Annotated in this window: 95 protein-coding genes and 1 tRNA gene (1 of these 96 only partly in view); 35 read left to right on the top strand and 61 right to left on the bottom strand. The window is 66.2% G+C overall.

Features of this window, described 5'->3' with window-relative positions:
• The 3 genes from prfB to U0042_RS26170 all read left to right on the top strand — a co-directional run.
• Positions 1-329 (top strand): peptide chain release factor 2 gene (gene prfB / locus U0042_RS26180; protein WP_114811469.1) (it extends 776 nt beyond the left edge of the window). Within the gene, positions 1-329 belong to an annotated coding region that runs on past the window's edge; the region does not span the whole gene.
• A gap of 34 nt (positions 330-363) precedes the next feature.
• Positions 364-1,890 (top strand): lysine--tRNA ligase, encoded by a 1,527-nt coding sequence (gene lysS, locus U0042_RS26175; protein WP_114811468.1) that lies wholly within the window; start codon positions 364-366, stop codon positions 1,888-1,890.
• 361 nt (positions 1,891-2,251) lie between these two features.
• Complete coding sequence (locus tag U0042_RS26170) at positions 2,252-2,986, top strand: glycine zipper 2TM domain-containing protein (RefSeq protein ID WP_114811467.1); 735 nt, start codon at positions 2,252-2,254, stop codon at positions 2,984-2,986.
• A gap of 136 nt (positions 2,987-3,122) precedes the next feature.
• On the opposite strand, the gene iscX is transcribed toward U0042_RS26170, so the two are convergent.
• The 12 genes from iscX to U0042_RS26110 form a co-directional block, all read right to left on the bottom strand.
• Positions 3,123-3,320 (bottom strand): Fe-S cluster assembly protein IscX, encoded by a 198-nt coding sequence (gene iscX / locus U0042_RS26165; protein ID WP_114811466.1) that lies wholly within the window; start codon positions 3,318-3,320, stop codon positions 3,123-3,125.
• A gap of 15 nt (positions 3,321-3,335) precedes the next feature.
• Complete coding sequence (gene fdx / locus U0042_RS26160) at positions 3,336-3,677, bottom strand: ISC system 2Fe-2S type ferredoxin (RefSeq protein ID WP_017777996.1); 342 nt, start codon at positions 3,675-3,677, stop codon at positions 3,336-3,338.
• 271 nt (positions 3,678-3,948) lie between these two features.
• Complete coding sequence (hscA, locus tag U0042_RS26155; RefSeq protein WP_114811465.1) at positions 3,949-5,817, bottom strand: Fe-S protein assembly chaperone HscA; 1,869 nt, start codon at positions 5,815-5,817, stop codon at positions 3,949-3,951.
• A gap of 74 nt (positions 5,818-5,891) precedes the next feature.
• Complete coding sequence (hscB, locus tag U0042_RS26150) at positions 5,892-6,419, bottom strand: Fe-S protein assembly co-chaperone HscB (protein WP_114811464.1); 528 nt, start codon at positions 6,417-6,419, stop codon at positions 5,892-5,894.
• A gap of 117 nt (positions 6,420-6,536) precedes the next feature.
• Positions 6,537-6,860 (bottom strand): iron-sulfur cluster assembly protein IscA, encoded by a 324-nt coding sequence (gene iscA, locus U0042_RS26145; RefSeq protein WP_114811463.1) that lies wholly within the window; start codon positions 6,858-6,860, stop codon positions 6,537-6,539.
• Positions 6,861-7,070: 210 nt separating this feature from the next.
• Positions 7,071-7,508, bottom strand: a complete 438-nt coding sequence (gene iscU, locus U0042_RS26140) for a Fe-S cluster assembly scaffold IscU (protein ID WP_017777992.1) — start codon at positions 7,506-7,508, stop codon at positions 7,071-7,073.
• 57 nt (positions 7,509-7,565) lie between these two features.
• Positions 7,566-8,789 carry an IscS subfamily cysteine desulfurase gene (locus U0042_RS26135; protein WP_114811462.1) on the bottom strand — a complete coding sequence of 408 codons (1,224 nt, stop codon included), beginning with the start codon at positions 8,787-8,789 and terminating at the stop codon, positions 7,566-7,568.
• 121 nt (positions 8,790-8,910) lie between these two features.
• Complete coding sequence (gene iscR / locus U0042_RS26130; protein ID WP_114811461.1) at positions 8,911-9,444, bottom strand: Fe-S cluster assembly transcriptional regulator IscR; 534 nt, start codon at positions 9,442-9,444, stop codon at positions 8,911-8,913.
• A 146-nt stretch (positions 9,445-9,590) separates the two neighbouring features.
• Positions 9,591-10,073 carry a low molecular weight protein-tyrosine-phosphatase gene (locus U0042_RS26125; RefSeq protein ID WP_114811460.1) on the bottom strand — a complete coding sequence of 161 codons (483 nt, stop codon included), beginning with the start codon at positions 10,071-10,073 and terminating at the stop codon, positions 9,591-9,593.
• Positions 10,074-10,220: 147 nt separating this feature from the next.
• Positions 10,221-10,481, bottom strand: a complete 261-nt coding sequence (locus U0042_RS26120) for a hypothetical protein (RefSeq protein ID WP_114811459.1) — start codon at positions 10,479-10,481, stop codon at positions 10,221-10,223.
• A gap of 215 nt (positions 10,482-10,696) precedes the next feature.
• Positions 10,697-12,109, bottom strand: coding sequence for a lactate utilization protein B (locus U0042_RS26115; RefSeq protein ID WP_114811458.1), 1,413 nt, complete (start codon positions 12,107-12,109; stop codon positions 10,697-10,699).
• A gap of 9 nt (positions 12,110-12,118) precedes the next feature.
• Positions 12,119-12,850 (bottom strand): (Fe-S)-binding protein, encoded by a 732-nt coding sequence (locus U0042_RS26110; protein ID WP_114811457.1) that lies wholly within the window; start codon positions 12,848-12,850, stop codon positions 12,119-12,121.
• Between the two features lie 201 nt (positions 12,851-13,051).
• Between U0042_RS26110 and U0042_RS26105 the strand changes: the two genes are divergently transcribed.
• Positions 13,052-13,864 (top strand): IclR family transcriptional regulator, encoded by an 813-nt coding sequence (locus U0042_RS26105; protein WP_114811456.1) that lies wholly within the window; start codon positions 13,052-13,054, stop codon positions 13,862-13,864.
• Between the two features lie 133 nt (positions 13,865-13,997).
• On the opposite strand, the gene pbpG is transcribed toward U0042_RS26105, so the two are convergent.
• Positions 13,998-15,164, bottom strand: coding sequence for a D-alanyl-D-alanine endopeptidase (gene pbpG / locus U0042_RS26100; protein WP_114811455.1), 1,167 nt, complete (start codon positions 15,162-15,164; stop codon positions 13,998-14,000).
• Between the two features lie 797 nt (positions 15,165-15,961).
• Here pbpG and U0042_RS26095 point away from each other — a divergent pair.
• A complete protein-coding gene (locus U0042_RS26095) occupies positions 15,962-16,528 on the top strand; it encodes a phasin family protein (RefSeq protein WP_114811454.1) in 567 nt (188 codons plus the stop codon).
• A 239-nt stretch (positions 16,529-16,767) separates the two neighbouring features.
• On the opposite strand, the gene lpdA is transcribed toward U0042_RS26095, so the two are convergent.
• The 3 genes from lpdA to aceE form a co-directional block, all read right to left on the bottom strand.
• Positions 16,768-18,546, bottom strand: coding sequence for a dihydrolipoyl dehydrogenase (gene lpdA / locus U0042_RS26090; RefSeq protein ID WP_114811453.1), 1,779 nt, complete (start codon positions 18,544-18,546; stop codon positions 16,768-16,770).
• 248 nt (positions 18,547-18,794) lie between these two features.
• Positions 18,795-20,468: a dihydrolipoyllysine-residue acetyltransferase gene (gene aceF, locus U0042_RS26085; RefSeq protein ID WP_114811452.1), complete on the bottom strand. Its 1,674-nt coding sequence runs from the start codon at positions 20,466-20,468 to the stop codon at positions 18,795-18,797.
• A 90-nt stretch (positions 20,469-20,558) separates the two neighbouring features.
• Positions 20,559-23,264 carry a pyruvate dehydrogenase (acetyl-transferring), homodimeric type gene (aceE, locus tag U0042_RS26080; RefSeq protein ID WP_114811451.1) on the bottom strand — a complete coding sequence of 902 codons (2,706 nt, stop codon included), beginning with the start codon at positions 23,262-23,264 and terminating at the stop codon, positions 20,559-20,561.
• Between the two features lie 272 nt (positions 23,265-23,536).
• On the opposite strand from aceE, the gene fixL reads away from it, so the two are divergent.
• The 3 genes from fixL (at position 23,537) to folD (ending at position 27,918) form a co-directional block, all read left to right on the top strand.
• A complete protein-coding gene (fixL, locus tag U0042_RS26075; protein WP_114811450.1) occupies positions 23,537-26,050 on the top strand; it encodes an oxygen sensor histidine kinase FixL in 2,514 nt (837 codons plus the stop codon).
• The gene (fixJ, locus tag U0042_RS26070) at positions 26,047-26,691 is read left to right on the top strand and encodes an oxygen response regulator transcription factor FixJ (RefSeq protein WP_017777977.1); all 645 of its coding nucleotides are present in this window, start codon (positions 26,047-26,049) and stop codon (positions 26,689-26,691) included. The genes fixL and fixJ overlap by 4 nt, the downstream gene beginning before the upstream one ends.
• 372 nt (positions 26,692-27,063) lie before the next feature.
• Positions 27,064-27,918 carry a bifunctional methylenetetrahydrofolate dehydrogenase/methenyltetrahydrofolate cyclohydrolase FolD gene (gene folD / locus U0042_RS26065; protein ID WP_114811449.1) on the top strand — a complete coding sequence of 285 codons (855 nt, stop codon included), beginning with the start codon at positions 27,064-27,066 and terminating at the stop codon, positions 27,916-27,918.
• A 2-nt stretch (positions 27,919-27,920) separates the two neighbouring features.
• Here the strand turns inward: folD and U0042_RS26060 are convergent, their stop codons facing one another.
• The gene (locus U0042_RS26060; RefSeq protein ID WP_114811448.1) at positions 27,921-29,138 is read right to left on the bottom strand and encodes an acyltransferase family protein; all 1,218 of its coding nucleotides are present in this window, start codon (positions 29,136-29,138) and stop codon (positions 27,921-27,923) included.
• A gap of 453 nt (positions 29,139-29,591) precedes the next feature.
• Between U0042_RS26060 and U0042_RS26055 the strand changes: the two genes are divergently transcribed.
• Positions 29,592-31,694: a M3 family metallopeptidase gene (locus U0042_RS26055; protein ID WP_114811447.1), complete on the top strand. Its 2,103-nt coding sequence runs from the start codon at positions 29,592-29,594 to the stop codon at positions 31,692-31,694.
• A gap of 151 nt (positions 31,695-31,845) precedes the next feature.
• Here the strand turns inward: U0042_RS26055 and U0042_RS26050 are convergent, their stop codons facing one another.
• Positions 31,846-33,144, bottom strand: a complete 1,299-nt coding sequence (locus tag U0042_RS26050; protein WP_114811446.1) for an amidohydrolase family protein — start codon at positions 33,142-33,144, stop codon at positions 31,846-31,848.
• A gap of 140 nt (positions 33,145-33,284) precedes the next feature.
• Between U0042_RS26050 and U0042_RS26045 the strand changes: the two genes are divergently transcribed.
• Positions 33,285-34,226 (top strand): ATP adenylyltransferase family protein, encoded by a 942-nt coding sequence (locus tag U0042_RS26045; RefSeq protein ID WP_114811445.1) that lies wholly within the window; start codon positions 33,285-33,287, stop codon positions 34,224-34,226.
• 253 nt (positions 34,227-34,479) lie between these two features.
• Here the strand turns inward: U0042_RS26045 and dinB are convergent, their stop codons facing one another.
• The 3 genes from dinB to U0042_RS26030 form a co-directional block, all read right to left on the bottom strand.
• Positions 34,480-35,649, bottom strand: a complete 1,170-nt coding sequence (gene dinB, locus U0042_RS26040; protein WP_114811444.1) for a DNA polymerase IV — start codon at positions 35,647-35,649, stop codon at positions 34,480-34,482.
• Between the two features lie 127 nt (positions 35,650-35,776).
• Positions 35,777-37,132, bottom strand: coding sequence for a C4-dicarboxylate transporter DctA (dctA, locus tag U0042_RS26035; protein ID WP_114811443.1), 1,356 nt, complete (start codon positions 37,130-37,132; stop codon positions 35,777-35,779).
• Positions 37,133-37,293: 161 nt separating this feature from the next.
• Positions 37,294-38,460 carry a mandelate racemase/muconate lactonizing enzyme family protein gene (locus U0042_RS26030; protein ID WP_114811442.1) on the bottom strand — a complete coding sequence of 389 codons (1,167 nt, stop codon included), beginning with the start codon at positions 38,458-38,460 and terminating at the stop codon, positions 37,294-37,296.
• 108 nt (positions 38,461-38,568) lie between these two features.
• Between U0042_RS26030 and U0042_RS26025 the strand changes: the two genes are divergently transcribed.
• The gene (locus U0042_RS26025) at positions 38,569-39,591 is read left to right on the top strand and encodes a LysR family transcriptional regulator (RefSeq protein ID WP_114811441.1); all 1,023 of its coding nucleotides are present in this window, start codon (positions 38,569-38,571) and stop codon (positions 39,589-39,591) included.
• A 52-nt stretch (positions 39,592-39,643) separates the two neighbouring features.
• On the opposite strand, the gene U0042_RS26020 is transcribed toward U0042_RS26025, so the two are convergent.
• A tRNA-Met gene (locus tag U0042_RS26020) sits at positions 39,644-39,720 on the bottom strand.
• Between the two features lie 163 nt (positions 39,721-39,883).
• Between U0042_RS26020 and xth the strand changes: the two genes are divergently transcribed.
• The gene (gene xth / locus U0042_RS26015) at positions 39,884-40,660 is read left to right on the top strand and encodes an exodeoxyribonuclease III (RefSeq protein WP_114811615.1); all 777 of its coding nucleotides are present in this window, start codon (positions 39,884-39,886) and stop codon (positions 40,658-40,660) included.
• 75 nt (positions 40,661-40,735) lie between these two features.
• Here xth and U0042_RS26010 read toward each other — a convergent pair whose 3' ends face one another.
• The 4 genes from U0042_RS26010 to glnA form a co-directional block, all read right to left on the bottom strand.
• Positions 40,736-42,913, bottom strand: a complete 2,178-nt coding sequence (locus U0042_RS26010) for a prolyl oligopeptidase family serine peptidase (protein ID WP_114811440.1) — start codon at positions 42,911-42,913, stop codon at positions 40,736-40,738.
• A gap of 47 nt (positions 42,914-42,960) precedes the next feature.
• On the bottom strand, positions 42,961-44,475 hold the full coding sequence (gene ntrC / locus U0042_RS26005; protein WP_114811439.1) for a nitrogen regulation protein NR(I): 1,515 nt from the start codon (positions 44,473-44,475) through the stop codon (positions 42,961-42,963).
• A 33-nt stretch (positions 44,476-44,508) separates the two neighbouring features.
• A complete protein-coding gene (gene glnL, locus U0042_RS26000) occupies positions 44,509-45,651 on the bottom strand; it encodes a nitrogen regulation protein NR(II) (RefSeq protein ID WP_114811438.1) in 1,143 nt (380 codons plus the stop codon).
• A gap of 196 nt (positions 45,652-45,847) precedes the next feature.
• Entirely contained in the window at positions 45,848-47,263 is a 1,416-nt protein-coding gene (gene glnA, locus U0042_RS25995) for a type I glutamate--ammonia ligase (RefSeq protein WP_114811437.1), read from the bottom strand.
• Between the two features lie 517 nt (positions 47,264-47,780).
• On the opposite strand from glnA, the gene U0042_RS25990 reads away from it, so the two are divergent.
• Positions 47,781-48,245: a rhodanese-like domain-containing protein gene (locus U0042_RS25990; RefSeq protein ID WP_114811436.1), complete on the top strand. Its 465-nt coding sequence runs from the start codon at positions 47,781-47,783 to the stop codon at positions 48,243-48,245.
• 242 nt (positions 48,246-48,487) lie between these two features.
• Here U0042_RS25990 and U0042_RS25985 read toward each other — a convergent pair whose 3' ends face one another.
• From U0042_RS25985 to hrpA, 5 genes are all read right to left on the bottom strand, one after another.
• Positions 48,488-49,312, bottom strand: a complete 825-nt coding sequence (locus U0042_RS25985; RefSeq protein WP_114811435.1) for a competence/damage-inducible protein A — start codon at positions 49,310-49,312, stop codon at positions 48,488-48,490.
• Between the two features lie 34 nt (positions 49,313-49,346).
• Positions 49,347-50,177, bottom strand: a complete 831-nt coding sequence (locus tag U0042_RS25980) for an EI24 domain-containing protein (protein ID WP_114811434.1) — start codon at positions 50,175-50,177, stop codon at positions 49,347-49,349.
• 153 nt (positions 50,178-50,330) lie between these two features.
• Positions 50,331-51,326 (bottom strand): sterol desaturase family protein, encoded by a 996-nt coding sequence (locus U0042_RS25975; protein WP_114811433.1) that lies wholly within the window; start codon positions 51,324-51,326, stop codon positions 50,331-50,333.
• A 158-nt stretch (positions 51,327-51,484) separates the two neighbouring features.
• Positions 51,485-52,501, bottom strand: a complete 1,017-nt coding sequence (locus tag U0042_RS25970) for a beta-propeller fold lactonase family protein (RefSeq protein WP_114811432.1) — start codon at positions 52,499-52,501, stop codon at positions 51,485-51,487.
• A gap of 212 nt (positions 52,502-52,713) precedes the next feature.
• Positions 52,714-56,892 (bottom strand): ATP-dependent RNA helicase HrpA, encoded by a 4,179-nt coding sequence (hrpA, locus tag U0042_RS25965; RefSeq protein ID WP_327205007.1) that lies wholly within the window; start codon positions 56,890-56,892, stop codon positions 52,714-52,716.
• 22 nt (positions 56,893-56,914) lie between these two features.
• On the opposite strand from hrpA, the gene argA reads away from it, so the two are divergent.
• The 3 genes from argA to proP all read left to right on the top strand — a co-directional run bounded on the left by argA (position 56,915) and on the right by proP (position 60,909).
• On the top strand, positions 56,915-58,294 hold the full coding sequence (gene argA, locus U0042_RS25960) for an amino-acid N-acetyltransferase (RefSeq protein WP_114814311.1): 1,380 nt from the start codon (positions 56,915-56,917) through the stop codon (positions 58,292-58,294).
• A gap of 181 nt (positions 58,295-58,475) precedes the next feature.
• The gene (locus U0042_RS25955; RefSeq protein ID WP_114814225.1) at positions 58,476-58,751 is read left to right on the top strand and encodes an oxidative damage protection protein; all 276 of its coding nucleotides are present in this window, start codon (positions 58,476-58,478) and stop codon (positions 58,749-58,751) included.
• A 673-nt stretch (positions 58,752-59,424) separates the two neighbouring features.
• Entirely contained in the window at positions 59,425-60,909 is a 1,485-nt protein-coding gene (gene proP, locus U0042_RS25950) for a glycine betaine/L-proline transporter ProP (RefSeq protein ID WP_114814226.1), read from the top strand.
• Positions 60,910-61,177: 268 nt separating this feature from the next.
• Here proP and U0042_RS25945 read toward each other — a convergent pair whose 3' ends face one another.
• The 8 genes from U0042_RS25945 to U0042_RS25910 all read right to left on the bottom strand — a co-directional run bounded on the left by U0042_RS25945 (position 61,178) and on the right by U0042_RS25910 (position 69,035).
• Positions 61,178-61,672: a metallophosphoesterase family protein gene (locus U0042_RS25945; protein WP_114814227.1), complete on the bottom strand. Its 495-nt coding sequence runs from the start codon at positions 61,670-61,672 to the stop codon at positions 61,178-61,180.
• 4 nt (positions 61,673-61,676) lie between these two features.
• Positions 61,677-62,492: a hypothetical protein gene (locus U0042_RS25940; protein ID WP_114814228.1), complete on the bottom strand. Its 816-nt coding sequence runs from the start codon at positions 62,490-62,492 to the stop codon at positions 61,677-61,679.
• An 83-nt stretch (positions 62,493-62,575) separates the two neighbouring features.
• The gene (locus U0042_RS25935) at positions 62,576-62,980 is read right to left on the bottom strand and encodes a cupin (RefSeq protein WP_419150542.1); all 405 of its coding nucleotides are present in this window, start codon (positions 62,978-62,980) and stop codon (positions 62,576-62,578) included.
• 67 nt (positions 62,981-63,047) lie between these two features.
• Positions 63,048-64,463: an FAD-containing oxidoreductase gene (locus U0042_RS25930; RefSeq protein ID WP_114814229.1), complete on the bottom strand. Its 1,416-nt coding sequence runs from the start codon at positions 64,461-64,463 to the stop codon at positions 63,048-63,050.
• A 282-nt stretch (positions 64,464-64,745) separates the two neighbouring features.
• Entirely contained in the window at positions 64,746-64,934 is a 189-nt protein-coding gene (locus tag U0042_RS25925) for a hypothetical protein (RefSeq protein WP_114814314.1), read from the bottom strand.
• A 176-nt stretch (positions 64,935-65,110) separates the two neighbouring features.
• Complete coding sequence (locus tag U0042_RS25920; protein WP_114814231.1) at positions 65,111-65,731, bottom strand: glutathione S-transferase family protein; 621 nt, start codon at positions 65,729-65,731, stop codon at positions 65,111-65,113.
• Positions 65,732-65,869: 138 nt separating this feature from the next.
• Entirely contained in the window at positions 65,870-67,726 is a 1,857-nt protein-coding gene (locus U0042_RS25915) for an ABC transporter ATP-binding protein (RefSeq protein ID WP_114814232.1), read from the bottom strand.
• A gap of 511 nt (positions 67,727-68,237) precedes the next feature.
• Positions 68,238-69,035 (bottom strand): SDR family oxidoreductase, encoded by a 798-nt coding sequence (locus U0042_RS25910; RefSeq protein WP_114814233.1) that lies wholly within the window; start codon positions 69,033-69,035, stop codon positions 68,238-68,240.
• Positions 69,036-69,291: 256 nt separating this feature from the next.
• On the opposite strand from U0042_RS25910, the gene U0042_RS25905 reads away from it, so the two are divergent.
• Positions 69,292-71,082 (top strand): tetratricopeptide repeat protein, encoded by a 1,791-nt coding sequence (locus tag U0042_RS25905; RefSeq protein ID WP_114814234.1) that lies wholly within the window; start codon positions 69,292-69,294, stop codon positions 71,080-71,082.
• A 235-nt stretch (positions 71,083-71,317) separates the two neighbouring features.
• Here the strand turns inward: U0042_RS25905 and U0042_RS25900 are convergent, their stop codons facing one another.
• Positions 71,318-71,716, bottom strand: coding sequence for a hypothetical protein (locus tag U0042_RS25900; RefSeq protein ID WP_157977889.1), 399 nt, complete (start codon positions 71,714-71,716; stop codon positions 71,318-71,320).
• Between the two features lie 46 nt (positions 71,717-71,762).
• Between U0042_RS25900 and U0042_RS25895 the strand changes: the two genes are divergently transcribed.
• Positions 71,763-72,062: a hypothetical protein gene (locus tag U0042_RS25895; RefSeq protein WP_157977890.1), complete on the top strand. Its 300-nt coding sequence runs from the start codon at positions 71,763-71,765 to the stop codon at positions 72,060-72,062.
• Positions 72,063-72,171: 109 nt separating this feature from the next.
• On the opposite strand, the gene U0042_RS25890 is transcribed toward U0042_RS25895, so the two are convergent.
• Entirely contained in the window at positions 72,172-73,257 is a 1,086-nt protein-coding gene (locus tag U0042_RS25890) for a GAF domain-containing protein (RefSeq protein ID WP_198665392.1), read from the bottom strand.
• 363 nt (positions 73,258-73,620) lie between these two features.
• Here U0042_RS25890 and U0042_RS25885 point away from each other — a divergent pair, with 363 nt between their 5' ends.
• The 3 genes from U0042_RS25885 (at position 73,621) to U0042_RS25875 (ending at position 78,643) form a co-directional block, all read left to right on the top strand.
• Positions 73,621-74,769, top strand: a complete 1,149-nt coding sequence (locus tag U0042_RS25885; RefSeq protein ID WP_157977891.1) for an EAL and HDOD domain-containing protein — start codon at positions 73,621-73,623, stop codon at positions 74,767-74,769.
• A gap of 127 nt (positions 74,770-74,896) precedes the next feature.
• Positions 74,897-76,657 (top strand): methyl-accepting chemotaxis protein, encoded by a 1,761-nt coding sequence (locus U0042_RS25880; RefSeq protein WP_114814315.1) that lies wholly within the window; start codon positions 74,897-74,899, stop codon positions 76,655-76,657.
• A 420-nt stretch (positions 76,658-77,077) separates the two neighbouring features.
• On the top strand, positions 77,078-78,643 hold the full coding sequence (locus tag U0042_RS25875) for a methyl-accepting chemotaxis protein (RefSeq protein ID WP_114814238.1): 1,566 nt from the start codon (positions 77,078-77,080) through the stop codon (positions 78,641-78,643).
• 24 nt (positions 78,644-78,667) lie between these two features.
• Here the strand turns inward: U0042_RS25875 and U0042_RS25870 are convergent, their stop codons facing one another.
• From U0042_RS25870 to U0042_RS25840, 7 genes are all read right to left on the bottom strand, one after another.
• Positions 78,668-79,876 (bottom strand): nickel/cobalt transporter, encoded by a 1,209-nt coding sequence (locus tag U0042_RS25870; RefSeq protein WP_157977892.1) that lies wholly within the window; start codon positions 79,874-79,876, stop codon positions 78,668-78,670.
• Between the two features lie 95 nt (positions 79,877-79,971).
• Positions 79,972-80,577 carry a DUF1007 family protein gene (locus U0042_RS25865; protein ID WP_114814240.1) on the bottom strand — a complete coding sequence of 202 codons (606 nt, stop codon included), beginning with the start codon at positions 80,575-80,577 and terminating at the stop codon, positions 79,972-79,974.
• A 170-nt stretch (positions 80,578-80,747) separates the two neighbouring features.
• A complete protein-coding gene (locus tag U0042_RS25860) occupies positions 80,748-82,328 on the bottom strand; it encodes a methyl-accepting chemotaxis protein (RefSeq protein ID WP_114814241.1) in 1,581 nt (526 codons plus the stop codon).
• A gap of 213 nt (positions 82,329-82,541) precedes the next feature.
• Complete coding sequence (locus U0042_RS25855; RefSeq protein WP_114814242.1) at positions 82,542-83,429, bottom strand: response regulator; 888 nt, start codon at positions 83,427-83,429, stop codon at positions 82,542-82,544.
• Positions 83,430-83,455: 26 nt separating this feature from the next.
• Entirely contained in the window at positions 83,456-84,685 is a 1,230-nt protein-coding gene (locus tag U0042_RS25850; protein ID WP_198665393.1) for an EAL domain-containing protein, read from the bottom strand.
• A complete protein-coding gene (locus U0042_RS25845) occupies positions 84,678-88,256 on the bottom strand; it encodes an ATP-binding protein (RefSeq protein WP_114814244.1) in 3,579 nt (1,192 codons plus the stop codon). The genes U0042_RS25850 and U0042_RS25845 overlap by 8 nt, the downstream gene beginning before the upstream one ends.
• Positions 88,253-90,010, bottom strand: coding sequence for an ATP-binding protein (locus U0042_RS25840; RefSeq protein ID WP_114814245.1), 1,758 nt, complete (start codon positions 90,008-90,010; stop codon positions 88,253-88,255). Before U0042_RS25840 ends, U0042_RS25845 begins: the two co-directional genes overlap by 4 nt.
• Before the next feature lie 453 nt (positions 90,011-90,463).
• Between U0042_RS25840 and U0042_RS25835 the strand changes: the two genes are divergently transcribed.
• From U0042_RS25835 to U0042_RS25820, 4 genes are all read left to right on the top strand, one after another.
• Positions 90,464-92,227, top strand: a complete 1,764-nt coding sequence (locus tag U0042_RS25835; RefSeq protein ID WP_327205006.1) for a methyl-accepting chemotaxis protein — start codon at positions 90,464-90,466, stop codon at positions 92,225-92,227.
• A gap of 34 nt (positions 92,228-92,261) precedes the next feature.
• Complete coding sequence (locus U0042_RS25830) at positions 92,262-92,780, top strand: chemotaxis protein CheW (RefSeq protein WP_114814247.1); 519 nt, start codon at positions 92,262-92,264, stop codon at positions 92,778-92,780.
• Between the two features lie 213 nt (positions 92,781-92,993).
• Positions 92,994-93,632, top strand: a complete 639-nt coding sequence (locus U0042_RS25825) for an FMN-binding negative transcriptional regulator (protein WP_114814248.1) — start codon at positions 92,994-92,996, stop codon at positions 93,630-93,632.
• A 69-nt stretch (positions 93,633-93,701) separates the two neighbouring features.
• Positions 93,702-94,343, top strand: a complete 642-nt coding sequence (locus U0042_RS25820; RefSeq protein WP_114814249.1) for a LysE family translocator — start codon at positions 93,702-93,704, stop codon at positions 94,341-94,343.
• 78 nt (positions 94,344-94,421) lie between these two features.
• Here the strand turns inward: U0042_RS25820 and U0042_RS25815 are convergent, their stop codons facing one another.
• Both U0042_RS25815 and U0042_RS25810 read right to left on the bottom strand, forming a co-directional pair.
• Positions 94,422-94,544 (bottom strand): four-helix bundle copper-binding protein, encoded by a 123-nt coding sequence (locus U0042_RS25815; RefSeq protein ID WP_419150467.1) that lies wholly within the window; start codon positions 94,542-94,544, stop codon positions 94,422-94,424.
• 24 nt (positions 94,545-94,568) lie between these two features.
• On the bottom strand, positions 94,569-95,498 hold the full coding sequence (locus U0042_RS25810; protein ID WP_114814251.1) for an AraC family transcriptional regulator: 930 nt from the start codon (positions 95,496-95,498) through the stop codon (positions 94,569-94,571).
• A 107-nt stretch (positions 95,499-95,605) separates the two neighbouring features.
• Between U0042_RS25810 and U0042_RS25805 the strand changes: the two genes are divergently transcribed.
• Positions 95,606-96,364 (top strand): SDR family oxidoreductase, encoded by a 759-nt coding sequence (locus U0042_RS25805; RefSeq protein WP_114814316.1) that lies wholly within the window; start codon positions 95,606-95,608, stop codon positions 96,362-96,364.
• 41 nt (positions 96,365-96,405) lie between these two features.
• On the opposite strand, the gene U0042_RS25800 is transcribed toward U0042_RS25805, so the two are convergent.
• The gene (locus U0042_RS25800) at positions 96,406-96,864 is read right to left on the bottom strand and encodes a MarR family winged helix-turn-helix transcriptional regulator (RefSeq protein WP_114814252.1); all 459 of its coding nucleotides are present in this window, start codon (positions 96,862-96,864) and stop codon (positions 96,406-96,408) included.
• A gap of 139 nt (positions 96,865-97,003) precedes the next feature.
• Between U0042_RS25800 and U0042_RS25795 the strand changes: the two genes are divergently transcribed.
• From U0042_RS25795 to U0042_RS25785, 3 genes are all read left to right on the top strand, one after another.
• Positions 97,004-97,312 (top strand): hypothetical protein, encoded by a 309-nt coding sequence (locus tag U0042_RS25795; RefSeq protein ID WP_114814317.1) that lies wholly within the window; start codon positions 97,004-97,006, stop codon positions 97,310-97,312.
• A gap of 100 nt (positions 97,313-97,412) precedes the next feature.
• Positions 97,413-98,030 carry a glutathione S-transferase family protein gene (locus U0042_RS25790; RefSeq protein WP_114814253.1) on the top strand — a complete coding sequence of 206 codons (618 nt, stop codon included), beginning with the start codon at positions 97,413-97,415 and terminating at the stop codon, positions 98,028-98,030.
• Between the two features lie 334 nt (positions 98,031-98,364).
• Positions 98,365-99,240, top strand: a complete 876-nt coding sequence (locus U0042_RS25785) for a LysR family transcriptional regulator (protein ID WP_114814254.1) — start codon at positions 98,365-98,367, stop codon at positions 99,238-99,240.
• A gap of 39 nt (positions 99,241-99,279) precedes the next feature.
• On the opposite strand, the gene U0042_RS25780 is transcribed toward U0042_RS25785, so the two are convergent.
• The 10 genes from U0042_RS25780 to U0042_RS25735 all read right to left on the bottom strand — a co-directional run bounded on the left by U0042_RS25780 (position 99,280) and on the right by U0042_RS25735 (position 108,123).
• Complete coding sequence (locus U0042_RS25780) at positions 99,280-100,059, bottom strand: alpha/beta fold hydrolase (RefSeq protein ID WP_114814255.1); 780 nt, start codon at positions 100,057-100,059, stop codon at positions 99,280-99,282.
• A 45-nt stretch (positions 100,060-100,104) separates the two neighbouring features.
• The gene (locus U0042_RS25775; RefSeq protein ID WP_114814256.1) at positions 100,105-100,893 is read right to left on the bottom strand and encodes an enoyl-CoA hydratase/isomerase family protein; all 789 of its coding nucleotides are present in this window, start codon (positions 100,891-100,893) and stop codon (positions 100,105-100,107) included.
• Positions 100,894-100,895: 2 nt separating this feature from the next.
• Entirely contained in the window at positions 100,896-101,804 is a 909-nt protein-coding gene (locus U0042_RS25770; protein ID WP_114814318.1) for an alpha/beta hydrolase, read from the bottom strand.
• A 142-nt stretch (positions 101,805-101,946) separates the two neighbouring features.
• Positions 101,947-102,378 (bottom strand): nuclear transport factor 2 family protein, encoded by a 432-nt coding sequence (locus U0042_RS25765; RefSeq protein ID WP_114814257.1) that lies wholly within the window; start codon positions 102,376-102,378, stop codon positions 101,947-101,949.
• A gap of 200 nt (positions 102,379-102,578) precedes the next feature.
• Entirely contained in the window at positions 102,579-103,172 is a 594-nt protein-coding gene (locus tag U0042_RS25760) for a helix-turn-helix domain-containing protein (RefSeq protein ID WP_114814258.1), read from the bottom strand.
• The gene (locus U0042_RS25755; protein WP_114814259.1) at positions 103,169-103,855 is read right to left on the bottom strand and encodes a DsbA family oxidoreductase; all 687 of its coding nucleotides are present in this window, start codon (positions 103,853-103,855) and stop codon (positions 103,169-103,171) included. Before U0042_RS25755 ends, U0042_RS25760 begins: the two co-directional genes overlap by 4 nt.
• Positions 103,856-104,114: 259 nt before the next feature.
• Positions 104,115-104,585 (bottom strand): VOC family protein, encoded by a 471-nt coding sequence (locus U0042_RS25750; protein ID WP_114814260.1) that lies wholly within the window; start codon positions 104,583-104,585, stop codon positions 104,115-104,117.
• A 70-nt stretch (positions 104,586-104,655) separates the two neighbouring features.
• The gene (locus U0042_RS25745; protein ID WP_114814261.1) at positions 104,656-105,963 is read right to left on the bottom strand and encodes a sensor domain-containing diguanylate cyclase; all 1,308 of its coding nucleotides are present in this window, start codon (positions 105,961-105,963) and stop codon (positions 104,656-104,658) included.
• Between the two features lie 102 nt (positions 105,964-106,065).
• A complete protein-coding gene (locus tag U0042_RS25740) occupies positions 106,066-106,452 on the bottom strand; it encodes an ester cyclase (protein ID WP_114814262.1) in 387 nt (128 codons plus the stop codon).
• Positions 106,453-106,569: 117 nt separating this feature from the next.
• Positions 106,570-108,123, bottom strand: coding sequence for a methyl-accepting chemotaxis protein (locus tag U0042_RS25735; RefSeq protein ID WP_114814263.1), 1,554 nt, complete (start codon positions 108,121-108,123; stop codon positions 106,570-106,572).
• An 839-nt stretch (positions 108,124-108,962) separates the two neighbouring features.
• On the opposite strand from U0042_RS25735, the gene U0042_RS25730 reads away from it, so the two are divergent.
• From U0042_RS25730 to U0042_RS25705, 6 genes are all read left to right on the top strand, one after another.
• Positions 108,963-110,021, top strand: coding sequence for a LacI family DNA-binding transcriptional regulator (locus U0042_RS25730; RefSeq protein WP_114814265.1), 1,059 nt, complete (start codon positions 108,963-108,965; stop codon positions 110,019-110,021).
• 267 nt (positions 110,022-110,288) lie between these two features.
• The gene (locus U0042_RS25725) at positions 110,289-111,293 is read left to right on the top strand and encodes an ABC transporter substrate-binding protein (protein ID WP_232833541.1); all 1,005 of its coding nucleotides are present in this window, start codon (positions 110,289-110,291) and stop codon (positions 111,291-111,293) included.
• Between the two features lie 150 nt (positions 111,294-111,443).
• Positions 111,444-112,268 (top strand): ABC transporter permease, encoded by an 825-nt coding sequence (locus U0042_RS25720; RefSeq protein ID WP_114814267.1) that lies wholly within the window; start codon positions 111,444-111,446, stop codon positions 112,266-112,268.
• Positions 112,265-113,317, top strand: a complete 1,053-nt coding sequence (locus U0042_RS25715; protein ID WP_419150466.1) for an ABC transporter permease — start codon at positions 112,265-112,267, stop codon at positions 113,315-113,317. The genes U0042_RS25720 and U0042_RS25715 overlap by 4 nt, the downstream gene beginning before the upstream one ends.
• Complete coding sequence (locus tag U0042_RS25710) at positions 113,314-114,375, top strand: ABC transporter ATP-binding protein (RefSeq protein WP_114814268.1); 1,062 nt, start codon at positions 113,314-113,316, stop codon at positions 114,373-114,375. Before U0042_RS25715 ends, U0042_RS25710 begins: the two co-directional genes overlap by 4 nt.
• An 80-nt stretch (positions 114,376-114,455) precedes the next feature.
• The gene (locus tag U0042_RS25705) at positions 114,456-115,283 is read left to right on the top strand and encodes a phosphodiesterase (protein WP_114814269.1); all 828 of its coding nucleotides are present in this window, start codon (positions 114,456-114,458) and stop codon (positions 115,281-115,283) included.
• Positions 115,284-115,343: the final 60 nt, after the last annotated feature.

The following is a 115,343-nucleotide window of genomic DNA, read 5'->3' as shown; positions in this document are numbered from 1 at the left end:
CCGATTCGGCCGTGCGGATCACGCACATTCCGACGGGCATCGTCGTGCAGTGCCAGAACGACCGCTCGCAGCACCGCAACCGCGCCGAGGCGATGGCCATGCTGAAGTCGCGCCTCTACGAAGCCGAGCTGCGCAAGCGCCAGGCCGAGCAGGACAAGCTCGAATCGAGCAAGTCGGACGTGGGCTGGGGCCATCAGATCCGCTCCTACGTGCTCGACCAGAGCCGCGTGAAGGATCTGCGCACCAACGTCGAAATGAGCAACACGAAAGCGGTGCTCGACGGCGACCTCGACGACTTCATCAGCGCGAGCCTCAAGCAGGGCGTGTAAGCCGCGCCGTCCCGCTACCGAACATCAACCGATCATGACCGAACCCACCCAGCCGAACGCCGCCCAGGAACTGGACGACAACCAGATCATGGCCGAGCGCCGCGAAAAGCTGCGCGCGCTGCGCGAGCAAGGCGTCGCGTACCCCAACGACTTCCGTCCCACTCACCAGGCCGCGGCACTGCAGTCGGCCTATGCCGAGGCCACGAAGGAAACGCTCGAAGCCGAAGCGCTCGACGTGGCCGTGGCCGGCCGCATGATGCTCAAGCGCGTGATGGGCAAGGCGAGCTTCGCGACGGTGCAGGACGGCTCGGGCCAGATCCAGTTCTTCATCACGCCCGCCGACGTGGGCGAAGCCACCTACGACGCGTTCAAGAAGTGGGACCTGGGCGACATCGTCGCGGCGCGCGGCGTGCTGTTTCGCACCAACAAGGGCGAGCTTTCCGTGCGCTGCACGGAATTGCGCCTGCTCTCGAAAGCGCTGCGTCCGCTGCCGGACAAGTTCCACGGTCTCGCGGACCAGGAAATGCGCTACCGCCAGCGCTACGTCGACCTGATCGTGACGCCCGAGGCGCGCAAGACTTTCGTCGCGCGCACGAAGGCGATCTCGTCGATTCGCCGCTTCATGTCGGAGGCCGAATTCATGGAAGTGGAAACGCCGATGCTGCACCCCATTCCGGGCGGCGCGGCGGCCAAGCCTTTCATCACGCACCACAACGCGCTGGACATGGAAATGTTCATGCGCATCGCGCCGGAGCTGTATCTGAAGCGGCTGATCGTGGGCGGCTTCGAGCGCGTGTTCGAGATCAACCGGAATTTCCGCAACGAGGGCGTCTCGCCGCGCCACAACCCGGAATTCACGATGATGGAGTTCTACGCCGCGTACACGGACTACACGTGGCTCATGGACTTCGTCGAGCGGCTCATCCGCCAGGCCGCCGTCGATTCGCTCGGCACGGCCACCCTCACCTACCAGGGCCGCGAGCTGGACCTCGGCAAGCCGTTCCATCGCCTCACGATTACGCAGGCCATCCAGAAGTACGCGCCGGATTACACGCCGGCCCAACTGGGCGACGAAGCGTTCGTGCGTACCGAGCTGAAGAAGTTCGGCGTGGACACCACCGAGCCGAAATTCCTGAATTCGGGCCTCGGCGCGCTGCAACTCGCACTCTTCGAGGAAACCGCGGAATCGCAGCTGTGGGAGCCCACCTACATCATCGACTACCCGGTGGAAGTCTCGCCGCTCGCGCGCGCGTCGGACACGGTGCCCGGCATCACGGAGCGTTTCGAGCTGTTCATCACTGGCCGCGAAATCGCGAACGGCTTCTCGGAGCTCAACGATCCGGAAGACCAGGCTGCACGGTTCAAGAAGCAGGTCGAGCAAAAGGACGCCGGCGACGAGGAAGCGATGTACTACGACGCCGACTACATCCGCGCGCTGGAATACGGCATGCCGCCCACCGGCGGCTGCGGCATCGGCATCGACCGGCTGGTCATGCTGCTCACGGACAGCCCCAGCATCCGCGACGTCATCCTGTTCCCGCATCTGCGCCGCGAGGAGTGATCGCGCGGAGCAGTGGCGCCGCCGTATTGCGGTGGGTCGCTGCTTGTTCGATCTGGAAAGCGCCGGGCGATGATGCCCGGCGCTTTTTTTGTGCCCGGCTTTGAAGGGGCTCCTTCGTCATCCGGCCCTTCCCGCCGATGGTTTGTAACTACCGGTAAATGGATTCGATCCCGTTTTGCCCTCGCACCCAGGCGCGTCGGCAAAAGCGGCAGCGACGCGGTTTCCCACGACCGTGCCCAAGCTTCCCCTCTTTTCCTCTGCTTCCCCGCCGGATTTCGTTACAAAGTGAAAAGGTCCGACGGATCGAACTGGGCGACACTCGGTCTGATAAAGACCGACTCTGTCACGACGGAGGCCATCAATGAATAACCCGACCAACGTTCAACCCACACAGCCGCGCCGCCTTCATCCGCTCATCGCGGTCGCGGCAGGCGCCGTCATCGTGGCGAGCCTCGCCGCCACGGCGGCCATCACGGGCCTCTTTCCGAAGGCCACGAGCGGCAGCGCGGAGAACAATCAGGTTCAGTCCGCGGCCATCGCGTCGCAGCCGGTGGTGGATGCCTCGCAGCCGGCGAATCCGGCCACGTACGCTCAATCGCAACAGCCCACGCAGGCACAGCAACAGCCGGCGCCGGTTCAGCGCGCCCCGGCCCAGCCGGTACCCAGCCAGGAAGCGCAATACGCACAGCAAGCCGCGCCGCAACCGCAGACGTATGCCCAGCAACAGCCGTACGCGCAGCGCGAACCGGCGCAGCCCGCGTATTGCCAGAGTTGCGGCACGGTAGAAGCGATCTCCGCGGTACGCACGGAAGGCCACGGCACCGGCATCGGCGCGGTAGGCGGTGCCGTTGCGGGCGGCGTGGTCGGCAACCAGTTCGGCTCGGGCAACGGGCGTACCGCCATGACGCTGCTCGGCGCGTTGGGCGGCGGCCTCGCCGGCAACTCGGTGGAGAAACGTCTGCGCAGCAGCACCAGCTACTCGGTGCGCGTGCACATGGAGAACGGCAAGACGCGCTATTTCACGTATCACCAGGCGCCGCCGTTCCAGCAAGGCCAACGCGTACGCGTCGAGAACGGCACGCTGGTGGCTTACTGAGCGGCGGCTGTGCGGGGCGCCCGTCCGACGGCCCCCGACGCACCGCGGCACCTCGATACAAAAAAGGCGATTCGCACAATGTGCGAATCGCCTTTTTCAATTCCGCTGCGTTCAGGTGAACCGGTTCGGGTTCGAGTCAGTAGTCAGCATCCTCGATCCACGCCGCCTGGATCGCCTCCAGAATCTTCTCGTTCGACCGTTCCGGGTCGTCGTCGAAGCCCTCCAGTTCGGTCACCCAGCGGTGCAAATCCGTAAAGCGCACGTACTGCGGGTCGACCTCCGGATGGGTGTCCGTCAGGGCCATCGCAATGTCCTGCGTGTCGGTCCATTTCATGGCGGCTCGCTCCTGTCAGTGGTTCTCTTTCGCGTGGTTGATCGAATAGCGCGGGATCTCGATGACGAGGTCCTCGCTCTGCGGCACGATCGCCTGGCACGACAGACGCGAGGTGGGCTCGAGGCCCCATGCCTTGTCGAGCAGGTCGTCTTCGTCTTCCTCCGACGGCGTGAGCGCTTCGAAGCCTTCGCGCACGACGACATGGCAGGTCGTGCAGGCGCACGACTTCTCGCATGCATGCTCGATCTCGATGCCGGCGTCGAGCAGCGTATCGCAGATGCTCTTGCCGGGCGTGGCTTCGATAACGGCGCCATCCGGGCACAGTTCGACGTGGGGCAGCACAACGATTTGAGGCATGACCAATTCCGTTTGATTAGCGGTTCGGGTGCGGCCACCGGTCGTCGATGATCGGGTGCCGCATCATTTTAGCTGGGGCGCGCGCGTTGCAGCATCGGGAAATCGCGGACGGCGCGGGCGTTGTCGGAGGGCGCGGCCACCGCGCATGGCAGGCGCATTCGAGGCGGTCTTTCGCGCATGGCGCGTCGTCTGCATGGCCTGCGTTCGGGGCGCGGCAGAGGCGACGCCGCGAGCAAAGCGACCCGCGAACGATACGACGAAAGCGCCTCGCTCACCCGATCTCGTCGAGCCTGCGCCCGGCGAGCGCGCGCTTGATGCCCTTGTCCATACGGCGCGCGGCGAATTCGTCGGTGCCTTCGGAGAGCGCTTTGGTCGCGGCCTCGATGGCATCGGCGTCATCGCTCGCGGCGACCTCGCGCAGCGCGGCCACGAGGCGATCCAGTTCCGCGCGCTCGGCGGCATCGAGCAGTTCGCCGTCGGCCGCGAGCGCCGCGCCGGTCGCTTCGATCAGGCGCTGCGCCTCGACCTGCGCCTCGCGCAGCGCGCGTGCCCGCATGTCGGTTTCGGCGGACGTGTAACTGTCTTCGAGCATCTTCGCGATGTCGTCGTCCGCGAGGCCGTACGAGGGCTTCACCACCACCGACGCCTCCACGCCCGACAGCTGCTCGCGCGCGAACACCGACAGCAGGCCGTCCGCGTCCACCTGGAACGTCACGCGGATGCGCGCCGCGCCCGCGGCCATCGGCGGAATGCCGCGCAGTTCGAAACGCGCGAGCGACCGGCAGTCGGACACGAGTTCGCGCTCGCCCTGCACCACGTGGATCGCCATGGCGGTCTGGCCGTCCTTGAAGGTCGTGAAGTCCTGCGCGCGCGCCACCGGAATGGTGGAGTTGCGCGGGATAATCTTCTCGGCGAGCCCGCCCATGGTCTCGATGCCGAGCGACAGCGGAATCACGTCGAGCAGCAACCAGTCGTCTTCGCCGCGGTTGCCCGCGAGCAGGTCCGCCTGGATGGCCGCGCCGAGCGCGACGACCTGGTCCGGGTCGAGATTCGTGAGCGGCGGCTGACCGAAAAAGGCCTCCACGGCGCGGCGGATCACCGGCATGCGCGTCGCGCCGCCCACCAGCACCACGCCCTTGATGTCGGCGGGCGTCACCTTCGCATCGCGCAGCGCTTTTCGCGTGGGACCGAGCGTTCGCTGCACGAGGTCGCGCGTGAGCGTTTCGAAGGTCGCTTCGTCCACGGTGAGGTCGAGCTTCGCACCGCTGGCGAGCGTCGCCTCGATCGTCGCCGTGGGTGCCGACGAGAGCGCTTCCTTCGCCACGCGCACGTGGTCGAGCAGCATGCGCACGTCTTCGGGCTTCAGCGTCTTCGCGTCGAGCCCGGCTTCGCCCAGCACGTAGCGGAACAATGCGTGATCGAAGTCGTCGCCACCGAGCGCGGAGTCGCCGCCGGCCGCCAGCACTTCGAACACGCCCTTCGTGAGTTTCAGGATCGAGAGGTCGAACGTGCCGCCGCCCAGGTCGTACACGGCGTAGAGACCTTCGGCACCGTTGTCGAGGCCATAGGCAATCGCCGCCGCGGTCGGCTCGTTGAGCAGGCGCAGCACGTTGAGGCCGGCGAGGCGCGCGGCGTCCTTGGTGGCCTGGCGCTGGGCGTCGTCGAAATACGCGGGGACCGTGATCACCGCGCCGACCAGTTCGTCGCCCAGCGTGTCTTCGGCGCGTTGCCGCAGCGTCGCAAGAATTTCCGCCGACACTTCGACCGGGCTCTTCACGCCGTCCACGGTGCGGATCTGCACCATGCCGGGCGCGTCCACGAAATCGTAGGGCGCGTTTTCGGCGCCCTCCACTTCTTCTTTGCCGCGCCCCATGAAGCGCTTCACGGACACGATCGTATTGCGCGGATCGAGCACCGCTTCCGCTTTCGCCGCGCGGCCGATGCGGCGTCCGCCCTTTTCCAGGTAACGCACGACGGACGGCAGCAGCACGTAGCCCTCTTCGTCGGGCAGCACGTCGGGCACGCCGTTGCGCACGGCGGCGACGAGCGAATTCGTGGTGCCGAGGTCGATGCCGACGGCGAGCCGCCGCTGGTGCGGCGCGGGCGCCATGCCGGGTTCGGAGATTTGCAGTAGGGCCATCTGTGATGTGTGTCTCTGATCTCTCGCGGGCCGCGTGGCCCGTCAATGTAGGTGTGTCGCGGCAAGCGCGGCGCCTAGCCTTCGAGCCGCTCGATCTGCGTGTCGATGTCCGCGGCCACGCGCTCGATGAACATGAGCTGGCGCACCGCTTCGCTCGCCGCCTGGTTCGCGCCGCTGTCGAGCAGCACCGCGAGCTTGCCGAGGCGGGCGCGCTCTTCGTCGCGCAGCTCGGCCAGCAGCGCGTCGAGTGCGTCGACGTTTTTCGCCGCGGCGGCGTCTTCGATGTTCTCGCGCCATTCCATCTGCTGCATCAGGAAGGCCGGCTCCATCGCGGTGTTGTTCTCCGCGCCGACGTCGATACCGCGCAGATGCAGCAGGTAAGTGGCACGGCGCAGCGGATTGCGCAGCGTCTGATAGGCCTCGTTCGCGCGCGTCGCCCATTGCATGGCGATGCGCTTCTGCGCGTCGCCGGCGGCCGCGAAGCGGTCCGGATGCACCTGCGACTGCACGGTGCGATAGGCCTCGTCGAGTGCGTTCGTCTCGATGGCGAATTGCTCGGGCAGGCCGAACAGAGTGAAGTGGCTATCGGTCAGCGAGGCCATGCTTAAAGGGAACGGGTGGGTGGAAACAACGTCATGAAGGGAGCGGCCATCCCGCGGCGTGCCGGGCGCGAATCAAAAAAAGGCGGCCCGTGCCGCCTTTCTTGTGCGTACGCCCGCTTATACGCGGAACGACTCGCCGCAGCCGCACTCGTCCTTCACGTTCGGGTTGTTGAACCTGAAGCCTTCGTTCAGGCCCTCGCGGGCGAAGTCGAGCTCGGTGCCGTCGATATAGGCAAGGCTTTTCGGGTCCACCACGACCTTCACGCCGTTGCTCTCGAACACCTGATCTTCCGCCGAGAGCTCGTCGACATACTCGAGCTTGTACGCAAGACCCGAACAGCCCGTCGTACGCACGCCGAGCCGCAGCCCGATGCCCTTGCCGCGCCGGGACAGATACTTCTGCACGTGTTGTGCCGCCTTTTCCGTCAACGTAATAGCCATAGCGTCTTCGTCGCGCGAAACGCCGCCTTGCTGTGCCCCGGAGTACTCCGGAACGTTTCCAGCACGGGCGCCGCCGCGCAACCCTGCCTGCATCCGTTCGTTAAACCACTTGCCACTGGCCCTGCCCGTCAGCCGGACAGGCTGTTTTGCTGCTCAGTTGCCGCCTGGTTACCGCTCTTGCTGGCCGCTTCGCAGCGGCTCGCTTGCCACTCAAGCCGCTGCGTGCTTCGCTTCGGCATCCGCGGCTTCGGCCGTGGCGGGCGTCTGCGCGCCATGACGCTGACGATAGTCCGCCACCGCGGCCTTGATCGCGTCTTCCGCGAGAATCGAGCAGTGGATCTTCACCGGCGGCAGCGCGAGTTCTTCGGCGATGTGCGTGTTCTTGATGGAGAGCGCCTCGTCGAGCGTCTTGCCCTTCACCCACTCGGTCACGAGCGAGCTCGACGCGATGGCCGAACCGCAGCCGTACGTCTTGAACTTCGCGTCTTCGATCACGCCGTCCGCGCCCACGCGAATCTGCAGCTTCATCACGTCGCCGCACGCCGGAGCGCCCACCATGCCGGTACCCACCGCGTCGTCGTCCTTCGCGAACGAACCCACGTTGCGCGGGTTTTCGTAATGATCCAGAACCTTGTCGCTATATGCCATGATTCACTCCTTGATTCGTTTCGAGTCTCTCGCCTGCCGCTGCCGATATCGGCGCGCTCAGTGAGCGGCCCACTGGATGGTGGACAGGTCGATGCCGTCCTGGTGCATTTCCCAAAGCGGCGACAGTTCGCGCAGCTTGGCGATCTTGTTCTTCAGCAGGTTGATCACGTAGTCCACTTCCTGCTCCGTCGTGAACCGGCCCACGGTGAAGCGAATGGAGCTGTGCGCCAGTTCGTCGTTGCGGCCGAGCGCGCGCAGCACGTACGACGGTTCGAGCGACGCCGACGTGCACGCCGAACCCGACGACACCGCCACGTCCTTCACCGCCATGATCAGCGACTCGCCTTCGACGAAGTTGAAGCTGATGTTCAGGTTGTGCGGGACACGCCGTTCCATGTCGCCGTTGACATAGACTTCGTCCATCTGCGAAAGGCCGGCGAACAGGCGATCGCGCAGCATGCGGATGCGCTCGTTTTCGGTTGCCATTTCTTCGCGCGCAATGCGGAAGGCCTCGCCTATGCCGACGATCTGGTGCGTGGCCAGCGTGCCCGAGCGCATGCCGCGCTCGTGGCCGCCGCCGTGCATCTGCGCTTCGATGCGCACGCGCGGCTTGCGGCGCACGTACAGCGCGCCGATGCCCTTCGGACCATAGGTCTTGTGCGCCGAGAACGACATCAGGTCGACCTTCAGCTTCTGCAGGTCGATCTGGACCTTACCCGTGGCCTGGGCGGCGTCCACGTGGAAAACGATGCCCTTCTCGCGACAGATCTCGCCGATCGTCTCGATGTCCTGAATCACGCCGATCTCGTTGTTCACGTGCATGACGGAAACGAGGATCGTGTCGGGACGCAGCGCGGCCTTGAACACGTCGAGGTCGATCAGGCCGTCGTCCTTCACGTCCAGATACGTGACTTCGAAACCTTCGCGCTCGAGTTCACGGCAGGTATCCAGCACGGCCTTGTGCTCGGTCTTCACCGTGACGACGTGCTTGCCCTTGCTCTTGTAGAAATGCGCCGCGCCCTTGATGGCGAGGTTGTCCGACTCCGTCGCGCCCGAGGTCCAGATGATTTCACGCGGATCGGCATTGACGAGCGCCGCGACGTTCTCGCGCGCTTCCTCGACGGCCCGCTCGGCCTCCCAGCCGTACGCGTGACTGCGCGATGCCGGGTTGCCGAAGTGCTCGCGCAGGTAGGGAATCATCTTGTCCACCACGCGTGGGTCGACCGGCGTCGTCGCGCTGTAGTCCATGTAGATGGGCAGGTGGGGAATATCGTTATTCATCTATCGCTCCGGGAAATCGGTGTGTTGCTTGCATGCTCCGGCCCGCGGCGCCTCTTGGCCAGACCGGCCAAACCGACGAAGCGGACGCGCTCGCCGCTTCGCACGAGGCGCGCGGCAAGGCTCAGGAACTCGCCATGTTGAAGATGGAGTTCGGTCCCTTCGGCGTGGCCCGCACGGGCTCGACCGGCTTGGCCTCGGTACGGCGATCGCGCAGCACCGAGGCGGCAGCGCCTTCGCGCGTCCGCTGCTGGTCGACGAGATCCTTGAGCGACACCGAGTCCAGGTACTCGACCATTTTCTGGTTCAGCGTGGACCACAGCTCGTGGGTCATGCAGTGGCCGTCGAGCTGCTTCGTGCCGTCGCACGTGCCCTTGCCGCCGCACTGGGTGGCGTCGAGCGGCTCGTCGACTGCGATGATGATGTCGGCCACGGTCACGTCCTCGGCACGGCGGGCAAGATTGTAGCCGCCGCCCGGTCCGCGCACGGACTCGACGATTTCATGACGGCGCAACTTGCCGAACAGCTGTTCGAGGTAGGACGGCGAGATGTGCTGGCGCTGGCTGATACCGGCCAGCGTCACCGGGCCCTGCTCCTGGCGCAACGCCAGGTCGATCATCGCCGTGACGGCGAAACGGCCTTTCGTGGTGAGTCTCATGATGTATGGGGAACCGCAATTCTCGACAATTTTCGTCAAGTATAAATACATGACTCTTTTAGTCAAGTATCCATGACATGATTCGGGTTATCGGAACGCCCCGAAAGGGGCAAAAAGGAAGCAAAACTGCAACTGCCCGTTTTGCATCACGCCGCCAGACGCTTGCGCAGCACCGCCAACAGGCCGGCACAGGCAGCTTCGCACTGATCCAGAACCGCTTCGAAACCTTCCGCCCCACCAAAATACGGGTCGGATACCTCGAGTGACGCAGCCGGCGACGCAAACCCCATCAGCAGCCGGATCTTGTCGCGCAAAGCCGGCGGACACACGCTGCGCAGTGCCGCCACGTTCGCCTCGTCCATGGCGAGCACCAAGTCGAACCGCTCGAAATCCGCCTGGGCGATCTGGCGGCCGCGCAGCGCCGACAGGTCGTAACCGCGTGCGCCAGCGGCACGCTGCGCCCGCGGGTCCGGCGCTTCGCCGATGTGCCAGTCGCCCGTGCCGGCCGAGTCGATATGGATCCGCTCGTGGAGTCCCGCCTCGTTCACCAGATGCCGCATCACGCCCTCGGCGGTAGGGGAACGGCAGATGTTCCCCAGGCAGACGAAACAGATCGAGACCGTGTTCATCGGAAAAAGCGGCGCGCGCGAGCGGCGAAGGAAAGCTGACCGGCGATTATACAAAGGCCCGCCCGATCGCGCCCGCAGCCCGACGCACGGGCCGCAGCGGCCGCGCGCGAGGACAGCGACGCAACACAAGACGAGCTTGCCACGCGTTCAGAGTGCCTGCGACGAACCGAGCGCGGCGCCCGCCCGCTCGCTCGTCTTCGCGGCAACAGGCGCTTCGCTGTCCACCAGACCGTACGACACTGTACGCGCGAGTTCCGCGGCGAACTGATCGTTGCCCGGCTGCAGTTGCGAAGCGCGCGACACCGAATCACGCGGCCCATACAGGCTCGCCAGACTGGCGGCACCGACGGCTATGAGCAGCGGCGTAACGATGGCCAGTGGCCAGTAAAGCGATATTTTCTTTCTCATGATGCGCTCTCTCGACAGGTGGCCCGCGGGGCGCACGGGCGGCAGTCGAAATGATACGAGCGTGGGCAATCGGGAAAAACCCGGCCGAAATGAACACTCTGTTGTCTCGGGATAAACAGTGCTCGCGAAGCGGCGGAACTCTTCGGCTGAACGCACCAACGGTCATCGCGTTCAGCCACGGCGGTCGCGGGTTCACCCCAGACGCGGTTTCGCCCCTATCCGAGGTGGCTGCGCTGCGCCGCGTAAAGCTCGCGGAAGGTGCGGCCTACGGGCGCCGGCATGTCGCGCGTGTCGGTCCATCCGCCTGCGAACGGCAGTCGCGCAATTGCCCGGTTTTTGCCGCCCAGTTTTTCCAGTACGCGAACGGCGAGCCGCGTGAACAGCGAATACGCCTCGGGATGCAGCGCGAGCCAGCCCCAGACGGCCAGCCCCGCCCGCTCACGCCACGGACGCAGATGCCGCTCCACCTGCTTCTCCCGCAGCTTGCGGAGCAGGTCCGAGAGCGGAATACCCACGGGACACACGCTGTTGCACTCGCCGCAGAGCGTCGCAGCCTGCGGCAGGTCGAGCGCCTTGTCGAGGCCCACGTAGCTCGGCGTGAGCACGGACCCCATCGGCCCCGGGTAGACCCAGCCGTAGGTGTGCCCGCCCACCTTCTGGTACACCGGGCAATGGTTCATGCAGGCGCCGCAGCGAATGCAGCGCAGCATCTCCTGGAAGTCGCCGCCGATGAGCCCCGTGCGACCGCCGTCCACGAGCACGACGTACATGTGCTCGGGGCCGTCCTGGTCGTTTGCGCCGCGCGGACCGGTCAGCACGGAAAAGTAGTTCGAGATGGCCTGTCCTGTCGCCGAGCGCGGCAACAGCCGCATCGCAGTAGCCAAGTCTTCGAGCGTCGGCAGGATTTTTTCGATGCCGGTCACCGCCACGTGCACGCGCGGCATGACGGTGCACATGCCTTCGTTGCCCTCGTTGGTCACGAGCGCGACCGATCCCGTCTCCGCGATCAGGAAATTGCCGCCCGTCACGCCCATGTCGGCAGACAGGAAGTGCGGACGCAACACCTCGCGGGCCTCGCGCGTCATCTGCGGGATCTCGGTCAGGCGCGGCCGCGCGTGCGTCTTCGCGAAGAGGTCGGCGATCTCTTCCTTGTCCTTGTGCACGACGGGCGCAATGATGTGGCTGGGCGGCTCGTTGTGATTGATCTGAAGGATGTACTCGCCAAGGTCGGTCTCGATGGACTGCACGCCCATCTGGCCCAGCACCTCGTTCAGGCGCATTTCCTCCGACACCATCGACTTCGTCTTGATCACCTTCTTCACGTCGTGGCGGCGCGCGATGTCGGCGACGAGCTGCGCCGCGTCCCGTGTCGTCTCGGCATAGAGCACGGTCACGCCGCGGCGCGTGGCCTCGCGCTCGAAGGTCTCGATCCAGACGTCAAGATTCTCGAGCGCGCGGTTGCGGCGCTCCTTGAGCGCGGCGCGCGTGGCCGGGAAGTCGATATCGGTCATCGCCACAGCGCGTGCCGACACGAACTTGGTCGACAGCTTCGTGAGGTTCTGCTGGAGGCGAACGTCCGCGAGCTTCTGCCCCGCACGCGCCTTGAATTGCATCGACTGGACTTGCATGCCTGCCCCTTAGTCGTTGCCGGCGTCGCCCGCCAGCACTTGCGCAATATGGAGCACGCGCGTCGAGGTGTCACCCGTGCGGCGCAGCCGGCCTTCGATGTTCAGCATGCAACCGAGGTCGCCCAGCACCACGGTGCCCGCGCCGCTCGCATGCACGTTGGCGCACTTCTCGTCGACGATGGCGGTCGAGATATCACCGTACTTCACGGCAAACGTGCCGCCAAAACCGCAGCAGTGCTCGCAGTCCTTCATCTCGACCACATCGACGCCCCGCTGCGCAAGCAGCGCGCGCGGCTGCGCCTTGACGCCGAGCTCGCGCAACCCCGAACAGGAATCGTGGTACGTGACAGGTCCCTTGAACGCGCCCGGCTGCAACTCGACCTTCGCGACGTTGACGAGAAAGTCCGTGAGCTCGAATACGCGGCCGCGCAGCCGCCCGTAGCGGCTCATGAGTTCGGGGTCGTCGCGCAGCAGATCGCCGTAATGCACGCGGATCATGCCGCCGCACGAGCCCGACGGCACCACGACGTAATCGAACTGCTCGAACTCGCGCAGCATCTTCTCCGCCAGGTCGCGCGCCACGCCGCGCTCGCCCGAGTTGTACGCAGGCTGGCCGCAGCACGTCTGGGCCGGCGGGACGACCACTTCGTAGCCCGCCTGCTCGAGCAGCTTGATGACCGAAAAACCGATCTCGGGTCGCATCAGGTCGATCAGGCAGGTGGCGAACAATCCGACTCGCATGAGCGCTCCTCAGAAAAAACGTCCTCGATTATGCGGCTTTTGGCGCCGCCGACCAACGTTCGCGCGCATCCCGGCAAGCCGCGGGCACATGCGGCGCCGCAGCGGGAATGTGCGCCGAGCGCCTCGGACGCGCCCATTTTTTCACCATACGAGATACAATCGTGACTTCGTTGTTTGACGCGTCAACCGCCCCTGGTTCAAATGAGCGACACCAATCCGGATCCCAAGACTTCGATCCAGGTGATCGAACGCATGATGCGCCTGCTCGATGCACTGGCCGCGCATAGCGACCCTGTGAGCCTGAAAGAGCTCGCGCAGCGCACCGAGCTTCACCCCTCCACCGCCCACCGCATTCTCAACGACATGGTGACGTGCCGGCTCGTCGACCGGTCCGACCCGGGCACGTATCGGCTCGGCATGCGGCTGCTCGAACTCGGCAATCTCGTGAAGGCGCGCCTCTCGGTCCGCGATGCTGCGCTGCAACCCATGCGCGAGTTGCACCGGCTCACGGGGCAAACGGTGAACCTGTCGGTTCGTCAGGGCGACGAGATCGTCTATATCGAGCGTGCGTATTCGGAGCGCTCGGGCATGCAGGTGGTGCGTGCCATCGGCGGTCGTGCGCCGCTGCACCTCACGTCGGTCGGCAAGCTGTTTCTCGCCGCCGACGAAGCCAACCGCGTGCGCGCCTATGCCACACGCACGGGACTCTCGGGCCACACGCAGAACAGCATCACGGACCTCGCGCGACTGGAACGCGAACTCATGCACGTGCGCCAGCAGGCCTGCGCGCGCGATAACGAAGAACTGGAACTCGGCGTGCGCTGCATTGCCGCCGGCATCTACGACGATACGGGCAAGCTGGTGGCCGGCCTGTCGCTCTCGGCGCCGGCCGACCGGCTGCAGGACTCGTGGCTCGCGCATCTGAGCCGTACGGCGCTGAGCATCTCGGAAGCGCTTGGCTACCATCCCGAAGCGGCCGAGGCGAGTACGCACGGCAGTTCGCAAGCCGCGTAAGCAGGCGGCTGGCGGAACGTAGAGAGGGCGACATATAGCGCGCCGGCCATGAAAAAAGCCCGCTTCATGTGAAGCGGGCTTTTTCGTTGTAGCGTCCGGTTCGACTCAACGAACCGGCAGCCGGATACGCCGATCAGGTTCCTGCGCCGCCTGCGTCCGCGCTCGTGATGTGCGGCTGATCGCCGCCATTGTCGAGCCACGTGCGCAGACGCGTGGCGTCGGCGAAGCGCGAGTACTTGCCCGAGGAATCGAGCAGCACCATGATCATCGGGCGGCCATGGATAGTCGCCTGCATCACGAGGCACTCGCCTGCTTCGTTGATGAAGCCGGTCTTCTGCAGGCCGATGTCCCACGTCGAATTCGCACCGCGCACCAGCGCGTTCGTGCTGTTGTACGCCAGCGAGCGGCGGCCCGTGTACACCTCATAGCTGCGATCGGTGGAGAACCTGCGGATCAGCGGGTACTGGTACGCCGCATTCACCATCTTCACGAGATCGCGCGCGCTCGACACGTTGAGGCTTGTGAGACCCGTCGAATTCTCGAAGTGCGTATCGGTCATGCCGAGTTGCTTCGCCTTCGCGTTCATTGCGGCGATAAAGGCGGGACGGCCGCCCGGGTAGTAACGCGACAGCGCGGCCGCCGCGCGGTTCTCGGAGGCCATCAGCGCGATGTGCAGCATGTCTTCGCGCGAGAGCACCGAGCCTACGGCCAGACGCGAGCCCGTGTTCTTCTCGTAGTCGCGGTCTTCGTCGGTAACTTCGATCTGCTCGGTGAGCGGCGCTTTCGAATCGAGCACGACCATGGCCGTCATCAGCTTCGTGATGGAAGCGATGGGCACGACGGCGGTCGAGTTCTTGTCGAAGAGCGGCTCCATCGTGTTCTGGTCGACCACGTACGCGACACTCGAACGCAGCATTAGCGCGTCGGGCGTTTCGTGCAGGCCGAAGGCCTGTCCGACAGTCGGCGTACGCGGTTCGAAGGCGACGCGGCGCACGGCGTGATGGCGGCCCATCGTATAGGTGACGCGCCGTTTCTTCGCCACCGGGCGGGCGGCGTCTTCGGTCGCCGCGGCCGACTTGGCCACGGCCTTCGAAGAGCCGGCCACCGCCTTATGGCTTACGCCCGGCTTTTTCGCCGATTTGGCCTTGTGAGAGGGGGAAATGGCGGCGCTCGACGCCGCAAAGGCGTCAGCGGGCACGGCGAAAGCCGCACCAATGACCACGGAAGCAGCAACCGACAGGGCGGTGCTGAGTGCCGCGCCGTGGATCACTTTGAGCGACGAAAACAAGTCGGTTTTCATTGGTGTTCTGGAAGGAGCGGCAGGATTTTTCCGCAAGTGTAGTAAAACCATGAAAAATTAGCAATATTAAGCACTTATCGGTGCACCTTAAACCGAATCGTAAGGTTCGATTGACCGGCACAATAAGTACCACGCGCTCGATTCAGAAAAACAATCGACCGCGCAATGTTCCCCGGCGCGTCAGGTGTTGCCCCCACCTCTCGATGAGAGACTTTCCCGGTTTAACGGCAGACTCGAGGATGTTCTTGATCAGGGGAAATACGATCGCTCTGGCGAGCGCCGCCTCGTGGCGCGTCGCCTGGCCGCTCAGACGAGCGTGTCGAAAATGCGGGCAAGCCTCGCGGCATGGGCCTTTCGACTGTCGCAGCCGCACCGCGCAGAACGCGCGTTCGACCGTGATTTAACTTTAACGTTCCGCGGCCGGTTCGGTTTACCTGATGCGCTCCGGATATATCCCAGGGATGCGATGCCGAAGTTCGGAATGCCGGTTGCTACGCGCGTTCCGCCGTGTCAGACGACGGTCTGCCACGGGTCGCCGGCGCGCACCCGGACGGTGCACGGCCCGTGCCGCACGAGGCACTCCGGCCGGCATGCGCCGGGCATAACCGACTGTTTTATCGAGAATTTATTGAGGTTGTGCGCCGCACAAAAAGAGCTTGACTTTTGGTGCACGTATCCTAAAATCACGATCAATGTTGCGACGCACAAATGAAACTGCGCGACGCAGCGGAGTCCCCAACGTCTTGCCACTTATCAACACGGTCTGCACGAGACAGGCCGTTCTCAGGAGCGAAAACATGAGTCTGCTGACCCCCGAGCAAATCGTCGCTGCGCAGAAGGCCAACCTCGAAACCCTGTTCGGCCTGACCGGCAAGGCGTTCGAGGGCGTGGAGAAGCTCGTCGAGCTGAACCTGCAGGTCGTGAAGTCGACCATCGCGGAAAGCCAGGAAAACGCCCAGCGCGCGCTGTCGGCGAAAGACGCGCAAGAGCTGCTCGCGCTGCAAGCCAGCCTCACGCAGCCGGTGGCCGAAAAGGTGCTGTCGTACGGCCGTCATCTGTATGAAATCGCTTCGGCTACGCAAGCCGAATTCGCGCGCGTCGCGGAAGCCCAGTACGAAGAGCAGAACCGCAAGGTGCAGTCGCTCGTCGACAACGTCGCCAAGAACGCCCCGGCCGGTTCGGAAACCGCCGTCGCCGTGATCAAGTCGGCCATCACCGCCGCGAACACGACGTACGAAACCGTCCACAAGGCTACCAAGCAAGCCGTTGAGATCGCTGAAAGCAACTTCAACGCCGCTACGGCTGCTGCATCGAAGGCCGCCGCGCAAGCTTCGCGTTCGGCATCGGCGAAGAAGGCTGTTTAAGGAACACGCGGAAACAGGCGTGAACGTGCGAGAGCACGGCCACGCCTGAGTCGCACGGGCAACGCGGTACGCGTCGTTGCCGACAGAAAGCCTGCTGAAACAGAAACGGCGCACCCTTTGCAGGGTGCGCCGTTTTCATTTGCCCGCGCTATTTGCATGGCAAGCCGCGCTCGCATCCGGCACAGCATGCCGAAAAACCGCGGGCTCGCCATACATTCGCGAGCCCGCGCGTGCGCCGCTTACTTCTTTTTCTGCGGCGGCAGATCCGTACAGACGCCCTCGTACAGCTCCGCGGCCATGCCGATCGACTCACCGAGCGTCGGGTGCGGATGAATCGTTCGACCGATATCGGTCGCGTCCGCGCCCATCTCGATCGCGAGGCAAACTTCGCTGATGAGGTCGCCGGCATTCAGCCCGACAATGCCGCCGCCGATCACGCGATGCGTCTCTTCGTCGAAGATCAGCTTCGTAAAGCCCTCGTCGCGACCGTTGGCGATCGCGCGGCCCGACGCCGCCCACGGGAACACGGCCTTGCCATACTTGATGCCTTCGGCCTTGCACTGGTCTTCGGTCTTGCCCGCCCACGCCACTTCCGGGTCCGTGTAAGCGACCGACGGAATCTGCAGCGCGTCGAAGTACGCCTTCTCGCCGTGCGCCGCTTCCGCCGCGACGTGACCTTCGTGCACGGCCTTGTGCGCGAGCATCGGCTGGCCGACGATGTCGCCGATCGCGAAGATGTGCGGCACGTTGGTACGCATCTGCTTGTCGACGTCGATGAAGCCGCGCTCGGTCACCGCGACGCCGGCCTTTTCCGCGCCGATCTTCTTGCCGTTCGGGCTGCGTCCCACCGCCACCAGGACGAGGTCGTAACGCTGCGGGCCGTCCGGCGCCGCCTCGCCCTCGAACGACACGTAGATGCCGTCGGGCTTCGCCTCGGCCTTCGTGGTCTTCGTTTTGAGCATGAGCTTCGCGAAGCGCTTGCCGCTGTACTTCTCCCACACGCGCACGAGGTCGCGGTCCGCGCCCATCATCAGACCGTCGAGCATTTCGACCACGTCGATCTGCGCGCCGAGCGTCGAATAGACCGTCGCCATTTCCAGACCGATGATGCCGCCGCCGATCACCAGCATGCGCTGCGGAATCTGCGGCAGTTCCAGCGCGCCCGTGGAGTCGACGATACGCGGATCGTCGGGCAGGAACGGCAGCTTCACGGCCTGCGAGCCCGCCGCGATGATCGCCTGCTTGAAGCGGACCACTTTCTTGCCGGCTTCGCCCTGCACTTCCATATGGTTCGGATCGACGAACGTACCGACGCCCGTCACCACTTCGACCTTGCGCGCCTTCGCCATGCCGGCCAGACCGCCCGTGAGCTTCTTCACGACGCCGGCCTTGAACGCACGCAACTTGTCGAGGTCGATCTGCGGCTTGCCGAACGTGATGCCGTGGTCCGCCAGTGCCTCGGCTTCGTCCATCACGAGCGCCGTGTGCAGCAGCGCCTTCGACGGAATGCAGCCGACGTTCAGACACACGCCGCCAAGCGTGGAATAGCGCTCTACCAGCACAGTCTTCATGCCGAGGTCCGCCGAGCGGAACGCGGCCGAATAGCCGCCGGGACCCGCGCCCAGCACGAGCATGTCGCATTCGATATCGGCGCTGCCGCTGTAGCTGCCCGCCTGCGGAGCGGCAGCGGCGGCCTTCGGCGCGGATGCGGGCGCTGCTGCCTCGGCCGGCACGGAAGCAGCCGCCGGCGCGGGCTTCGCGGGTGCGGCAGCCGCTGCATCGCCCGCTTCCACGAGCGCGACTACGGTCCCCTCGGAGACCTTGTCACCCGGCTTGATGCGCACTTCCTTGACCGTGCCCGCGACGTCGCTGGGCACCTCCATGGACGCCTTGTCCGACTCGAGCGTGAGCAGCGACTGCTCTTTTTCGATGACGTCACCCGGCTTGATGTTGACCTCGATGACGTCGACATCCTTGAAATCGCCGATATCCGGCACTTTCACTTCGACGAGACTCATTCACGTCCCCTTCTTTTTTGCAGATCGTGGCGGCGGCGCGCCGCGCGAAATCGCTGTGCGAAACCGCCGTGTGATACATAAGGCACGAGGCCTGAAGCGACGGCCGCCATGTCGCTGAACCGCTGGCAATGCGCCCGCGGCACGACGACAGGCGCAGCAGCAAGCCGGACAACTTCAGGTGAGACGAGCGGGTCGCTCGACACGACCCGCACGCCCCGGTCCGGCCCGGACGGCGCCCCGCCGGACGATCAGAGAATCACACGCCGGAAATCGGCCAGGATGGATGCCAGATACGCGTTGAAGCGCGCCGCCTCGGCGCCGTCGATCACGCGATGGTCGTACGACAGCGACAGCGGCAGCGTGAGGCGCGGCACGAACTGCTTGCCGTCCCACACCGGCTTCATCGCGCTACGCGAGAGTCCCAGGATGGCGACTTCGGGCGCATTGATGATCGGCGTGAAGTTCGTGCCGCCGATGCCGCCCAGCGACGAGATCGAGAAGCAGCCGCCCTGCATCTGATCAGGCTTGAGCTTGCCTTCGCGCGCCAGCTTCGAAAGCTCGCTCATTTCCTTCGCGATGTCGACGAGGCCCTTCTTGTCCGCGTCGCGGATCACGGGCACGACGAGACCGTTCGGCGTGTCGGCAGCAAAACCGATGTGGTAGTACTGCTTGAAGACGAGGTTGTCGCCGTCGAGGCTCGCATTGAAGGTCGGGAACTTCTTGAGTGCCGCGACGCAGGCCTTGATCACGAACGCGAGCATGGTGAACTTCACGCCCGCCTTCTCGTTTTCCTTGTTCAGCTGGACGCGCAGCGCTTCCAGTTCGGTGATGTCGGCCTCGTCATTGTTCGTGACGTGCGGAATCATCACCCAGTTGCGGTGCAGGTTCGCGCCGGAAATCTTCTTGATGCGCGAGAGCGGCTTCGGATCGACGGGGCCGAACTTCGTGAAGTCGATCTTCGGCCACGGCAGCAGATTCAGCTCGCCGCCACCTGCCGCTGCCGGCGCACCGGCTGCGGCCGGCGCGCGCTGGCCGGTCATCACGCCCTTCACGAACGCCGTGATGTCTTCCTGCGTGATGCGTCCCTTCGGACCCGTGCCGCGCACCTGCGAGACGTCGACGCCCAGTTCGCGCGCAAACTTGCGCACGGACGGCGACGCATGGCTGGCGTGTCGCGCGCCGCCTTCGCCGGCCGGAATCAGCGGAGCCTGCGCAAGCGCCGACGGTTGCGCGACCGGCGCGCGTTGCGGCACTTGCGGCGCGTCCGAGGGCGCCTCGAGCGGAGCCTTCGCGGCAGCCGGCGCGGCTTGCGGAGCCGCTGCCGCGCCTTCGGCTTCGAGCAGCACGATCAGCGTGCCTTCCGACACCGCGTCGCCCACCTTGACCTTGACTTCCTTGACGACGCCGGCCGCGGGGCTCGGCACGTCCATGGTGGCCTTGTCCGATTCCAGCGTGACGAGCGACTGCTCCTTCTCCACGCGGTCGCCCACCTTCACGGCCACTTCGATGACCGGCACGTCCTTGTAGTCGCCGATATCGGGCACCTTCACTTCCTGCACGCCGCCCGTTGCCGCTGCGGCAGCAGGTGCGGAGGCTGGCGCTTGAGCGGGAGCCGCTTGAGGCGCCGCGGCAGGCGCCGGTGCCGCGGCACCGTTCGCCTTCGGCGCGGCGGCCGCGCTGTCGCCGCCCTCCAGCACGATGATGAGCGAGCCTTCGGACACGGCATCGCCCACCTTCACCCGCACGTCCTTGACGGTGCCGGCGGCCGGGCTCGGCACGTCCATAGTCGCCTTGTCCGACTCGAGCGTCACGAGCGACTGTTCCTTCTCGACGGTATCGCCCGCCTTCACCAGAATCTCGATTACAGGCACGTCCTTGTAATCGCCGATATCCGGCACCTTTACTTCAATCGATTGACTCATTGTTGGTGTCTCCTGGGCCGCGCGCGCCGCCGGGCCGCGAACCGGTCGCGGGGAAGCGGCGCGCGTCGTGGCACGCGGGGGGTGATGGCTTTAGACGGTCATCGGGTTGGGTTTGGCGGGATCGAGCGCGTACTTCGCGATGGCCTCGGCCACCCGCTTTCGATCGATCGTGCCTTCGTCGGCCAGCGCGTTGAGCGCGGCGACCGTGACCCAGTAGCGGTCCACCTCGAAGAAGTGGCGCAGCTTCTCGCGGGTGTCCGAACGGCCGAAGCCGTCGGTGCCGAGCACCACGTAGCGGCGCGGCACGAGCCCGCGAATCTGGTCGGCGAGTGCGCGCACGTAGTCGGTGGAAGCGATCACCGGACCTTGCGTGTCCTTGAGCAGCTTCTCGACGTGCGAGACGCGGCGCGGCTCGGTGGGATGCAGCAGGTTCCAGCGCTCGATGTCGTGACCTTCGCGCGCGAGTTCGGTGAAGCTGGGCACGCTCCAGAGGTCGGCGGCGACGCCCCAGTCGTTCTTGAGCAGGTCGGCCGCGGCGATCACTTCATTGAAGATCGTGCCTGCGCCCATCAGCTGCACGCGCGGCGCCTTGGCGTCGGCTTCGGCCTTGCGGAACGCGTACATGCCCTTGACGATGTCCGCCGCCACGTCCTGCAGGCTCGCGCCCTGCGGAATCGCCGGGTGCTCGTAGTTCTCGTTCATCACCGTGATGTAGTAGTACACGTCCTGCTGCTCCTGCACCATGCGGCGCAGGCCATCCTGGATGATGACGGCGAGTTCGTAACCGAAAGTCGGGTCGTAGCTCACGCAGTTCGGCACCGATGCCGCCCACAGCAGCGAGTGGCCGTCTTCGTGCTGCAGGCCTTCGCCGTTGAGCGTCGTGCGGCCTGCGGTGCCGCCCAGCAGGAAGCCGCGCGAGCGCATGTCGCCCGCAGCCCAGGCGAGGTCGCCGATACGCTGGAAGCCGAACATCGAATAGAAGATGTAGAACGGCACCATGATCTCGCCGTGCGTCGAGTACGACGTGGCGGCGGCAATCCAGTCGGCCATGCCGCCGGCTTCGTTGATGCCTTCCTGCAGGATCTGCCCGGTTTCCGATTCCTTGTAGAACATCAGCTGGTCGGAATCTTCCGGCACGTACTTCTGGCCGTCCTGGTTCCAGATACCGATCTGGCGGAAGAGGCCTTCCATGCCGAAGGTGCGCGACTCGTCGGGCACGATGGGCACCACGCGCTTGCCGAGTGCCTTGTCCTTCAGGAGGATGTTGAGAATCCGCACGAAAGCCATCGTCGTGGAGATTTCGCGGCCCTCGCCCGTGCCCTTCAGCAGCGGCTCGAACGCTTCGAGCGCCGGCACCGGCAGCGATTCGGCCTTCTCGCGGCGCGCCGGCAAATAACCGCCCAGCGCCTGACGGTGCGAACGCATGTACTCGAGTTCTTTCGAACCTTCCTCGAACTTGAGGTACGGCACGTCGACGATCTGTTCGTCGCTGATCGGCAGGCGGAACTGGTCGCGGAACTTCTTGAGCTGGTCCACCTGCATCTTCTTCTGCTGGTGGGTGATGTTCATGGCCTGGCCGGCCTCGCCCATGCCGTAGCCCTTGATGGTCTTGGCAAGGATCACGGTGGGCTGGCCCTTCGTCTGGCTCGCCTCGTGGAACGCCGCGTAGATCTTGTGCGGGTCGTGGCCGCCGCGGTTCAGGTTCCAGATGTCGTCGTCGGACCAGTCGGCAACCAGCGCCTTCAGCTCCGGCGTGTTGAAGAAGTGCTCGCGCACGTAGGCGCCCGACTCCGACTTGTAGGTCTGGTATTCGCCGTCCACGACTTCCATCATGCGGCGCATCAGCGCACCGCTCTTGTCGCGCGCGAAGAGCGCGTCCCAGCGGCTGCCCCAGATCACCTTGATCACGTTCCAGCCCGCGCCGCGGAACTCGCTTTCAAGTTCCTGGATGATCTTGCCGTTACCGCGCACCGGGCCGTCGAGGCGCTGCAGGTTGCAGTTGATCACGAACACGAGGTTGTCGAGGCGTTCGCGGCCGGCCATGCCGATCGCGCCGAGCGATTCGGGCTCGTCCGTCTCGCCGTCGCCGAGGAACGCCCACACCTTGCGACCTTCGGTCTTCGCAATGCCGCGCGCCTGCAGGTACTTCATGAAGCGCGCCTGGTAGATCGCCATGATCGGGCCCAGGCCCATCGACACGGTCGGGAACTGCCAGAAGTCCGGCATCAGCCAGGGGTGCGGGTAGGACGAGATGCCTTCGCCGCCCACTTCCTGACGGAAGTTGTCGAGCTGCTTTTCGGTGAGACGGCCGAGCAGGAACGCGCGCGAGTAGACGCCCGGCGACGAGTGGCCCTGCACGAACACGAGGTCGCCGCCATGCTCGGCGGAGGGCGCGTGCCAGAAATGGTTGAAGCCGACGTCATACAGCGTGGCCGCCGACGCGAACGATGCGATGTGGCCGCCCACGTTGGTGTGCTTGCCCGCGCGCAACACCATGGCGATGGCGTTCCAGCGGGTGTACGAGCGGATGCGGTGTTCGATGTCCTGGTCGCCGGGGTTCTTCGCCTGGCGCGCGACGGGAATCGTGTTGATGTACGGGGTGTTGGCCGAGAACGGCAGGTGTTCGCCGTGCACGCGCGCGAATTCGATCTGCTTCTCGATCAAATAGTGGGCGCGGTCGGGACCGACCGCGGAGATCACGCCATCGAGCGCGTCGAGCCACTCTGCGGTTTCCTGGGGATCGTCGTCCTTGTCGGCGGCAACATATTTGAGGACTTCGTCGGGTACAGCGGACATGCTCGTCTCCTGAATGTAACGGACGCTATGAGTGGACGACGCGGACGTAAGCCCCGCCGCGCAGCTTCGGGCGATTGTAATGACTGCGTTCGGGCCCGCGCAACAAAAATTTTGGATAGCGAGATCGTTTCTCACAATGCGGAAAATTGCTGCAGCGCACGCCAGATTTGCTGGTCCGACGCCGTTACGTCGGCCAGTCTGCGCCGAATTGCCCTTGATTTGCTGCTTTTTTCACGTCATTTAGGTGACATACGCTGAGCTACAATCCTGCCATGTTGACCGATCGGCTTTTCGCACGCTCGGCGCGGCCGCCCGGCAACCGGAGCGAGCCGTCGCCGACCCGCTGGCACCACGGACCGTGGTGGTCCAATTCCTATCTGCTCACGCCGCTCCTGTCGATCCTCGTGTTTCTGATCGTCATGAGCCTCATTCTGTGGAGTCTGAACCGCCGCGAGCAGCAGCAGCAGGAAGACACGCTGTACCGCAACGTGGCCTGGGCGCAGCAGCAGATCCGTCTTTCGATGACGGGCGCTCAGGAGCAGCTCCAGGCGCTCGCCCGCGACCTCGCTGCGGGCCATGCCGATCCGCATTCGTTCCAGGTGTCGACCACGGACATCATGCAGGGGCATCCCGAGATCCTCTACATGAACTGGTACACGAGCGCGCAGACGCCGCGCTGGCCGGATACGGCGCTGCCCGTGCTCGGCCAGCGACTCGCCCGCCCCAACGACAACCAGATGGACGAGGCCGTGAAGGCCGCCTTCGGCGAAGCGCGCAGCACGCGCCGCCAGGTGTACTCGCCGCTCATCTACGACGACCTCGGCAACGGCTACATCACGCTGCAGACGCCGGTGTACCGCGACCGCGAGTTCCTCGGCTCGATTGCCGCGGTGTTCTCGATCGAAGGCATCCTGAAGCACGACATTCCGCCCGAGCTGTCGGCGAAGTACAAGATCTCGATCATCGACGTCAACAACCGCGAGCTTTCCACCACCTCGACGCGCCCGCGGCTGCCGCGCGACCAGTTCTACGACCTGCCGCTCGACCCGCCGGGCCAGGGCGTTTCCGTGCGGGTGTACTCGTACCCGCAGATGACCAACTTCACCAACAACACGCTGGTGTGGCTGGTGGCGGGTCTGTCGTGCTTCGTGCTGTGGAGCCTCTGGAGTCTCTGGAAGCACACGCGCCAGCGTTTCGAGGCGCAGCAGGCGCTCTACGCCGAAGCGTTCTTCCGGCGTGCAATGGAAAACTCGGTGCTGATCGGCATGCGCGTGCTCGACATGCACGGCCGCATCACCCACGTGAACCCGGCGTTCTGCCGCATGACGGGCTGGGACGAAAGCGACCTCGTCGGCAAGACGGCGCCGTTTCCGTACTGGCCGCGCGACGCGTATCCCGAAATGCAGCGCCAGCTCGACATGACACTGCGCGGCAAGGCACCGAGCTCGGGCTTCGAGCTACGCGTGCGCCGCAAGGACGGCTCGCTTTTTCACGCGCGGCTCTACGTGTCGCCGCTCATCGATAGTTCAGGCCGGCAGACCGGCTGGATGTCGTCGATGACGGACATCACCGAACCCAAGCGCGCCCGCGAAGAACTGGCCGCCGCGCACGAGCGTTTCACCACGGTGCTGGAAAGCCTCGACGCCGCCGTTTCGGTGCTGGCGGCCGACGAAGCCGAACTGCTGTTCGCCAACCGCTACTACCGGCACCTGTTCGGCATCCGCCCGGACGGACATCTGGAACTCGCGGGCGGCGGCTTCGACAGCGCGCAGGCGTCGTCCGACTCCATCGACATGGTGGACACCTACGCGGGCCTGCCCGCTGCCGCACTGACCGAAAGCACGGCCGACGCGCAGGAAGTCTACGTGCAGAGCATCCAGAAGTGGTTCGAGGTACGGCGCCAGTACATCCAGTGGGTGGACGGCCATCTCGCACAGATGCAGATCGCTACCGACATCACCACGCGCAAGCAGGCCCAGGAGCTCGCGCGCCAGCAGGACGAAAAACTCCAGTTCACGAGCCGCCTGATGACGATGGGCGAAATGGCGTCGTCGCTCGCGCACGAACTCAACCAGCCGCTCGCCGCCATCAACAACTATTGCTCGGGAACCGTCGCGCTGGTTAAATCTGGGCGCACTACCCCCGACAATCTGTTGCCCGTGCTCGAAAAGACCGCCCAGCAGGCCGTGCGCGCCGGCATGATCATCAAGCGCATCCGCGAGTTCGTGAAGCGCAGCGAGCCGAAGCGCCAGGCCACGCGCGTCGCGGACATCGTCGCCGACGCCGTGGGCCTTGCCGAAATCGAAGCGCGCAAGCGGCGCATCCGCATCGTCACGGACATCCGCTCGCGCATGCCGGTCATCTACGTCGACCCGGTGCTGATCGAACAGGTGCTCGTCAATCTGCTCAAGAACGCCGCAGAAGCCATGGCCGACGCGCGCCCGAACGCCGTGGACCCGGTGATCCGCGTGGTCGTGAGGCTCGACGGCGGCTTTGTCTGCATCAGCGTGGTGGACCAGGGCCCGGGCGTGGACGAAGCCACGGCCGAGCGCCTCTTCGAGCCCTTCTACAGCACGAAGTCGGACGGCATGGGCATGGGCCTCAATATCTGCCGCTCGATCATCGAATCCCATCGCGGACGCCTCTGGGTCGTGAACAACGTCGAAGCCGACGGTCACGTCACAGGCGCCACATTCCACTGCAGTCTGCCTATAGGCGAACCTGACGGCCCGAGTCACGGCGGGTCCGAAGTGCCGACACCCCAAACCGTTACGGGAGAGCTATGAACAGCCCAGTCACCACCCAGGAAACCGTGTTTGTCGTCGACGACGACGAGGCCGTACGAGACTCGCTGCGCTGGCTCCTGGAAGCGAACGGATACCGCGTGCAGTGCTTCGTCTCGGCAGAACAGTTTCTGGAGGCTTACCAGCCGGCCCATCAGGCCGGGCAGATCGCGTGCCTGATTCTCGACGTGCGGATGTCGGGCATGAGCGGGCTCGAACTCCAGGAACGCCTGATCGCCGAAAACGCCTCGCTGCCCATCATCTTCGTGACGGGCCACGGCGACGTGCCGATGGCCGTGTCCACCATGAAGAAGGGCGCGATGGACTTCATCGAGAAGCCGTTCGACGAAGCCGAACTGCGCAAGCTCGTGGAGCGCATGCTGGAAAAGGCGCGCAGCGAAAGCTCGAGCGTGCAGCAGCAGCGCGCGGCCGCCGAGCGGCTCGGCAAGCTGACGGCGCGCGAGCATCAGGTGCTCGAGCGCATCATCGCAGGCCGGCTCAACAAGCAAATCGCCGACGATCTGGGCATCAGCATCAAGACGGTGGAAGCGCACCGCGCCAACATCATGGAAAAGCTCAACGTGAACACGGTGGCCGACCTGCTGCGGCTCGCGTTGTCGAACAAGCCGCAGCAAGCCCAGTAAGCACGAACGCGGCCGACGCAATCCGGCAAGCCGGCCGACCGGGCGTCGCGCCGGCCGGCATGCCGGGTTGCCGTCCCCGGCGCCGGCGCCGATGCGGGCGTTCCCGCTCCGTTCGTTTCGCCCCCCGCTTTCCTCCCGCCCGGCCTGCGCAGTTCGCCAGGCCGCGCGCCCTTCCTTCGGCAGGATTTGCCGGACGGCAAAGGTATAATCCCGGACTTCACAGCGGCACGCCGCGCAGCAGCACAAAAAGGCGCGTGCTGTCCGTGAACCGACAGGTTCATGGCCATTCGCGCCAAAGGTGTCTCGCCCGCCGCGCCGCGAGGTAGCGCTCCCACGCACCGCCCGCATTCCGAACTGCCCTCTCGACCGACCATGACAGCCACCCTGATCGACGGACTCGCCCTTTCCAAGACCCTGCGCGCCGACGTAGCCACGCGCGCCGCCGCGCTCACCGCCCGCGGCCATCAGCCGGGCCTCGCGGTCGTCCTCGTGGGCGACAATCCGGCGAGCGAAGTCTATGTGCGCAACAAGGTGAAGGCCTGCGAAGACAACGGCCTTTTCTCGTCCTACGACCGCTACCCCGCCACGTTCACCGAGGCGGAGCTGCTCGCACGCATCAACGAACTCAATCGCGACCCGAAGATCCACGGCATTCTCGTGCAGCTGCCGCTGCCCGCGCACATCGACAGTCACAAGGTGATCGAGGCGATCGCGCCCGAGAAGGACGTGGACGGCTTTCACGTCGCGAACGCCGGTGCGCTGATGACGGGCAAGCCGCTCTTTCGTCCGTGCACGCCGTATGGCGTGATGAAGATGTTCGAGGCTTACGGCATTGCGCTTGCGGGCGCGAACGCGGTGGTGATCGGCCGCTCGAACATCGTCGGCAAGCCGATGGCGCTGCTGCTGCTCGAAGCCGGCGCCACGGTCACGATCTGCCACAGCAAGACCCGCGACCTGGCTGCGCATACGCGCGAGGCGGACGTAGTGGTCGCCGCGGTCGGCAAGCGCAACATTCTCACTGCCGACATGGTGAAGCCCGGCGCTGCAGTGATCGACGTGGGCATGAATCGCGACGACGCCGGCAAGCTGTGCGGCGACGTCGATTTCGCAGGCGTGAAGGAAGTGGCGGGCCACATCACGCCGGTGCCGGGCGGCGTGGGCCCCATGACGATCACGATGCTGCTCGTCAATACGATCGAAGCCGCCGAGCGCGCTGCGGCACGCTGACCCTACCGCGCCGCGGCGTCCCTCACCATCCCACCGGCGGCATCGCCGAACTCTGCCGCCTCGTCCAGCGCTGCGACCTCCCCGGCCTCGCCTTCGCCGGTCATCGCTTCCAGCACGGCACGGCGTCGCACGGCGCGCTCCGTGCGCGCCCGCATCCACTTGAGCGCCGGCCGCTCCACACCGTGCCAGGAAAGCGCCGCGCACGCCAGAATGAACGGCGCGGCGATCAGCACCGCTGTCAGATGGTCCAGATGCGGCGCGAGGTTGGCCACGCACTGCTGCACCACGAACCCGTAGAGATAGATGCCATACGAGTAGTCGTTGCGGGGCACGAGGCGGCGCAACATGGGCGTGGTCGCCATCCACAGCACGCCGTAGATGAAGGCGAGATAGAACAGCGGCTGCGCAACCTCCGAGCGATGCAGCGCCAGATAGAGCGCGACGAGCGCCAGCGCGATCCGTCCATCGAGCCGCACCGCCGCACGCCACGCGTAGAGCAGCATGCCGAACATGAAGAACAGCTCGGGCCAGAACGAGTAGCCGCCGGCCTTCACCGAAAAATCGCGCATGCCGATGTGAAACGGATGAACGTGGATGCGCAGAACGAACCCGAGCAGTCCGATCGCCACCGCCACCAGCATGCCGCGCCGCGACGTAAGCAACCCGAGCGTGCCGGTCACCAGAACGATCAGATAACAGCGCACCTCGATGGGCAACGTCCAGAGCGGCGCGCAGATGTCGTGCGCGAAGCGGTTGTGTTCGAACACGCCCGGCAGCACCCAGCCCTCCTTCATCACGATGGTCCGGAAGTTGTCGAGATTGATCCACGTGGCGCGCAGGCTGAAGTACGTGGACAACGGCAGCGTCGTGAAGAGCGGGCCGAGCACCAGCACGACCACGAGCGACCCCACGGCCACCGCGGGCCAGATTCGCGCCACGCGAAGCGCCGTGAAGCGGATCGCCGAGCGTTGCCGCACGAAGCTCGCCGTCACGAGCATGCCGCTCATGAGGAAGAACGCATACACGCCGAGCGCGCCGAACGAATCGAAGCCCAGAGCCGCAGTGGCCGGGTCGCTTGCGCCGTCGCCTGTCTGCATCAGAAACGAATGGCAGTAGACCACCGCCACGGCGGCGACAAGGCGCACGAGATCGAAATTGTTGCCGCGGCGCAGTGCGCCGGGCGGGGTCCCGCGTGCAAGGGCGTGCGAAAGCAAGGTCATGGCGGCGGCATCCGTAGGCAAGCGGGCGTCGGCAAACAGGTGCGGCGCAAGCGTCGATCTTCCGGCGTACCCTTCTGGCCCGACACATCAAAAGCGCAGCAACTTCGCGGCCGACACCGCGGCGAGCCTGCATGATGGGCCGCGCCCCGGCGGAAAACTGTTCGCTCACCCACGATCCGATACCCATTGCCGCACGACGGGCCAGACGCGCTTGCAGGCCAGTGCCGCTGCCTCACGCGGACCGGGCGCTCCGCCCGAGCATGGCGGGACAACTTCTGCTACCGTGCACAGAGCCTCGGCGTCCGGGTTGGAAAGCGCCCGCCGTGCCCCAATAATGTCGATATCCGGATGCGCATGGCGGGCCCCGACACGCCGCCGCGGCTTCGGGCGAGCCGCACGCCAGCCTGCACCCGTGATCCTTTTGCCCAGACACCGCGACAGACAGGAAGCACCATGTCCACTACCTCATCGACACACAACAATCCGCTTCTCGACTTCTCCGATCTGCCGCGCTTCGGCGACATCCGCCCCGAGCACGTCACGCCCGCGCTCGACGTGCTGCTCGCCAACGCGAACGCCGCCGTGGAACGCGCGAGCCTGCCGGCCACGCCGGCGTCGTGGACCGACGTCGTGGAGCCGGTGGAGCGCGCCACCGAACCGCTCTCGCGTGCGTGGGGCGTGATCGGCCACCTCAATGCCGTGGCCGATACGCCCGAGCTGCGCGCCGTGTACGGCGAGAACCTGCCGCGCGTGACCGAATTCTGGTCGAGCGTCGGCCAGAACCTCGCGCTCTACGAGAAGTACAAGGCCATCGCGGCGAGCGGCGATTTCGCGCTGCTCTCGGGCGAGCGCCGCAAGATTCTGGACAACGCGCTACGCGACTTCCGCCTGTCGGGCGCCGAGCTGCCCGAAGACCAGAAGCCGCGCTTCGCCGAATTGCAGGAACGCCAGGCTGCGCTCTCAAAGGCCTTCTCGGACCACGTGCTCGATTCCACCAACGCTTACGCCTACATCGCGACCGAGGAGTCGCAGCTTGCCGGCCTGCCCGAAGACGCAATTGCGGCGGCCCGCGAAGCCGCCGAAAAGGACGGCAAGAGCGGCTGGAAATTCACGCTGCACTTTCCGTCCTACTTCCCGGTCATGCAATACGCCGAGAACCGCGCGATGCGCGAGACGATGTATCGCGCCTACGTGACGCGCGCCTCGGAACTGGGGCCCGTGTACGGCGGCGGCAAGCCCGAGTGGGACAACACGGAGAACATCGCCGAACAACTGGCCTTGCGCGCGGAAGAAGCGAAGATGCTCGGCTACCGCAACTTCGCCGAGGTGTCGCTCGCGCCGAAGATGGCCGACTCGCCCGAACAGGTCATGAGCTTCCTCGAAGACCTCGCAAAGCGCGCGCGCCCGCACGCGGAACGCGACTGGAAGGAACTGCGCGAGTTCGCGGCCAACGAGCTGGGCCTCGCCGCGCTCGAACCCTGGGACATCGCGTTCGCCGGCGAACGTCTGCGCCAGAAGCGCTATTCGTTTTCGGAAAACGAGGTCAAGCAGTACTTTCCGGAAGACGTCGTGCTCAAAGGCCTCTTCAAGGTCACGGAAACGCTCTTCGGCGTGAAGATTCGCCGCGACGAAGCCGCCGTCTGGCATCCGGACGTGCGCTTTTTCCGCGTCGAAAACCCGGACGGCACGCTCGTCGCGCAGTTCTATCTCGACCTCTACGCGCGCGAAGGCAAACGCGGTGGCGCGTGGATGGACGACGCACGCACGCGCCGTCGCCGTGGCCACAACGACGTGCAGACACCGGTGGCCTACCTCACCTGCAACTTCTCGGCGCCGGTGGGCGGCAAGCCCGCGTGCTTCACGCACGACGAAGTCATCACGCTCTTCCACGAATTCGGTCACGGGCTGCATCACATGCTCACGCGCGTGGACGAACTGGGCGTGTCGGGCATCAACGGCGTGGAGTGGGATGCGGTCGAACTGCCGTCGCAATTCATGGAGAACTTCTGCTGGGAGTGGGACGTGCTCTCGGACATGACGCAGCACGTCGATACCGCCGCGCCGCTGCCGCGCGACCTGTTCGACAAGATGCTCGCCGCGAAGAACTTCCAGAGCGGGCTCGGCACGTTGCGGCAGATCGTGTTCTCGATGTTCGACATGGCGCTGCACGTCGACTTCGACGCGGCCGGCACGAAGAGCGCGAACGACCTCGCGCGCGAGATCAACGAGCGCTTCCACGTCATCGCGCAGGCGCCGTTCTCGCGCTGGCCCAACACGTTCAGCCACATCTTCGCGGGCGGCTATGCGGCGGGCTACTACAGCTACAAATGGGCCGAAGTGCTGTCGGCCGATGCATATGCCGCGTTCGAGGAAGCCGCGCAGAACGCGAGCGGCAGCGTGCTCGACGCGGCCACGGGCACGCGCTATCGCCGCGAGATTCTGGAGGTGGGCGGAAGCCGCCCCGCCATGGAATCGTTCAAGGCGTTCCGCGGCCGCGAGCCGAGCATCGACGCGCTGCTGCGCCACAACGGCATGACGGAGACGACGGCGCACTGATACGTCCTCGGGCCGTGACCGCGGCGCTTTATGGCCGCGGCAGATGAGCAAACAAATAAGCACGCAAAAGAGCGCGCGGCGGGCACCTCCCGCCGCGCGCTCTTTTGTGGGCGTCTTGCCGCGACCCGAGTGCGCCGTTTGAAAGCAGGCATCACCGATGCAGCCGGAAATCGGTCTCGTGCGGCCGTCCTTCAAGAGCAAGCGTTGCGCGCGCAGCGGGCATGCGGCTCACCACCTTGCCGCGCCTCACCACCGCGAGCCGCGTCGCACGCAGGCGGATCGCTTCGACAGGATCGCGCGCGTCGAGCACCACGCAGTTCGCCTCGCAGCCCGGCGCGATGCCATACCCTTCGAGACCCAGGATGCGCGCCGGATTCACCGTGACCATGTCGAACGCGGCGCGCATGGCGTCCTGGCCCGTCATCTGCGCGACGTGCAGGCCCATGTGCGCCACTTCCAGCATGTCGCCGGAGCCGAGGCTGTACCACGGGTCCATCACGCAGTCGTGCCCGAACGCCACGTCGATGCCGGCTGCCGCGAGTTCCGGCACGCGCGTCATGCCGCGCCGCTTCGGGTAGGTGTCGGAGCGACCCTGCAGCGTGATGTTGATGAGCGGATTCGCGATGGCCGCCACGCCCGCCTCGCGCATGAGCGGCAGCAGCTTGCTCACGTAGTAGTTGTCCATGGAATGCATCGACGTGAGGTGCGATCCGGCCACGCGTCCATGCAGACCCAGGCGGTGCGTCTGCGCCGCGAGCGTTTCGATGTGGCGCGAGAGCGGATCGTCGGACTCGTCGCAGTGCATGTCCACGCGCAGCCCCTGCTGCGCCGCGAACTCGCACAGCAGCCGCACGGATTCCGCGCCGTCGGCCATCGTGCGCTCGAAATGCGGGATACCGCCCACCACGTCCACGCCCATCGCGATGGCGCGCTTGAGGTTGTCGAACGCGCCGGGGCTGCGCAGCAGGCCGTCCTGCGGAAAGGCCACGAGCTGCAGGTCCAGATACGGCGCCACGCGCCGCTTCACTTCGAGCAGCGCCTCGACCGCAAGCAGCCGGCTGTCGCAGACGTCCACGTGGCTGCGGATGGCGAGCAGCCCGCGCGCCACGGCCCAGTCGCAATATTCAAGCGCGCGTTCGACGAGCGCTTCCTGCGTCAGCTGAGGCTTGAGTTCGCCCCACAGCGCGATGCCCTCCAGCAGCGTGCCGGATGCGTTCACGCGCGGCAAACCGTAGGAGAGCGTGGCGTCCATGTGGAAATGCGCGTCCACGAACGGCGGGCTCACGAGCGAGCCTGCCGCATCAATCTCCTCGCGCGCCGTGGCCGCAAGCCGCGGCTCCACGGCGGCAATGCGGTTGCCTTCGATACCGATGTCGACGGTTTCGCCTTGGGCGTCGTTGCGCGACGCGAACATGCCGGGCAACACGGCGCGGCGGATGATGAGGTCCATGAGCGGCTCCTGAGTGTCCGTCGATTCTATCGGTGACAGAAAGCGCGTGGGAGGTGCCGCGCGTCGCTGCGAAGCCTCCGCTGCGCCGGCACGTTCGCGCGTTCCGAGCGACCGTCGACGTTGTACTAACATGCATCGCCATGGACACGCTCGAACTGCAACCCGGCACGCTCTGGCCCGCCCTGCTGAGGCAAACGGAGCACGCGCTGCGATGCCAGGCGCTGCGCCCGATCCAGACCACCGAGACTTCGATCGAGGACCACGGCGTGCGTTTCGTCGTGCGGCAGGTATCGAGCCTCGCGCTCAAGGCGCGCGCTCGCGAGGCGCAATCCGCAGCCCACACGGCAACGGGCGCGGCCTTCAACCCTTTCCTGCCCTACGACGCCGATCTGTTCGTCGCGAGCATCTCACCCACGCACGTAGCGCTGCTCAACAAGTTCAACGTCATCGACCACCATCTGCTGATCGTCACGCGCGCCTTCGAGCGCCAGGAAGCGTTGCTCGATCGCGCCGACTTCACGGCGCTCGCGGCCTGCATGGCGGAGTTCGACGGCCTCGCCTTCTACAACGGCGGCGCCGAAGCGGGCGCGAGCCAGCCGCACAAGCATCTGCAGATGGTGCCGCTCGCGCCTCACGGCAGCACAGGCGGCAGCGTGCCGATGGAAGCCGTGTGGCGCGACGTGCCGCCGACCTGCGGCATACCGCAGACGGTTCCGGCGCTGCCGTTTCGCCATGCGTTCTGCCGGCTCGACGTGCCTGTCGACGCCGCCGACGGCACCGAGCCCGCCGCGCGCAGGCACGAAGCCGCACAGACGCTCGAAAGCGCCTATCGGGCGCTGCTGCAAGCGGCAGGACGAGGCGCCATCGAAGCGCACGAAGACGGGTTGCAACGGGCGCCGTACAACCTGCTCGTTACGCGCCGCTGGATGCTGCTCGTGCCACGCGCCGCCGAGTGCGTGGAGGGCGTGTCGGTCAACGCGCTGGGCTTCGCCGGATCGCTGTTCGTGCGCGACGCAGCACAAATGAACGTGGTGAAAAGCCTGGGGCCGATGAAGGTGCTGGAGCGGGTGACGCTGCAATGAGCGCCCGTACTGCGTCGAGTACTGCATGCGGCGTCTCGCGAATAACCGAAAGCAGGCACGGGTAACGGCCTGACGGTGCCCGCGCGGATGCCGCGAGGACGCCGACAGAACGCCGCCCAATGCGCCGAGGCCGCGAGGTTGCCAGGTATGCGGCAAAGCGTTGCGTGGCACGACGCAACAGGCGCTCTGCCCGCCTGCGCGAGTGGAGGCATCACGACACCAGTGACTTCGCCACGGCATCAGCCGGTTCAAGTCACATGCCCCGATCAGGCTCGTGCCCTTGCCCCTCTTCGTCGTCATCCGCTTCGTCGGCGTGGGCCAGCGGAACGTCTTCGCCATCTTCGTCGAACAACGTGAACTGCCCGCGCAGCGTCGCATCGTCCTCTTCCAGCCGTACGCCCACGCCCAGCAACCGCACTGGCTGATTACGTCGCGCAAAGCCCTTTTCGAGCAGCGCGAGCAGCGTCGGCAGATGGGTCGCTTCACCCACGCACTCCACCGTCGTGCGCTGGAAATCGGCAAAGCGGATCTTCACGAACAGCTTGCGCACCGCCGCGGCGGCTCCGGCACGTTCGATGCGGGCGTCCAGCTGCTCCGTGAGGCGCCGCAGTTCGGCTGCGCACTCGTCCAGGGTTTGGAGATCGATCACGTAAGTCGTCTCTACACTCACGGACTTGCGCTCGCGGTCCGCGCGCACCGGCCGCTCGTCGATGCCGCGCGCGAGTTCGTAGAGCCGCTGGCCGAACACGCCGAAGTGGCGGTGCAGATCGACGAGCGGCCACTCGCGCAGTTGCGCGCAGGTGGCGAGGCCGAGCTTTTCGAGCTTCGCCGCCGTCACCTTGCCCACGCCATGAATCTTGCGCACCGGCAATGCAGCCACGAAGGCGTCCACCTCGTGCGGACGCACTACGAAAAGCCCGTCCGGCTTGTTCCAGTCCGAGGCGATTTTCGCGATGAACTTGCTGGGCGCCACGCCGGCCGACACCGTCACGCCCACCGTCTCGCGCACGCGCTCGCGAATCTCCTTTGCGATGAGCGTGGCGCTGCCCTTGCAGCGGTCGGAATGGGTGACGTCGAGGTAGGCCTCGTCGAGCGAAAGCGGTTCGACGTCGGCCGTGTAGTCGTGGTAGATGGCCATGATCTGGCGCGACGCGATGCGGTACTTCTCCATGGCCGAGGGCAGGATCAACAGGTCCGGGCACTTGCGCATGGCGAGCGCGGACGACATGGCCGAATGCACGCCGAAGCGCCGCGCCTCGTAGTTGCAGGTGGCAATCACGCCGCGCTGGTCGGGCCGCCCGCCCACGGCGAGCGGACGCCCGCGCAGCGAGGGGTCGTCGCGCATTTCAACCGACGCGTAAAAGCAGTCGCAGTCGCAGTGAATGATCTTGCGGGCTGAAAAGTCAGCCGACGCGGACGGCATGGGTCGGGCGGCATCTGTCACGTTGGAGGTGACCGTACTGTACAAAAACACAGTATGGTTTTCAAGCGTGCAGTGCCGCAGCCGTTTCGCGCGCCGACGGCGCGCTCGCCGCCGGTGCGCCATCGCCTCAGAGCGAGTGGCCGACGCTCGCGCCCCTGGCGCCTCGGCTTCCGGCTTCCGCTTCCACGAGCGAGGGCTCCGGCTCACCGGCCTCCAACGCGCCGCGATCGAGCACGGCGCGGGCGCGGTCCATGTCGATCGCCTTCTCCCAGCGCGCCACGACCACCGTGGCCACGCCGTTGCCGATCAGGTTCGTGACGGCGCGCGCCTCGTTGAGGAAGCGGTCCACGCCCAGCAGCAGCACGAGGCCGGAAACAGGAATGCTGCGCATCGAGGCCAGCGTCGCCGCGAGCGCGACGAACCCCGCGCCCGCCACGCCCGCCGATCCCTTCGACGTGAGCAGCAGCACCGCGAGCACGAGCAGCTGGTCCCCAAGGCTCAGGTGAATGTTCATGGCCTGCGCGACGAAGATGGCCGCCATCGTGAGGTAGATCGCGGTGCCGTCGGCATTGAAGGTGTAGCCCGTGGGCAGCACCATGCCCACCACGGGGCGCGCGCAGCCGAGCTTCTCCAGCTTGATGAGCATCTGGGGCAACACCGCCTCCGTGGAGGCGGTGCCGAAGGTCACGAATATTTCGTCCTTGATGTAGCGAAGAAACTTCCATAACGACAGCCCGCACAGCCGCATGGCGATACCCAGCACGATCACGACGAACGCAATCGAGGTGACGTAGAGGCACAGCATCAGTTCGCCGAACGAGGCCAGCGTGCCGATGCCGTACTTCCCCACCGTGAACGCCATGCCGCCGAACGCGCCGATGGGCGCCACCCACATGACGATGCGCACCACGCCGAACATCGCCTGCAGGAACATATCGAGCATGTCGACGAAAGGCGCGGCGCGCGGACCCAGTCGCGCAAGCGAGACGGCAAGCAGCACCGAAAAGAAGATGACGGGCAGCATCTCGCCGTTGGCGAAGGCGCCCACCACGCTGTTGGGCACGATGCTCATGAAGAAGTCGAGCATGCCGTGCTGATGCGCGGCGTGCGTGTAGCTCGCGATGGCCGCGCTGTCGATGTGCGCAGGGTCGACGTTCATACCGCGCCCCGGCTGCACCACGTTGACGACGACGAGACCGATGCCGAGCGCGAGCGTCGACGCCATCTCGAAGTAGACGATCGCCTTCATGCCCACGCGCCCCGCAGCGTGAATGTCCGTCATGCGCGCGATGCCCACCACCACCGAGGCAAAGATGATCGGTGCGAGCAGCATCCGGATCAGCCGGATGAACAGGTCGCCGAGCGGCTTGACCTGTGTGCCGACGTCGGGAAAGAAGTGACCTACGGCCACCCCGGCGACGATGCCGATCAGCACCTGAACGTAAAGCCGCGAAAGATACTTCCGAATGGTTGCAACCCGCATGACTGTCTCCTGTGCGTGGCGAACTCCACGAACGGCAGGTCTGTTTGCGGCACCGCGCCCGGTGTGTCGAGCGCGGTGCTCCGCCCGCCTGTTCTTCCTTGGGTGTGGCTTCGGGTCTTGCCTGGGTTTTGCCTTGACTCGTTCCCGTGGCAGGACCGCAACTATTCCGCCAGCTTGCGCATCTCGGCGTACAAATCCGCCTTGCCTTCGAAGCCGATACCGGGCAAGTCGGGCATCGTGATGTAGCCGTTCTCCACCTTCACGCCGTCGGGGAAACCGCCGTACGGCTGGAACAGGTCGGGATACGACTCGTTGCCGCCCAGACCCAGGCCGGCCGCGATGTTGAGCGACATCTGGTGGCCGCCGTGCGGAATGCAGCGCGAGCGCGACCAGCCGTGCTGATGCAGCATGTCGAGCGTGCGCAGATACTCGACGAGGCCGTAGCTCAACGCGCAGTCGAACTGCAGCCAGTCGCGGTCGGCACGCATGCCGCCGTAGCGGATCAGGTTGCGCGCGTCCTGCATCGAGAACAGGTCTTCGCCGGTGGCCATCGGCTTGTCGTAGTAGTTGCGCAGCGTGGCTTGCAGCTCGAAATCGAGCGGATCGCCCGGCTCCTCGTACCAGAACAGGTCGTATTGCGAGAGCGCCTTCGCGTATTGAATCGCGGTGTCCAGATCGAAGCGGCCGTTCGCGTCCACCGCGAGCTTCTGTCCGTCGCCGAGCACGCTCAAGATCGAGTCGATGCGGCGCAGGTCTTCGTCGAGCGACGCGCCACCAATCTTCTTCTTCACCACCGTGTAGCCGCGGTCGAGGTAGCTGCGCATCTCGTCCTTGAGCTTGCCGTGGTCCTGGCCCGGGTAGTAGTAGCCGCCTGCCGCGTAGACGAACACCTTGCGATCCGGCTGGCCGTTGCCGTAGCGGTCCGCGAGCAGTTGAAAGAGCGGCTTGCCTTCGATCTTCGCCACCGCGTCCCACACGGCCATGTCGATGGTGCCCATCGCGACGGAACGTTCGCCGTGGCCGCCCGGCTTCTCGTTCTTGAACATCGTCGCCCAGATCTTGTGGGGATCGAGGTTGTCGCCGGTGTCGTCGACGAGCGAAGCCGGATCGGCTTCCAGCACACGCGGAATGAAGCGCTCGCGCATCAGCGTGCCCTGCCCGTAGCGGCCGTTCGAATTGAAGCCATAGCCGATCACCGGCTTGCCGTGGCGAACGACGTCCGTCACCACGGCGACGAGGCTCAGCGTCATTTTGCTGAAGTCGATGTAGGCGTTGCGGATGGACGAACTGATGGGAACGGTTTTTTCGCGTATTTCGACGATTCTCATGGTGTCTCCGTGCTTCGCGCCGCCCGTGCGGCAGCGTTGGGAGCCGCTAGATTATTCGCCGTGACCGCCGTTATGATTCACCGAAACTCATTACTTCATTAACTTTCAGTGAAGACCGACATTGCGTCCAACCTCGAGTTTTTCGTGCTGCTCGCGCGCCACGGCAACCTGGCCGCCACGGCACGGGAACTCAATCTCACCCCGCCCGCCGCCACCAAGCGTCTGTCGCAACTCGAAGCGCGCCTCGGCGTGCGGCTCGTCAACCGCACCACGCGCCACGTGAGCCTCACGCCCGAAGGTGAAACCTACCTGCATCACGCCACCCGCATCCTCGCCCAGCTGCGCGAGATGGAAGACGCCGTTAGTTCGAGCCATTCGGTCCCCAAAGGACTGTTGCGCGTGAACGCGACGCTCGGTTTCGGGCGCACGACGATCGCGCCGATCGTGTCCGAATTCGCGAAACGGTATCCGCATGTGGAAGTGCAACTCGACGTGACGGACCGGCCCGTCGATCTCGTGGAAAGCGGCATCGACCTGGCCATTCGCTTCGGCGCGCTGCCGGACCAGCGGCTCATTGCGCGCCGCGTGATGTCGAACCGCCGCTTTCTGTGTGCTTCGCCGCGCTACCTGGAGCAACACGGCGCGCCGGAAAGCCTCGCCGACCTCGCGAATCACGCGTGCATCGTGCATCGGCAAAACGACGACGCATACAGCGTATGGCGCTTCGAGCGCGACGGCGAAAGCCACGCGGTGAAAGTGCACGGCACGCTCTCGAGCAACGACGGCGACATCGTGCTCGGCTGGGCATTGGACGGGCACGGCATTCTCGTGCGCTCGGAGTGGGATCTCGCGAAGTACGTGGCGAGCGGCCGCCTGCGAATCGTGTTGCCGGAGTTCGTGCAGCCGTCTGCCGATCTGTTCGTGTACTACCCGAACAAGCGCAATCAGTCCGCACGCGCGCGAGCGTTCATCGACTTTTTGATCGAGCGGTTCGATGGCATGAATGGGGCCGAAGTGCCGGTCGGCAAAGGCGACGGGACGAAGCGGCAGGCGGGCAAGCGAAGGACGAAGCGCGAGGCGGGGCCCGGGCTACGGACGAACAACGCGCGACAAAACAAAAAGCCCGCTTGAAGCGGGCTTTTTTAATCCGTTTCCGACGCTTTCGCTCTGCACCGTGCGGTGCTGGTTGCGGGGGTAGGATTTGAACCTACGACCTTCGGGTTATGAGCCCGACGAGCTGCCAGACTGCTCCACCCCGCGTCCGTCAGAAGAATTGAATTATAGCCACTCGTGCCACCCGCGTCAAACGCATTACACACCGCGGCACTTCATCGATGTTCGCTCCATCGTGCAACGCTGGGTGACAGGGCCGCGCCGCCGTTCATGCATAATGTCCTACCTCATTTTGCAGCGCGCGCGTCCAATGAAAATCGCTACGTGGAACGTCAACTCCCTCAAGGTCCGTCAGCAACATGTGATCGACTGGCTCGAACTCAGTCAGACCGACGTGCTGTGCCTCCAGGAACTGAAGCTGCCTGACGAGAAGTTTCCGCGTGCCGAGCTCGAAGCGAAGGGCTACAAGAGCTGGTTCGCCGGTCAGAAGACCTATAACGGCGTGGGCATTATCGTGCGCGACGGAATCGCCGTGGACGAGGCCAGCATCGTGCGCAACATTCCCGGCTTCGAAGACGAGCAGCAGCGCGTGATCTGCGCGACGGTGGAAGGCGTGCGCGTGATCTCGGCGTACTTTCCGAACGGCCAGGCGCCCGGCACCGACAAGTTCGCCTACAAGCTGCGCTGGCTCAACGCGTTGCACGATTGGATCGCACGCGAAATAGCACGGTATCCGAAGCTCGCGCTGCTCGGCGACTACAACATCGCGCCCGAAGACCGCGACGTGCACGACCCCAAGGCATGGGAAGGACAGAACCTCGTGTCGCCCGAAGAGCGCGCGCAATTCGAGCGCCTCATCGCGCTCGGTCTCGTCGATGCGTTCCGGCTCTTCGATCAGCCTGAAAAGAGCTTCACGTGGTGGGACTACCGCATGCTCGCGTTCCGGCGCAACGCGGGTCTGCGTATCGATCACGTGCTGCTTTCGAAAGAGCTTGCGCTCAACTGCACGGTCTGCGACGTCGACAAGACGCCGCGCAAATGGGACCAGCCGTCGGACCACGCGCCGGTGTTTGCGCAGATCGGCTGAGCGGCAGCGTGCGTGGCGAGCGGGGGCAGCGCAAGTCCTAAGGCGCCGGCCCTCCTCGCTCACATCCTTCGTTCCTCAGCTGTTCTCTGTGCTGCCCGCGTCACTGTCGCTGCGCGCGAGCGTCGCCCACAAGAAGCCGAACACCAACGCGTCGTAGTGCGCGCGTTCGAGTGCGTCGCTGCCTGAGCCGTGCCCGCCCGCCGTGCTTTCCAGGTACCACACGTTGGCGTGCCCCTGCGCCTGCATGCGCGCCGCCATCTTGCGCGCATGGGCCGGGTGCACGCGGTCGTCGCTGGCCGAGGTCGTGAAGAGCACCGGCGGATACGTCACGCCCGCCTTCACGTTGTGATACGGCGAAATGGCCGCGAGCGCGCGCGCTTCAGTCGGGTCGTCGGGGTCTCCGTACTCGTCGAGCCATGACGCGCCCGCATGCAATAGGTGATAGCGCTGCATGTCGAGCAGCGGCACCTCGCACACCACCGCGCCGAACAGCTCCGGCCGCTGCACCATGCATGCGCCCACGAGCAGCCCGCCATTGCTGTCGCCCTGAATGCCCAGCTGTTGCGGTGTCGTCACGCCGTCTGCGACGAGCTGTTCCGCGACGGCGATGAAATCGTCGAATGAACGTTGGCGCCGCGTGCGTTGCGCCGCCGTGTGCCAGGCCGGGCCGTACTCGCCGCCACCGCGAATATGGGCGATCGCATAGACGCCGCCGCGTTCCAGCCAGCCGATGCCGGGCCCGACGAGATAGTGCGGCGTGAACGGAATCGCGAAGCCGCCGTAGCCCGTGAGCAGACAAGGCCGCGGCGAACGCGCGCTGCCTTCGAGCACGGCACGCGGCCCAATGATCGTGCACGGCACGCGCGTGCCGTCTTTCGACACGGCGTGGCCCTGCTTGACGACGAGCGGCGCGGCGTCGAACTGCGTGGGCCAGCGGTCGATGCGTTCCCAGTCCGCGAGATCGTTCGCCGCCAGATCCGCGAGCCCGTACTCGGGCGGCTGCAGATAATCGTCGACGTCCACATAGACTTCGTCGTCGAGCGTCTCTTCCACGGGCGAGATATCGACCTGCGCCGATCCGCTCGTGGGAAACGGTCGCGACTGCCATGTCCATGCCTCGCTCTCGCGATCTTGCGACGGGAGCCACAGCATGGTGCGGCTACGCACGTCGTCGAGCCACGACACGATCAGATAACGGCGCGTGTGCGTCCAGTCGCAGGCTGAAGTCACGCGCGTCGGCGTGAAGAGCGAAACGAAGTCGCGCCGGCCGGCGAGGAATGCGTTCTCGCGAATCGCGAGCAGTGACCCTCCTGCGTGCAGCACGCCCTCGCACTGCCAGTCGAGTCGCGGTTCGAGCAACAGCCACCCCTGCCACGCGCCCACGGCGACGTGCGCAGGAACCTCGTAGCGCTGCCACGTTCCGTCGGCATCGAGCCAGAACGTATGCGAGTCGAAGAAGTCGACGCCGCGCACCACCTCGTGACGGCGTTCGACGGGATCGTAGTCGGCCTCCACGCTCACGTCGTCGAATGCGCCGCGAAACACGACAGGCGCGTCGACGAGCGGCGTGCCGCGCTGCCAGCGCCGGACCTCGCGCGGGTAGCCGGAACGCGTGAGCGCGCCGCGTACGCCATCGCCGCGATCCCAACCGACGTACACCGTATCGCGATCGATCCACGTCACCGTGTGCTTGCCTTCGCTTTCGATCGCGAAGCCGCCCTCAACGAATGCACGCCGCTCGATGTCGAACTCGCGCACGACCGTGGCATCTGCGCCGCCCGGCGAAAGCGCGATCAACGCGCGGTCGCCGTCGGGATAGAGAATCTCGATGTCCGCGCACACCCAGGGCACGCCCTCCCCGGCACCCAGGGCATCGAAATCGAGCAGCGTCTGCCATTGCGGCGCGCGGTTGCGCCAGCTCGCCCATGACGTGCGTCGCCACAAACCCTTCGGATGCGCGTCGTCTTCCCAAAGGTCATAGGCCCAGTCTTGCCAGCGCGTGGGGATGACGGGCCGTTTGCGCGGCAGATACGCCTGCGCGAGGCGAGCCGCGAGCGTCTCGAACGACGCGCCGGTTTTCCACGCGGCATGCGTGCGGGCATTCTGCTCGTTCACCCATGCGAGCACGGCAGGGTCGTCGAGGTCTTCGAGGAAACGGAAGGAATCGGGCTGGCGAGGCCATGGCGAAACACGCGTGGTGCGCGTGCTTCGCGCCGGAGAACCCCGGCCGCGCCGGGAGGAAGATGCGGGCATGATCGGCTGAATGTGTTCGACAGCGTCGATTATGCCCGCGGGCGCTGCTATTCGAGATTGAGTTCCTGGATCTTGCGCGTGATCGTGTTGCGCCCAATGCCGAGCCGCTCCGCCGCTTCGACCTTGCGGCCGCGCGTGAAGTCGAGCGCCTCGCGGATGACGGCCGCCTCGAAGCGTCGCGAAAGCTCGTCCATCACGTCAGCCGAATTCTCGCGCAGCAGGCGCGCCACTTCCGTCCGCAGTCCGCTTTCCCATGCGCTGACGGGCGGCGGCGCCGGCATACCCGCGGGCACGCCCGCGGCAAGCGCGGGCTGAACGGCGCCGCTCGACACCGCGCCGGCCACCACGCCCGCACTGCCTTCCGCCATCGCGGCGCCGGCGGTGGCCAGTTCGGGCGTGCCGCCCTGAGCCGGCACGAGGTCCGGCGGCAGGTCTTTGATCTCGATGGTCTGCGCGGGCGCCATCACCGTGAGCCAGTTCGCGAGATTTTCGAGTTGCCGCACGTTGCCCGGAAACGGCAACGACGACAGATACGCAAGCGCCTCGTCGGACACGCGCTTCGGCTCCACGCCGAGTTCGCGTGCGCTCTTTTGCAGGAAGTGGCGCGTGAGCAGCGGAATGTCTTCGCTGCGCTCGCGCAGCGCCGGCAGACGCAGGCGGATCACATTGAGCCGGTGATACAGGTCTTCGCGGAACAAACCCTGCCGCACGCGCGATTCGAGGTTCTGGTGCGTGGCCGCGATCACGCGCACGTTGGCGCGCAACGGGTTGTGCCCGCCCACGCGATAGAACTGCCCGTCCGACAGCACGCGCAGCAGACGTGTCTGCAGGTCGAACGGCATGTCGCCGATTTCGTCGAGAAAGAGCGTGCCGTTCTCGGCCTGCTCGAAGCGCCCCTGGCGCATGGCCTGCGCGCCCGTGAACGCGCCGCGCTCGTGGCCGAACAGTTCCGACTCGAGCAGATCTTTCGGAATGGCCGCCGTGTTGAGCGCGATGAACGGGCCGTTTGCGCGCGGACTATGCCGGTGCAGCGCGCGCGCCACAAGCTCCTTGCCGGTGCCCGATTCGCCGGTGATGAGCACGGTCGCCGCCGAATGCGAAAGCCGCCCGATCGCGCGGAACATGTCCTGCATCGCGGGCGCCTGGCCCAGCATTTCGGGCGCCTCGGCCACGCGCTCGTCGTAGGTGTGCTCGCCGCGCACGCTCTCGTCCACGGCGCGGCGGATCAGCTCCACGGCCTTGTCGACGTCGAACGGCTTCGCGAGGTATTCGAACGCGCCGCCCTGGAACGCGGCCACGGCGCTATCGAGATCCGAGAACGCCGTCATGATGATGACGGGCAGCCCCGGCACGCGCTCGCGCACCGTCTGCAGCAGTTCGAGCCCGGAACCGCCGGGCATGCGGATGTCCGACACCAGCACCTGCGGGCTGTCGTGGTCGAGCGCGTTCGCGGCTTCGCGCACGTTCGCAAAGCTGCGTGTCGCGAAGTTCTCGCGCGCGAGGGCCTTTTCGAGCACCCAGCGTATCGATTGGTCGTCGTCTACTATCCAGATCGGCTTCATAGGGTCCGTAGAAGTCTTGGGATGCTTGCGGTATCAGTAGTCGAGCGGCAGCAGGATCTGAAACTCGGTGTGGCCCGGCCGGCTCTCCACTTCGATCAGACCTTCATGCTGCTGTACGAAGGTCTGCGCGAGCGTGAGACCGAGACCGCTGCCGTCTTCACGCCCCGACACGAGCGGATAGAAGATGCGGTCGCGAATCTCTTCGGGAATGCCAGGACCGTTGTCGATGATATGCAAGTCCAGTGCCAGCTTGCACAGGCGCTTGGCCACCGTCACCTTGCGCGCCACGCGCGTGCGCAGCTCGATGCGCGCGTCGCCCTGCGAGATGCGTTCGCGCAAGGCTTCGGCCGCATTGCGCACGATGTTGAGCACGGCCTGGATCAGTTGCTCCTTGTCGCCGCGCAGGTCGGGCACGCTCACGTCGTAGTCGCGCTCGATGGTGAGGCCGCGCGGAAACTCCGCGAGAATCACAGCGCGCACGCGCTCGCACACTTCGTGAATGTTGACGTCGCCCACGATGTGCGGATGACGATGCGGTTCGAGCAGCCGGTCCACGAGCGTCTGCAGGCGGTCCGACTCCTTGATGACCACTTGCGTGTACTCGCGCAGTTCGTCGCGCTCGCGCGCGCCAAGCTCGAATTCGAGCAACTGCGCCGCACCGCGAATACCGCCGAGCGGATTCTTGATCTCGTGCGCGAGATTGCGGATCAACTGCTTGTTGACCGAGGTGAGGTCGTGAATGCGCTCTTCGCGGTCAGTGCGCAGGTGTCGCTCGTTTTCGAAGAGTTCGAGCAGCACGTAGTCGGGCGCGCTTTCGAGAAAGCCCACGATCGCGTGCACGTGCAGCGGTTCGTGGCCGGCACGCTCGAGCACCGCGTCGAGATGCGTGGCGTGGAACTTGTGTTCGGCGATCGACGCAATGGTGGCGATCAGTTCGTCCGCATTCGAAAAGATGTCGGGCCACGCCATCTGCGTCAGTTGACGGCGCGAGAGATCGAGCATGGCCTCGGCCGAGGGATTCGCGAAAGCGACGCGCAGCGTGCGCTTGTCGAGCACGAGCACCACCGTGGGCAGGGCTTCGAAGCCGGGCAAGAGACCCGATCCGATGAGCTGCGTATCTTCCGACAGGGCTTCGGCGTGCCCTTTTCTTGCCTTGATCAGATTCTTCAGAACCATGTTTCAGTCTGGCCGCGAGGAGGCAATGCGCTGATGAGGGTAGTCATCTGTCTGCCGGGGCGAGCGGTGCGCCGGTGAGCGTCTGACCCGCTGCGTCCAACGAAAAAGGGACGGCGCCGCCGTCCCTTCGTGACCGATCGAAAACGTCGGACAGGCGCTTCGCTGCCGCTGCTGGCGAGCGAAGCGCCATCGCCGCTTACAGCGAGTAGTACATCTCGAATTCGATCGGGTGCGTGGTCATGCGGAAGCGTTGCAGCTCGCCTTCCTTCAGTTCCAGGTACGCATCCAGCATCGAATCCGTGAACACGCCACCGCGCGTCAGGAACTCGCGATCCTTGTCGAGTGCTTCGAGGGCCTGGTCGAGGCCCGCGCACACGGTCGGGATCTTTGCGTCTTCTTCCGGCGGCAGGTCGTACAGGTTCTTGTCCGCGGCTTCGCCCGGATGGATCTTGTTCTGCACGCCGTCGAGGCCCGCCATCATCAGCGCCGAGAACGCGAAGTACGGATTGGCCATCGGGTCCGGGAAGCGCGTTTCGATGCGGCGGCCCTTCGGGTTCGACACGTGCGGAATGCGGATCGAGGCCGAACGGTTACGCGCCGAGTAGGCGAGCTTCACCGGTGCTTCGAAGTGCGGCACGAGACGCTTGTACGAGTTCGTGGTCGGGTTCGTGATGGCGTTCAGCGCGCGAGCGTGCTTGATGATGCCACCGATGTAGAACAGCGCGAATTCCGACAGGCCGGCGTAGCCGTTGCCCGCGAACAGGTTCTGGCCGTCCTTCCAGATCGACTGGTGCACGTGCATGCCCGAGCCGTTGTCGCCCACCACCGGCTTCGGCATGAACGTCGCCGTCTTGCCGTACGTGTGCGCCACGTTCTGCACGATGTACTTGAGCTTCTGCGTCCAGTCCGCGCGCTGCACGAGCGTCGAGAACCTGGTGCCGATTTCGTTCTGGCCCTGGCCCGCCACTTCGTGGTGGTGCACTTCGACCGGCACGCCGATCTGCTCGAGCAGCAGACACATTTCCGAGCGGATGTCCTGGAACGAATCGACCGGCGCGACCGGGAAGTAGCCGCCCTTCACGCCCGGACGGTGACCCGTGTTGCCGCCTTCGAATTCCTTCGACGACGACCACGGCGCTTCTTCCGAACCGATCTTCACGAAGCAGCCCGACATGTCCGTGTTCCACTGGACCGAGTCGAAGATGAAGAATTCCGGTTCCGGACCGAAGTAGGCGGTGTCGCCCAGGCCCGTGCTCTTCAGGTACGCTTCGGCGCGCTTTGCGAGCGAACGCGGATCGCGCTCGTAGCCCTTGCCGTCAGCCGGTTCGATCACGTCGCAGGTCAGCACGAGCGTGGATTCTTCGTAGAACGGGTCGATGAACGCCGTATCGGCATCAGGCACGAGCAGCATGTCCGAAGCCTCAATGCCCTTCCAGCCGGCAATCGACGAACCGTCAAACGCATGGCCGCTTTCGAACTTGTCCTCGTCGAATGCCGACACCGGCACGGACACGTGCTGCTCCTTGCCGCGCGTATCGGTGAAACGGAAGTCGACAAACTTGACGTCTTCGTCCTTGACGAGTTGCATGACGTCGGCCACGGATTTACTCATAACCTATCTCCTGATTAACGAATTCGGCGGGTTTCGCCGCCGCCCCAATCTAGCGGACCGGCCTTGACACGTCCACCGCGTTTTTCGCGGAACGGCGCGACCCCGGCGGCCGGATCGATCGGGGCGATTATAAGCAGCTTCCATGCCATGCGTGCGCCAGCCTGGCGCGACGGGGCCGTTCCCGCGCGCTGTCGCGGGGAATCCAGGCGCAGCTGCGAGGCACGGGAAGGCAGGCGGGGCACGTCGACGCACCAACAAAGAGCATTTCAAAGATCGTCCATCGCTTAAAGCTCTATTATGGTGCATAACACCATTTTTGCACCTGCATTGGGCTTTCCCCTGTGCCGCATTAGTCAAATGCCCACGGTCGCAGCCGTCAAACCGGGGACGTCCATTCGCGCTTGCATGCACGCCTACCCCGCGGTGTAGCCACGGGTCCGCGGGCAAGCCCGGTGTCTCGCGACTCGCCCCCGCGCTAGAATGGTCTTTTGATCCGAACACGAGGAGACCGGTCGTCATGAGCACGCTCGAACAGTTGTATGGAGAGGCCGAGAAGCGCCGTGTGGCGAACCAGCTGCCCTACGCGGGCGCGCTGTCCCCCGCGGAAGCGTTCGAGCTTCTGCAGCTTGATTCCCGCGCCCGGCTCGTCGACGTGCGTACGCGCGCCGAACTGGACTGGGTGGGCCGCCCCGTGATCGGCGACGGCCAGTACGCGCACATCGAATGGACCCGCTACCCCGGCGGCATCCCGAACCCGGAATTTCTCGACCAGTTGCGCACCGCGGTTTCGCCCGACACGCCCGTGCTGTTCCTCTGCCGCAGCGCCGCGCGCTCGAAGCTCGCCGCCATCGAGGCCGCTAAGGCCGGCTATACACAGGCGTTCGATCTGCTGGAAGGATTCGAAGGCGACAAGGACGGCCAGGGGCATCGCAAGACGGTGTCGGGCTGGTGCTTCCGGGGGTTGCCGTGGATCGGCGCTTGATGGGCACTTGAATAGGCACTTGATGGATGCCTGAGCGGCGCTTGAACCGCGCGTCAGCGGCCCGCCCCAGCGGCCGCCGCTTCGCGGCTGTGGGTCCGCAGATCTGGGTCGGCGCCCCGCCGCAGCTTCGCACCCCACCGGCCTATGCGCATCGTCGGCGGACAACGTGACAGGCCGATGATGTCCGCGCGAGGATCATCACCGGCACCCGCCCGAGCAACTCGAAGTCCGCCAGCCGTCAGTCAGTCGCCCGGCTTCGCGCCCTCGACAGGCGGCTCGACGATATCCCCGCCCAGTTGATGCACGCCCTCGCGCAGCTTCACGAACGCTGCCGCGACGGCCTCGGGCTCGCCCTTCACGCCCAGATCGATGTGCCGGCGCGCATAGATGCCGCCGCGCGTCGCGTCGCCCACGCTGGGCAGGCTGAAGACGCGCACGCCCGGGAAGTCGTGCTCGATCTGCTCCATGAGCGGCGTGAGCGTGGACTCGGGCAGCTCGAACACGATCAGCGACTTCTCCGCGTGCGGCGTGGCGTGATGCAGATGCGCGTACTTCGTATCCAGTACCCATTCGATCATCGGCCACGCCATCACGGGAAAGCCCGGCACGAAGTGATGGTCGCCCACCGAAAAGCCCGGAATCTTGTTGTAGCCGTTCGGAATGATCGACGCGCCGCGCGGAAACGTGCCCATGTTCAGACGGTGGCGGTTCTCGGGCGAATCGAGGTCGATCGGATCGGCTCCGCTGTGCATGTCGCGGATGCGCTCCTGGATCAGCACCCTCGCCTCGGGATGCAGTTCGAGCGGCACGCCGAGCGCCGCCGCCGCGCACTGGCGCGTGTGATCGTCCGGTGTGGCGCCGATGCCGCCCGTCGAAAACACGATATCGCCCGAGGCGAAGCTGCGCCGCAGCGTCTCGGTGATGCGCTCGCGCTCGTCGCCCACGTATTGCGCCCACGCGAGCGAGAGCCCGCGCGCGCTCAGGAGTTCGATGACCTTCGGCAGGTGCTTGTCGCTGCGCCGGCCCGACAGAATCTCGTCGCCGATGATGATGAGACCAAATGCCATTGCCGCCTCTCGATGAAGGGGAGAAAGGCCCGCGTCAGGAAACCGCGACCGGGCCGCTGCCACTGCCCGGCTCTTCGGCGCGCATGCGTTGCAGCGCGCGCAGGCAGTAGTAGCCGAACCACAGCGCCGTGAACACGAGGATGAACGAGTAGATCCAGATGGTCACTGCCGTGACGACGGGAAAGAACACGATAAGCCACGCCGACCACACCCACAGCAGCGTGGGCACCGACCCCAGCAGCCCGCTCGCGATGCCGATGGACAGCAGCGGCAGCCGGTAGCGGCGCACCAGCGCGCGACGCTCGTCGCGGCTCGCATGCAGCGCGAGTGCGTCGTAGGTCATCACGCGATAGGTGAGCCAGCCCCACAGCAACGGCGGTATCAGCGCGAAGAACGGCGGCACGAGCCACAGCGGCAGCGTCACGACGAGCAGCACGAGACACACGACGGTGGTCCACAGCGAATACGCGAGGCTGCCGAACCAGGTGCCGCCGCGGCGCATTTCGAGGCTCGCGAACTGGCGCCGCGACAGATGGCGGATCACTGCCGGCATGGAAAGCGTCGCGATCAGCAGCAGCACCGTGAGCACGATGAGCGGAATCGCCATGGCGATCACGATGAACGGTGCCACCACCGTATGCAGCGACGCGAAGCCCAGCCAGTTGAACAGATCGTAGAGCGTGGACGTGAACGACCAGCTTTCGAGCCAGAGCCGCGTCGCGTCGATGAGCGGTTGCCAGAACAGATAGAGCACCGTGCCCCAGACCACGGCCGCCACCGCGAACGGCACGAACGTGAGCACCAGCATGACGGGATGGAAGACGCCGGAAAGCGCGCGACCGAAGGAACGCAGCAGGTCATTCATGCGGGCAAGGGCCGGTTGGGCAAACCCGGCGCGTAGGGAGAATGGGAAAGGGGGAACAGCCCAGAGGATAAACCACGCCGAGGTCGGCGCGCCCGACGTGCGGCTGTCCGCCCAAGACTGCGCACCGGCGCGGCCTTGCCGGTCAAGGCTTGCTCAAACCGCCGCGCCGTCCCGCGACGACGCGCGCCTCAGTGCCAGCCGCCGCGCAATGCGCACGAAAGCGAGCCAGTGCTGCTCGAAAAAGCCGTCGCCGTAGCGCTCGCCTTCGAGCTGGGCGCGAATGCCGGTGGGCTCGATGGCGCGGTTCCACGAAGCGCTGCCGAACAGCATGTCCCACCACGGGAACAGCACGCCGAAGTTGCAGCCATACGCGAGCCCTTCGTGGCCATAGCCGATCGCGTGATGGCGCCGGTGGAACGACGGGCTCACGATCACGCGTTCGAGCACCCGCCCGAAATCGATGCGGATGTTGGCGTGCTGCACGCTCTGCGCGAAGTTGGTGAGCGCCACCAGCACCACGAACTGCACGGGCGGCACGCCGATGGCGAGCGCGATCAGCGCGAAGAAACAGGCCTGGAGCAGGTCGTCGACCAGATGGTTACGGTCGTCGCACCAGAGCGACATCTTGCGCTGGCTGTGATGCACCGCGTGCAGTTCCCACCATATGCCGAAGCGATGTTCCCAGCGGTGATACCAGTAGCCCGCGAAGTCGAGCACCACGAGATAGATCGCGAACGTGACGAGCGGCTGGGTCGTCACACCGGGCCAAAGGTTATCGAAGTCGATGTTCGAGATGTTGTGCAGCCGCAGCCACGCCTGGAAATGATCGAAAAGCGGCTGCAGCGTGAAGAAGAAAAAGAGGTTCATCACCCCGAGCCGCACGATCCACGTGTAGATCACGTCCACGCCCACACCCTTGCGGTTCTCCCACTTCTCGGCGGGACGCAGCGCTTCGAGCGGACGCAGCACCGCGTACATCGCGAGCACTTCCAGCACGCCCACGATCACCCAGTAAAGGCTGTCGTAAGTGTCCTCGTCGTAGTCCATGAGGTTGAAGCGGAACAGCAGCGGCTGCACGACGTCGACGTAGAGCAGCGTCTGGATGGCCGAGATGAAGCTGTCGAGGGAAGAAGTGATCAGGTGAAACATGATTTCCGTTTTCGCTCAGCGGGACGCCGCTGTGACGCGTTCCGCGCGCGGGAGTTCCACTGCCTGGGTTGAGCCGCCGGGCTGTCGCGTGAAACGCCGGAGCCGCCCCGAGGGGTCCGGATGCAGGTTCATGCAGGTTCGCGCGACATCAAGCACCCTCAGGCTCCATTCGGTGCCGTCACGGGCGCCCGGTCGAAGAAGTAGATGCCGTGCGGCGAGCGGCCCACGAGAATGGTCTGCACGAGCTTGTGGGTGGTGAGGTCGATCACGCCTACGTGCTTCGCGAACCGGAACGTGACCCACAAATAGCGCTTGTCGGCGGAAAGCTCCATGTCGTCCGGACCGGGCAGCAGACCCGTGATGTCGCCGGTGTTGGTGAGCGTGTCTTCGTCGATGATGCTGATCGTGCTCGCCACGCGGTTCGAGACCGCGACGTGACGGCCGTCGTCGAGCGAGCGGAAGTTGTGCGCGCCGTTGCCCGTCACGATGGTCTTCACCACCTTCTGGTTGCGCCAGTCCACCACGGCCACGTAGTCGGCGCCCGTCATGCCGACGAGCAGGTACTTGTCGCCGGGCGTCATCCAGAGGCCGGCCGGCACCTTGCCGACCTTCATCTTCCACTTCACCGTCTGCGTGGGCAGGTCGATGGCGGCGAGTTCGCCCGATACCTGCAACGTGATGAACACCGTCTTGCTGTCGTTCGTGAACGCCATGTGGCTCGGCATCACGGCAAGCGGCAGGCGCCTCGCCAGCGTGAAGTTGTGGCCGTCGTAGCCGTAGATGTCGATGCGGTCGAGCCGCAGACCCGTGGTGACGAACCACTTGCGGTCGGGCGAGAACCCGAGCTGATACGGATCTTCGATGTTTTCGAGCCAACGCTGCGTCTTGCCCGTTTTCGGATCGACCAGCATCAGATTGTTCGAGACCGAATTCGCCACGATCAGCGACGAATTGTCGGGCGTGGCCATCAGGTGATGCGGTTCCTTGCCGGTGGGCACCGTGCCGACCACCTGGTGCGTCGCTTCGTCGATCAGGCTGAGCGTCGCTTCGCCGGAATTGAGCACGATGATGTTATTGGCGTGGGCGAGCGTGGGGACAATACCCGCGGCGCCCGCGGCCAGCGCCATGCACGCCGCGAAACGACGCGCGGCGCGGGAAAGGGAAAAATTACGCATGAGGGAAAACCGTCCGGAGGGGTGGCGTGATTGTAGAACGTTTGCGCGCGCCGTCGGTTGACCTTGAAGCGGCATTGCGGCAGCGTCGCGCGACGACAACACGGCCCCCTGCATGGCGCGAGGCACCGCACTGCGGCAGCCCCCGCCGCAAGGCACCCAGCGATCGGCCGCACGCCTTGCGGCGAACGGCGATCAGCATGTGTTCAGCGCGTTCAGCGCTGCATCGACTCCCACACCTTGTGCAGCCGCTTCACCGAAACCGGCATGGGCGTGCGCAACTCCTGCGCGAAGAGCGAGATGCGCAATTCTTCGAGCAGCCAGCGGAACTCGGCGAGCCGCGGATCGGCCACGCCGCCGCGCTGCGAAAGTGCGCGCTGATAGTGCTGCCAGAGCGGCTGAAACTCGGCGTACTGACGCGCATCGCGGGCCGGATCGGCACGCAGCTTGTCGATACGCAGCGCGATGCCCTTGAGATAGCGCGGGAAATGCGTGAGCTGCGCGTAGGGCGTCTCGACGATGAAGCGCTTCGTCACGAGCGCGTCGAGTTGCGACTGCATGTCAGAGGAGGCGTTGCCGAAGGCTTTCGCCTGCGCCAGCTTTTTGGTCACGGCGGCGTATTCCGCCAGAATCTGCCCGACGAGCCGCGCGATTTCCTGCGCAAGCAGCGTGAGCCGGCTGCGACCCTCGTCGCGGCGCGCGTGGAAACTCGCGTCATCGTCGGGGAGCGGGTCTTGAAGACACGCGCGGTCGAGCGCCATGTCGATCAGCTGGTCGCGCAATTCCTCCTGCGTGGCGCGCGACATGAACTGCATCGCCATTTCGCGCAGCCCCGGCAGGTTTTTCTCCAGATAGCGGATCGGCTCGCGCAACTGCAGCGCGAACAGACGCCGCAAACCCGCGCGATGGATGCGCGCCGCCTCGTCGGGCGAATCGAATACTTCGACGTCGCAATGCGTGGCGCGGTCCACGAGCGCGGGGTAGCCGAACAGCGTCTGTCCGCCGCGGCGAATTTCGAGCAGCTCCGGCAGCTTGCCGAAATTCCACGTGGTCAGGTTTTCGTAGAGCGCGGTGGCGGGGGCTGCGATGTCCGTAGACGGTGCGGCATGACCCGGCGTGGCTCGGGACGAGGACGACGCTCGCGCCCCGCTGCCCGCCTCGCCGTGTTGTGCACCTTCGCCCGTGGCGGCAGGCCGCGCGCTCGACGGCCCACCCGCCCGTCCCGCCGGGCCGGAACCGGACCCCGTTGCCGCGCCCTGCCCGACCGCTGCCGCGTCGGCCACGATCCGCTGGAACTGCTGCTGCGCCTGGGCGCCCAGCTCGGCGCGCAGTTGCGCGAGATTGCGGCCCATCGCAAGCTGGCGCCCGTGCTCGTCGATCACCTTGAAGTTCATGAACAGGTGCGCGGGCAGCGTTTCCAGCTTGAAGTCCGCGAGCTTCAGCGCGATCTGCTTTTCCTCGCGCACGTCGGCAATCAGCGCATCCAGCAGGCCGCCCGCGCCGAAGCGCTCGCCCGCGTGGCGATCCGCAAACGCCGCGGCGTACTCGGGCAGCGGCACGCAATGGCGGCGCAGCTTCTGCGGTAGCGACTTCAACAGCAACTGCACCTTCTCCTTCACCATGCCGGGCACGAGCCACTCGCAGCGGCGTGCATCCACCTGATTGAGCGCGTGCAGCGGCACCGTGAGCGTGACGCCGTCGCGCGGCGAGCCGGGCTCGAAGTGGTAGCCGAGCGCCATCGGCACGCCGGCCATCGTCATGCGTTTCGGGAACAGATCGGTCGTGACGCCGGCGGCCTCGTGGCGCATCAGGTCGTCGCGCGAGAGGTAGAGCAGGCGTGTTTCTTCGCCGCCGCCCAGTTTCTTCGCCTCGTCGCGATACCAGCGTTCGAACGCGGCGCCGGTGTAAATCCCCTTCGGCACCACCTTGTCGTAGAACGCGTAGATCAGTTCGTCGTCGACCAGCACGTCCTGGCGGCGCGATTTGTGTTCGAGCTGTTCGATGTCGGCGAGCAGCTTGCGGTTGTGCGCGAAGAACGGCAGCTTCGTCTCGAACTCGCCTTCCACCAGCGCGCCGCGGATGAACAGTTCGCGCGCGCGGGCCGGGTCTTGCCGACCGAAGCTCACGCGCCGCCGCTGATAGATGGGCAGTCCGTAGAGCACGGCACGCTCGAAGGCCGTCACCTGCGCCGCGCGCTTTTCCCAATGCGGCTCGGAGAGCGATTTGCGCAGCAGATGCGCGCCCACGCGCTCCACCCATTCCGGCTCGATCTTCGCGATGGTGCGCGCATAGAGCCGGCTCGTTTCCACGAGTTCGGCGGCCATCACCCAGCGCCCCGCCTTCTTCACGAGCGCCGAGCCCGGCCACAGGTGGAACTTGATGCTGCGCGCGCCGAGGTAGTACGGCTCGTCTTCGGCCTTCAGGCCGATGTTGCCGAGCAACCCGGTGAGCAGCGCGAGATGGATATGCTCGAACGTGGCGTCGGCCTCGTTGAGCCGCCAGCCGTGCTCGCGCACGACGGTGAGCAATTGCGAGTGCACGTCGCGCCATTCGCGCAGGCGCATCTGCGAGAGGAAGTTTGCGCGGCAGGCGTCCATCAGTTGACGGTTCGACTTCTTGTGCGTGATCGCTTCCTCGAACCAGGCCCAGATCTTCAGCCACTGCAGGAATTCGGAACGTTCGTCGGCGAAGCGGCGATGCGCTTCGTCGGCCTGCGCCTGGGCTTCGAGCGGCCGGTCGCGCGGGTCCTGCACCGACAGCGCGCTCGCGATCACGAGTACTTCGCGCAGCGCCTGCTGATCACGCGCGGCGAGAATCATGCGGCCCACGCGCGGATCGAGCGGCAGCCGCGCGAGTTCGCGGCCAAGCGGCGTGAGCGCGTTGTCGTCGTCCACGGCGCCCAGCTCGTTGAGCAGCTGGTAGCCGTCCGCGATGGCGCGGCCCGGCGGCGGTTCGATGAACGGAAACGTTTCGATCGCCGTCAGGTGCAGCGACTTCATGCGCAGAATCACGGCGGCGAGCGACGAGCGCAGGATCTCCGGGTCCGTGAAGCGCGGCCGCGCCTCGAAGTCGGTCTGATCAAAGAGGCGGATGCAGACGCCGTCGGCCACGCGGCCGCAGCGGCCCGCGCGCTGGTTCGCGGCGGCCTGCGAGACCGGTTCCACCTGAAGCTGCTCCACCTTGTTGCGGTACGAGTAGCGCTTCACGCGCGCGAGGCCCGTGTCCACCACGTAACGGATGCCCGGCACCGTGAGCGAAGTTTCGGCGACGTTGGTGGCGAGCACGATGCGGCGCGCGTTCGACGGCCGGAACACGCGTTCCTGCTCGGCCGCGGAAAGACGCGCGAAAAGCGGCAGGATTTCCGTGTGCGGCGGATGATGCTTGCGCAGCGACTCGGCGGCTTCGCGAATCTCGCGCTCGCCGGGCAGAAACACGAGCACGTCGCCGGGGCCTTCGCGGCACAGTTCGTCGACGGCATCGACGATCGCGTCCATGAGGTCGCGCTCGGACGGCTCGCCTGCGCCGCCGCGCTCGCTACGGCGCGCGCCGCCCTGGCCGGCCGCGTCCTGACCCGGCCTTGCGCGCGCCCGGCCCGCCGTCCCTTCCGCGGCCTTGATCGCGGGGCTCGCGCCCACCACCGGCCGGTAACGCATCTCGACGGGATAAAGCCGCCCGCTCACTTCGATCACGGGCGCGGGCCGCGCTTCGCTGCCGAAGTGGCGCGCGAAGCGCTCGGCGTCGATGGTCGCCGACGTGACGATCAGCTTGAGGTCCGGCCGGCGCGGCAGGATCTCTTTCAGATAGCCGAGCAGGAAGTCGATGTTGAGACTGCGCTCGTGCGCCTCGTCGATGATGAGCGTGTCGTACGCCTTCAGAAGCGGATCGGTCTGCGTTTCGGCGAGCAGGATGCCGTCGGTCATCAGCTTGACCGACGCGCCGGGCGCGAGGTTGTCCGTGAAGCGCACCTTGTAGCCCACCACCTCGCCGAACGGCGTGCCCAGTTCCTCGGCGATACGCCGCGCGGTGGCCGACGCCGCGATCCGGCGCGGCTGCGTATGACCGATCAGCCCCGCGCCGCCGGCGCCGCGCCCGCGTCCCAGCGCAAGGCAGATCTTCGGCAACTGTGTCGTCTTGCCGGAGCCCGTCTCGCCACTCACGATCACCACCTGGTGGCCCGCGATGGCGCGCGCGATTTCCTCGCGCCGGCCGGATACCGGCAGCGCTTCGGGAAACGTGATGGGAGGAACGGGATTGGGCGCGACCGGCCGGCGCGCCTTCGTCTCGCGGCCGGCTTCGCGTGCTGCTTCGTGAGCGGCTTCGCCTGCGCCTTCACGCACGGCGTCTCGTGGTGCGGACGAGCGCGTCGGCGCAGGACTTTTGGGTACATTCGACATGGGGGCGCATTATAATCCCGGCATGAATTCACAAACCGACCTCATCCCCACGTCCGAGGGCGCGCCGGCCGCTTCCGGCGACCCTGAAACCGCTCTCCATCACGCCCAGTTCGTCGAGTGGATGCGATCGGTCGCGCCCTACATCCACCGCTTCAACAACAAGACGTTCGTCGTGGGTTTCGGCGGCGAGGTCGTGCATCAGAACCTGCTCAACGCACTCGTTTCCGACATCGCGCTCCTGCAGGCCATGGGAATCCAGATCGTGCTCGTGCACGGTTCGCGCCCGCAGGTCGAAGAGCAGATGAGCCTGCACGGCGTTGAGTCCGAGTTCTCGCACGGCATGCGCATCACCAACGCGCGCGCGCTCGAATCCGCAAAGGAAGCCGCGGGCGAAGTGCGCCTCGACATCGAGGCCGCCATCAGCCAGGGTCTGCCGAACACGCCGATGGCGCACGCGCACATCAGCGTGGTCTCGGGCAACTTCGTGACGGCTCGGCCCGTCGGCATTCTCGACGGCGTCGATTTCCAGCACACGGGCCTCGTGCGCAAGATCGATGCCGACTCCATCCGGCACTCGCTCGCCAGCCGCAAGCTGGTGCTGCTCTCGCCGCTCGGCTTTTCGCCCACGGGCGAGGCGTTCAATCTCTCGATGGAAGACGTCGCGTCCGCCGCGGCCATCGCACTGCGCGCCGACAAGATGGTGTTCCTCACGGAAACGCCGGGCCTCTACGACGAAGACGGCGAACTGATCCGCGAAATGTCGCTCGACGACGCCTATCGGCTGCTGGAAAGCGGTGCGGTCTCGGGCGACGCCGGGTTCTATCTGAAACATGCCATTCGCGCCTGCCGCGGCGGCGTGGCGCGCGCCCACATCATTCCGTACTCGCTCGACGGCAGCATCCTGCTCGAACTGTTCCTGCACGACGGCGTGGGCACCATGATCTCGTACGAGAACCTGGAGAGCCTGCGCGAAGCCTCGCCGGACGACGTGGGCGGCATCCTCACGCTGATCGAGCCGCTCGAGGCAGACGGCACGCTCGTGCGGCGCGGGCGGCACCAGATCGAACGCGACATCGACCACTTCTCGGTCATCGAGCACGACGGCGTGCTGTTCGGCTGTGCCGCGCTGTATCCGTATCCGCAGGAGCGCATCGGCGAAATGGCGTGCCTCACGGTCGCGCCGGAAGCCCAGGGCGCTGGCGACGGCGAGCGGCTCCTGAAGCGCATCGAGCAGCGCGCGCGGGCACGTGGCCTCACGCGCATTTTCGTGCTCACCACGCGCACGGAACACTGGTTCCTCAAGCGCGGCTTCGTGAAGGCGTCCGTGGACGACCTGCCCGAAGACCGGCGCCGGCTCTACAACTGGCAGCGCAAGTCGCTCGTGCTGATGAAGCAGCTTTGAGTGGGAACGGGGCAGCGCGGCTGCACGCGCGTCCCTCCCGTCTTGCCTGCGCAGCGAGGCAACAGAAACCGGGCCGCCCCGGAGTCACCGAGGCACGGCCCCTATACCGATCAACCGATCCAACACGGCATCGCGAGACCTCACCCGCGATCATTCGAATCTCAGGAAGGAGAAGCACAGCATGGCTCGTATGGTTCAATGCGCGAAGCTCGGCAAGGAAGCCGAAGGCCTCGATTTCCCGCCCCTGCCGGGCGAACTCGGCAAGCGCATCTACGAAGGCATTTCGAAGGAAGCGTGGCAGGCGTGGCTCAAGCAGCAGACGATGCTGATCAACGAGAACCGCCTCAACATGGCCGACCCGCGGGCGCGCCAGTACCTCATGAAGCAGACGGAGAAGTTCTTCTTCGGCGAAGGCGCGGACCAGGCTTCGGGCTACGTGCCGCCTGCGCAGGGCTGAGGATTTCGGCGTGGCGAGCGGCGTCGCTCGCCCGAGTGTGAGCCCCGTTTGCGGCGAGTCGCAGTAGCGCCGCCCAGCGCGGGTACGTCGCTCATCTTTGTGCCGCAAGGCCGCCCGTTGCCACCGCGGTCCAGCAGCCGCTGGACCGGCCGGCCTGCCTCCCGGTCCAGGCCATGCCCCGGCCGGTTTGCACGATCTTCCGTCATCGTGCTAACATGCACCCCGTTTTCAACAGCAATTCACCTTCATTCGCGTTCAATACGCCTCCGGGTTCCGTCGCACAGGCGTGCACTTCCCGTCGAGCCGGTTGACCTGTTCTTTCAACGGCGCAAGCCAGCCTCCGTCACCCGACGGGCCAGGCGGCGCCATCAAGCGTCTGCTTTCGCATCGTTCTCCTGAGCAGCATCGAGCTGCCCTGATGCGAAACCAGCACCTTTGACGAGTGCAACTTCGCGACGATCCGCACGAGGTGCCGGCCACGAGGCCCGGCTTCATGAGGCATCGTTTTTTCGTTCGCTGAACGGGCCGTCACCTGCCGTCAAGGCAACCGCTTGCGCGGCGTCTGCCGCCAGGCCGTTCAGCCCGCGCACGGCGCTTCTCGCGAAACCGCACTCTCCCGGCAACCGTGGCGGACCGCTCACGCGCTCGGCCGCAGTCACAGGAGTTCAAGACCTTGACCGCATCCACCAACGGCTTCTGGCGAAACGCAGAAAACGGCAGCAACAACGGCAACGCCCGTCTCACCCTCGACGACGTCACCGTCGTCGATCACAGTCTGCTCAAACGCGCAGTGGGCGCCATGGCGCTCGGCAACGCGATGGAGTGGTTCGACTTCGGCGTGTACAGCTACATCGCCGTCACGCTTGGCAAAGTGTTCTTCCCGTCCAGCAGTGCTTCCGCCCAATTGATCGCAACGTTCGGCACGTTCGCGGCCGCGTTTCTCGTGCGGCCGGTGGGCGGCACGGTGTTCGGACCGCTCGGCGACCGCATCGGACGCCAGCGCGTGCTCGCAATGACGATGATCATGATGGCCTGCGGCACGTTCGCGATCGGCCTGATTCCCGATTACGCGACGATCGGCATTCTCGCGCCCGTGCTGCTTCTCGTCGCGCGCCTCGTGCAAGGCTTCTCGACGGGCGGCGAATACGGAGGCGCCGCCACCTTCATCGCCGAATACTCGACGGACAAGCGGCGCGGCTTCATGGGCAGCTTCCTCGAATTCGGCACGCTGATCGGCTACGTGCTGGGCGCGGGCACGGTGGCGCTGCTCACCGCGACGCTTTCAGAAAGCGCGCTGCTCTCGTGGGGCTGGCGCGTGCCGTTCCTGATCGCCGGGCCGCTCGGGCTCGTGGGCCTCTATATCCGCATGAAGCTCGAAGAAACGCCCGCGTTCCGGCGCGAGGTGGAAGCGCGCGAGGCCGCCGACAAGGCTCAGCCGCAACCCACGTTCCGCCAGATGCTTGCGCAGCAGTGGCGCCCGCTCGTGCTGTGCGTGGGGCTCGTGCTGATCTTCAACGTCACGGACTACATGGCGCTCTCGTACCTGCCGAGCTACCTCTCGGCGACGCTGCATTTCAACGAGACGCATGGCCTCTTTCTCGTGCTGATCGTCATGGTGCTGATGATGCCGATGACGCTCGCCGCCGGCCACCTCTCGGACACGCTCGGCCGCAAGCCCGTGATGCTCGCGGGCTGCATCGGACTCCTCGTGCTTTCGATTCCCGCGCTGCTGCTCATCCGCACGGGCGAGATGCTGCCGGTCTTCGGCGGGCTGCTGATACTCGGCACCCTGCTCTCGTGCTTCACGGGCGTGATGCCCGCCGCCCTGCCCGCTCTCTTTCCGACTTCCATCCGCTACGGCGCGCTCGCCATCGGCTTCAACGTGTCCGTGTCGCTGTTCGGCGGCACGACGCCGCTCGTCACCGCGTGGCTCGTGGAGGCCACCGGCAACCTGATGATGCCCGCCTACTATCTGATGGGCGCCTCGGTGATCGGAATGGCAGCCGTGGCGGCACTGCGCGAAACGGCGCGCAAGCCGCTGCCGGGTTCCGCACCCTGCGTCGCCTCGCACGCCGAAGCCCACGCGGTGCTGCGCGGACACCGCGTGGCCGAAGAACTGGACAACGACGAGGAGTATGCGGTGGCGATGCAGGTGTAAAAGCGTTTTCGGGGTCGAGGCGGGTCGTGTGGTTGGGTCGTGTGGGCCGTGCGTTTGTAATTCGTCACATTGCGGCCGTATCGTTCACGCCTTCGTGTTTGGGCGTGACGTTCGAGCCGTCACGTTTGCGCCATCGCGCTCGGCTCTGCCACGTTCGGCCTGTCGAGCTTCGAGCGAGTCGCGTTTGAGCCGCCTCTGTTCGCGCCGGCAGCGACCAGCGACCACCCGCGCCATCGACACCACCCACCGCCCACCTGCAACACCGGTGTTACTCGACGAGCCGGGCGAGCGTCGCCGACACGCGGCCCGCCTCGATCACGAGCATTCCCGCCGACACCGGCAGCTTGAAGCGCCGCGGCCCGGCGCTGCCGGGGTTCACGAACAGCACGCCGTCGCGCGTCTCGATCAGCGGCTTGTGCGAATGACCGGTAACCACGACGTCGATGGCGGGCTCGCCCAGCGCCTCGCGCGCCGCAGGAAGATCGGCGATGTCGTGGACGACGAGAATGGTCCGCTCCTGCACCGTCAGCGTAACGTGCAGCGGCAACGGGTCGGCCCACGCGCCCACGTCGTTGTTGCCGCGCACGGCGGTGACGGGCGCGATACCGGCGAGCGCGTCGAGCACCGCGGGGTCGCAGATGTCGCCCGCATGCACGATGGCGTCGCAGCCTTGCAGATGCCGCAGCGCCTCGGGACGCACGAGGTTGTGCGTGTCGGAGATCAGACCGATGCGATGAACGGGCGAGGTTCGGGTCGAGAGCATGATTTCAGGGCAGCGATGAACAATGCAGATCGGGCGTCGTTTGCACCACACGGCCTGCGCCGCGCAGCCAGCGCTTCGTCATGCCCTGCACGAGGACCGACGCGAGCGCCGCGCCACCGAACGCCGCCGGCGTGCCGGCATGCGGCAGCAGCGCCGCGGCCACGGCGAAGAACGCCGCGAACGACGCCCGCCCCACCACCATGCCCCGCATCAGCCGCGCGACGAAATCCGCCCCATGCGCGCGCTGCGCCGACACGGCCAGCACGATGCCGAGCAGCGGAAACACCGAAAGCACCCCGCTCCACGCCGCCCCCAGCGACGCGGACAACTGCGTCACGGCGAGCGTCAACGCGGCGCCCATCGCCATGCGCAGCACGAGATCGGCGCGAGTGACGCGTGCAGCCGGCACCGGACCGTGCGCGCGCGGCAACCACGTCTGCGAGATGGCGACAGCCACGCCCGCCGCGCCGAAGGCCCAGCCCACGCCGTCCGGCAAATGCACGAGCAGCGCGGCCACCATCAACCACGCCGCCAGGCCGGCACTCAGCGCGAGCGGCCAGCGGGCTTCCCACCGTGGACGGCGGCAGGTAGCGGCATAGGCGAAATTGAACGCTTCGGACGCGGCAATCGCCGCAATCGAAGCGGCGCAGGCGCGTACGCCGAATGCCGCCCCGCGTTCGAGCACGAGCAGCAGTACGATCGGCCCCGCCACCACGGGCAGGCCGGCGAGCCAACCCGCCACGGCCGGCCCCCAGACGCGCGCGGCCAGGGCCAGCGAAACGAGAAAAGCCGGAACGAGCGCGAGTTTGAGAGCGAGCATCGTCGCGATCCGCGGTGAGTAGAAGGAAGCGGACGATTATCGCCGATGCAGCCGCGGCAGATGCATCACCCACTGGCGCGCACTCACGCCGCCGCGCCATGCGCGATGAAATGGACGGCGAGCCACACGGTGGGGGCATCGGGCGCCTCGAACTCCGTGTAGACCACGCGATGCCGGCAATGCGCCGGAATGCGCAGGTAATCTCCGCGGCGCAGTGTCCGGATCGACGGCTCGCCTTCGAATTCGAGCGCCGCGCCGCCCGCGAGCAGCACCACCCATTCGTCGCGCGGATTGTCATACCAGAAGCCGGGCGGGCTCGCCTGCCCTGTGGAGACGATGCGCTCGATCGTCACTTCGCGGTCGTCGACGAGGGTGTCGAAGCGCTCCTCGTCGGACGACATGGCGGCAAGCGCCGCAAGCGCTGTCGGCGCACGAGGCGAGGTGAAGTCGAACAGATTGCCCGCTTCGGGCGTTCGGGCGCGGGGCATGTCGGGGGGCATGGTGGTCCTCACGTCGACTGCGATGTCGGGTTTCACGCGACCTGCGTTGCCGCGCTCAGACGAGCGGCTCGAGCCCGCCCAGCAGCGTGGGCACGAGCTCACTCACGGTCGGGTGAATGTGCATGGCACGCATGAGCGTGGTGTAGGGTGCGCGCACCGTCATCGTGTCGATGAAGGTGTGGATCGCCTCGTCGCCTTCGATGCCGAATATGCCCGCGCCCAGAATCTGCTGCGTCTCGCGGTCCACGAGCACTTTCATGAAGCCGTCCGTCTCGCCGCGTTCGCGTGCGCGGCCCACGCGCGACATCGGCATGGTCGCGATCAGCGCGGGCTTGCCGCTCGCGCGCACCTCGGTCTCGGAACGTCCCACGCGCGCAAGCGGCGGATCGACGAACACCGCGTAGGCGGCAATGCGGTCGTCGACGCTGCGCGCCTCGCCACCGTTTGCGCCCAGCAGATTGGCGCGGACGATCTCGAAGTCGTCGTAGGAGGTATGCGTGAAGGCGCCGCGTCCGTTGATGTCGCCGATGGCCCAGACGCCTGCCACGTTCGTGCGCAACTGGCCGTCCACGGGCACGATGCCGTGCGCGTTCACCTCGATGCCGGCGGCCTCGAGGCCGAGGTCGTCGGTATTCGGAATGCGGCCGGTCGCGAAGAGCAGATGCGATGCTTCGAGCGTCTGCTCGCCGAGCGCAATGCGCACGCCTTCACTGTTCGCGCCCGCGGGTTCGAGCCGCTGCGGCTCGACGCCGAAGCGGAATTCGACGCCCTCGCGTGCGAGCACTTCCTGCACACCGCGCGCGAAATCTTCGTCCTCGCGCGCGAGCACACGCTCGCCGCGCACGATCACCGTCACGCGGCTGCCGAAGCGGCGGAACATCTGCGCGAATTCGAGCGCCACGTAGCTGCCGCCCACAATCGCGAGATGCTCGGGCAGCACACTCAGCTCGAGCAGCGACGAGTTGGTGTAATAGCGCACGCGCTCGATACCGTCGACATGCGGCACCGCCGCGCGCGTGCCCGTATTGATGAAAATTTCGGCGGCTTCGAGCGCCTGCACGGCGCCGCTGCCGCTCGCGTCCGCGCGATCGCTCACGCTCGCCGAGTGCGGGCCTGTGAAGCGCGCATGCCCCGTGAACACCGAGACGTTCGGCGCCTCGCGCAGCCACTTTTCCACGCCGCTGCGCGACTGGCCGATCACGCGGTCTTTGCGCGCCTTGACCTGGGCGAGGTCGACTGTGACGGCCCCCCCCACCTGCACGCCGAAATCGGCGGCGTGCCGAGCGACATGCGCGGCGCGCGCGCTCGCCACATAGGTCTTCGTGGGCGTGCAGCCTACGTTCACACAGGTCCCGCCGAATGCCGCGCGCTCGATCACCGCGGTCTTGCGGCCGCTCTTGCCGAGTTCGACCGCGAGCGGCGCGCCGCCCTGCCCAGTGCCGATCACGATTGCATCGAAATGCTTCGCCATGTTCGCTCCATCCGCCATGTTCACGCCTGCCCGGAATGCGCAGCGCTGCCCGGGGCACGCTGCCCGGGGCACGAAGCCCGGGGCACGCAGGCCCGGCGCTCGCGCGCCGACCATGTTACGCCTCGCTGCCAAAACCCACGCGGCCGGTGTACAGGGTGAGCCCGCGGTCAACGCGACGCGCGAAACCCATACGGAGGAGCAAAAAAAGAGCCGCCTCGCGGCGGCTCACAGGGTATCGGTGTAACGACATGGGCAGCCGCTCCACCGGGGAAGATGATTCGTTCAGGCGTGGCAGTGCTCCGCGCAAAAGAGTTCGCGCGAGCGCTGCAGCGCGGCGCGTGCACCTTGGGTCGCGACCATGAAGCCGACCTGGCTCAGGCTGAAATCGGTCGAGACCATCATCTGCATGAGGCTCACCATCGGCAGCACGACGGCCGGCTGGTAAAGCTGTCTTTCGATGAAGTCCCGCATGATCTGCTCCCGATGCACTGCGTGGCGCCCGCTCCGGGCACATACCGCTTTTCGATGGAAGCATTGTAGGGACGCGCAGGCCGCGGATAAACGGGCCTGCCGCGAAGTCAGTTGTCGCGAAAAGCAAACAATCGGGCAGGCGGGCGGACTGCCGGGACGGAAACGCCCGGTGCCGCCTACTCCAGCGGTGCACCCACGAACTCCGGCAACGCTTCCGCTCGCGCCGAGAACGCCGCCAGCGCCGGATAGCGCCCGGCGTCCACGGCGCCCGGCAGGATGAACTGCGTGAACCGCCACGCCACGGCCACCGTGATGTCGGACTGCATCAGCCGGTCGCCGCCGAGCCACGCGTCCCTGGCGCACGCCGCCACAAGTGGTTCGAGCACGTCGTACGCGGCGTGCAACTGTTTCTGCACACGCTCCACCCAAGGCTCGTGCTGGCGCTCGGCCGGACGCAGGTTGCGCTCGTAGACGATCTGTATCGTCTTCTCCATCGCGGCGAGCGCGAAGCCGATCACGCGCAGCGCGGCAAACCGCGCCTGCGGGTCCTCGGGCAGGAGCCGGCGCGCGGGCGGCACCTTGTGATCGAGGTGGTCGAGGATCAGGTTCGAGTCGATCAGCAGCGTGCCGTCGTCCTCCACGAGCGTCGGCGCCTTGACGACAGGATTGATGCGAGCGAACTCGTCGAAGTGCCTGAACACCGAGACGCTGCGATGCTCGAACGGCAGGCCGAGCACGGCGAGCGATACGGCGACGCGGCGCACGTAGGGAGAATCCATCATGCCGATCAGTTGCATTCCGAGCCTCGCTGGTTGGGGGTTGAAGCGCCCGTCCCGCAGGACGGCGGAGGTGTATTAGACCCTACCGCCGTGACCCTGCGCAACGGCATGGCGGCGTGTGGCCCATGTCGGCGCCCCGACGCCCCCGCCCCCCGCTCAAGCCGCCGTTTCCGGTTGAGCCTCCAGCCGATCGGCCCGCGCCTCCAGCCCCTTCGTCAGTTCCAGCGCCTGGCGTTCGAAGAGCCGGCGATAGACGCCATTCGGCGCCTGAATCAGCGTTTCGTGGCTGCCTTCTTCCACCACGCGCCCGCGCTCCAGCACGAGCAGCCGATCCAGCGCGCGCACCGTGGAAAGCCGGTGCGCGACCACGATGGTCGTGCGCCCCACCATCAGCCGCTCCATGGCCTCCTGGATCAGCGCCTCGCTTTCGCTGTCCAGGCTCGACGTGGCTTCGTCGAAGATCAGCACGGGCGCGTCGGCAAGGAACGCGCGCGCGATCGCCACACGCTGGCGCTCGCCGCCCGAGAGCTTCACGCCGCGCTCGCCCACCAGCGTGGCGTAGCCCTCGGGCAGCGCGACGATGAACTCGTGCGCATGCGCGAGCCGCGCGGCCCGCTCGATCTCGGCCTGCGTCGCGCCCGGCCGCGCGTACGCGATGTTGTCCGCAAGCGAGCGGTGAAACAGCAGCGGCTCCTGCTGCACGATGGCGATCTGCGCGCGCAGCGACGCCTGGCGGACCGCGGCGATGTCGTGGCCGTCGATCGTGATGCGACCGCCGTCCACGTCGTAAAGCCGCTGGATCAGCTTGATGAACGTCGTCTTGCCCGAACCCGAGTGGCCGATTAGCCCCACGCGCTCGCCCGGCGCGATGCGCACCGAAAAGTCCGCGTAGAGCGGAGTCGCGTGCGCGCCGTAGCGGAACGTGACGTGCTCGAAGCGAATCTCGCCGCGCTCCACCACGAGCGGCTGCGCACCGGGCCGGTCTTCGACGCCGAGCGGCTGGCGCTCCAGCGCCACCAGTTCCTCCATGTCGTTGACCGAGCGCTGCAGATTGCGCACGAGCATGCCGACGTCGCGCAGATAGCCTTGCAGCACGAGGAACATGGTGAGCGCGAACGCGATGTCGCCCACGCCGGCGCGACCGCGCATCCATAGCACGAGCGCCGTGCCGAGCATGGCGGCCTGCAACGCCGCCAGCATGACGTTCTGCACGCCGCCGTTCGCGGTGCCGCGCAGCCACGTGCGGCGCGTGCGGTCGCGCCATTTGCCGATGATGCGCGAAAGCCGCATCTCCTCGCGCAGTTCGGCGCCGAACGCCTTCACGACGGCATTGCACGTGATGGCGTCGGCCAGTGCGCCGCCCATGCGCGTGTCCCACGCGTTGCCGAGGCGCGCCGCGGGCGCCACCACGGCAAGCGAGAGAAACGCCGTCACGGCGATGTAGACGACAGCGCCCACGCCCACCACGAAACCCATCACGGGCCAGTGCAGCCCGAGCACGATGGTCGCGCCCACCAGCATGACGACGGACGGCAGCAGCCCGAGCAGCAGCGTGTCGTTGAGCACGTCGAGCGCCCAGATGCCGCGCGTGATCTTGCGCACGGTCGAGCCCGCGAAGCTGTTCGCATGCCAGTCCGTGGAGAAGCGCTGCACGCGGTGAAACGCGTGCGCGGCGATGTCGCTCATCATCCTGAGCGTGAGCGACGTGAGGTTGAAGAAGGTCGCATAGCGCAGCAGCGCCGCGCCCAGCCCCATGCCGACGAGCGCCGCGAACGCGACGAGCGCTTCATTCACCGCGTGCGGCCGGTCGTGCACACCGGCATGCGCGCCCGCCGCGAGCGCGTCGACGAGCCGGCCGGAGAACATGGGCGTGAGCACGTCCGCGAGCGCGGTGACGAGCGCCAACGCCACGAGCAGCACCGCGCGCCGCGGCTGCAGACGCCACTGCGCGAAAGTAAAGCCGAGCACGCTTCGGAAGGCCCGGCCACCGAGATCCAGTTTTTTTCGAGTCATATGGGTATGCCGAGGCGCACGGGCGCCCCGGTCCAATCGAGTCAACGGAAGATCAAAAGGCACGGCGAACGCGAGGCAAGCGCCATGCAGGCGCAGTCGGCCCACATCGGCCCACGCGTGAGCCCTGCTGAATTTCGGAAAATCTTCGGAAAGTGCGCGGCCGTTTGCCTAGTGTTTCGAGACTTCAGGCGGAGGCCGGGCGAGCGCCGCGACCTATCGTCGTGGCCGGACTGCCGTGACCATGAAAAGGACGGCTGCGAGCGTTGTGTCCATCATCTGACGCCTCCTTTTCATGAAGTGGGGGGAACTGCGCGAAGAGTACGAAGTGTAGCAGCGGCGATCGAAACGAGACAAGGCAGGCACTACGGCAAGTGCGGTTATTCGGCTGCGGGTTCGTGCCTTGCGCGGTCGTGCCGCGTGCACGTATCAATGCGACCTGCAAGCGACCTGCGAGCGAGGCGAAGTAAACCGAGGTGGCCCGAAGACCCGACGCGAACCCGATCGAAGCGAACTAAGCCGCCGGCAAATCCCGTACGTCGGCCGTGGGCGCCGACCCGAACGCGTCGCTCAACGCGTAGTCGATCAGCTTCGAGGCCGCCGCGTCCGGTGTGGCCAGCGCGCCGCTCGCCTTCAGTTGCTCGAAGCGCTCGATCATCGGAAAGCGCTCGGCGCTGCTCGCGCGAATGGCGGCCTGCATGCCGGTGTCCACTACACCCGGCGCAAGGCTGCAGATGCGCAGCGCGGCGTTGGCGTCCATCGCGACGGCGCGCGCGTGGTGGTCGAGCGCTGCCTTGGTCGCGCAGTACACGCTCCAGCCCGCGTAGGCGTTGCGCGCGGCACCGCTCGACACGTGCACGATGCGGCAGGCCATCGTGCCGCCCGCAACGCAGGCGATCGAAGCAAGCGCGCTCGCAAGCATCAGCGGCGCCGCGACGTTGAGGCTCACCGCGCGTGCCACCGACGCCACGTCCTGCGTATCGAGCGGTCCGATCGGTTCCACAACGCCCGCGTTGTTGAAGAGCAGCACGAGGTCCGCGCCTTCGACGAAGCGCGCGAGCGCGTCGCCGCGAAGCCACGCCTCGAGGCGCGCCGTGTCCGCGAGATCGAGTTCCGTTTCGACGAAGCGACCACCGGCCGGCTCGCCCGCGAGCGCCCCAGGAATCGGATGACGGCTGCGCGACACGCCCAGCACGTCGATATTCCGCTGCAGCAGCTGCGCCGCGAGTGCCGAGCCGAGCCCGCGCGTGTGGCCGGTCACGATCGCGCGCACGTGTCGCGGCGCCGAAGCGTGTGAAGAGGTGTTCGTCATGTCGATTCGGGGAAGAAGGGGAATGGGCGCGATTCTGCCACGCAGCGACGAAAGCTGCCGGCCGCGGCCCCCACCATTTCGGCGATAATCGCAGCCGATGTTGCAGTCGTCGATGTTGCAGTCGTTATGGCAACCGGCATCGCGCGCCGCACGAGGCGCTCTGCCCCCTTCGGCCGCCTGATGCCGTGGGTGCTACGCTTGCCGAAGCACCCGCACCGCTCGCCTCACGGCCTTCCGTCACTGTCCGCTTTCGTCCATGAGCAAGACCGCCCGTCCGCCCCGCCAGATCGATGCCCTGCTGCACGAAGCCGTGGCCCTGCAACAGAACGGCGCCTACGCGGAAGCCGAAGCGCTGTATCGCGACATCCTCGCGCAACGCCCGAAGCACTTCGACGCCATGCAACTGCTGGGCGCGCTGCTGCTGCAATCGGGCCGCCTCGACGAAGGCATCGCGCTGCTGAAGAAGGCGGTGTCGATCAACGGCATGCAGGCGCCGCTTCATTCGAATCTCGCCTATGCGTACAACGCCCAACGCCGCTTTAGCGAGGGGCTCGCGAGTGCGAATCGCGCGCTCGCCTTGCAGCCCGATTTCGTCGATGCGCTGAACAACCGCGGCAACGCGCTTGCCGGACTCGATCGCCCCGCCGACGCACTCGCCAGCTTCGAGCGAGCGCTCGCGTTGCAGCCCGGCTTCGCGCAGGCCTGGAACAATCGCGCCTGCGTGCTGCGCGATCTGGCCCGCCCCGCGGACGCACTCGCGAGCTGCGACCAGGCCATCGCGTTGCAGCCTGCTTATGCCGACGCCTGGAGCAACCGCGCCAACGCATTGAGCGATCTGAACCGGCCCGACGACGCGCAGTCCAGCTATCTGCGCGCGCTCGAACTGTCGCCCGCCTTCGCGGACGCCTGGAACAACCTGGGCCTCACGCTCGTCGACCTGAACCGCCACGACGAGGCGCTTCAGTCGTACGAACGCGCGCTCGCAATCAACCCGAATTTCGCCGAGGCGCACTGGAACCGCGCACTGTGCCTGCTGCAAATGGGCCGCTTCGACGAAGGCTGGCGCGAATACGAATGGCGCTGGCAACGCCATCGAATCCAGGCGTCGCAGCGCCGCTTCGATGCGCCGCTCTGGCTCGGCCAGTTCCCGCTGGAAGGCAAGACGATTCTGTTGCACGCCGAACAGGGACTCGGCGATACGTTGCAGTTCTGCCGCTACGCGTCGCTGGCCGCAGCGGCCGGCGCGAAGGTGATCTTCGAGGTGCCGGCGGAGCTTAAGCGGCTGCTGGCCGGACTCGAAGGCGTCGCGCAATGGGTGGACGAAGGCCGGCCCGAAGATCGGGCATTGCCGCCCTTCGATTGCCATGCGCCGCTGCTCAGCCTGCCGCTCGCGTTCGGCACCCACCTCGCGAGCATCCCGGCCGTCGGACCTTACCTGCATGCGGACAGGCAGGCCGCGCAACAGTGGGCCGAACGCCTCGCAAGCCGCAATGCAGACCGCAACGCAGCGCCCCATGCAAACCACAGCGCGGATCACACGAGCCCGCTGAAAGTGGGCCTCGTGTGGGCGGGCGGCCACCGCGCGCACGTCGCGGAGTTGAGAAAAACCGACGCCCGCCGCTCCATCGCGCTCGAGCAGTTGAGGCCGCTCCTCGACGTACCCGGCGTGCAGTTCTACAGCCTGCAGAAAGGGCCGCCCGCGCAGCAGTTGACCGATGCGCCGGAGTTCGCCGCGCGCATCGTCGATTACACGAACGAGCTCGCCGACTTCGCGGATACCGCTGCGCTCGTGGACAACCTTGATCTCGTGATTACGGTGGACACGGCCGTGGCCCACCTCGCCGGTGCGATGGGCAAGCCGGTGTGGATCATGAATCGCTTCGACACCTGCTGGCGCTGGCTGCTCGAACGCAGCGACAGCCCCTGGTACGCGAGCGCACGGCTCTTCCGGCAGCCCGCGCTGGGCGACTGGCAAAGCGTGATCGAAGCGGTGCGCGCGGCGCTCGCGGAGCGGGCATCGAACAACGGGCGCGGCCACGCGGCCTGAGCCGGCAAGATAACAGGCGACATAGCGGGCGACATTAGCGGGCAACATAACAGGCAACGCAAGCCGCAGCGGCATCGCGAGCCACTGCCGCTCCACACTCCTGCACCGCAACGAACGGTGCGCACACGTCATCCGCTGGCCCGCGCCGCGCCATCCCTCGCGCACCTTCGCCGGCCCGATTGCCGGCCTCGCCACGCCTCTCTCCCTCACCTCGAAGCTCTGCGCCGTTTCTCCCTCACTTCGGCCAACGCCCCGCTCCGCTCTTTTGCGTATCGGCGAACACGAAGCCGTCGTCGCGAAACGTCACACCTTCAGCAACGAAAAAGCGGACCGACAAATCAGGTAAGGCCTTGGGCGAAGCTCGAGCGAGCGCTTTTCCGCCGCCTTCTCCGCATGTGCCGACCCGCACGCGAAAGCCGTTCCGGCAGACGACGCCGCGAACGACATCCATCAGAAGGAACGCACAGACGTGCGACCAACGAGACATGAAGACGAGCATGCTGCACGCGCCGTATGGCGGCACCGCCGACTGGAAGTCGGCACAGATTGTCCGGTTCCGCGCGCTTGCGGATTCGCTTCGCACGATGATCGCCGCAATCGAAACGAAGCACGACGAAATCGCCTCGCTGCGCAAGGCCGTGTGCGAATCGGCACGCGTCGCAGCACGAAGGCAGCCGCAAATGACGAACGTCGCCGAATTGATCGAAACGACGTTCGCGCTGACGTCGCCGTGCCATCTGGGAACCGCGCGGTGCGTGGCGGCCGATATGCAGCGCGTGCTCGAACGCGCCATTGCGTGCCTGCGGGAGCTGCCCGATACAGAGACGGTGAGCGGGCTGGCCGCCAAAACGCTTGGTAAGACGATGGAAGAACTGCTCGGCAACGTCGGAAAGACGGGTCGCTCGTTATCGCAATTGCTCGCCAACGCCGAGCGGGAAATTCAGATGCTGCAGGCGGCGTTCATTGAGTTTTCAGCTTGATGGACTCGCGCAAAGCATGAAGCAGGCGAGCCAACCCGACCGCTGTGCCGCGCATCGCAACCTGTCGACGTGCGTCACGGCCGCTTTCTGCCCGACTCGCGCGGCGGCCTCATTCCCTGCCCGACCAGCGGATCTGGCGCGTGCGCGTGCGCAGGTTGATCCGGTCCGACAGGAGCGACGCAAGAATCTGCAACGTCTGCACCCGGGACGGCTCCGGTACCCGCGGCTTGCGGTCGATCACGCAAAGCGCGCCCAGCGCAAAGCCTTCGTAATCGTAAAGCGGCGCGCCGGCGTAAAACCGGATGGTGGGTTCCGCCGTGACGAGCGGATTGGATTGGAAGCGGCTGTCGGCCGTCGCGTCCTCGACCACGAACACGTCCTTTTGCAGGATCGTGTAGTTGCAGAACGCCCAGGCCCGCGGCGTTTCGGGCACCGTCAGCCCGTAGCGCGCCTTGAACCATTGCCGGTCGGGCGTGAGCAGCGTCACGAGGCAGATGGGCACGTCGAACAGGCCCGCGGTCATTCTCGCTATGGCGTCGTAGTCGGGCTCGTCCGCGGTATCCACCAGCAACGTGCGGGCAACGGCGTGCAATCGCGCCATCTCGTCGGACGGGACAGGATAAAGAGACTGCGCTTCAGCGGACTTGTTCTGCGCCGGCAGGACCAACCCCTCCGTCAGGACTTCCGGGTCGAAGTTCGGTGCCAGCACCTGGATACGCCGCTCGGCGCCCAGATCGATGCGTACCTGGTCGGCCGATGCCTCGGAAACGACCGCGATGCGACTGTGCGCGAGCAATTGCGAGGTGACGAGGCGCCTCACCAGACCCAGGCGCTCCCAGTCGGAGCGGCCCAGCTCCACGACGATCAGCGCGGGCGTGAGACGCCCGGCCGCCACCAGCCCGGAGAGCGCGTCGGACTCGGTGGTGACGCTCACGCCCGGCAAGGACGCCAGCGCGGCGCGGCACTTGCGCGCCAGCTCTTCGCTGCCGATCACGAGCACGGGAACGGACGTAGACGATTCGCGCGCAACCAGACGTTCGCGCAGCGCGAGCACGTCTTCCCGACGCACGCGCCGATGCCCGCCCGGCGTCTTCCATGACGCCACGATCCCTTGCTCTATCCACGTCTGCACCGTGCGGATAGAGACGCCGAGCAGGCGCGCGGCCGCACTCGTGGTCAGGATCGATTCGTTCATGAGCGCGCCACTCCTTGAATTCGTGTGGCCCCCATGATACTGAAATAACGATAAACGAAACATAAAAACAACAAATTCGGCAAATTTGAAACTTTGCAAAATACTTTCATGCTATGCTGAGTTCCGTTGCATGCACCTGACTGACACCCCGGTCAGCCAGGTTTTGTGGGCCGGCTTATACGCCGGCCCTTTTTTATGGGGTAACATCCGTGCTCGTCTCGATGCCACCACGGAGTCAAAAAATGGAAAAAATTAAAGCAACGATTACCACGGCCGATACTTAGTCATAGCGCGGCTGCCGGGTCGTCCCACACGCCGCCCCGTCAAGCCATGCGAACGCCGACAGGCGCAAAGGAGCCGTTTGTGTCCCTCGAGTGCGAGAAACCTGCCGATTCATTCCTGGCAAGGCAGCCGATAGTCGATGCGCAATGCCGGGTGGTCGGCTATGAACTGCTGTTTCGCAGCGGCTTCGAGGACCACGCCGTTATCGTGGACGGAGTAGCGAGCACGCTCTCCGTGCTGGCCACGTCCATGACGGGACTCGGTCTCGAGGAAACGGTGGCGGGCAAGGACTCGTTTCTCAACTGCACCGAAGAGGTGTTGCGCTCGCCGTACCTGCGCCTGCTGCCTCCCCGACGGTTCGTACTCGAGGTGCTGGAAAGCTGCGCGCACACCGCCCAACTCGTTTCGGTGTGCGCGAGACTGCGTCGCAACGGCTTCCGCATCGCGCTCGACGACGTAAGAGCCCCGCTGCCGGAGGCTGCGCCCATCCTGGCCCAGGTCGACATCGTGAAGCTCGACTGGCCGTTTATCGAGCCCGCTGACCGGGCTTCGCTGTGCCGCACGCTGCGGGTCGCCGGCAAGACGGTCCTTGCCGAAAAGGTCGAGACCTGGGAGGACTTCTGCGCGGCAAGAGATGCGGGCGCTTCGTTGTTTCAGGGGTATTTCTTCTGCAAGCCAGAGACCCTCAGGGCGCGCAACGTGTCGCCGTCTGCGGCTCCGGTATTGCGCGTGATCGAGCTGGTGCTTGCCAATGCGCAGCACTCGCGCGTCGCCATGGCGGTCGCTGACACGCCGCCGCTCCTCGCACAGTTGCTGCGCCTCGCCTCCGCGGCCGCCACCGTGCCCCAGGCGGCACGCGACGCAGTGGACTCCATCGAGGCCGCGCTCACGATCGTGGGCATCGACGTCCTGATCCACTGGTGCGCCCTGCTCCTCTACCTCAACCGGCTGCGGCCGGAGGACGATCCGCTGGCGCAACTGGCGGCGCAACGCGGGGCCGTCATGGCTTCGTACATCAGCCATCGCCATCCCGAAGACGAAGGGCTGGCGCGGCAGGCGCGACTGACCGGATCGCTGTCGCTTCTCCATGTCGCATACGACAGCGAAGCGGCAGCGTTCTGGCAGACCTTCCCCATCCATGCACGCATACGCGCGGCCATTGTGGGAGACGAAGGGATTCTCGGCCGGGCACTGGCATTCGCGCGGTCGGTGGAGTCGGAAGCGATCTAGCAGACATGCCCCGACAAACGGAGCACGTCTTGAAGCAGCAAGCGTGTGCGCCATGCAGTTCGAGCGGCGCGGCGCGCAACAACACACGCAGAAAACAGCTCAATCAAAGAGCACGGGGATGGCAAACATGGACTTCAACAAAATGACGGTGCGCGCGAGGCTTGCCTGGACCTTCGGGCTGCTGGCCGGCCTCGTTCTGCTGGTTTCGGGGCTTGCCCTGAACGCGCTCGGTAGCGCCAACGACCGCTTCGCCGAATACGTGAGCGGCGCCAGTGCGCGCGCCCAACTGGTCGAGCAGGTTCGCACCGCAGTGGACCGGCGCGCGATGGCCGTGCGCAATCTCGTGCTCGTGACAACGCCCGCCGACATCGAGCTCGAGAAGGCAGCCGTCACGCAGGCCCACCAGGACGTGCAGGCGCGGCTGGCGCAGCTGAAGGACACGGTGATGAACAACCCGCGCGCGTCCGGGCAAGCGCGCATCCTCGTGACGGACATCGACCGCGTCGAAGCGCAGTACGGCCCTGTCGCGCTCGCCATCGTCGACGCCGCCCTGCACAACCGGCGCGACGAAGCCGTCACGATGATCGACAACCAGTGCCGCCCGCTGCTCGCCCAGCTCATCGCCGCAACGGAGGCGTACGGGAACTATGCACGCAGCCGCGCCGCGCAGCAGAAGCAGGAGTCGGCCGAACAATACGCAAGCCAACGTACGCTCCTCGTCAGCATCAGCCTTGCCGCCATTGCAGCCGCCATCGTCGCTGCATGGCTGATCACGCGCATGCTGATGCGCTCGCTCGGCGCGGAGCCGGGCGATCTGAGCGACATCACGCGCCGCGTGGCCGCGGGCGATCTGAGTCCCGTGCAAGGTGCCCACAGCGCACCGAAGGGCAGCGTGCTCGCCTCCATGGGCGAGATGCAGGCCAGCCTCGTGCGCCTCATTGCCCAGGTCCGCACCGCCGCCGACAACATCGCCACCGGCTCCAGCGAAATTGCTTCGGGCAACCAGGATCTGTCGTCGCGCACCGAAGAACAGGCGTCGTCGCTGCAGGAAACCGCTTCGAGCATGGAAGAACTCACCTCCACCGTGCGCCAGAATGCCGAGAACGCGCAGCAGGCCAGCGCGCTGGCCGGCAATGCGTCCGACGTCGCCCACAAGGGCAGCGCCGTGGTGGGCCAGGTGGTGGAGACCATGACCGACATCAGCCACAGCTCGTCGAAGATCGCGGAGATCACCGGCATCATCGAAGGCATCGCGTTCCAGACCAACATCCTCGCACTCAACGCTGCGGTGGAAGCCGCGCGTGCCGGCGAACAGGGCCGCGGCTTCGCGGTGGTGGCAAGCGAGGTGCGCAGCCTCGCGCAGCGTTCGTCGAGCGCCGCGAAGGAGATCAAGGACCTGATCGCCACCTCGGTACAGAAGATCCAGGAAGGATCGCGCCTCGCCGACGACGCGGGCAGCACGATGGCCGAAGTCACGCAGGCCGTGGCGCGCGTGACGGACATCATGGGCGAGATCGCGGCGGCATCGAGCGAACAGAGCCGCGGCATCGAGCAGGTCAATGTGGCGATCACGCAGATGGACGAGGTCACGCAGCAGAACGCGGCGCTCGTGGAGCAGGCCGCGGCAGCATCGAAGTCGCTCGAAGACCAGGGGCATCAGTTGACCGAAGCGGTGTCGTTCTTTCGGCTGAGTTCGGGCGGCTCCGGCAACGAGGCACGGCATGGTGCGGTCACTCCAGCGGGGACAGCAGCGGCGGCACGCAAGCCGGCCGCGAAGCGCGAGCGCGCGAGCCGCCTCGCCGTGCCGAACCACACACCCGCTCCCACGTCCACGCTTGCCGCCGCGCCTCGAGCCGCGGACACGGCGCGCGACTGGGAGCACTTCTGATTGCGAAGAGCGACGACGATGGCGAAATCCACAGACCACATCGATATAAAACATGAATACCGCTTGCAAACGTCTACGCAAAGTCGATCACGACAAACATGCAGATAAATTGAATTTTTATATTCAATTCGCAGAATGCGATTTATTGGAAGAATTCGCAATTTGTATGCAGAAATCCGGCTCAGCGTGATGCGCTAACAGTGGAAAAGCCCCGGTTTCATTCGATGCAAAAAGCATGAAATACTGAAATGATCGTTTGCGGGAAGAATTGCCTTCTCCAGTGGCCGATGATCAGGAAAACACAATCACTCAACCCGATAAACGCAGAAAAAAACCACCCACGCGTTGCAATCGACCGGATTTCAGTAATCCAGTTTATTTGCCGACATTGTGAATACCAATACCCGTGAGGAAGAAAGCATGAAATCAATGACTGTGGGCCAGAAGCTTGGCGTAGCGTTCGGTATCGTCGTCGTCATTTCGTTGATTGGCAGCGCAATCTCGATACTCAATTTTCTGAAGCTCAATCAGGCGAATGGCTGGAACATTCACAGCTATCAGGTTCTGCGGGCGAACGACGACATGCTCGCCAACATGATCAACATGGAGACCGGTGCGCGCGGCTTCGTCGCCTCGGGCGAGGAGCGCTTCCTGGAGCCGTACAAGGCTGGACGCACGCAGTTCACGACGTCGCTCGATCAGGTCCGAAGCCTCACGGCCGACAATCCGGCGCAGCAGCAGCGCCTCGACACGCTGCGCGAGATGCAGCAGAAGGTGGCGGAAATCGACGAGAAGCTGATCGCGATGCGGCGTGACGTCAACGCCGGCACGCAGCCTGTCAACGTGTTGATCGACTACTTCAAGCAGGGCAACGACAAGCAGTTCATGGACCGCTATCGTGCCGTTGCTGCGGAATTCAACCAGGCCGAGCAGTCGCTGCTCGACCAGCGCTCGGGCGAAGTGGCGAGCATGACGACATCGACCAAGCTGACGCTCGCCGCGGCCGGCGCTATGACGATCGTCCTCTCGATCGCGCTCGGCTTCTTCATTACGCGCAGCATCACGCGCGCGTTGGGTGGCGAACCTGCCGACGCCGCCACGGTGGCAGGCCGCATTGCCGAGGGCAATCTCGAGATGCCGGTGCCTGTCGCGCCGAACGATCGAGACAGCCTGATGGCGTCGCTCGAATCGATGCGTCAGCAACTGAGGGGCATCGTTGCCGAAATCCAGACTTCCGCGGAAGCCATCACGACCTCGGCCGGGGAAATCGCACAGGGCAACCTGGACCTCTCGCAGCGCACGGAAGAGCAGGCGGCCTCGCTTCAGGAAACGGCGGCCAGCATGGAGCAACTGACCGCCACGGTGCGTCAGAACACGGAAAACGCCAAACAGGCCAACGCGCTCGCAGGCAGCGCCTGCGATGTCGCCGTGCGCGGCGGCGAAGTGGTGAGCCAGGTGGTGGAGTCCATGCGCGCCATCTCGAGCAGTTCGGGCAAGGTCGCCGAAATCATCGCCGTCATCGAGGGCATTGCGTTCCAGACCAACATCCTCGCGCTCAACGCAGCAGTGGAAGCCGCACGCGCAGGAGAACAGGGCCGCGGGTTCGCCGTGGTGGCGGGCGAAGTGCGCACGCTGGCGCAACGCAGCGCGAGCGCGGCGAAAGAGATCAAGGACCTCATCACGAGTTCGGTGGAAAGCGTGGCGCAAGGCTCCGAGCAGGTGGAGCGAGCCGGCGCCACCATGTCCGATATCGTGCAGTCCGTGCGGCGCGTGACCGACATCATGGGCGAGATCGCCTCGGCCTCCGACGAACAGGGAACGGGAATCGAGCAGGTCAATGTCGCCGTGGGCCAGATGGATTCGGTCACGCAGCAGAACGCCGCGCTGGTGGAGCAGGCTTCGGCCGCCGCGCAGTCGATGGCGCAGCAGGCCACCGCGCTACGCGAGGTCGTCGGTGTGTTCAAGATCGGACGCGCACACGCCTGAGCGGAGCATGCCGCCGCGCAGGCGTTACGAGAGCGTGTTGGCGCTGATGCCGCTCAGCAACAGCGCCAGCTGCAAGGCAGAGACCAGCAGGATCATGGCGATCGCGCCGACCGCAACCATGCGCCCTGCCCTCGCGGAACGTATGCGGTAGCGCAATGCGAGCCGGGCGAGCGTCCGGTTCGCCCCGATGCTGCCAAGACCGATCAGCGTGACCGTCGTCGCGACGCCCGCGGCCATCGCGACGGTCGCAACCACGCCGGCGGCGAGCGCTCCGTTCGCCATCGACGTCACCAGCGCGAAGATCGCGCCGATACACGGCCGCACGCCGGCAGCAAGGCCGAGCGTCGCGATCTGGCGGATCTTCGAACGCGCCCGGTCCTCCGAAACAGGACGGGCATCCACTGCCGCCCGGGAAAGAACGGGCCCGGCGCCCGCTGCGAGACGAGGCTTCTCCTGCGCGACGCGGGTCAGCCGGTTACGCAGATACGCGCCTACGGGGGCTTCGTCGCCGCCCACTCCATCGGCTGCGTCCGGCGCCGCCTGCGGCGCGTCTTCGCCTGCATGATGCGCAAGCCTGACGACCGGCGCTTCGTCGCAGCATTGGCTGCGCGCGCCACGCGACCTGATAGCCCAGGCGCTCGTCACGCAGAGCAAGAGGTAGCTGACCGTCTCCATCGACGCGGCGTGCGGCATCACGCTCATGAGCCCCGCGTGCGTGAACCACGCGGCGCCCAGCACGAGCCCGATCGCGCTGAACGCCTGCACCGCGGCCGTCCACGCGCTGAGAAGCACGGCGTCCGCAAGGCGCGTGCGACGCGATCCGAGCCAGGTGCTGACGACGAGCTTGCCGTGACCCGGGCCCAACGCGTGTAGCGCGCCGTATCCGAACGAGACGACGACGAGCGTTGCCCATGCAGCGAGCGAAGCGCCGTGCGACCACTGGGCCATGAACCCTTCGATGCGGCCGTTCCAGGCCGCCTGCACGCGCAGCCAGGCGCCGACGCCCGCCCGCACGGAATCGGGCACGTAGCGATACCACCATGACGGAGCGAGCGTTGCGCTATCGGACGCCGCAGCAGTTGCCGTGGTTGCCGTGGCGCCCGCAGTGGCCGCCGCGCCGGTGGGCTGCCCGAAGACGTCCAGCGCTTCTGCATGCGCGTGCACGCAAGCCACGCACAACACCGCCACAACAAGCAACGATGCAACCGCCGCGCGTCCATGGCCGTGCACCATGCCGCGCAGCGTCCTGCCGAAAGCGGCCACGAGACGCGCGCATGGGCCAGGCAGAACCACGCGCGGAACCCTACGCAGCGTCACACGCAGACCGGCTAGCATGCGATCGCGCTCGCGTGAGGCAATACGAAGCCATTGAAGATGGGATGGGCCTTGTCCACGAAGGACCGGATCGAGCACGCACCGGGGGCGCCGGCCCCGAGCGATACCGCCTCGCCCGAATCCATTTCGTAGTCGACGTAATAGGACGGGTCCCACACGCCCAGTTCCACGCTCTTGCCGCGCACGTCGACAGGCGCCGCAAGCGGCAGCCGGAACGCGTAGGTGATCTTGCCGTCCTCCACCGACACCTGGAAGCCGGTAGGCGCGCCAAAGACCTGCGCGCGACCGTCGACGAAAAGATGGGTGAAGTAAGACGCGTGAGCGAGCGACACGAACGCCTCGTCGTGGAAACGCTTCGTGAGCGCCGCGTCGAGCAGGCCCTGCGCGGGCATCTGCCCGACGCCGACGAGCTGAACCGGAAAGCCTTCCGTAAAGCGCCAGCGCTCGTCGAGCGCGACGATGGACGTGCCGCTCATGCGGACGCTTGCCGTGTAGGCGACCCACACGTGGGGATGGGCTTGCGCAAGGCTTGCAGAAGCCAGAAGACACGCAAGAAACGCTCGTATCGACGAGACGGAAAAACGGCTGACGTGAGGCATCGGGCAGACGTGCGGCGATGGCGAAAAATGCTGCGCATTATCGCACTGGAGCGTGACGTGTAGCGGCTTTCTCCGTCGTGCCGCATTCGTCTATGAGCGCCCGATCGCCGCGCCGAATCCCCATGGTTCATCCTCGCCTGAGGGCGAGAAGGCGCGAACGAAAAGCAGGACTACCGCGAGCGCACCGCCGTCTGGTTCGGCAAGGTAAAGAGGCGCACCGCCTCGTCCAGCACGTTCGCCTGATTGGCGAGGCTTTCAGCCGTGGCGGCGCCCTCTTCGACGAGTGCCGCGTTCTGCTGGGTCGCATCGTCCAGATGCACCACCGAGTTGTTGATGCTGTCGATACCTTGCGACTGCTCGACACTGGCATTCGCGATTTCCTGAACGATCGCATACACGCGCTGCATGTTCGATTCGATTTCGACCATGCGGCCCGCGGCCCCGGCAACGCTCTCGCCCGCCGCCTGGGCGACGGTCGCGTTGGTATCCACGATCGCCTTGATTTCGCGCGCCGCCGTCGCGCAGCGTTGCGCGAGTCCGCGCACTTCGCCGGCCACCACGGCGAAGCCCTTGCCCGTTTCGCCCGCGCGGGCCGCTTCCACCGCCGCATTGAGCGCGAGGATGTTGGTCTGGAACGCGATGCTGTCGATCGTCGTGACGATGGCGCGAATCTGGTCGGACGAACGCGAGATGCCCTGCATGGTGGACTCCGTCTGCCGGATCGCATCGCAGCCGCCGCGCGTCGCTGTCTGCGCGTTCTCCACGATGCTGTTCGCCTGGGTCGCCGCGTGCGAATTGCTCTTGACGGTGGCCGTGAGTTCCTCGAGCGAAGCCGCGGTCTCCTCCAGCGACGCCGCCTGCACCTCGGTGCGTCGCGACAGGTCCATGTTGCCTCCGGCAATTTCCTGCGACGCCACCTTCATCTGTTCGATCTGCGTGCGCACGTCGGAGACGATCGCGACTAGACTCACGCGTAACTGAGCCAGTCCGCGCAGCGTCTGGCTCGTGCACGTGCCCGACGTGGCCGGCACATGCACCGTGAGGTCGCCCGCGGCCATGCGCGCCGCGATGCGGTCCACTTCGGCAATGCGACTTTGCGCGCGCTTCGCCACGAAGAAGGCCGGCAGCCACGTGCCGGCCGCGACCATCGCGAGCGCGGCGCTCACGAGCGTCGCGCCCGATAGCCGGTCCGCGAAGGCGAAGAGCGATGCGACAGCGGCCACGCCCGCCGCACCCGTCATGAAGATGTGCGCGGGCAAACCGGCATCGCGCCACAAGTCGAGCGCATGGAGCACGCCCACATGCACGACGCGGCCGCCGCGCAGACACACACCCTTCGCCTGACCGCTGCGCAGGCGCGCGTAGAGCGCCTCGGCTTCGCGAATCTCGGCGCGCTCGGGCTTCGTGCGAACGCTGAGATAACCCACGGCCTCGCCGTGTCGCACGATGGGCGTGACGTTGGCCCGCACCCAGTAATGGTCGCCGTTCTTGCGGCGGTTCTTCACGAGCGCCGTCCATGACCGCCCGGCCTTGATGGTCGCCCACATGTCTTCGAATGCCTGCGGCGGCATGTCCGGATGCCGGATCACGTTGTGCGGCTGGCCGATCAGTTCCTCGCGCGAAAAGCCCGAGACCTCGATGAAGGCCGGATTGCAGTACTCGATGTGGCTGGAAAGATTCGTGGCCGACACCAGCATGCTCGATGCCGGATAGTCGTACTCCACGCCTGTCACGGGAAGATTGTTGCGCATTGAGTCTCCTTCACTCCCGCCGCGCCGGCGGTTTGCCTGATGCTGTTCTTTTCATATGCCGCGCCTTGCTCGCCGGCGATGCCTGCCGGCTGCGAGCCGCGCGGTGCCCACATCGGTATGTCGACACCTGCGCACGTTGCCGAAGGGCAGTGAACAGCGATTGCGCCACGGGTTTTGCTCGCGGAAAAACGCTGGAATGGAAACGGCGAGCGCCTACGCGACCTCGACGTGCGCGCCCTGCGAAAGTTGCGCGACGGCCGCGCAGAGGCGGTTCGCCTTCACGGGTTTGTCGAAATAGGCCGACGCCAGCACCGATGCCGCACGGTCGCGGTATTGCGCTTCGGTATGGCCCGTCACGAAGATCGCGGGAATGCCCGCGTATTGCGGGTTCGAGCGCATCGCGCGGCAGAAGTCGAAGCCGTCGAGCGTGCCGCCCAGCACGATGTCGAGCACCACGACGTCGGGGCGCGTCTCTTTGAGCATGGCGAAGGCCGCTTCCGCCTCGCCCACGGCCGACACCGTGCAGCCCGCGCGTTCGAGCGCCGCGGCCAGCACCTTGCGCGAGACAGCGTCGTCGTCCAGCACCATCACCGACTTGCCGGCGAGCGGACGAGGCCTTTCCCGGCGCGCGTAGCTGATGCCCGCCGAGCGGCGCACGCCCGAGAGCGTCACGCTCTCGCTCTCGTCTTCCGCCACTTCGCCGAGCGCCGTCACGACGACGATGCGCGGCTTCCTGCCGCCTTCGATCATGCGATCGAGAAACGCGGGCGCGCCGAGGAACAGATCGAGCGAGCTGTCCGCGCGGAACTTCAAACCGCTCGCGCGCACGAGCGCCGAGAACTCGCGCACGAATTCAGTAGGGCGCCGCTCCGCGAACGCGACGTTGAAGACGGTGCCGCGCTGCGCCGCCGCGACAAGGGCCTGCCATGACGCGATGCCGGCCGCGCTGCAGCCTGCTTCGACGCGGCTCAGGGTGTCGGCCGTCACGCTGCACAGCGCGCGCGCCGCCTCTGTGGCGTCCGGCGTCGGAGCGGTCCGCGCCGCGGCCCTCGTGGTCGCGCGGCCGGTGGTTCTCGTGGTGGTAGTGGTGGTGGTTCTCATCTTGTCTTTCCTTTCAATGCAACGCTTCAGTGCTGCACCGTCGAGGCGACGGTGGGCGCGCAGCCCGCCTGCGCCGCGTCGTCGAGCCATGCGTGCAGCGCTGCCTCCTTCAGTGCTGCCGACCACAACCAGCCCTGCCCTGTCGAGCACCCGTAGGCGGCCAGCCGGTCGCGCACCTCGACGCACTCGATGCCTTCGGCCACGGTCGTCACGCCCATGTCGCGACTCATGGCGATCAACGCACTGAGAATCCGCGCGCTATCCGCGTCATGCAGCGCGCAGCCCACAAACGCGCGGTCCAGCTTCATTTCGCTGAACGGAATGCGCAGCAGCGAGAGCATCGACGAGTAGCCCGTGCCGAAGTCGTCGATGGCGAGGCCCACGCCGTCGATGCGCAGGCCCGTGAGTACGTTGCCCACGGCCACCGAATCGCTGAGCGGGCTGCCTTCGGTCAGTTCCAGCACGAGCGCCGACGGAGGCACGGCGTACTCGTGCAGGCAGCTTCTGACGAGATCGCCGAACGCCGCATCGACGAGCGAAGGCGGCACGTTCACCGCCACGCTGACCTCGGGAAAGCGGCGGCGCCAGCGCGCACACGCGGCAAGCGACGCTTTCAGCATGAGCGCCGTGAACGCGCGCGCCTGCCCCATGCTTTCGATGACGGACACGAAACGTTCGGGACCAATGGTGCTGTGCGCGTCCGACTGCCAGCGCGCGAGGGCCTCCACGCCCACCACGCGGCCGGTGCTGAGTGACACCTGAGGCTGGAAGTACGGCACGATTCGGCCGCCGGCCAGCGCGAAGGTCACGTCGTCGGGATCGCATGGCTCGTCGGCCGCGGGCTGGCGCACGGCGACGGCCCCGCGCCCGGCGCGCAGCAGCGCGGCGAGGCTGTCTTCGCAGATCGGCTTGCGCAGCGAGCCGGCGACGTGCACCCCGCGCGCCTCGGCAATACGCGAGACCGCATTGCGCGTGCGTTCGTCGCAGCCGCTCGCGAGAATCACCGAGCGCGGCACCGTATCGTTGCCGAGCGAGTGCAACACGTCGAGGCTCGTGCCGTCTTGCAGACGCAGATCGAGCAGCACCATGCGTACGTCGTCGTTCTGCAGATGCGCACGCGCCTCGCTCACCGTGGCGGCCGGCAGACCGCGCATGCCGAGCTTGCGCACCATGGCTTCCATGATGCCGCGCTGCACGGGGTCGTCTTCGATGATGAGCACGGCGCTTTCGCGCTCGCTCGCATGGGCGTCAATCATGTGTGTCTCCGTGCACGAAGAGGTCGGCGAGACTCGCATGAACGCGCGCGTAGACCGCGCCGATGTGGGCCGACGCTGCGTCCCTGTCGTCGGGCTTGCCCTCGCGCGCCTGCTGCCCGGTCTCTTTCATGAGCCGCCCAAAGCCGGTGGCCCCCACGTAGGCGCTGCTCGACATCAGGGTATGAGCGAGCCGGCCCACTTCCATCCAGGCGCCCGCCTCCAGCGCGGTGCGCAATTCGTTCACCTGCCGGGACGCGGTGTCGAGGTAGGTCGAGACGATGTCCAGCGCGACATCGGGGCTATCTTCGTCCGCGAGTTCGCGCAAGGCATCGATGCACGCATGGTCGATGGCCGCGGCCGCGCGGACCGCTTCGTCGATCTCGGTCTGGGCCGCCGCGACAGCAGGCGCGTCACCGTCTTTCAGATGCGCCTTCACGGCCGCGGAAAACTCCGCGAACGTGAACGGCTTGGCCATGATCGCCGTCACGCCCACGGAGCGGCATTGCACGACGTTGGCCGAGGTCATGTCCGCCGTGATCGCGATGATGGGCACGTGGCCCGTGCCGCGCGTGGCTTCGAGCGTGCGGATGGCCGCCGTCGCCGCGATGCCGTCCATCTTCGGCATGTGGCAGTCCATGAGCACGAGGTCGAAACGATGCTGCGCGAAGAGCCGCACGGCCTCTTCGCCGTCGCCCGCCAGTTGCGCCGTGAGCCCGAGCCGGCGCAGCGACGCCATGGCCACAGCCTGATTCGTCGGGTTGTCTTCGGCCAGCAGAACGAGCGGTGCGTGTTTCGCCGCGGCGCCCGCCGGCAACGTGTGCGCGTGCGGAGGAGGGTTGGATGTCATGGGGTCGCCTTCGTGGAGCGCAGCGGGTGGCACGTGTGCGTCGGTGGAGCCCGCGGCGGGTTGAGGGGCGAGCGTGAACGGCAGCACGACGGTAAAGGTCGTACCGCGGCCGGGTTCGCTGTCGAGCTGAAGCTGTCCGTCGAGCCGTTTGACAAGTTCGCGTACGAGAAAGAGGCCCACGCCCGCGCCGTCGTGCGCGCGCGTGCGGCTTTCGTCGGCCTGCGCAAACGACGCGAAGACCGTCTCGCGCTGCCCGTGCGCAATGCCCGGACCCGTGTCGTTCACGACGACGGTGAGCACGACGTCGTTCGCGCCGCGGCGAGCCAACGCGGTAGACAGCGACACGCTGCCCTCCGTCGTGAACTTGACCGCATTCGAAAGCAGGTTCGCCACGATCTGCGCGACGCGGTCGCGGTCGGAGAGCACGCGCCATGCGTGGCCTGCGGGAGATAGGAGGCCGAAGCGCTCGTGCACGAACGCGAGCCCCTTCGCCTCGGCTTGCTGCCGATAGGGCGCGGCCACGGCATCGAGCAGCGCGCCCGGATCGAACGCCTCGCGCCGCAAATCGAGCGTGTCGGCACCAATCTCCGCCACGTCGAGAATCTGGTCGATCACGTCTTTCAGCGCCGCGCCGGAGTCGCGAATACTCGTGAGCAGCACGTGCTGCTCGCCGGTCCGGTCCAGATCGAGCAGCAGGTCCGCCGCGCCCACCACGCCGTTGAGCGGCGTGCGCAGTTCGTGGCTCATGCGCGCGAGAAACTGGTTCTTGGCCGCGTTCGCGACTTCCGCCACGTTCTTCGCCGCCAGCAGTTCTTCGGCAAGCTGCTGCTGTTCGACAATCTTCTGCCGCAGCGAATGGTTCGCCACGGTCAGACGTTCGCGCGCGCTGCGCAGCCCCTCACGGGCGTCCACGAGGCTGATCGCCGCGTTGGCCACTTCCGTCTGCATCGCGTTGAAGCTGTGCGCCATTTCGCCCAGCTCGTCGCGCGAACGCACGTACACGCGGTGCATGTCGATGGCCGCGTGCGCGGCGTCCAGGTCGCCGCGTCCGAGCGCGCTCATGGCCGCCGAAAAATCGCGCAGCGTGCCCGTGGCCAGTTTCTTCGCGGCCTTGGTGACTTCCTGGGCCGAGTGCGAGATCACGCCGGGCAATACGATGCCCACCGTGATGGTGAGCATCGCCACCATCACGAAGATGTCTTCGAGCGCGGTGCGCCAGTGCAGATGCGTGTCGGGCAGCAGCGCCACGGCCTGCATGTAGCCGGCACCATCCAGCGCGAGCACGAGCAGCATCGCGCCCGTGAGCCGCAGATGCAGCGTCGGCGCGATGCCGGGCAGGCCCGCGCGCCGCCGGTCTTCCCAGCGTCGCCACGCATAGGCGGCCGCACCCGAATACGCCATCGCGAGGCCGAACACCACCGTCGGCAAGCCGAACTGCTCGAAGCCGAGAATGGTGGCCACCGCCCACACGCAGGCCGCGGCAAGCCCTAGCCCGATCGTGTAGCGCGGCGCGCGATAGACGCGCACGGCGTGCGGCGCATCGCGTCGAAGCAGCCACACCGCCACGCTGGGTGCGGCGATGCCGATGAGGTACGTGAAGTTGGCGGCGGCCACGAGCCAGATCGGGTCGCCGATCAGCAGGAACGCAATCGCGAAGCCCGCCGTGACAAGCGTCGCGTTGACGGGCACGTCGTTGCCATTGCGCTTCGACAGAAACCGCGGCGCGAGCTCGTCGTCCGCCAGCTGCGAGAGCGTGCGCGCGGCGCCCGCGAGCGGCTGGATCGTGCCGTGGAACATGTTGAACATCATGAACCAGATGGCCGCCGATTTCGCGAGCGCGCCGAACACGGGCGCAAACGTGGGCCCGAGCACCTGCCCCAGATCGCCGCCGAGCGCCTGCGGCCCCAGCGTGCCGAGCCACACGAGCGGCAGAACGACGAAGTAGACCGACGCCATCGCGGCGCTCGCCTTCATGGCGCGCGGCACGTTCCTTTCGGCGTCGCGCGTTTCGGCCACGTGGCACGCCGCCGCTTCGAAAGCCGGCGCCGCGAAGCCGATCAGATAGAGCCCTGCCATCAGCGACGTGACGCCGCCAAACCAGCCTGCGAACGGTGTGGTCAGATGGAAGTCGACGGCGCGATGCCAGTCCGTGGCGCCCGTCAACACCGGCGCGAGCGCCGACACGAAGGCGAGCAACGCCGAGCATGTCGCGATGGGCACCGCGAGCCGCGTCACCCAGCGAATGCCCAGCAGATTCACGCCGGCGAACAACAGCACGAGCGAACAGGCGAGCACGGGCACGGCCACGCCAGGCAGGTACCACTCGTGGATCGCCGTGGCCGAGAGAATCGCGGTGAGTCCGCACGTGGGCACCCAGCCCCACCAGTAACAGGTGCCGGTCAAGGTGGAGAGAATGCGGCCATACGGCGCGAATGCTTCGGTGCAGGCCGCGGCAATGCCACCCACGCGCCGCGGCGACATCATCACGAGTTCGATCCACCCGGGCAGCGCCGCGTAGCTGAGCAGCAGCCCCACGATCAGCAGCGGCACGGCGGCGCTGCCCTGCCCGGGAATATCGCCCTGGCCCGCGAACAGCGCGGCGATGAGGAACAGGCTCTGGTTGCTGCCGCCCATGGCGAGCGCCGTCGTGCCGATCCATCCGATGCAGCGTCGGTAAGGCTTCGCGACCATGGCTTCGCCGGCGCGGGATGCGCTTGCCGTCATGCTTTCGACTCGAGGCACGTAGAGGCCGCGGCGCAGTCGCGGCGCGACAGCACGTTGACGATGGCGCGGTCGAGCGTCTCGGGGCTCACGGGCTTCACGAGGTAGTCGTCGAAGACGGCGGCACGCTGATCGTCGAGCGGCCGCTCGTCGCCCGTGAGCGCCACGAGCGGCACCGGCGAGCCGAACTCGGTCTGTGCCTGCAATTCGCGCGCAAGCGAAACGCCGTCGAGGTCCGGCATGTTGATGTCGAGCACGGCGAGGTCGAACGGCTTCGTGCGCAGCGCGGCGAGCGCATCGCGGCCGTTCGATACGGCTTCCACGCGATAGCCGAGCCGGTTCAGCACGGCCCTGATGATCTTGCGGCTCACGTCGTCGTCATCGGCAATCAGCACGAGCTGCTCGCCGCGGTTGAACGCGCATGCCGGGCCGGACGGCGGGGCCACGACGTCTTGCGCGACCACCGAGGGAATCGTGCAGGTGAACGTACTGCCCGCACCGGGCGTGCTCGTCACCTCGATGGTGCCGCCCATGCCGGCAACGAGCTTCTGGCAGATGGCGAGCCCCAGCCCCGTTCCGCCATAGCGCGCGCGCACGGCGGCGTCCGCCTGCTCGAAGTGGCCGAACAGTTTGCACGCGGCAGCCGCTTCCATGCCGATGCCGGTATCCGCAACCGATATGACGAGGTCGATACGCGCATCGTCACGCACGCGCGTGCCGGCCGACACCTTCACGGTGCCCTGCGCCGTGAACTTGATGGCGTTGGAAAGCAGGTTCATCAGGACTTGCGCGATGCGCGTGCGATCGCCCATCACCGCGGCGGGCACGCCGGCATCGATATCGAGTTCGAGATTCACCGTCTTCGCCGACGTCTGCGCCTTCACGCTCGCCACGGCGCAACGCAGTTCGCGCCGCAGATCGAAGGGCTCGTAGTTGAACGTGAAGCCGGTGGCTTCGAGCTTCGCGAGATCCAGCACTTCGTTGAGCAGGCGCACCAGGTGCCCGGTGGAATCGCGCAGCGCCTCGGCGGCGAATTCGTCCGGCTCCGCGCCGCCCGGCTGGCACATCAGCGATACGGCGCCCGCAATCGCGTTGAGCGGCGCGCGCACTTCGTGCGTCACCATGGCGAGGAAATCGGCGCGGGCTTTCTGCGAGGCGAGCGCGGCCTGCTCCGCTTCGCGCTGCCGCTGCAGTTCCGCTTCGAGGCGCAGCGTCTGCGCACGCAGATGAAGCTCGTCCACCACGAGCGCCGCGAAATCTTCGAGCGCGGCGGCTTCGGCCGCGCCGAACGCGCGCGGCTTCGTATCGATGATGCACAGCGTGCCGATGCGTTGCGCTTCGCCGAACACGAGCGCCACGCCCGCATAGAAGCGGATGCCCGGTGCACCCACGACGAACGGATTCTCGGCAAAGCGCGGGCTTAGCAAGGCATCGTGCACGACGTACACGCCGTCCGTTTCGAGCGCCGCCTGGCAGAACGAAGAGTCGCGCGGCGCGGTCTCGACGCTCACGCCCAGCCTCGCCTTGAACCACTGGCGATCGCGCGTGGCGAAAGCGATCAGGCAGCCCGGTGCATCGAAGTATTCGCTCACGCGCCGCACGATCCGGTCGTAGGCATCTTCCGGCAATGTATGAAGTATTTTCAGAGACTCGAGCGTTGCCTGCCGGCGTGCTTCCGACGCCTCCGCGTCGCGTGTATGGTCCGCTTTGCCCTCCTCCAGGCGGGGGCTCGCGCATGGCATGGTCAATATGCTCATGGGAAATAGTCGCTTGTTCGTTGTTGAAGTCTTACGTGTAGTAACGACCACACAGCGATTAACTGAATGGTGCGATATGCAATAAGCGCAATGTGCTCGCTCGCCATACCACTTCACCGTAGCTTTTCTCTTCCGCACACCTTTTGATATGCCTCAAGCAGGCTCGCACAGCCTTGCGGAAAAGGGATTTCCGCGCTTCTCGCCTCTTCAGGAAACGCTCCATTACGCTCTTTTGCGGTTTTCTCGTTGCAGGGTTTTCCTTCATGTCGCGCGCCTCATTGCAAGAACCGCACGCGAATTGCGCGAGTTACGCGCATTGAATTTCATGCGAATGGCCTGGCGCAAACCCTGACGCAAACGATTTGCGCGCACATTGCGATTTCAGTAACGCCCGCCGGCGACGACATAGCAAGAGAAGAAACCGTTCATTGCGGACCACAGGAGGGCAAGCGTATGAACTTCAGACAAATGACGGTGCGTGCCAAACTCACCGTGACCTTCGGCCTGCTCGCAGCGCTCGTGCTGCTCGTGTCGGGGCTGGCGCTGCGGTCGCTCGGCGATGCGAACGAACGGTTCGCGGACTACGTGAGCGGCATCAGCGCCCGCGCGGAACTGGCCGAGCAGATCCGCACCGCAGTGGACCAGCGTGCGATTGCCGCGCGCAACCTCGTGCTCGTGACGAAGCCCGGCGATATCGAGATCGAAAAGGCCGCAGTCACCCAGGCGCATGAAGAAGTGCAGGCGCGGCTTCGCCAGTTGAAGGACGCGGTGGCGACCAGCACGAGTGCAACCGCGCAGGCGCGCGAACTCGTGGCCGGCATCGACCGTGTGGAAACGCAGTACGGCCCGGTTGCACTCGCCATCGTCGACGCCGCGCTGCACAGCCAGCACGATCACGCCATCGCGATGATGAACGACCAGTGCCGCCCGCTGCTCGCCGAACTCATCAAGGCGACGAACGCGTTTAGCCAGTACACGCGCGGCCGCGCGCAGCAGATGATGCAGGAGTCCGCCGAACACTATGCGAGCCAGCGCGCCTTGCTGATCGGCCTGTGCATGGCGGCCATCGCGGCAGCGGTCGTCGCGGCGCTGCTCATCACGCGAGGACTCACGCGCTCGCTCGGCGACGAGCCGGCTGCGCTGGGCGACATCACGCGGCGCGTGGCCGCGGGCGATCTGAGTCCCGTGCAAGGTGCCCACAGCGCACCGAAGGGCAGCGTGCTCGCCTCCATGGGCGAGATGCAGGCCAGCCTCGTGCGCCTCATCGCCCAGGTCCGCACCGCCGCCGACAACATCGCCACAGGTGCCAGCGAAATTGCTTCGGGCAACCAGGATCTGTCGTCGCGCACCGAAGAACAGGCGTCGTCGCTGCAGGAAACCGCTTCGAGCATGGAAGAACTCACCTCCACCGTGCGCCAGAACGCCGAGAACGCGCAGCAGGCCAGCGCGCTCGCCGGCAATGCGTCCGAGGTCGCCCACAAGGGCAGCGCCGTGGTGGGCCAGGTGGTCGAGACCATGACCGACATCAGCCACAGCTCGTCGAAGATCGCGGAAATCACCGGCATCATCGAAGGCATCGCGTTCCAGACCAACATCCTCGCACTCAACGCCGCAGTGGAAGCCGCGCGGGCCGGCGAACAGGGCCGCGGCTTCGCGGTGGTGGCAAGCGAGGTGCGCAGCCTCGCGCAGCGTTCGTCGAGCGCGGCGAAGGAGATCAAGGACCTGATCGCCACCTCGGTACAGAAGATCCAGGAAGGATCGCGCCTCGCCGACGACGCGGGCAGCACGATGGCCGAAGTCACCCAGGCCGTGGCGCGCGTGACGGACATCATGGGCGAGATCGCGGCGGCATCGAGCGAACAGAGCCGCGGCATCGAGCAGGTCAACGTTGCGATCACGCAGATGGACGAGGTCACGCAGCAGAACGCGGCGCTCGTGGAGCAGGCCGCGGCAGCATCGAAGTCGCTCGAAGACCAGGGGCATCAGCTGACCGAAGCGGTGTCGTTCTTTCGGCTGAGTTCGGGCGAAGAGCTCCGTCGCAGCGGAACCGCCTCGGCCACCAAGACTCCCGCCGCAACGGTGCCCGCGCGCAAGCCCTCAGCAACCCGTGCGCCCGCGACGCGGCCGGCGGCACCGAAGCGTACGCCGATCGCAGCGCCCGCCCCTGCCCCGGCACTGGCGACCGCGGATACGGGCCGCGACTGGGAAACCTTTTAACGCACCACGTGCCCTTTCACTTGAGGAGAACACCATGAATGCAGTCGTCGAAACCGCGCTGCCCGCACGCGCTCGCGGCGAGGTTGCCGAAGCCGAAGCCGGCGCGCAGGAGTTCGTCACGTTCCGCCTTGGCAACGAGGAGTACGGCATCGACATCCTGCATGTACAGGAAATTCGCTCCTATGACGAACCCACGCGCATTGCGAATGCGCCGCCGTTCGTCAAGGGCGTGATCAACCTGCGCGGCGTGATCGTGCCGATCGTCGATCTGCGTCTGAAGTTTGCGCTGGAACGCGCGGACTACGACGACTCCACAGTCGTCATCGTGCTCAACGTCGCGGCCCGCACGGTGGGCGTGGTGGTGGACGCGGTGAGCGACGTGCTGGAACTCAGTCCGGGCGACCGTCGCCCGGCCCCTGCGTTCGGGGCATCGGTGGACGCGAGCTTCATCACGGATCTCGCCACGGTCGCGGGCGACGACGGCGAGCGCATGCTGATCCTGCTCGACATCGAACAGCTCATCGCCGGGGCCGACATCGGGCTCGTGGCCTGACTCGCGAGCGGGCGTCGGGACGAACCGACGCCCTCGTTCTCAAGGCTGCTGCCCCGCGTAGAAGCGCGCGGCGAAGCAGCAGGAGCGTACCGCCCGCAGGCGCGCAGCTGGCCCTGTCGAATCGACCGAAACTGGCTCTGTGAGACCCACCGGTTTGTCGCCACAATCGGGACTACCCCCTGCCCTCTCGCAGGCCCGATCCGTGGGAAGCCCATGTACGTACCCGCTCATTTCGACGAAGCTCGCACCGAGGTCCTACACGCGCACATCGCGCAGCATCCGTTCGGCATGCTCGTCACGCACGGCACAAGCGGACTGGACGCCAATCACCTGCCCTTCGAACTGGCTGCCGCGGAAGGCCCGCTCGGCGTGCTGCGCGCGCACGTGGCCAGAGCCAATCCGGTCTGGCAGGACGTGGCGAACGGCGACGAGGTGCTCGTCGTGTTTCGCGCGGGCGACGCTTATATCTCGCCGAGCTGGTACCCCAGCAAACACGTGCACCACAGGCAGGTGCCGACGTGGAACTACAGGGTCGTGCACGCCTACGGACGCATCGCGATTTGCGACGACGAACGGTTCGTGCGCGGCCTTGTCGGCCGCCTTACGCGTATGCACGAGGCCGCGCAGCCTGCGCCCTGGAAGATGAGCGATGCGCCGGCGGACTATATCGACGCCATGCTGAAGTGCATTGTGGGGCTGCAGATCGAGATCACGCGACTCGTGGGCAAGAGCAAGATCGGCCAGAACAAGGACACCGAAGACATCCGCGGAGCCGGCGAAGCGCTAAAGGCGAGCGGTCAGACGGAGATCGGCGAGGCCATGCTTGCCGTGGCGGCCGGCAAATCGCCATAACGCCGCGCGAGCACCGCGCCGGCGATACCCCATCGCGTCACGCTTTCCGTTCGAAGAGGTTCTCTCTCCATGTCAGGCAACACGTTCTTTTCGGCCAATCTGCTGCTCGCGTACATGGCGTATTTCGTCGGCGTCGCGAGCCCGGGGCCCAGCAATCTCGCCATCATGTCCATCGCCGCGCATCGTGGGCGCAAGGCGGCCCTCGCCTTCGCGCTAGGCGTGATTTCAGGGTCGATGTTCTGGGCGACGGTGGCCTCGGCCGGCATCTCGGCGGCGCTCGTTGCGTGGTCGCAGTTCATCGTCGCCGTGAAAATGTTCGGGGGCGTGTATCTGCTCTGGCTGGCCTTCAAGTCGGGGCGCACCGCATTGAGTGCGCAGGCCGCCACCGTGCCGCGCGACGTGCAGCCCGAACCGTTTAAGCGGCTCTACACGAAAGGCGCGCTGCTGCATCTCACGAACCCGAAGGCGATTCTCGTCTGGGTATCCATCGTCGCGCTCTCGTCGAACAACGTGGGGCTCGCCCACGATGCCGTCGTGCCGGGCTGCGCGGTAATCGGCACGGCGGTGTTCAGCACCTACGCGCTGGTGTTTTCCACGGCGACGGCGCGGGCGGCTTATGCGCGCACGCGTCGCGCGCTCGAAGGATGCCTCGCCGTGGTGTTCGGGGTAGCGGGCATCCGGTTGCTGGCGTGGTCGTCCACGTCGAGATAGCGTCGTGTGCCCGGGGCAGCGCCCGTTGCGACGACTTTGCACGCTGCGGCAAGCACGCAACACGCGAGGCGCTGCGCTTCACGCCATCGCGCGGCACGCCTCGGCGCAGTTGCGGCACGCCTGCGCGCATTGCCTGCAATGCTCGTGCTCGTGCTTTTCGCACTGGGCGGCGCACGCGTCGCAGAGACCGGCCGTACCCACCCGAGAAAGGATGGCGCCGTCGCGTCAGGCCGGCACGTCGTCCACCTCGCTTCTCGCATAGCGGCCCGGCGGCATGCCGACGTGCCGCGTGAACGCCACGCCGAACGCGCTCACCGAACCGTAGCCCACGTGCGCGGCGATCTCCGCAATCGACCGGTCCCGCTGGCGCAGCAGCCGCTTCGCGAGTGCCATGCGCCATGTCAGCAGATATTCCATCGGCGCTACGCCCACGGCGCGGCTGAAGCGCTCGAAGAAGGCCGAACGCGACATCGCGGCCTCGCGCGCCAGTTGAGCGACGGTCCACGCTTGCGCGGGGAATTCGTGGATGCGGCGCAGCGCGAGCGCAAGGCGTGCATCGGAGAGCCCGCGCACGAGGCCCGGCGACGCCGCCGTGCTGGCCGTGGAGCGCAGCGCTTCGATGAGCAGCACTTCGAGCAGCCTCGCCATCACGATTTCCCGCGCGGGACGATCCGCGCGCGATTCGTCGCCCACCAGCTGGACCAGCGTGGCAAGGCGCGACGCTCCGCGCACGTGCACCCATTGCGGCAGCAGCGAGACCAGCAGCGCGGAGTCCGGCGAGCCGAACACGCAGTGGCCCACCAGCATGCGCACATTCACGGGATCGTCCGGGTTGCCGACGCGCGCGCCGCCGGGGATGGGCGTAATGGGCGTCGTGATGGCTTCGTCGTCGGCGGGCGGCGGCGCATCGAGGCTGGATGTCGCGAAGCGGCGCGCGGCGGGAAGCAAGGCGAAGTCGCCTTCGTTGAGCGTGATCGTCTCGCTGCCTGTCGTTCCGTCGACGGTGAGACGGCAGCCGCCTTCGAGCACAGCCAGGTAGAACGGGCGTCCCGTCTCCGCGCGGCGCACGCCCCACGTGGCCGAGGCGAGGACGAGTTTCGAGTGCGGCGCGCCGGGCTGCAACAGCGACACGACTTCGGCAAGGGGGTCGACCATTCCGGACGATCTCTACAAAGAAATGGACCTCCAAGTATAGTTCGTCCGAAATCGGGCGGCTATCGTACAGGCATTGCCAACCGAAGTGCCCACCGATGGAGTTTCCGATGTCCCCTGCTTCCACCGTTCTCATCACCGGCTGTTCGTCCGGTTTCGGACTCGAGACCGCGCGCTTCTTCCTCGACAAAGGCTGGCGCGTCGTCGCGGCGATGCGTACGCCGCGCGAGGATGTGCTACCGCCCTCCGAGCGGCTTCGCGTGCTGCCGCTCGACGTGACCGATATCGCAAGCATTCGGCGTTGCGTCGACGCGGCCGGGCCGATCGATGCGCTCGTCAACAACGCCGGCGTCGGCATGGCGGGACCGCTCGAGGCTATCGATCTGAACCACGCGCGCACGGTCTATGAAACCAACACACTCGGCACCATCGCGATGACGCAGGCCGTGTTGCCGCAATTCCGGCAGCGGCGCGCAGGCGTGGTGGTGAACGTGACGTCGACCGTCACGCTCGCGCCGTTGCCGCTGCTCTCGGTCTACACCGGCAGCAAGGCGGCAGTGAATGCGTTCACCGAATCGCTCGCGCTGGAGCTGGCGCCCTTCGACGTGCGCGTGCGCCTCGTGCTGCCCGGACGGTCGCCCAGCACGAGCTTCGGCAACAACGCGCGCCGCCTGATGAGCGAAGACGTGCCCGAGGCCTACGCCGAGTTCACGCAAGGCGTCTTCGCCGCGATACGCGACACGAGCACGCCGGTCACGTATGCGGAGGATGTGGCCGAAGCCGTGTGGCAAGCCGTGACCGATCCCGCGGCGCCGATGCGGATACCCGCGGGGGCCGATGCGGTGGCCGCGGCAACGGCGGCACGCTAACTGCCGGCCTTGCTGCATGTCACGACTTGTCGCTACATCGGCTACGAAAGCGATCGCAGGTGGCGACGCAGACGGTCGACCTCGCCTTGCGCGAACGGCCGCTCGATTTCGGTGTGCGTCTGCTGCCACACCGGGAATGCCCGCGCGAGCAACTGCTCGCCCGCAGGCGTCAAGCGAAGCCGACGGCTGCGCCCATCGTTCGGGTCCTGCTCGATGACGACCAGCTCACGCCGCTCCAGCGGTTTGAGCGCGGCCGTTAGCGTGGTGCGGTCCATCGCCAGCAACGACGCCACGTCTTTCATCGCCGCCGGCTGAGGCCGGTTGAGCGACATCAGGAGCGAGAACTGCCCGTTCGTGAGATCGAACGGACGCAGCGCCTCGTCGAATATGCGCGCGAGGTTGCGCGCCGCCCTCTGCATGTGCAGACACAGGCAGCAGTCGCGCACCATCAGCGTGGTTTCGAAAGGGAGAGACTTTGGAAGTTTCTTTGCGCGTGCCATGTTGCAATTATGTTGATATCAACCTATATTGTCAACGCCGGGCGACGACATTCCGTTGCGCCCGTCAACAGAAGGAGGAGACGTGAGCGATCAAACGTTGTTTCTGGCCGTATTCCTCGGCAGCAAGGACAATGCGCGCATGAAGGCATGGCAGGCGCTTTCCGAAGACGAACGGCGCGCAAAAGAACGCGAAGGCATCGCCGCCTGGGGCGCGTGGGTCGAAAAGCACAAGGCGGCCATCGTCGAGATGGGCGGTCCGCTCGGCAAGACGAAGCACGTCAGCAACAAGGGCGTCGAGGACGTGACTAATGCACTCACCGCGTTCACGGTCGTACGGAGTGCTTCGCATGAACAAGCGGCGCGAATGTTCGAAGGGCACCCACATTTCACCGTCTTCCCCGGCGAGTCGATTGACGTGATGCCCGTGCTGCCCATCCCGCAAGGCTGACAGGCATCGCAATCGACACGTCAGGTGTAGAACTCGCAGCAGATATCGATACGACCGCCGCCCGCAAGAGTGGGTGGTCCCCACTGTCTGGAGGAGTGTGATGAGACTTTACGGATTTGCAGGAACGCGCTCGCAACGTGCGCTTTGGGGCCTCAAGGAAGTCGATGCCGACTTCGAATTCGTCTCGGTCAACCTGCGCGAAGGCGAGCACAAGCGGCCCGAATTCCTGCGCATCAACCCTGCGGGAAAGGTGCCCGTGCTGGTGGACGGCGACCAGATCATTCCGGAGTCCGCAGCAATCGTGCTGTACCTCGCGGACAAGTATCCGGAGAAAGGACTGATGCCCGTCGACCTGAGCGAGCGCGCGCAGGCGTATCGCTGGACGCTCTTCGCCGTGACCGAACTGGAACAGCCGCTGTGGCGAATCACCCGTCACACCCTGCTGTATCCGCCCGAGAAGCGCTCACCCGCCGACATCGAACTCGCGCGCGAGGACTTCAGGACGATGGCCGTGATTCTCGAGAAGCATCTCGACGGGCGCGAATTCATCATCGGCAACAAGCTCTCCGTAGCCGACTGCGTGACGGCCTATCTGATCGATTGGGCCAACGAACTGAAGCTGCTCGATACGTTCCCGCAGTTGCAAGCCTACCTGGAGCGCCTGTATGCGCGGCCCGAAGCACCGCAGCGTATCGCCGAGGCGCGCATGGCGGCGTGAACGCTTTGCTGTCACGGCGGCCAGCGTTTGCGCGAGACAACGGCGAAACTCACGGCGATCGCCCCGCCCTGCCTGGGCGTCGCGTCTTCAGAAGGCGTCACGGCAAAGCGCGACCGACGGACACGCGCCTTGCCGCCTGACGCCGCCCCCGTCGACGGTTCTTCGGAAGACGCCGGGCGGTTGCCGGCTGCATCGGTTGAGTTTGCCTCGTGCAGGCAGTCGCAGGTCGCTTGGGAAGACATGGCCGTCGCTCGTGAAAGGGCATGTCCGTATTGAACGCGTTGCGCATCGATCAGTAAAATGAATCATTCGATCGATACGATAACGTGCCGGAATGGAACTCAAACTGCTGAGAGCGTTTTTGACCGTGGCCGAGCTACGCCACTTCGGACGCGCAGCCGAGGCGCTGCACCTGAGCCAGCCTGCGTTGAGCAAGCAGGTGAATGCGCTGGAGGCGAGCCTGGGCGGAAAGCTGTTCGAGCGCGGCCGGCACGGCGCCGCGTTGACGCGCTTCGGCGAGGGCTTCCTGCCCGACGCGAAGGCGCTCGTCCACGACGCCGACGACATACTCGGGCGTGCGCGCGAAGCGAGCCGCGGCACGCGCGGGCATCTGCGGATCGGCATCTGCCTGTCCGTGTTGACGCTCGCACCGCAGATCATCGCGGACTTTCGCCGGCAGTGCCCCGGCATTGCCGTTGCGCTGAGCGATCTCTCCTCCGACGAGCAAACCCGCCGCATTCAGGCGGGCAAGCTCGACGTGGGCTTCATGCGACTCTCCCCTGCCGAGGGTTTGTCTTCGCTGGGCGTGATCGACGAACGCCTCGCGCTGGCGTTGCCGCCCAGCGTGGCACGCGTACGTGTGCCGTCCGGCTTGCGGGCACTGAACGACATGGGCTTCGTGGCGCTGCGGCGCACACGCGGCCCCGGACTCGCGGCGCAGATCGAGAACTGGTGTCGCGAGCATCGGTTCGTGCCCAACGTCACGCAGCAGGCCGACGACGTGCAGTCGGTCCTGGCGTCGGTGGCCGCGGGGGTAGGCGTCGCGTTCATTCCGTCGCGCGCGGAGCACCTGCTTCGCGACGCCACCGTGGTGCCGCTGCGCGGCAAGCATGCGACGTGGCGAGTGGGCCTGGTGTGGGCGAACGGCGCCCACAATCCCGTGACGTCGCAGTTCGTATCGTTCGTTCGTGCAGCGCTGAAAAAGCGCTGACGGATGCGGCGCGCCCCGTCGCCCGGGCACGGGAACGCCTCAGGCGCGCTGTCCAGCCGCTTCGAGAATGAGCTGCGAGATCTCGTCGGGATGAGAGATCAGCGAAAGATGGCTCGACTTCAGCTCGATGGTCTTCGCGCCCATGCGTTTGGCCATGAAGCGTTCCAGATCCGGATTGATCGTGCGGTCTTCCGTGGAAACCGCGTAGAAGCTCGGCTTCGAGCGCCACGCCGCATGCGTGGTCTTGCCGGTGAGCAGGGCCTTGTGGAACGGCTCCTGCACCGCGAAGAGCACCCTGGCCTTCGCTTCGGGCAGGTCGCCCGCGAAGTCGCGCAGGAAGGCCGCCTCCGTCAGGCGCCCTTCGTCGCCGTCGAACACGATTCCCGCGGAGGCCGGCGGCGTCGGATACGTTTTGGCCAGTGCCGTGTAGTCCTCGCCGGCATCGGGCGCACGCGCGGCCACATAGACGAGCGCCGAGACGTTGGGATGCACGCCGGCTTCCGTCACGATCATGCCGGAGAAGGAATGCCCGACCAGCACCGTCGGCCCATCCTGCCGGTCCAGCACCCGCTGCGCCGAGGCAACGGCATCGGGCAGCGTGGTCAGCGGGTTTTGGACGGACGTGACGTTGAGTCCCGCGGCCTGCAACCGCGGAATCACTTCCGACCAGCACGACCCGTCCGCGAAGAGCCCATGCACCAGCACGACGTTGCGCGCCTTCGTGGGTGCGGGCGTGGCGGCCATGCCGCGCGAGGAAATCAGCGAGGCGGCTGCGCCGGCAATGAGCGCGGCCGAGAAGCTACGTCTGTTCATCGTCATCGTGCGTCTTCCTTCCTGGTGGGTTGCGGTGTGTGCAACAACGGACTAGCGGCCTTTATATTCCATCACGGGCCTGGGTTGCCCCGCCCGGGCCGCCTTGATGGCCGATGCGAGCCCGGCCGCGGCGTCCTCGGTGTCGAAAAGCGGCATCGCGATGTCGAAGAGCGCCTCGTCGGCGGCATCGATGCCGCTCACCGCCCACATGCGAAGCAATGCCTTGTGGGCAGCGTGCGCGCGCGTCGGACCTTGCGCCATCTTCAACGCAAACGCCAGGGCCTCTTCGGGCAGCTGCGCGTCCGGCACCACGCGATTCACCACGCCGAAATGCTCCATCGTCGCCGCGGGCACCTGCTCCGACGTGAACGCCCATTGCGCGGCGCGAAAGCGCCCTGCCCGCTCGGCGACGCGATAGATGCCACCCAGCATTGTCGCGATGCCCAGCGTCTGTTCGGGATGACCGAAGCGCGCGGACTCGGCAGCGAACACCACGTCCGCGCGTAAGGCGAGTTCCAGTCCGCCACCGAAGCAAAGCCCCTGCACGGCCGCCACCACCGGCAACGGCAAACGCTCGAAGCGGTTGAACGCGTTCAGGTAGCGCTCGAAAAGCGCACGCAATGCGGCCCGCGACATGCCCTCCCACGGAAGAATGTCGCCGCCGAAACTGAAATCGGCGCCCGCCGCGCGAAGCAGCACGGCGCGTGCATCGCTGCGGCTGATGGCCGTCAACGCGTCGTCCAGTTCCCCGATCATCTGTTCCGCAAGGCGGTTCTGCGGCGGATTGTCGAGGCTGATCGTCGCGAGCCGGTTCGAGATGTCGAGAAAGAGATGAGCCATGGTCAACCCCGTGCTGATGAAAGATGCTCGCGAAACCACTCGACAGCGGCGCCGCTCGCCTCGCGGAAATACCGCAGGTAGGCGTCGAAGTGCCCGCCCGGAATCAGCGCGAGCCGCTTGGGCTGCAACGCTCGTTCGTACGCGGCGAGCGCCAGATCGGTGACGGTGATGGTGTCGTGCGAGGCGACGACCATCAGCAGCGGCGTGGGCGAGACGCGCGCAATCCACACGCCGGGCTCGTACATGCGAGCCGCGCGCGTGGAGCGCACGGTCACAGCATTGTCCCAGGTGCCGTCGGGCACGGACTGCAGGTAGAACGCGATGGCGTCCTTCGTGCGATACGCCGCCGGCACCGCGGGATCGTCGCTCACGACGGCCTGCCGCAGGGGCGCCTCGCCGCGGGCCTGGCCGCGCTCGTCGTTCGCGAAGGTCTCTTCCATCGATGCGACGAATTCGGGCGCCACGCGGCGAAGCCCCTGCTCGTACCCGCTGATGGTGGGCACCTGCGCCACCACGCAGCGCAAACGCCGGTCCGTCGCACCCAGCACGATGGCGTGGCCGCCGGCATAGCTCGTGCCCCACAGGCCGATGCGCGCCGGGTCCACGCCATCGTACGCTTCCAGAAACGAAATGGCGCGACGCCAGTCGGCAATCTGCCGCCACGGGTCGATGTCGTGCCGCGGCTCGCCTTCGCTCGCGCCGAAGCCGCGATGGTCGTGCAGCAGCACGATGAAGCCAGCGTCCGCGAATGCACGCGCAAAGCGCTCGATGCCGTGCTCCCGCGTGCCGGCATACCCGTGCGCCATGGAAATGGCGGGCAGGCGCGTTCCGTTGCCCGCGGGCACGAACAGCCACGCGTGCAGCGTGATGCCGCCCTCTGCTTCGAATTCGACGTTCAAACGCTGGACCACGATCACGCCTCCTTGCTTCGTCGGATGAAACGAACCGCTGCACGACGACCGGCCGCTGCCGCGTCGAGCCGGCGCGCTCGTTCGGAAAATGCCATGTCGCCGCATGCGGCGCGGCAGCGGCGAGAAAAATGAAGCGGCCGGGCTACTTTGTCGGCACGGGAACGATCGCCGAGATACGCCAGCCGTCCGGTGTGCGGATCGCGATTTCGTTGACGAGGAACTGGAACGTGGCCGCCGGCTGGCCCGCGCCACCGGCCGTGATGCGCGTGGGAGCGTAGATGTGGGCCGCGTCCGCGCCGAGCGGAATCACGCGCATGGCGCGCTCGTCCGGTTCGAAGCGCCACGTGCCGGCGAAGACCTCGCGGAAATGATCGAGCACAACGTGGCGGCCCCAGAACGTGTAGGCGCGAGCAACGAAGTTCACGGGGTCGGGCTGTCCGTCCGCCGCGCGCGCGAGGATCGAATCCATCACTTCGATGTCGTGAGCCGTTTCGCCTGCTGCCTGCCGCAGGAAAAGCGCGCGAACGTCGCGCAGGTCCTCGGGGCTCATCGTCGAAAATGTACGAACGTTCACAGTGACCTCGCGACGCGGATTGTCGGAAAGGAAGACCGGCGCACGATGCCGGCACGCGGCGCGCGCGAGTCGCCTCGTGGGCGGGGAACCCGGATGGGTTGGTCAGTATGCTAGCGGTTGAGGGAGCGGCGCAGAAGCCGCTTTCGGCGGCGTTTGGTACGGGAATGATGTCATTTTCCACACCGGCCGCGAGCGGGCCTTCACGTTGCGTTGCCGCTGTCTTCCGCGGCACGGCGCGATGGTCCGCTCGCCGGCATCGACGTTCTGTCGCGATGAAGGCGCTGCCACGCGCGTGGGCTGATGCCCGTCAGCCGCTTGAACCATCGCCCCAGATGCGACTGGTCCACGAAGCCGCACGCGAGCGCAATGGCCGGCAACGCAAGACCGCTTTGCAGCAGCAGGTCTTTCGCGAGCGCGATCTTGTTCTTGAGCGCCCACCGATGCGGCGGCAAGCCCGTGGATTGCTTGAACTCCCGCGCAAAGTGACTGGGCGAGAGCCCGCACGCTTCGCCGAGTGCGGCCAGCGTCACGCTGTCGTGATCGCGAACGGACAGCATCGCCTTGGCACGTTGCAGATGCGCGGGAGAAAGGCCGCCGCGCACGCGGTGTAGCGTGCCCGTTGAATGCGTGGGGCCGCAGCCGTCCAGCACGTAGGCGCGAATGGTGCGCGTAGAGAGATCGAAGAACAGCGCGGGCGCGCTGTCGTGCATCGACTCGTCGAGCGCGTGAGTTGCATGCACCTGGACGGTGACGAACGAAGGCGCGTGGAAGACGTCGGCGGATCGCTCCATCATGAGGCCACCCGCTTCGTCCTCGCCGGCGACCGCAGGTCCGCTGCCGGTGTGTCGGCGAGCAGGCGGTCCAGCGCGGCCGTCAGGTGTTCGACGGGCGCGACGCCGCGCACCACGACCGGCGGTCGCGCTTTCGCTTCGTCGCCGGCATGCGAGAGCATCACGAACGGCAGCCCCGTTACGCCGAGGCGGCCGGCTCTCGCTTCGTCGTCCTCGATCGCTGTCTTGAAGCGCTGCGCGGCAAGCGATGCGGCCAGCGCCGCGCGATCGACGCCGCATTCGGCGGCAATCTCGAGCAGCACGTCCGCACGGCCGATATCGCGGCCATGCTCGAAATAGGCCTTGAACAGCGCGCGATGCACGGCATCGAAGCGGCCCACGGTGCGGCTGAAGAAAGCGGTTTCGAAAGCAAGGCGGCTGCGCGGCGCGACGGGCGGCAACCGCACTTTCACGTTGCGTTCCGCGGCCAGCGGATAGACCGCATTGAGCCAGATGTTGGTGATGTATTCGCCGTCGGGTTCGATCAGCGCGATGGGCTCGGGACGCAGTTCGAACGCGTGCCACTCGAGCACGAGCGGCACGCGCGACGTCTCGATGAACCGGTCGAGCACACCCATCTGCAGATAACAGAACGGGCACACATAGTCTGCCCAGCACGCTATGCGGACGGTCGGCATCGGAATCATGAAAAGCCCCTCGGCAGGCCCCGAGAGTGGACATGCGTTTCGGAGGTTCGGAACGGGTTGGACGTATTGGACGCGTTGAACGTGGCGTTTGCGCGGACCATGATACCCGCGCGTCCATTTCGCGTTGCGCACGCCCGGTCGGTTCTGGTACGCAAATGCTGTTTTTTTGGCACTGCGGTGCCCGGGTCGGCGCGCTTCGTGCTGATGAATCTCATCGCCCCGCACGTGGGCCCGCAGTCACGCCGCGGGGCGCGACCGTCTATCGATGTGTCCCCGCATACGCGGCTTTGAGCGCCGCGACGTCGAACTTCGTCATCTGCATCATGGCTTCGGCAACACGCCCGGCCTTCACCGGATCGGTGTCGGCGATCATCGGGATGAGGTCGTCGGGAACGATCTGCCACGACACGCCGAAGCGGTCCCTCAGCCAGCCGCAGCCGTCGGCCGTGCCGCCCTCCAGCAGCGCGTCCCAGTAGCGGTCCAGCTCGGCCTGATCCGCGCAACTGACCATCAACGAGATCGCATGATTGAAGGCTTCGCGCCGTTCGTGGCTCATGGCGATGAAGGGCTGCCCGAAGAGAACGAATTCCACGACCTTGGTTGCGGCGGTGCCCTGCACCGACGTGACGCGATTCACACGCGAATCCGGAAAGATGCCCGCATAGAAAGCAGCGGCTTCTTCGGCTTCTGACGAGTACCAGAGAAACGGCGTGATCTTTTGAATCGACATCGCATGTCTCCTTTTTCAGTGTCGGCATGGCGCGCGCCGCGGGCACGCCGCCATCGAGTCCGCTGGATGCCTACCCGACCTCGACGCGGTTGCGGCCCAATTGCTTGGCCCGGTAGAGTGCCCGGTCCGCGCGTTTCATCAACGCGTCGACATCGCGCTCGCCTGCTTCGCACGTGACGACGCCGATGCTCACGGTAAACGGAATCGGCGTGAGACGCCACACGTGCTCGAAATCCTGTTGTTCGATGCGCTTGCGCAGTTGCTCGGCCACCGCATGCGCGACGTCGGCATCCGCGCCGGGCAGCGCCGCCACGAACTCCTCGCCGCCCCAACGCGCGAATACATTGGCGTCCTGCATGACGGACATGCCCACCTTCGCGAGCACGCGCAGAACTTCGTCGCCGGCATCGTGCCCGTAGCTGTCGTTGATCTTCTTGAAGAAGTCGATGTCGAGAATGAACGCCGACAGCGCGCCGTCGGCGCAAAGCGCCTTATCCACGAAATCCACAAACTCGCGGCGATTCGGCAGGCCAGTCAACGCATCGGTTCCCGCCTGCTTCTTCAACTGCTCCATGAGCTGCGCGCGATCGGTGATGTCGCGCACGACCGCGGTGAACTCGGTTATGCCGTTCACGTCGATCTTGGAGATCGCGATTTCGACCGGAATGACAGAGCCATTCCGGTGCCGTCCGTACACGCTGTTGCTGCCGTCCATACGCGGCGGCGTGACCTGCCGCTCGCTCATCTGTACCGTGTTCGCAAACTGCCGCACGCGCTGCGCGTGGCCCGCGCGAAACCGCTCGGGCAACAGCATTTCGATGGGTTGCCCGAGCACCTCTGCCGACGTATAGCCGAACAGGTTCTCGGCCGCGCGATTGAAGAGCGTGATGTTGTGCTGCTGGTCGATCGCGACGATGGCGTCGTAGGCCGAATCCACCACCGCGCGATAACGCGACGCGCAGGCTTCCATTTCGTTCGCGCGCGCCGCGTTCGGCTCAGCCCTCACGCCGGTCACGAGTATTTCGCGCGCCGTCGTGCCGTCACGGCCATGGGCGACCGGTTTGAGCGAGAGGCGCCAACGCTGCACGCTGCCGCTGTGAACATCGCGAAATTCGCAGGCCTGTGCTTTCGGCGCAGCGTCCGCCGCGAAGCAGGCTTCCAGCGTCTTGCGCAGGTCCGGCTGCCGGCCACGAGGAACCAGCGAATCGAACGGAACGGGAAATGTCTGCGTATCTGGAAGCGCGGCGCCGATCATCTGCAGGAAAGCGTCGTTGCACGCCGTGACGACAAGCTCGCCGCGCTCATCCCGCCCGACCATGGCAACGCTGATCGCCACGCCTTCCTCGAACTCGTGAGGGGGGTTGGGAGAGTGGGACATAGTCGTACCTTGCTGGAGCGTTATACCGTTTCGATCCAGGTATGGTACGAGAAATTGTTGCCTACAAAGCTTACAGAATTTTCGGCAAGCGGCGAGGCGGTTTTATAGCTGCGCCTCGATGGCCGCCTTGTCGATCACGGACCACACCTGGGCGATCTTTCCGTCGCGAAACGCGTAGAACACGTTCTCCGCGAAAACGATGCGCCTGCCTTCGACGGGTAGCCCGAGGAAACGATGCCGCGGCGTGCAGTCGAACGCCAGACGGCTCGCGACAAGAGGCGGTTGCGTCACCAGCCGTTCGACGACGAAGCGAAGGTCCGGTATGTCGCAGACGTTTTGTTCCAGCATGTCGCGATAGCCGGCAAGGCCGATGCGCCGACCGTTGTGAACGACGTCGTCGCTCACGAACCGGCCGAGCGACGCCCAATCGCGCCGGTTCAGGCAATCCACGTAGTCTCGATAGATCTCGCTCAGGTTCGGCTCGTTCACGATAACCTCCTGTCGCCGCGCAGTGGAGATGAATCGTGATCGTAGACCAAACCCAGCTGCTACGCTTGTTTCGGATGCCTGAACATGTTGCCCGCACGCCTTGCTTACATGCTTTGCCTACATGCGTTCCACGCGAAATACCGCGATGGCCGCATTCAACTGCCCCGCCTGCTCCTCCAGCGAGTGCGCCGCGCCCGCAGCCTGCTCGACTAACGCCGCGTTCTGCTGCGTGACGCGGTCCATTTGCGCCACGGCCTGATTGACCTGTTCGATACCCTTCGACTGCTCGTGCGACGCAGCGGCGATCTCGCCCATCAGGTCGCTGACCCGTCGAACCGAAGCCAGAATCTCGGTCATCGTCTCCGTTGCACGGTGAACCTGCCTCGCACCGGTCTCCACGCGATCGAGCGAATTCGTGATCAACTGTTTGATCTCTCTCGAAGCGGCCGCGCTGCGCTGCGCGAGCGAGCGCACTTCGCTCGCCACCACCGCGAACCCGCGTCCCTGTTCGCCGGCGCGTGCGGCCTCGACGGCCGCGTTCAGCGAGAGGATGTTGGTCTGAAACGCGATGCCCTCGATCACGCCGATGATTTCGGACATCTTGCCGGACGACTCGGAGAGGCCGCGCATGGTTTGCACCGCTTCGCGCGCCGCCTCGTTGCCCTGCTCCGTCAGCAAAGCCGTACTGCACACCACCTGATTGGCCTGTTTCGCGTTGTCGGCATTCTGGCGAACCGTCGATGTCAGCTGCTCCATGGATGCGGCGGTTTCTTCCAGCGACGCGGCCTGATCTTCGGTGCGTCGCGACAGGTCCACGTTGCCCGCCGAAATTTCATGCGTGACCGTGCTGATCGACCGTACACCGTCGTGCACCACGCCAATGGTCTGCACCAGCCGCGCCTGCATAGCCTGCAGACCGCTCATCAACTGCCCCATCTCGTCGCTCGAATGGACCTCGACGCGCGTAGTCAGGTCGCCTTCGGCAATCGCGCTGAAATGCCCGAGCGCCCGCGCGAGCGGCGTGCCGATGGCCCGCTGCAGCGACCACCATGCGAACGCCGCCGCGGCGAGCGCCACCAGAATGCCGGCGACGGCGATTTCGACGAACGCGTGAAAGCGGGCTTGCGCGGCATCGAAGGTGGCGCGCGCCGCGTTGGCCTGGATGCGGTCGAGCGCGTCCATGCTGTCGGACACATCGATGAAGAGCGACGGCGGCATCTGGCGCCAGACGTCGACGATCTTCGTCGCGTCGCCCGTCTCAATGGCGTTGAACATCGGCTCGAGGCCGCTTTTGATGAGCGCATCGAACTTCGTGTTTGCGTCGGCCGCGCGCTGCGCCTCATCGGCGCCGGAAGACGGCAACGCGCGATACGTGTCCCATGCCCGCTTCGATGCGGCGAGCAGTTCATGGGCCGTCTGTGTTTGCTGCGCCACGTCGGGGCCCGAAGGATCGAGCGCGATGCGATACAGCCAGAGGCGCGTTCGCGAAAGCGCCACGTTGGCCTGCCCCAGCGCCTCTGACGACGCCAACCGGTTCGAATAGAGATCGTTCATATCGCTATTGCCCATCGACACGCCGACCACGCCCATGAGGCCGCCGACAACCAGCAATGCACCGAGAAAACTCATCGCGAGCGCGAGACGTACGCGAATACTGATGTTCTTGACCATGAGGGGAAAACGCTATGCGCAGAAGGAAGAAGAGGCCGCGCAACACCGAAGCGTTGCAACGACGTGCGAGGCATGTTGTCTCGCTAACGGCCAAAAACCGCTTGCATTGATGTGCGATCAGGAAGACACCTCTCCTGACGAAGACCTTGATCAGCGATCCTGAATTCATTCGGCTCGGAGGCCGCAGGGAAGGTCGCACGCGGCATGCGCGCGGAAAACAAAAGCCCGCGAGCGTTCGATCTCTCGCGGGCCTTCTTCGACTCATCTCACCTCACGCAATGCAATGCGTTGCGTGGTATTGCATTGCGTGGGAGCAATCCTGGTGCCGGGGACCGGACTCGAACCGGCAAGCCGTTAAGCGGCGGATTTTCTTCACACCACGTCTTTCGACGCCGTCTGCGAAAAGCGTTGCGCTTCGTGCAAACGTTCGTGCGCTGGACTATGCCTTCGCCATCGCGCTCGCGCCGTTGCCCGCAAGGGCCGATCGGCGCATCGCCTTAGGCGCCCCCCGTCTAGTCTCTACACCTTCCGCGCCTCGCGTTGTCGCTACGCGGGCGGGCTTGGCTCGGCGTTGCCTCGGCGGCGCACACGCGGTGTTGCGTGGGATGTTGCGTGCGTTCGCGCCAGGGGGTTCGCCGAATTTGAGGGGTTCTGCACCGGCCGTTTCCGGCCGGGCACTCAATTTTTCAAGTCCGCTATGTTTACCAATTTCATCACCCCGGCAGGGCGGACGCGATTCTACCATTGGCTCGAACCGCGGCCCAAAACCGTCATCGCGCCGTCATACATGCTGCCGATAATGCGCTCGTCGAAAACGTTTACATCCATCGGCGAGCAGCATGAACCCCACTATCAAGGACGTCGCCGCGCACGCGGGCTTTTCCATCGCCACCGTGTCGCGCGCCATCAACGCGCCGCACACGGTGAACCCCGTGACGCTCGAAAAAGTGCGCGAGGCCATTGCCGCGCTCAACTTCCGTCCCAGTCCGCTCGGGCGCCAGTTGCGCGGCGAACGCACGCGGCTCGTCGGCGTCGTGCTGCCCACGCTCGCGAACCCGGTGTTCGCCGAATGCCTGCAAGGCATCGACGAACTGGCCTCCGCGCAGGGCTACCGGCTTATGCTGATGACCACGCAATACGACGCGGACCGCGAGCGGCACGCCATCGAGACCCTGCGCGCCCAACGCGTGGACGGTCTGATCCTCACGGTCGCCGACGCGGACACGCATCCTCTGCTCGACGAACTCGACCGCAACGGTCCGCGCTACGTGCTCATGCATAACGACACGGTGCGCCGCCCGTCGGTCTCGGTCGATAACCGCCTTGCCGCGTACGACGGCGTGCGCATGCTGATCGCGCACGGCCATCGCCGCATCCTGATGCTGGCCGGCACGCTCGCGGCGTCGGACCGCGCGCGACTGCGCTACACGGGCTACGCGCAGGCCATGGAGCAGGCGGGCCTCACGCCCATGCCCGCACTCGAAATCGATTTCAACGCCGACGAACTCGCGCCTTCGGTGCTCGCGCATCTGACCAGCCCCGCCAACGGCGCGGCACGCCCCACGGCCCTCTTCTGCAGCAACGACCTGCTCGCCATGGTGGTGATGCGCGGCCTGCGCCGCGCGCGCTTCGAGGTGCCGGACAACATGTCGATTCTCGGCTTCGACGGCCTCGCGATGGGCGAACTGCTCTCGCCGCCGCTCGCGAGCATCTGCACGCCGAACCGCGAGATTGGCTGCGCCGCGTGGGAGCGCCTGATCGCGCGCCTCGACGACACGTATGCCGACGCATCGCTCACGTTGACGCTGCCGCACACGTTGCGCGAAGGCGCGACGATCGCGGCCATCGCGAGCAGCGACGCCGAACCGCGCAAACGGTCCGTGCAGGCGCTGCCCTGACGGCATCCGGCAACGCATGCAGAGCGTGATGCCTTCCAGGGCGTCATCGCCTGCGCGACGAATACAAGAGCACGCAGCATCGCCGACACCGCGCACCGTTCGCACTGCGCGCGCGACGGCCTCGACGTACCTATCGACAACAATCAACCGCTTGACCCTGTCCTCTCCCGCCACTCTCGCACCACGTTACGAAGGAGCCCCGCAGTGACCCGCCGTTCCGCTTCCGCTCATCCGCTTGGCCGCGCCGCCCGAAAAGGCGCCGCGGTTCTGTTCGCCGCCGCGACCACATTCGCCTCGGCCTTCGCGCTCGTCGTCCCGCAAGCCGCGCACGCCGAAGAAACCGCGATCTGCTACAACTGCCCGCCCGAATGGGCCGACTGGGCCAGCCAGATCAAGGCCATTCAGGAAAAGACCGGCATTCGCGTGCCGTTCGACAACAAGAACTCCGGCCAGTCCATCGCGCAATTGATGGCCGAGCAGAAGAGCCCCGTCGCGGACGTGGTCTATCTCGGCGTCTCGTCGGCGTTCCAGGCGAAGGACAAGGGCTTGATCCAGCCGTACCGTCCCGCGCATTGGGACGACATTCCCGCCGGCCTCAAAGACCCGCAGGGCTACTGGTTCGCGATCCACTCCGGCACGCTCGGCTTCTTCGTCAACAAGGACGCGCTGGAAGGCAAGCCCGTGCCGCGCTCGTGGGCCGACCTGCTCAAGCCCGAATACAAAGGCATGATCGGCTACCTCGATCCGTCGAGCGCGTTCGTGGGTTACGCGGGCGCGGTGGCGGTGAACCAGGCGCTGGGCGGCACGCTCGACAACTTCGAGCCCGGCCTCGACTGGTTCCGCAAGCTGAAGGCCAATGCGCCCATCGTGCCGAAGCAGACCGCTTATGCGCGCGTGCTCTCGGGCGAAATTCCGATCCTGCTCGACTACGACTTCGACGCGTATCGCGCGAAATACAAGGACCACGCCAACGTGGAATTCGTGATTCCGCGCGAAGGCACGATCGCCGTGCCCTACGTGATGAGTCTCGTGAAGGGCGCGCCGCATGAGGCGAACGGCAAGAAGGTGCTGGACTTCGTGCTCTCCGACGAAGGCCAGAAGCTCTGGGCCAATGCGTATCTGCGTCCGGTGCGCGCAAGCGCGATGTCGGCCGAAACCGCCGCGAAGTTCCTGCCGGCGAGCGACTACGCCCGCGCCAAGCCTGTCGACTTCGCGAAGATGGCCGAGAAGCAGCAGAGCTTCGGCGAACGCTATCTGCAAATCATGCATTGATCGCATGCATTGATCGCCGCCTGGTTTCGACCCGGTCACGATCGGCTCTCGCAGCAGCGCACGGGCACGCCTCACGCCATACCCGTGCGCTGCAAAAAGCTGGTTCGTTATCCAAAGTTTTTACCCCTACACGCATTCAACGGCACCCGCATGCACGACATCACGTTCCCGCTACGCTGGCGCATCGCGCTCATTGCCCCCGCGCTCGCGGTGTTCATCGCGTTCTGGCTGCTGCCGATGGTGGCGCTCGTGCAGGTCAGCGCGGACCACCACTTCTTCGCCACTTACGCGGCGCTGCTCACGAACGCGCGCTACATGAAGAGCCTTGCGGCCACGATCATGCTCTCGGCCGCGGTGACGGCGACCACGCTCGTGCTCTCGGTCATCGCAGGGCTGCTGCTCGCGCGCCGCGAGTTTGCAGGCAAACGCACGCTCGTCGCGCTGCTCACGTTTCCGCTCGCGTTCCCCGGCGTGGTGGTGGGCTTCATGGTGATCATGCTGGCGGGCCGCCAGGGGCTGATCGGCGCGCTCGCGCTCAAGCTCACGGGCGAGCGCTGGGTGTTCGCCTATTCGATGGCCGGGCTCTTCATCGGCTATCTGTACTTCTCGATTCCACGCGTGATCGTGACCGTGATGGCCTCGGCCACGAAGCTCGATGCCTCGCTCGAAGAGGCCGCGCGATCGCTGGGCGCTTCGCCGTGGCAGATCATGCGCGACGTCGTGCTGCCCGCGCTCTCGCCTGGCCTGATCGCGGCGGGCGCGGTGTGTTTCGCGACCGCGATGGGCGCATTCGGCACGGCGTTCACGCTCGCCACCGACATCGACGTGCTGCCCATGACCATCTACACCGAGTTCACGCTCAACGCGAACATGGTGACGGCCGCGGGGCTTTCCATCGTGCTCGGCCTCGTCACCTGGGCCGTGCTGGCCTGCGCGCGCAGCGCGACGGGCTCCGCTGTGGCGGCTACCGCATGAACGCGCCCGAGTTGCCGCGAGACTCCAACGCCATACCGACGAACCCGTCCGCTTCCGCCATGTCTTTCACGCCCTCTTCTCTTTCGACGGCTTCCGCGCATTCGCGGACGAGGCCGCCTGCCCCCACCACGCCGCCGTCCACGCGCCGCCGCGCGGCACGCCTGCTTTCGTCGCGCACGCTGCTGGCCTGCGGACAATGGGCCGTCACGCTGCTGCTCTGCGCGTTCCTGATCGTGCCTATCGTGATGTCCGTACTCGCGGGCCTCACCGTGAACTACTTTCAGGGCGTGGCGAGCGGGCTCACGCTGCGCTGGCTCGTCGAAGTGTGGACGCAATATCACGCGTCCGTGTTCCTTTCGCTCGAAGTGGCCGCGGCCACGCTCGCCGTCACGCTGCTGACGGGCGTGCCCGCGGGCTATGCGCTCGCGCGCAGCCGCACGCGTTTCTCGCGGGTGGTCGAGGAACTGCTCGTGCTGCCCATCGCGCTGCCCGGGCTCGCGTCCGCGCTCGCGCTGCTCGTCGTGTATGGCGGCTTCACGATGTTTCGCATGAGCGTGGCCTTCATCGTGGTGGGCCACGTGGTGTTCACGCTGCCCTTCATGGTGCGCGCCGTGGCCGCCGTGTGCGCCGCGTCGGACCTGCACACGCTCGAAGAAGGCGCAGCGAGTCTCGGCGCCACCTTCTTCCAGCGCTTCTTCACGATCGTGCTGCCCAACGCGCGGCCCGGCATCGTGGCGGGCGCGCTCGCGGTGCTCACGCTTTCCATCGGCGAGTTCAACCTCACCTGGATGCTGCACACGCCGGACACGAAAACGCTGCCCGTGGGCCTCGCGGACACCTACGCGTCGCTGCGCATCGAAGTGGGCAGCGCCTACACGATTCTCTTCTTCATCATGACCATGCCGCTGCTCGTCGCGATGCAATGGCTCGGCGTCGACGCAACGGGCATGCGGCACGTGCGCAACGCAAGACGCAACGCCCCCGCCCAAAGCGACGCAGGCGACGACAGCGCACCGGCCGCATCGATTGCACAAGGAAACCCGCAATGAAACTGGACTCCATTCCGATCACGCTCACGCGCTGCGCGAAGACCTTTCGCGGCACGCGCGTGCTCGAACCGCTCGACCTCGCCATCGGCGCCGGTGAAACGCTCGTGCTGCTCGGCCCGTCGGGTTGCGGCAAGACCACGACGCTGCGCATGATCGCGGGCCTCGAAACGCCGGACGCGGGCGGCACGGTCTCATTCGGCAACGAGGACGTCACGGCGCTGCCCATCGAAAAGCGCCAGGTGGGCATGGTGTTTCAGAGCTATGCGCTGTTCCCGAACCTCACGGTGCGCGGCAACATCGGTTACGGGCTGCGCATTCAGCGCGTGCCCGCGGCAGCGGCGCGCGAACGCGTGGATGAACTGCTCGCGATGATGCGGCTCGAAGCGCACGCGGAAAAGCCCATCAGCCAGCTTTCGGGCGGCCAGCGTCAGCGCGTGGCGCTCGCCCGCGCACTCGCCATGCAGCCGCGCGTGCTGCTGCTCGACGAACCGCTCACCGCGCTCGACGCCCGCCTGCGCGACGCCTTGCGCAGCGAGATGAACGCACTCTTGCGGCGGCTCGGCATCACGACGGTCTACGTAACGCACGACCAGGCCGAAGCGATGGAACTGGGCGACCGCATCGTCGTGATGAGCGCGGGGCGCATCGAGCAGATCGGCACGCCGCGCGACATCTACTATCGGCCGGCGAACCGCACGGTCGCGCAGTTCGTCGGCACGATCAACCGCCTTGCCGGCATCTGGCGCGACGGCCTGTTCGCGACGAGCGGCGGCGCCGTGCCGGTGCCCGGCGCGCTCGCGGCACACGCTGCCGGCAGCGGTGCGCCGTCGGGCGAGCTGTTCTTCCGGCCCGAAGACGCCTACCTCGCGGACCCGGCGCAGGCCCACCTACGCGGCACCATCGAGCACGCCGCGTTTCTCGGCGAGCGCACACGGCTCACCATCGGCGGCGCCGCGCCCGATGCGCTCGTGGTGGACGTGGCCGGCCGCATCGAACTCGCGCGCGGCACGCCGGTGGGCCTTTCGCTCGCGGACCACGCGCTGGTCGCGCTCGCCTGAAGGCGGCCGCTTAAAGCGTTCGCTCGAAGGCCTCGAACCGCCACCCGCTCAACCGCTGCAACCCACCGGGAGAAACCATCATGCTGCTCGCCCAGATCAGCGACCTGCACATCAAGCGGCCCGGGGCGCTCGCGTATCGCCGCGTGGATACGGCCGCGAGCCTGGCGCGCTGCATCGCCCGACTCAATGCGCTCGCGCCGCGGCCCGACGCGGTGCTCGTGACCGGCGACCTCGTCGATCTCGGCACGCCCGAGGAATACCGGCATCTGCGCGCGCTGCTCGATACGCTCGACCTGCCGTGGTATCTGCTCGTCGGCAATCACGACAACCGCGCGGCGCTGCGCGAGGTGTTCGCGGATCGCCCCGAACTCGCAGCCGGCGGCGAGTTCGTGCAATACACCGTGGACGTCGGCCCGCTGCGCGTAATCGCGCTCGATTCGATGCTGCCTAGCCAGAGCCCCGGCACGCTCTGCGACGCGCGGCTCGCGTGGCTGGAAGGCGAACTGGCGGCGGCCGCGGGCAAGCCCGTGGTCGTGGCGCTCCATCATCCGCCGTTCGCGTGCGGCGTGAGCCACATGGACCGCCTGCGCCTCGCGCCCGATGCATCGGCCCGGCTCGCGGCCCTGCTGGCACAGCATCCGAACGTGGAGCGCGTGCTCTGCGGCCACGTGCATCGGCCCATGTTCGTGCGCTTCGGCGGCACGATTGCGTGCGCCGTGCCGTCACCCGCGCATCAGGTGGCGCTCGACCTGCGCGACGACGCGCCTTCGGCCTTCGTGCTCGAACCGCCCGCCTACGCGCTGCATCGCTACGACGCGGCGGCAGGCCTCGTCACGCATCACGCCTACGTGGACGAAGCGGAGGGGCCGTATCCGTTCTTCGAGCCGTCGGGAGCGTTGATCGATTGAGGGCTTGAGGTGGGGCGCAATGCGTGCCGCGGCACGCGCTGCGAGCCCGCCAGCAGGATC

This window comes from Paraburkholderia kururiensis (assembly GCF_034424375.1).
Taxonomy (GTDB): Bacteria; Pseudomonadota; Gammaproteobacteria; order Burkholderiales; family Burkholderiaceae; genus Paraburkholderia; species Paraburkholderia kururiensis_A.
This window is presented reverse-complemented; position numbering and strand designations above follow the sequence as displayed.

Excerpts from the sequence above, each read along its gene's own strand:
- U0042_RS25910 (WP_114814233.1), bottom strand. The coding sequence starts at position 69,035 with ATGACGAACACCTCTTCACACGCTTCGGCGCCGCGACACGTGCGCGCG.
- U0042_RS25905 (WP_114814234.1), top strand. The coding sequence starts at position 69,292 with ATGAGCAAGACCGCCCGTCCGCCCCGCCAGATCGATGCCCTGCTGCAC.
- U0042_RS25730 (WP_114814265.1), top strand. The coding sequence starts at position 108,963 with ATGAACCCCACTATCAAGGACGTCGCCGCGCACGCGGGCTTTTCCATC.
- U0042_RS26055 (WP_114811447.1), top strand. The coding sequence starts at position 29,592 with ATGTCCACTACCTCATCGACACACAACAATCCGCTTCTCGACTTCTCC.
- pbpG (WP_114811455.1), bottom strand. The coding sequence starts at position 15,164 with ATGAAAACCGACTTGTTTTCGTCGCTCAAAGTGATCCACGGCGCGGCA.
- U0042_RS25790 (WP_114814253.1), top strand. The coding sequence starts at position 97,413 with ATGAGACTTTACGGATTTGCAGGAACGCGCTCGCAACGTGCGCTTTGG.
- xth (WP_114811615.1), top strand. The coding sequence starts at position 39,884 with ATGAAAATCGCTACGTGGAACGTCAACTCCCTCAAGGTCCGTCAGCAA.
- U0042_RS25780 (WP_114814255.1), bottom strand. The coding sequence starts at position 100,059 with ATGACGATGAACAGACGTAGCTTCTCGGCCGCGCTCATTGCCGGCGCA.
- fixJ (WP_017777977.1), top strand. The coding sequence starts at position 26,047 with ATGAACAGCCCAGTCACCACCCAGGAAACCGTGTTTGTCGTCGACGAC.
- U0042_RS25865 (WP_114814240.1), bottom strand. The coding sequence starts at position 80,577 with ATGCCTCACGTCAGCCGTTTTTCCGTCTCGTCGATACGAGCGTTTCTT.
- U0042_RS26050 (WP_114811446.1), bottom strand. The coding sequence starts at position 33,144 with ATGGACCTCATCATCCGCCGCGCCGTGTTGCCCGGCATGTTCGCGTCG.
- U0042_RS25720 (WP_114814267.1), top strand. The coding sequence starts at position 111,444 with ATGCACGACATCACGTTCCCGCTACGCTGGCGCATCGCGCTCATTGCC.
- U0042_RS26095 (WP_114811454.1), top strand. The coding sequence starts at position 15,962 with ATGAGTCTGCTGACCCCCGAGCAAATCGTCGCTGCGCAGAAGGCCAAC.
- U0042_RS26045 (WP_114811445.1), top strand. The coding sequence starts at position 33,285 with ATGGACACGCTCGAACTGCAACCCGGCACGCTCTGGCCCGCCCTGCTG.
- U0042_RS25835 (WP_327205006.1), top strand. The coding sequence starts at position 90,464 with ATGAACTTCAGACAAATGACGGTGCGTGCCAAACTCACCGTGACCTTC.
- fdx (WP_017777996.1), bottom strand. The coding sequence starts at position 3,677 with ATGCCTCAAATCGTTGTGCTGCCCCACGTCGAACTGTGCCCGGATGGC.
- U0042_RS25870 (WP_157977892.1), bottom strand. The coding sequence starts at position 79,876 with ATGGTGCACGGCCATGGACGCGCGGCGGTTGCATCGTTGCTTGTTGTG.
- iscA (WP_114811463.1), bottom strand. The coding sequence starts at position 6,860 with ATGGCTATTACGTTGACGGAAAAGGCGGCACAACACGTGCAGAAGTAT.
- folD (WP_114811449.1), top strand. The coding sequence starts at position 27,064 with ATGACAGCCACCCTGATCGACGGACTCGCCCTTTCCAAGACCCTGCGC.
- U0042_RS25920 (WP_114814231.1), bottom strand. The coding sequence starts at position 65,731 with ATGCAACTGATCGGCATGATGGATTCTCCCTACGTGCGCCGCGTCGCC.
- U0042_RS25875 (WP_114814238.1), top strand. The coding sequence starts at position 77,078 with ATGAAATCAATGACTGTGGGCCAGAAGCTTGGCGTAGCGTTCGGTATC.
- U0042_RS25805 (WP_114814316.1), top strand. The coding sequence starts at position 95,606 with ATGTCCCCTGCTTCCACCGTTCTCATCACCGGCTGTTCGTCCGGTTTC.
- hscA (WP_114811465.1), bottom strand. The coding sequence starts at position 5,817 with ATGGCCCTACTGCAAATCTCCGAACCCGGCATGGCGCCCGCGCCGCAC.
- U0042_RS25745 (WP_114814261.1), bottom strand. The coding sequence starts at position 105,963 with ATGTCCCACTCTCCCAACCCCCCTCACGAGTTCGAGGAAGGCGTGGCG.
- aceE (WP_114811451.1), bottom strand. The coding sequence starts at position 23,264 with ATGTCCGCTGTACCCGACGAAGTCCTCAAATATGTTGCCGCCGACAAG.
- U0042_RS25775 (WP_114814256.1), bottom strand. The coding sequence starts at position 100,893 with ATGGCTCATCTCTTTCTCGACATCTCGAACCGGCTCGCGACGATCAGC.
- hrpA (WP_327205007.1), bottom strand. The coding sequence starts at position 56,892 with ATGTCGAATGTACCCAAAAGTCCTGCGCCGACGCGCTCGTCCGCACCA.
- U0042_RS25715 (WP_419150466.1), top strand. The coding sequence starts at position 112,265 with ATGAACGCGCCCGAGTTGCCGCGAGACTCCAACGCCATACCGACGAAC.
- U0042_RS26105 (WP_114811456.1), top strand. The coding sequence starts at position 13,052 with ATGAGCGACACCAATCCGGATCCCAAGACTTCGATCCAGGTGATCGAA.
- U0042_RS26125 (WP_114811460.1), bottom strand. The coding sequence starts at position 10,073 with ATGAACACGGTCTCGATCTGTTTCGTCTGCCTGGGGAACATCTGCCGT.
- U0042_RS25785 (WP_114814254.1), top strand. The coding sequence starts at position 98,365 with ATGGAACTCAAACTGCTGAGAGCGTTTTTGACCGTGGCCGAGCTACGC.
- U0042_RS25990 (WP_114811436.1), top strand. The coding sequence starts at position 47,781 with ATGAGCACGCTCGAACAGTTGTATGGAGAGGCCGAGAAGCGCCGTGTG.
- U0042_RS26030 (WP_114811442.1), bottom strand. The coding sequence starts at position 38,460 with ATGAGAATCGTCGAAATACGCGAAAAAACCGTTCCCATCAGTTCGTCC.
- U0042_RS26010 (WP_114811440.1), bottom strand. The coding sequence starts at position 42,913 with ATGCCCGCATCTTCCTCCCGGCGCGGCCGGGGTTCTCCGGCGCGAAGC.
- U0042_RS26135 (WP_114811462.1), bottom strand. The coding sequence starts at position 8,789 with ATGAATAACGATATTCCCCACCTGCCCATCTACATGGACTACAGCGCG.
- U0042_RS25855 (WP_114814242.1), bottom strand. The coding sequence starts at position 83,429 with ATGAGAACCACCACCACTACCACCACGAGAACCACCGGCCGCGCGACC.
- U0042_RS25800 (WP_114814252.1), bottom strand. The coding sequence starts at position 96,864 with ATGGCACGCGCAAAGAAACTTCCAAAGTCTCTCCCTTTCGAAACCACG.
- U0042_RS25935 (WP_419150542.1), bottom strand. The coding sequence starts at position 62,980 with ATGCCCCGCGCCCGAACGCCCGAAGCGGGCAATCTGTTCGACTTCACC.
- U0042_RS25930 (WP_114814229.1), bottom strand. The coding sequence starts at position 64,463 with ATGGCGAAGCATTTCGATGCAATCGTGATCGGCACTGGGCAGGGCGGC.
- U0042_RS25955 (WP_114814225.1), top strand. The coding sequence starts at position 58,476 with ATGGCTCGTATGGTTCAATGCGCGAAGCTCGGCAAGGAAGCCGAAGGC.
- U0042_RS26120 (WP_114811459.1), bottom strand. The coding sequence starts at position 10,481 with ATGAGAAAGAAAATATCGCTTTACTGGCCACTGGCCATCGTTACGCCG.
- U0042_RS26170 (WP_114811467.1), top strand. The coding sequence starts at position 2,252 with ATGAATAACCCGACCAACGTTCAACCCACACAGCCGCGCCGCCTTCAT.
- U0042_RS25825 (WP_114814248.1), top strand. The coding sequence starts at position 92,994 with ATGTACGTACCCGCTCATTTCGACGAAGCTCGCACCGAGGTCCTACAC.
- U0042_RS25840 (WP_114814245.1), bottom strand. The coding sequence starts at position 90,010 with ATGAGCATATTGACCATGCCATGCGCGAGCCCCCGCCTGGAGGAGGGC.
- U0042_RS25710 (WP_114814268.1), top strand. The coding sequence starts at position 113,314 with ATGAAACTGGACTCCATTCCGATCACGCTCACGCGCTGCGCGAAGACC.
- U0042_RS25980 (WP_114811434.1), bottom strand. The coding sequence starts at position 50,177 with ATGAATGACCTGCTGCGTTCCTTCGGTCGCGCGCTTTCCGGCGTCTTC.
- lysS (WP_114811468.1), top strand. The coding sequence starts at position 364 with ATGACCGAACCCACCCAGCCGAACGCCGCCCAGGAACTGGACGACAAC.
- U0042_RS25895 (WP_157977890.1), top strand. The coding sequence starts at position 71,763 with ATGACGAACGTCGCCGAATTGATCGAAACGACGTTCGCGCTGACGTCG.
- lpdA (WP_114811453.1), bottom strand. The coding sequence starts at position 18,546 with ATGAGTCTCGTCGAAGTGAAAGTGCCGGATATCGGCGATTTCAAGGAT.
- U0042_RS25750 (WP_114814260.1), bottom strand. The coding sequence starts at position 104,585 with ATGTCGATTCAAAAGATCACGCCGTTTCTCTGGTACTCGTCAGAAGCC.
- ntrC (WP_114811439.1), bottom strand. The coding sequence starts at position 44,475 with ATGAAGCCGATCTGGATAGTAGACGACGACCAATCGATACGCTGGGTG.
- U0042_RS25705 (WP_114814269.1), top strand. The coding sequence starts at position 114,456 with ATGCTGCTCGCCCAGATCAGCGACCTGCACATCAAGCGGCCCGGGGCG.
- dinB (WP_114811444.1), bottom strand. The coding sequence starts at position 35,649 with ATGCCGTCCGCGTCGGCTGACTTTTCAGCCCGCAAGATCATTCACTGC.
- iscU (WP_017777992.1), bottom strand. The coding sequence starts at position 7,508 with ATGGCATATAGCGACAAGGTTCTGGATCATTACGAAAACCCGCGCAAC.
- U0042_RS25795 (WP_114814317.1), top strand. The coding sequence starts at position 97,004 with ATGAAGGCATGGCAGGCGCTTTCCGAAGACGAACGGCGCGCAAAAGAA.
- glnA (WP_114811437.1), bottom strand. The coding sequence starts at position 47,263 with ATGAGTAAATCCGTGGCCGACGTCATGCAACTCGTCAAGGACGAAGAC.
- iscX (WP_114811466.1), bottom strand. The coding sequence starts at position 3,320 with ATGAAATGGACCGACACGCAGGACATTGCGATGGCCCTGACGGACACC.
- iscR (WP_114811461.1), bottom strand. The coding sequence starts at position 9,444 with ATGAGACTCACCACGAAAGGCCGTTTCGCCGTCACGGCGATGATCGAC.
- argA (WP_114814311.1), top strand. The coding sequence starts at position 56,915 with ATGAATTCACAAACCGACCTCATCCCCACGTCCGAGGGCGCGCCGGCC.
- U0042_RS25820 (WP_114814249.1), top strand. The coding sequence starts at position 93,702 with ATGTCAGGCAACACGTTCTTTTCGGCCAATCTGCTGCTCGCGTACATG.
- dctA (WP_114811443.1), bottom strand. The coding sequence starts at position 37,132 with ATGCGGGTTGCAACCATTCGGAAGTATCTTTCGCGGCTTTACGTTCAG.
- U0042_RS26110 (WP_114811457.1), bottom strand. The coding sequence starts at position 12,850 with ATGCGAGTCGGATTGTTCGCCACCTGCCTGATCGACCTGATGCGACCC.
- U0042_RS25915 (WP_114814232.1), bottom strand. The coding sequence starts at position 67,726 with ATGACTCGAAAAAAACTGGATCTCGGTGGCCGGGCCTTCCGAAGCGTG.
- U0042_RS25830 (WP_114814247.1), top strand. The coding sequence starts at position 92,262 with ATGAATGCAGTCGTCGAAACCGCGCTGCCCGCACGCGCTCGCGGCGAG.
- U0042_RS25845 (WP_114814244.1), bottom strand. The coding sequence starts at position 88,256 with ATGACGGCAAGCGCATCCCGCGCCGGCGAAGCCATGGTCGCGAAGCCT.
- U0042_RS25760 (WP_114814258.1), bottom strand. The coding sequence starts at position 103,172 with ATGATGGAGCGATCCGCCGACGTCTTCCACGCGCCTTCGTTCGTCACC.
- U0042_RS25945 (WP_114814227.1), bottom strand. The coding sequence starts at position 61,672 with ATGCTCTCGACCCGAACCTCGCCCGTTCATCGCATCGGTCTGATCTCC.
- U0042_RS25940 (WP_114814228.1), bottom strand. The coding sequence starts at position 62,492 with ATGCTCGCTCTCAAACTCGCGCTCGTTCCGGCTTTTCTCGTTTCGCTG.
- U0042_RS25735 (WP_114814263.1), bottom strand. The coding sequence starts at position 108,123 with ATGGTCAAGAACATCAGTATTCGCGTACGTCTCGCGCTCGCGATGAGT.
- fixL (WP_114811450.1), top strand. The coding sequence starts at position 23,537 with ATGTTGACCGATCGGCTTTTCGCACGCTCGGCGCGGCCGCCCGGCAAC.
- U0042_RS25755 (WP_114814259.1), bottom strand. The coding sequence starts at position 103,855 with ATGATTCCGATGCCGACCGTCCGCATAGCGTGCTGGGCAGACTATGTG.
- U0042_RS26060 (WP_114811448.1), bottom strand. The coding sequence starts at position 29,138 with ATGACCTTGCTTTCGCACGCCCTTGCACGCGGGACCCCGCCCGGCGCA.
- U0042_RS25975 (WP_114811433.1), bottom strand. The coding sequence starts at position 51,326 with ATGTTTCACCTGATCACTTCTTCCCTCGACAGCTTCATCTCGGCCATC.
- U0042_RS25880 (WP_114814315.1), top strand. The coding sequence starts at position 74,897 with ATGGACTTCAACAAAATGACGGTGCGCGCGAGGCTTGCCTGGACCTTC.
- U0042_RS25810 (WP_114814251.1), bottom strand. The coding sequence starts at position 95,498 with ATGGTCGACCCCCTTGCCGAAGTCGTGTCGCTGTTGCAGCCCGGCGCG.
- U0042_RS25890 (WP_198665392.1), bottom strand. The coding sequence starts at position 73,257 with ATGAACGAATCGATCCTGACCACGAGTGCGGCCGCGCGCCTGCTCGGC.
- U0042_RS25925 (WP_114814314.1), bottom strand. The coding sequence starts at position 64,934 with ATGCGGGACTTCATCGAAAGACAGCTTTACCAGCCGGCCGTCGTGCTG.
- U0042_RS26115 (WP_114811458.1), bottom strand. The coding sequence starts at position 12,109 with ATGCAAGTCCAGTCGATGCAATTCAAGGCGCGTGCGGGGCAGAAGCTC.
- U0042_RS25970 (WP_114811432.1), bottom strand. The coding sequence starts at position 52,501 with ATGCGTAATTTTTCCCTTTCCCGCGCCGCGCGTCGTTTCGCGGCGTGC.
- hscB (WP_114811464.1), bottom strand. The coding sequence starts at position 6,419 with ATGGCCTCGCTGACCGATAGCCACTTCACTCTGTTCGGCCTGCCCGAG.
- U0042_RS25860 (WP_114814241.1), bottom strand. The coding sequence starts at position 82,328 with ATGCGCAACAATCTTCCCGTGACAGGCGTGGAGTACGACTATCCGGCA.
- U0042_RS25850 (WP_198665393.1), bottom strand. The coding sequence starts at position 84,685 with ATGATTGACGCCCATGCGAGCGAGCGCGAAAGCGCCGTGCTCATCATC.
- aceF (WP_114811452.1), bottom strand. The coding sequence starts at position 20,468 with ATGAGTCAATCGATTGAAGTAAAGGTGCCGGATATCGGCGATTACAAG.
- glnL (WP_114811438.1), bottom strand. The coding sequence starts at position 45,651 with ATGGTTCTGAAGAATCTGATCAAGGCAAGAAAAGGGCACGCCGAAGCC.
- U0042_RS25985 (WP_114811435.1), bottom strand. The coding sequence starts at position 49,312 with ATGGCATTTGGTCTCATCATCATCGGCGACGAGATTCTGTCGGGCCGG.